This is a genomic window from Polaromonas sp. P3_B4, from assembly GCF_056402835.1.
This window is the reverse complement of the sequence record NZ_JBFUGQ010000001.1, coordinates 2,709,389-2,817,390: the sequence shown is the minus strand read 5'-3', so window position 1 is coordinate 2,817,390 and position 108,002 is coordinate 2,709,389. Positions and strand designations below refer to the sequence as shown.

The 108,002-nt window shown below is 59.8% G+C and carries 120 protein-coding genes and 4 tRNA genes (2 of these 124 running past the window's edge); 52 read left to right on the top strand and 72 right to left on the bottom strand.

The genetic code is table 11. The features are described 5' to 3' along the window. The 4 genes from AC1DVV_RS13460 to AC1DVV_RS13445 form a co-directional block, all read right to left on the bottom strand. Positions 1–108, bottom strand: partial view of a GNAT family N-acetyltransferase gene (locus AC1DVV_RS13460; protein WP_457282251.1) — the 5' end (the start) only. Its footprint begins 480 nt before the window's first position; 108 of the gene's 588 nt are visible here — the first part of the coding sequence; its start codon is at positions 106–108; its stop codon lies beyond the left edge, outside the window. A gap of 28 nt (positions 109–136) precedes the next feature. Beyond that, positions 137–916: a hypothetical protein gene (locus AC1DVV_RS13455; protein WP_457282250.1), complete on the bottom strand. Its 780-nt coding sequence runs from the start codon at positions 914–916 to the stop codon at positions 137–139. 27 nt (positions 917–943) lie between these two features. Continuing rightward, a complete protein-coding gene (locus tag AC1DVV_RS13450) occupies positions 944–1,162 on the bottom strand; it encodes a hypothetical protein (RefSeq protein WP_457282249.1) in 219 nt (72 codons plus the stop codon). Between the two features lie 85 nt (positions 1,163–1,247). Then, the gene (locus AC1DVV_RS13445; protein ID WP_457282248.1) at positions 1,248–2,102 is read right to left on the bottom strand and encodes an AAA family ATPase; all 855 of its coding nucleotides are present in this window, start codon (positions 2,100–2,102) and stop codon (positions 1,248–1,250) included. A 135-nt stretch (positions 2,103–2,237) separates the two neighbouring features. Between AC1DVV_RS13445 and AC1DVV_RS13440 the strand changes: the two genes are divergently transcribed. Continuing rightward, on the top strand, positions 2,238–2,906 hold the full coding sequence (locus tag AC1DVV_RS13440; protein WP_457282247.1) for a c-type cytochrome: 669 nt from the start codon (positions 2,238–2,240) through the stop codon (positions 2,904–2,906). An 84-nt stretch (positions 2,907–2,990) separates the two neighbouring features. On the opposite strand, the gene AC1DVV_RS13435 is transcribed toward AC1DVV_RS13440, so the two are convergent. The 3 genes from AC1DVV_RS13435 to AC1DVV_RS13425 form a co-directional block, all read right to left on the bottom strand. Then, positions 2,991–4,094 carry a S8 family serine peptidase gene (locus tag AC1DVV_RS13435; protein WP_457282246.1) on the bottom strand — a complete coding sequence of 368 codons (1,104 nt, stop codon included), beginning with the start codon at positions 4,092–4,094 and terminating at the stop codon, positions 2,991–2,993. Positions 4,095–4,414: 320 nt separating this feature from the next. Next, on the bottom strand, positions 4,415–5,110 hold the full coding sequence (locus AC1DVV_RS13430; protein ID WP_457282245.1) for a hypothetical protein: 696 nt from the start codon (positions 5,108–5,110) through the stop codon (positions 4,415–4,417). Next, on the bottom strand, positions 5,103–5,741 hold the full coding sequence (locus AC1DVV_RS13425) for an RNA polymerase sigma factor (protein ID WP_457282244.1): 639 nt from the start codon (positions 5,739–5,741) through the stop codon (positions 5,103–5,105). The genes AC1DVV_RS13430 and AC1DVV_RS13425 overlap by 8 nt, the downstream gene beginning before the upstream one ends. A gap of 211 nt (positions 5,742–5,952) precedes the next feature. Here AC1DVV_RS13425 and AC1DVV_RS13420 point away from each other — a divergent pair, with 211 nt between their 5' ends. After that, entirely contained in the window at positions 5,953–6,411 is a 459-nt protein-coding gene (locus tag AC1DVV_RS13420) for an outer membrane lipoprotein (RefSeq protein WP_457282243.1), read from the top strand. A gap of 557 nt (positions 6,412–6,968) precedes the next feature. On the opposite strand, the gene AC1DVV_RS13415 is transcribed toward AC1DVV_RS13420, so the two are convergent. The 3 genes from AC1DVV_RS13415 to AC1DVV_RS13405 form a co-directional block, all read right to left on the bottom strand. Beyond that, positions 6,969–7,694 (bottom strand): CARDB domain-containing protein, encoded by a 726-nt coding sequence (locus AC1DVV_RS13415; protein ID WP_457282242.1) that lies wholly within the window; start codon positions 7,692–7,694, stop codon positions 6,969–6,971. A gap of 39 nt (positions 7,695–7,733) precedes the next feature. Beyond that, a complete protein-coding gene (locus tag AC1DVV_RS13410) occupies positions 7,734–8,003 on the bottom strand; it encodes a hypothetical protein (RefSeq protein WP_457282241.1) in 270 nt (89 codons plus the stop codon). A 156-nt stretch (positions 8,004–8,159) separates the two neighbouring features. Then, positions 8,160–8,423, bottom strand: a complete 264-nt coding sequence (locus tag AC1DVV_RS13405) for a hypothetical protein (RefSeq protein ID WP_457282240.1) — start codon at positions 8,421–8,423, stop codon at positions 8,160–8,162. Between the two features lie 228 nt (positions 8,424–8,651). On the opposite strand from AC1DVV_RS13405, the gene AC1DVV_RS13400 reads away from it, so the two are divergent. Further along, complete coding sequence (locus AC1DVV_RS13400) at positions 8,652–10,322, top strand: hypothetical protein (RefSeq protein WP_457282239.1); 1,671 nt, start codon at positions 8,652–8,654, stop codon at positions 10,320–10,322. A gap of 180 nt (positions 10,323–10,502) precedes the next feature. Here the strand turns inward: AC1DVV_RS13400 and AC1DVV_RS13395 are convergent, their stop codons facing one another. Beyond that, on the bottom strand, positions 10,503–10,937 hold the full coding sequence (locus tag AC1DVV_RS13395) for a DUF1841 family protein (protein WP_477702232.1): 435 nt from the start codon (positions 10,935–10,937) through the stop codon (positions 10,503–10,505). Between the two features lie 193 nt (positions 10,938–11,130). On the opposite strand from AC1DVV_RS13395, the gene AC1DVV_RS13390 reads away from it, so the two are divergent. Next, positions 11,131–11,352 carry a hypothetical protein gene (locus AC1DVV_RS13390; RefSeq protein WP_457282237.1) on the top strand — a complete coding sequence of 74 codons (222 nt, stop codon included), beginning with the start codon at positions 11,131–11,133 and terminating at the stop codon, positions 11,350–11,352. Positions 11,353–11,467: 115 nt separating this feature from the next. On the opposite strand, the gene AC1DVV_RS13385 is transcribed toward AC1DVV_RS13390, so the two are convergent. Further along, positions 11,468–12,259 (bottom strand): IclR family transcriptional regulator, encoded by a 792-nt coding sequence (locus tag AC1DVV_RS13385; RefSeq protein WP_477702233.1) that lies wholly within the window; start codon positions 12,257–12,259, stop codon positions 11,468–11,470. Between the two features lie 112 nt (positions 12,260–12,371). On the opposite strand from AC1DVV_RS13385, the gene AC1DVV_RS13380 reads away from it, so the two are divergent. From AC1DVV_RS13380 to AC1DVV_RS13355, 6 genes are all read left to right on the top strand, one after another. After that, entirely contained in the window at positions 12,372–13,088 is a 717-nt protein-coding gene (locus AC1DVV_RS13380) for a 3-oxoacid CoA-transferase subunit A (RefSeq protein WP_457282235.1), read from the top strand. Then, a complete protein-coding gene (locus AC1DVV_RS13375) occupies positions 13,085–13,735 on the top strand; it encodes a 3-oxoacid CoA-transferase subunit B (protein WP_477648347.1) in 651 nt (216 codons plus the stop codon). The genes AC1DVV_RS13380 and AC1DVV_RS13375 overlap by 4 nt, the downstream gene beginning before the upstream one ends. Before the next feature lie 32 nt (positions 13,736–13,767). Beyond that, the gene (gene pcaF, locus AC1DVV_RS13370) at positions 13,768–14,970 is read left to right on the top strand and encodes a 3-oxoadipyl-CoA thiolase (RefSeq protein WP_477666656.1); all 1,203 of its coding nucleotides are present in this window, start codon (positions 13,768–13,770) and stop codon (positions 14,968–14,970) included. Between the two features lie 163 nt (positions 14,971–15,133). Further along, positions 15,134–15,889, top strand: a complete 756-nt coding sequence (locus tag AC1DVV_RS13365; RefSeq protein ID WP_457282232.1) for a sulfite exporter TauE/SafE family protein — start codon at positions 15,134–15,136, stop codon at positions 15,887–15,889. Between the two features lie 211 nt (positions 15,890–16,100). Beyond that, entirely contained in the window at positions 16,101–16,991 is an 891-nt protein-coding gene (locus tag AC1DVV_RS13360; protein ID WP_457282231.1) for an adenylate/guanylate cyclase domain-containing protein, read from the top strand. Between the two features lie 135 nt (positions 16,992–17,126). Next, a complete protein-coding gene (locus AC1DVV_RS13355; RefSeq protein ID WP_477702234.1) occupies positions 17,127–19,349 on the top strand; it encodes a serine/threonine-protein kinase in 2,223 nt (740 codons plus the stop codon). Between the two features lie 75 nt (positions 19,350–19,424). On the opposite strand, the gene kefC is transcribed toward AC1DVV_RS13355, so the two are convergent. Continuing rightward, positions 19,425–21,263, bottom strand: a complete 1,839-nt coding sequence (gene kefC, locus AC1DVV_RS13350; protein WP_477702235.1) for a glutathione-regulated potassium-efflux system protein KefC — start codon at positions 21,261–21,263, stop codon at positions 19,425–19,427. A gap of 1 nt (position 21,264) precedes the next feature. After that, positions 21,265–22,068: a glutathione-regulated potassium-efflux system oxidoreductase KefF gene (kefF, locus tag AC1DVV_RS13345; RefSeq protein ID WP_457282228.1), complete on the bottom strand. Its 804-nt coding sequence runs from the start codon at positions 22,066–22,068 to the stop codon at positions 21,265–21,267. 71 nt (positions 22,069–22,139) lie between these two features. Here kefF and AC1DVV_RS13340 point away from each other — a divergent pair, with 71 nt between their 5' ends. Both AC1DVV_RS13340 and AC1DVV_RS13335 read left to right on the top strand, forming a co-directional pair. Continuing rightward, positions 22,140–22,757: a nucleotide-binding protein gene (locus AC1DVV_RS13340; protein ID WP_457282227.1), complete on the top strand. Its 618-nt coding sequence runs from the start codon at positions 22,140–22,142 to the stop codon at positions 22,755–22,757. 71 nt (positions 22,758–22,828) lie between these two features. Beyond that, complete coding sequence (locus AC1DVV_RS13335) at positions 22,829–23,284, top strand: MaoC family dehydratase (RefSeq protein WP_457282226.1); 456 nt, start codon at positions 22,829–22,831, stop codon at positions 23,282–23,284. A 14-nt stretch (positions 23,285–23,298) separates the two neighbouring features. Here AC1DVV_RS13335 and AC1DVV_RS13330 read toward each other — a convergent pair whose 3' ends face one another. From AC1DVV_RS13330 to AC1DVV_RS13320, 3 genes are all read right to left on the bottom strand, one after another. Continuing rightward, on the bottom strand, positions 23,299–23,619 hold the full coding sequence (locus tag AC1DVV_RS13330) for a hypothetical protein (RefSeq protein WP_457282225.1): 321 nt from the start codon (positions 23,617–23,619) through the stop codon (positions 23,299–23,301). A 190-nt stretch (positions 23,620–23,809) separates the two neighbouring features. After that, on the bottom strand, positions 23,810–24,292 hold the full coding sequence (locus AC1DVV_RS13325) for a tRNA (cytidine(34)-2'-O)-methyltransferase (protein WP_477690307.1): 483 nt from the start codon (positions 24,290–24,292) through the stop codon (positions 23,810–23,812). A 174-nt stretch (positions 24,293–24,466) separates the two neighbouring features. Further along, a complete protein-coding gene (locus AC1DVV_RS13320; protein ID WP_457282224.1) occupies positions 24,467–25,249 on the bottom strand; it encodes a ComF family protein in 783 nt (260 codons plus the stop codon). A 77-nt stretch (positions 25,250–25,326) separates the two neighbouring features. Here AC1DVV_RS13320 and AC1DVV_RS13315 point away from each other — a divergent pair, with 77 nt between their 5' ends. The 8 genes from AC1DVV_RS13315 to AC1DVV_RS13280 all read left to right on the top strand — a co-directional run bounded on the left by AC1DVV_RS13315 (position 25,327) and on the right by AC1DVV_RS13280 (position 31,932). Continuing rightward, entirely contained in the window at positions 25,327–26,229 is a 903-nt protein-coding gene (locus tag AC1DVV_RS13315) for a methyltransferase domain-containing protein (RefSeq protein WP_457282223.1), read from the top strand. Between the two features lie 169 nt (positions 26,230–26,398). After that, entirely contained in the window at positions 26,399–26,899 is a 501-nt protein-coding gene (locus tag AC1DVV_RS13310; RefSeq protein WP_457282222.1) for a DUF2244 domain-containing protein, read from the top strand. 136 nt (positions 26,900–27,035) lie between these two features. Then, positions 27,036–28,211 (top strand): cytochrome c oxidase subunit II, encoded by a 1,176-nt coding sequence (coxB, locus tag AC1DVV_RS13305; RefSeq protein WP_477666769.1) that lies wholly within the window; start codon positions 27,036–27,038, stop codon positions 28,209–28,211. Between the two features lie 97 nt (positions 28,212–28,308). Further along, entirely contained in the window at positions 28,309–29,943 is a 1,635-nt protein-coding gene (gene ctaD, locus AC1DVV_RS13300; RefSeq protein WP_477690309.1) for a cytochrome c oxidase subunit I, read from the top strand. 21 nt (positions 29,944–29,964) lie between these two features. Further along, positions 29,965–30,078 (top strand): cytochrome oxidase small assembly protein, encoded by a 114-nt coding sequence (locus tag AC1DVV_RS13295; RefSeq protein WP_457282220.1) that lies wholly within the window; start codon positions 29,965–29,967, stop codon positions 30,076–30,078. Positions 30,079–30,118: 40 nt separating this feature from the next. Continuing rightward, entirely contained in the window at positions 30,119–30,730 is a 612-nt protein-coding gene (locus tag AC1DVV_RS13290; protein ID WP_477666770.1) for a cytochrome c oxidase assembly protein, read from the top strand. 2 nt (positions 30,731–30,732) lie between these two features. Further along, positions 30,733–30,936 (top strand): DUF2970 domain-containing protein, encoded by a 204-nt coding sequence (locus AC1DVV_RS13285; RefSeq protein WP_457282218.1) that lies wholly within the window; start codon positions 30,733–30,735, stop codon positions 30,934–30,936. Between the two features lie 78 nt (positions 30,937–31,014). After that, a complete protein-coding gene (locus AC1DVV_RS13280) occupies positions 31,015–31,932 on the top strand; it encodes a cytochrome c oxidase subunit 3 (protein ID WP_457282217.1) in 918 nt (305 codons plus the stop codon). Between the two features lie 84 nt (positions 31,933–32,016). On the opposite strand, the gene AC1DVV_RS13275 is transcribed toward AC1DVV_RS13280, so the two are convergent. Further along, on the bottom strand, positions 32,017–32,256 hold the full coding sequence (locus tag AC1DVV_RS13275; protein WP_457282216.1) for a twin transmembrane helix small protein: 240 nt from the start codon (positions 32,254–32,256) through the stop codon (positions 32,017–32,019). A gap of 18 nt (positions 32,257–32,274) precedes the next feature. Between AC1DVV_RS13275 and AC1DVV_RS13270 the strand changes: the two genes are divergently transcribed. From AC1DVV_RS13270 to AC1DVV_RS13250, 5 genes are all read left to right on the top strand, one after another. Next, positions 32,275–33,027 (top strand): SURF1 family protein, encoded by a 753-nt coding sequence (locus AC1DVV_RS13270; RefSeq protein WP_457282215.1) that lies wholly within the window; start codon positions 32,275–32,277, stop codon positions 33,025–33,027. Positions 33,028–33,128: 101 nt separating this feature from the next. Next, the gene (locus AC1DVV_RS13265) at positions 33,129–33,761 is read left to right on the top strand and encodes an SCO family protein (protein WP_477666771.1); all 633 of its coding nucleotides are present in this window, start codon (positions 33,129–33,131) and stop codon (positions 33,759–33,761) included. 247 nt (positions 33,762–34,008) lie between these two features. Beyond that, positions 34,009–35,133 (top strand): COX15/CtaA family protein, encoded by a 1,125-nt coding sequence (locus tag AC1DVV_RS13260; protein WP_477666663.1) that lies wholly within the window; start codon positions 34,009–34,011, stop codon positions 35,131–35,133. A gap of 17 nt (positions 35,134–35,150) precedes the next feature. Beyond that, a complete protein-coding gene (gene cyoE / locus AC1DVV_RS13255) occupies positions 35,151–36,068 on the top strand; it encodes a heme o synthase (RefSeq protein ID WP_457282213.1) in 918 nt (305 codons plus the stop codon). 9 nt (positions 36,069–36,077) lie between these two features. Beyond that, positions 36,078–36,716: an SCO family protein gene (locus AC1DVV_RS13250; protein WP_477702238.1), complete on the top strand. Its 639-nt coding sequence runs from the start codon at positions 36,078–36,080 to the stop codon at positions 36,714–36,716. A gap of 90 nt (positions 36,717–36,806) precedes the next feature. Here the strand turns inward: AC1DVV_RS13250 and rpoH are convergent, their stop codons facing one another. From rpoH to AC1DVV_RS13210, 8 genes are all read right to left on the bottom strand, one after another. Further along, complete coding sequence (rpoH, locus tag AC1DVV_RS13245) at positions 36,807–37,736, bottom strand: RNA polymerase sigma factor RpoH (RefSeq protein WP_457282276.1); 930 nt, start codon at positions 37,734–37,736, stop codon at positions 36,807–36,809. 455 nt (positions 37,737–38,191) lie between these two features. Then, complete coding sequence (locus tag AC1DVV_RS13240; RefSeq protein WP_457282211.1) at positions 38,192–38,485, bottom strand: hypothetical protein; 294 nt, start codon at positions 38,483–38,485, stop codon at positions 38,192–38,194. A 69-nt stretch (positions 38,486–38,554) separates the two neighbouring features. Next, positions 38,555–39,019, bottom strand: coding sequence for an Mpo1 family 2-hydroxy fatty acid dioxygenase (locus AC1DVV_RS13235; RefSeq protein ID WP_457282210.1), 465 nt, complete (start codon positions 39,017–39,019; stop codon positions 38,555–38,557). Positions 39,020–39,154: 135 nt separating this feature from the next. Then, positions 39,155–40,129 (bottom strand): Bug family tripartite tricarboxylate transporter substrate binding protein, encoded by a 975-nt coding sequence (locus AC1DVV_RS13230; RefSeq protein WP_457282209.1) that lies wholly within the window; start codon positions 40,127–40,129, stop codon positions 39,155–39,157. Positions 40,130–40,155: 26 nt separating this feature from the next. Next, complete coding sequence (locus AC1DVV_RS13225; RefSeq protein WP_477702239.1) at positions 40,156–41,166, bottom strand: Ldh family oxidoreductase; 1,011 nt, start codon at positions 41,164–41,166, stop codon at positions 40,156–40,158. Next, positions 41,167–42,099 carry a hydroxyacid dehydrogenase gene (locus AC1DVV_RS13220; RefSeq protein ID WP_477702240.1) on the bottom strand — a complete coding sequence of 311 codons (933 nt, stop codon included), beginning with the start codon at positions 42,097–42,099 and terminating at the stop codon, positions 41,167–41,169. Between the two features lie 110 nt (positions 42,100–42,209). Continuing rightward, a complete protein-coding gene (locus AC1DVV_RS13215) occupies positions 42,210–43,385 on the bottom strand; it encodes a UxaA family hydrolase (RefSeq protein WP_477666665.1) in 1,176 nt (391 codons plus the stop codon). A 148-nt stretch (positions 43,386–43,533) separates the two neighbouring features. After that, the gene (locus AC1DVV_RS13210; RefSeq protein ID WP_007862870.1) at positions 43,534–43,815 is read right to left on the bottom strand and encodes a UxaA family hydrolase; all 282 of its coding nucleotides are present in this window, start codon (positions 43,813–43,815) and stop codon (positions 43,534–43,536) included. Positions 43,816–43,925: 110 nt separating this feature from the next. On the opposite strand from AC1DVV_RS13210, the gene AC1DVV_RS13205 reads away from it, so the two are divergent. From AC1DVV_RS13205 to AC1DVV_RS13195, 3 genes are read left to right on the top strand one after another with little or no spacing between them, the layout of a single operon-like run. After that, positions 43,926–44,726 (top strand): GntR family transcriptional regulator, encoded by an 801-nt coding sequence (locus tag AC1DVV_RS13205; RefSeq protein ID WP_457282205.1) that lies wholly within the window; start codon positions 43,926–43,928, stop codon positions 44,724–44,726. Further along, complete coding sequence (locus tag AC1DVV_RS13200; RefSeq protein WP_477666666.1) at positions 44,723–45,553, top strand: inositol monophosphatase family protein; 831 nt, start codon at positions 44,723–44,725, stop codon at positions 45,551–45,553. The genes AC1DVV_RS13205 and AC1DVV_RS13200 overlap by 4 nt, the downstream gene beginning before the upstream one ends. 6 nt (positions 45,554–45,559) lie before the next feature. Beyond that, positions 45,560–46,573 carry a YeiH family protein gene (locus AC1DVV_RS13195; protein WP_457282203.1) on the top strand — a complete coding sequence of 338 codons (1,014 nt, stop codon included), beginning with the start codon at positions 45,560–45,562 and terminating at the stop codon, positions 46,571–46,573. A 24-nt stretch (positions 46,574–46,597) separates the two neighbouring features. Here the strand turns inward: AC1DVV_RS13195 and ftsY are convergent, their stop codons facing one another. Further along, the gene (gene ftsY / locus AC1DVV_RS13190; protein ID WP_477702241.1) at positions 46,598–47,743 is read right to left on the bottom strand and encodes a signal recognition particle-docking protein FtsY; all 1,146 of its coding nucleotides are present in this window, start codon (positions 47,741–47,743) and stop codon (positions 46,598–46,600) included. A gap of 70 nt (positions 47,744–47,813) precedes the next feature. Here ftsY and AC1DVV_RS13185 point away from each other — a divergent pair, with 70 nt between their 5' ends. The 5 genes from AC1DVV_RS13185 to AC1DVV_RS13165 all read left to right on the top strand — a co-directional run bounded on the left by AC1DVV_RS13185 (position 47,814) and on the right by AC1DVV_RS13165 (position 52,234). After that, positions 47,814–49,292, top strand: coding sequence for a M16 family metallopeptidase (locus AC1DVV_RS13185; protein ID WP_477666668.1), 1,479 nt, complete (start codon positions 47,814–47,816; stop codon positions 49,290–49,292). Between the two features lie 34 nt (positions 49,293–49,326). Further along, positions 49,327–50,727: a M16 family metallopeptidase gene (locus AC1DVV_RS13180; protein WP_477702242.1), complete on the top strand. Its 1,401-nt coding sequence runs from the start codon at positions 49,327–49,329 to the stop codon at positions 50,725–50,727. After that, on the top strand, positions 50,724–51,380 hold the full coding sequence (gene rsmD, locus AC1DVV_RS13175) for a 16S rRNA (guanine(966)-N(2))-methyltransferase RsmD (RefSeq protein WP_457282199.1): 657 nt from the start codon (positions 50,724–50,726) through the stop codon (positions 51,378–51,380). The genes AC1DVV_RS13180 and rsmD overlap by 4 nt, the downstream gene beginning before the upstream one ends. A gap of 82 nt (positions 51,381–51,462) precedes the next feature. Next, positions 51,463–51,963: a pantetheine-phosphate adenylyltransferase gene (gene coaD, locus AC1DVV_RS13170; RefSeq protein ID WP_477666670.1), complete on the top strand. Its 501-nt coding sequence runs from the start codon at positions 51,463–51,465 to the stop codon at positions 51,961–51,963. A 1-nt stretch (position 51,964) separates the two neighbouring features. Beyond that, positions 51,965–52,234: a YfhL family 4Fe-4S dicluster ferredoxin gene (locus AC1DVV_RS13165; RefSeq protein WP_457282197.1), complete on the top strand. Its 270-nt coding sequence runs from the start codon at positions 51,965–51,967 to the stop codon at positions 52,232–52,234. A 158-nt stretch (positions 52,235–52,392) separates the two neighbouring features. Here the strand turns inward: AC1DVV_RS13165 and pth are convergent, their stop codons facing one another. The 7 genes from pth to AC1DVV_RS13130 form a co-directional block, all read right to left on the bottom strand. Further along, a complete protein-coding gene (gene pth / locus AC1DVV_RS13160; protein ID WP_477690314.1) occupies positions 52,393–53,007 on the bottom strand; it encodes an aminoacyl-tRNA hydrolase in 615 nt (204 codons plus the stop codon). A 154-nt stretch (positions 53,008–53,161) separates the two neighbouring features. Further along, positions 53,162–53,857, bottom strand: coding sequence for a 50S ribosomal protein L25/general stress protein Ctc (locus tag AC1DVV_RS13155; RefSeq protein ID WP_431098044.1), 696 nt, complete (start codon positions 53,855–53,857; stop codon positions 53,162–53,164). A gap of 111 nt (positions 53,858–53,968) precedes the next feature. Beyond that, the gene (locus AC1DVV_RS13150; RefSeq protein ID WP_457282195.1) at positions 53,969–54,943 is read right to left on the bottom strand and encodes a ribose-phosphate pyrophosphokinase; all 975 of its coding nucleotides are present in this window, start codon (positions 54,941–54,943) and stop codon (positions 53,969–53,971) included. Between the two features lie 228 nt (positions 54,944–55,171). Continuing rightward, a tRNA-Gln gene (locus tag AC1DVV_RS13145) sits at positions 55,172–55,248 on the bottom strand. Between the two features lie 86 nt (positions 55,249–55,334). After that, positions 55,335–56,270, bottom strand: a complete 936-nt coding sequence (ispE, locus tag AC1DVV_RS13140; protein WP_477666672.1) for a 4-(cytidine 5'-diphospho)-2-C-methyl-D-erythritol kinase — start codon at positions 56,268–56,270, stop codon at positions 55,335–55,337. Positions 56,271–56,357: 87 nt separating this feature from the next. Continuing rightward, positions 56,358–56,837, bottom strand: a complete 480-nt coding sequence (locus tag AC1DVV_RS13135) for an outer membrane lipoprotein LolB (protein ID WP_457282275.1) — start codon at positions 56,835–56,837, stop codon at positions 56,358–56,360. Between the two features lie 56 nt (positions 56,838–56,893). Further along, the gene (locus AC1DVV_RS13130) at positions 56,894–58,666 is read right to left on the bottom strand and encodes a tetratricopeptide repeat protein (RefSeq protein ID WP_477666674.1); all 1,773 of its coding nucleotides are present in this window, start codon (positions 58,664–58,666) and stop codon (positions 56,894–56,896) included. Positions 58,667–58,784: 118 nt separating this feature from the next. Between AC1DVV_RS13130 and mutM the strand changes: the two genes are divergently transcribed. The 3 genes from mutM to mutY all read left to right on the top strand — a co-directional run bounded on the left by mutM (position 58,785) and on the right by mutY (position 62,782). Then, the gene (mutM, locus tag AC1DVV_RS13125; RefSeq protein WP_457282192.1) at positions 58,785–59,600 is read left to right on the top strand and encodes a bifunctional DNA-formamidopyrimidine glycosylase/DNA-(apurinic or apyrimidinic site) lyase; all 816 of its coding nucleotides are present in this window, start codon (positions 58,785–58,787) and stop codon (positions 59,598–59,600) included. A gap of 71 nt (positions 59,601–59,671) precedes the next feature. After that, positions 59,672–61,648, top strand: a complete 1,977-nt coding sequence (locus AC1DVV_RS13120) for a dynamin family protein (protein ID WP_457282191.1) — start codon at positions 59,672–59,674, stop codon at positions 61,646–61,648. A gap of 54 nt (positions 61,649–61,702) precedes the next feature. After that, positions 61,703–62,782, top strand: coding sequence for an A/G-specific adenine glycosylase (mutY, locus tag AC1DVV_RS13115; RefSeq protein WP_477666675.1), 1,080 nt, complete (start codon positions 61,703–61,705; stop codon positions 62,780–62,782). Positions 62,783–62,831: 49 nt separating this feature from the next. On the opposite strand, the gene rapZ is transcribed toward mutY, so the two are convergent. The 3 genes from rapZ to AC1DVV_RS13100 are packed head-to-tail and all read right to left on the bottom strand — an operon-like array spanning position 62,832 to position 66,235. Further along, complete coding sequence (gene rapZ / locus AC1DVV_RS13110) at positions 62,832–63,698, bottom strand: RNase adapter RapZ (RefSeq protein ID WP_477666676.1); 867 nt, start codon at positions 63,696–63,698, stop codon at positions 62,832–62,834. Then, positions 63,698–65,341 carry a DNA repair protein RecN gene (recN, locus tag AC1DVV_RS13105; RefSeq protein WP_477666677.1) on the bottom strand — a complete coding sequence of 548 codons (1,644 nt, stop codon included), beginning with the start codon at positions 65,339–65,341 and terminating at the stop codon, positions 63,698–63,700. Before recN ends, rapZ begins: the two co-directional genes overlap by 1 nt. Positions 65,342–65,359: 18 nt before the next feature. After that, positions 65,360–66,235, bottom strand: a complete 876-nt coding sequence (locus AC1DVV_RS13100) for an NAD kinase (RefSeq protein WP_477666678.1) — start codon at positions 66,233–66,235, stop codon at positions 65,360–65,362. A 49-nt stretch (positions 66,236–66,284) separates the two neighbouring features. On the opposite strand from AC1DVV_RS13100, the gene hrcA reads away from it, so the two are divergent. Both hrcA and AC1DVV_RS13090 read left to right on the top strand, forming a co-directional pair. After that, a complete protein-coding gene (gene hrcA, locus AC1DVV_RS13095; RefSeq protein WP_457282186.1) occupies positions 66,285–67,304 on the top strand; it encodes a heat-inducible transcriptional repressor HrcA in 1,020 nt (339 codons plus the stop codon). 24 nt (positions 67,305–67,328) lie between these two features. After that, positions 67,329–67,405: transfer RNA gene (locus AC1DVV_RS13090), tRNA-Ile, on the top strand. 484 nt (positions 67,406–67,889) lie between these two features. On the opposite strand, the gene AC1DVV_RS13085 is transcribed toward AC1DVV_RS13090, so the two are convergent. The 5 genes from AC1DVV_RS13085 to AC1DVV_RS13065 all read right to left on the bottom strand — a co-directional run bounded on the left by AC1DVV_RS13085 (position 67,890) and on the right by AC1DVV_RS13065 (position 70,303). Then, entirely contained in the window at positions 67,890–68,249 is a 360-nt protein-coding gene (locus tag AC1DVV_RS13085; protein ID WP_477702244.1) for a hypothetical protein, read from the bottom strand. Between the two features lie 80 nt (positions 68,250–68,329). Further along, positions 68,330–68,692, bottom strand: a complete 363-nt coding sequence (locus tag AC1DVV_RS13080; protein WP_477702245.1) for a hypothetical protein — start codon at positions 68,690–68,692, stop codon at positions 68,330–68,332. After that, the gene (locus tag AC1DVV_RS13075) at positions 68,689–69,075 is read right to left on the bottom strand and encodes a roadblock/LC7 domain-containing protein (protein ID WP_477702246.1); all 387 of its coding nucleotides are present in this window, start codon (positions 69,073–69,075) and stop codon (positions 68,689–68,691) included. Before AC1DVV_RS13075 ends, AC1DVV_RS13080 begins: the two co-directional genes overlap by 4 nt. Further along, entirely contained in the window at positions 69,072–69,617 is a 546-nt protein-coding gene (locus tag AC1DVV_RS13070; RefSeq protein ID WP_477702247.1) for a GTP-binding protein, read from the bottom strand. The genes AC1DVV_RS13075 and AC1DVV_RS13070 overlap by 4 nt, the downstream gene beginning before the upstream one ends. After that, complete coding sequence (locus AC1DVV_RS13065) at positions 69,614–70,303, bottom strand: hypothetical protein (protein WP_477707204.1); 690 nt, start codon at positions 70,301–70,303, stop codon at positions 69,614–69,616. The genes AC1DVV_RS13070 and AC1DVV_RS13065 overlap by 4 nt, the downstream gene beginning before the upstream one ends. A gap of 780 nt (positions 70,304–71,083) precedes the next feature. On the opposite strand from AC1DVV_RS13065, the gene AC1DVV_RS13060 reads away from it, so the two are divergent. The 3 genes from AC1DVV_RS13060 (at position 71,084) to greB (ending at position 72,218) form a co-directional block, all read left to right on the top strand. Then, positions 71,084–71,160 (top strand) — tRNA-Arg (locus AC1DVV_RS13060). A gap of 192 nt (positions 71,161–71,352) precedes the next feature. After that, the gene (locus AC1DVV_RS13055) at positions 71,353–71,607 is read left to right on the top strand and encodes a hypothetical protein (RefSeq protein ID WP_457282185.1); all 255 of its coding nucleotides are present in this window, start codon (positions 71,353–71,355) and stop codon (positions 71,605–71,607) included. A 44-nt stretch (positions 71,608–71,651) separates the two neighbouring features. Further along, complete coding sequence (greB, locus tag AC1DVV_RS13050; protein WP_477702249.1) at positions 71,652–72,218, top strand: transcription elongation factor GreB; 567 nt, start codon at positions 71,652–71,654, stop codon at positions 72,216–72,218. Here the strand turns inward: greB and AC1DVV_RS13045 are convergent. From AC1DVV_RS13045 to AC1DVV_RS13030, 4 genes are all read right to left on the bottom strand, one after another. Further along, a complete protein-coding gene (locus AC1DVV_RS13045; protein ID WP_477667766.1) occupies positions 72,215–74,461 on the bottom strand; it encodes a RelA/SpoT family protein in 2,247 nt (748 codons plus the stop codon). The two genes, greB and AC1DVV_RS13045, sit on opposite strands and share 4 nt — an antisense overlap. 109 nt (positions 74,462–74,570) lie before the next feature. Then, a complete protein-coding gene (gene rpoZ, locus AC1DVV_RS13040) occupies positions 74,571–74,774 on the bottom strand; it encodes a DNA-directed RNA polymerase subunit omega (RefSeq protein WP_011482283.1) in 204 nt (67 codons plus the stop codon). A gap of 42 nt (positions 74,775–74,816) precedes the next feature. Next, the gene (gene gmk, locus AC1DVV_RS13035) at positions 74,817–75,437 is read right to left on the bottom strand and encodes a guanylate kinase (protein ID WP_457282182.1); all 621 of its coding nucleotides are present in this window, start codon (positions 75,435–75,437) and stop codon (positions 74,817–74,819) included. A 43-nt stretch (positions 75,438–75,480) separates the two neighbouring features. After that, on the bottom strand, positions 75,481–76,398 hold the full coding sequence (locus AC1DVV_RS13030) for a YicC/YloC family endoribonuclease (protein WP_457282181.1): 918 nt from the start codon (positions 76,396–76,398) through the stop codon (positions 75,481–75,483). A 70-nt stretch (positions 76,399–76,468) separates the two neighbouring features. Here AC1DVV_RS13030 and AC1DVV_RS13025 point away from each other — a divergent pair, with 70 nt between their 5' ends. The 6 genes from AC1DVV_RS13025 to AC1DVV_RS13000 all read left to right on the top strand — a co-directional run bounded on the left by AC1DVV_RS13025 (position 76,469) and on the right by AC1DVV_RS13000 (position 81,521). After that, positions 76,469–77,476 carry a serine/threonine protein kinase gene (locus AC1DVV_RS13025; RefSeq protein ID WP_457282180.1) on the top strand — a complete coding sequence of 336 codons (1,008 nt, stop codon included), beginning with the start codon at positions 76,469–76,471 and terminating at the stop codon, positions 77,474–77,476. After that, positions 77,473–78,375: a PP2C family protein-serine/threonine phosphatase gene (locus AC1DVV_RS13020; RefSeq protein ID WP_457282179.1), complete on the top strand. Its 903-nt coding sequence runs from the start codon at positions 77,473–77,475 to the stop codon at positions 78,373–78,375. Before AC1DVV_RS13025 ends, AC1DVV_RS13020 begins: the two co-directional genes overlap by 4 nt. Positions 78,376–78,504: 129 nt before the next feature. Then, complete coding sequence (gene rph / locus AC1DVV_RS13015) at positions 78,505–79,233, top strand: ribonuclease PH (RefSeq protein ID WP_457282178.1); 729 nt, start codon at positions 78,505–78,507, stop codon at positions 79,231–79,233. Positions 79,234–79,278: 45 nt separating this feature from the next. Then, positions 79,279–79,890 carry an RdgB/HAM1 family non-canonical purine NTP pyrophosphatase gene (gene rdgB, locus AC1DVV_RS13010; protein ID WP_457282177.1) on the top strand — a complete coding sequence of 204 codons (612 nt, stop codon included), beginning with the start codon at positions 79,279–79,281 and terminating at the stop codon, positions 79,888–79,890. 157 nt (positions 79,891–80,047) lie between these two features. After that, complete coding sequence (hemW, locus tag AC1DVV_RS13005) at positions 80,048–81,232, top strand: radical SAM family heme chaperone HemW (protein WP_477702804.1); 1,185 nt, start codon at positions 80,048–80,050, stop codon at positions 81,230–81,232. 61 nt (positions 81,233–81,293) lie between these two features. Then, entirely contained in the window at positions 81,294–81,521 is a 228-nt protein-coding gene (locus tag AC1DVV_RS13000) for a hypothetical protein (RefSeq protein WP_477702803.1), read from the top strand. Between the two features lie 69 nt (positions 81,522–81,590). On the opposite strand, the gene AC1DVV_RS12995 is transcribed toward AC1DVV_RS13000, so the two are convergent. The 3 genes from AC1DVV_RS12995 to AC1DVV_RS12985 form a co-directional block, all read right to left on the bottom strand. Further along, complete coding sequence (locus AC1DVV_RS12995; RefSeq protein ID WP_477702802.1) at positions 81,591–82,673, bottom strand: hypothetical protein; 1,083 nt, start codon at positions 82,671–82,673, stop codon at positions 81,591–81,593. 11 nt (positions 82,674–82,684) lie between these two features. Further along, complete coding sequence (locus tag AC1DVV_RS12990) at positions 82,685–83,827, bottom strand: DUF4034 domain-containing protein (RefSeq protein WP_477707203.1); 1,143 nt, start codon at positions 83,825–83,827, stop codon at positions 82,685–82,687. Positions 83,828–84,096: 269 nt separating this feature from the next. After that, positions 84,097–84,405 carry an I78 family peptidase inhibitor gene (locus AC1DVV_RS12985; protein ID WP_477667679.1) on the bottom strand — a complete coding sequence of 103 codons (309 nt, stop codon included), beginning with the start codon at positions 84,403–84,405 and terminating at the stop codon, positions 84,097–84,099. 199 nt (positions 84,406–84,604) lie between these two features. On the opposite strand from AC1DVV_RS12985, the gene AC1DVV_RS12980 reads away from it, so the two are divergent. Beyond that, positions 84,605–85,330: a hypothetical protein gene (locus tag AC1DVV_RS12980; RefSeq protein ID WP_477667678.1), complete on the top strand. Its 726-nt coding sequence runs from the start codon at positions 84,605–84,607 to the stop codon at positions 85,328–85,330. 114 nt (positions 85,331–85,444) lie between these two features. Here the strand turns inward: AC1DVV_RS12980 and AC1DVV_RS12975 are convergent, their stop codons facing one another. The 15 genes from AC1DVV_RS12975 to AC1DVV_RS12905 all read right to left on the bottom strand — a co-directional run bounded on the left by AC1DVV_RS12975 (position 85,445) and on the right by AC1DVV_RS12905 (position 99,329). Continuing rightward, positions 85,445–86,266: a hypothetical protein gene (locus AC1DVV_RS12975; protein ID WP_477667677.1), complete on the bottom strand. Its 822-nt coding sequence runs from the start codon at positions 86,264–86,266 to the stop codon at positions 85,445–85,447. Positions 86,267–87,088: 822 nt separating this feature from the next. Further along, on the bottom strand, positions 87,089–87,376 hold the full coding sequence (locus AC1DVV_RS12970; protein WP_457282168.1) for a hypothetical protein: 288 nt from the start codon (positions 87,374–87,376) through the stop codon (positions 87,089–87,091). Between the two features lie 530 nt (positions 87,377–87,906). Further along, positions 87,907–88,281: a hypothetical protein gene (locus tag AC1DVV_RS12965; RefSeq protein WP_457282167.1), complete on the bottom strand. Its 375-nt coding sequence runs from the start codon at positions 88,279–88,281 to the stop codon at positions 87,907–87,909. Positions 88,282–88,794: 513 nt separating this feature from the next. Then, positions 88,795–89,181 carry a hypothetical protein gene (locus tag AC1DVV_RS12960; RefSeq protein ID WP_457282166.1) on the bottom strand — a complete coding sequence of 129 codons (387 nt, stop codon included), beginning with the start codon at positions 89,179–89,181 and terminating at the stop codon, positions 88,795–88,797. A gap of 97 nt (positions 89,182–89,278) precedes the next feature. Beyond that, the gene (locus AC1DVV_RS12955; RefSeq protein ID WP_457282165.1) at positions 89,279–89,629 is read right to left on the bottom strand and encodes a hypothetical protein; all 351 of its coding nucleotides are present in this window, start codon (positions 89,627–89,629) and stop codon (positions 89,279–89,281) included. Positions 89,630–89,739: 110 nt separating this feature from the next. Further along, on the bottom strand, positions 89,740–90,108 hold the full coding sequence (locus AC1DVV_RS12950) for a hypothetical protein (protein WP_477667676.1): 369 nt from the start codon (positions 90,106–90,108) through the stop codon (positions 89,740–89,742). 81 nt (positions 90,109–90,189) lie between these two features. Then, complete coding sequence (locus AC1DVV_RS12945) at positions 90,190–90,609, bottom strand: LIC_13387 family protein (RefSeq protein ID WP_477690328.1); 420 nt, start codon at positions 90,607–90,609, stop codon at positions 90,190–90,192. Positions 90,610–91,856: 1,247 nt separating this feature from the next. Continuing rightward, entirely contained in the window at positions 91,857–92,180 is a 324-nt protein-coding gene (locus tag AC1DVV_RS12940; RefSeq protein ID WP_477690329.1) for a hypothetical protein, read from the bottom strand. Positions 92,181–92,800: 620 nt separating this feature from the next. Then, positions 92,801–93,019 (bottom strand): hypothetical protein, encoded by a 219-nt coding sequence (locus AC1DVV_RS12935; protein WP_457282160.1) that lies wholly within the window; start codon positions 93,017–93,019, stop codon positions 92,801–92,803. 211 nt (positions 93,020–93,230) lie between these two features. Further along, positions 93,231–93,908 carry a hypothetical protein gene (locus AC1DVV_RS12930; RefSeq protein ID WP_457282159.1) on the bottom strand — a complete coding sequence of 226 codons (678 nt, stop codon included), beginning with the start codon at positions 93,906–93,908 and terminating at the stop codon, positions 93,231–93,233. 2,113 nt (positions 93,909–96,021) lie between these two features. After that, a complete protein-coding gene (locus AC1DVV_RS12925) occupies positions 96,022–96,327 on the bottom strand; it encodes a hypothetical protein (protein ID WP_457282158.1) in 306 nt (101 codons plus the stop codon). Positions 96,328–96,402: 75 nt separating this feature from the next. Continuing rightward, the gene (locus AC1DVV_RS12920) at positions 96,403–96,933 is read right to left on the bottom strand and encodes a hypothetical protein (protein ID WP_457282157.1); all 531 of its coding nucleotides are present in this window, start codon (positions 96,931–96,933) and stop codon (positions 96,403–96,405) included. Beyond that, positions 96,930–97,313, bottom strand: a complete 384-nt coding sequence (locus AC1DVV_RS12915) for an immunity protein Imm33 domain-containing protein (RefSeq protein ID WP_457282274.1) — start codon at positions 97,311–97,313, stop codon at positions 96,930–96,932. The genes AC1DVV_RS12920 and AC1DVV_RS12915 overlap by 4 nt, the downstream gene beginning before the upstream one ends. Positions 97,314–97,445: 132 nt before the next feature. Then, entirely contained in the window at positions 97,446–98,225 is a 780-nt protein-coding gene (locus tag AC1DVV_RS12910; protein ID WP_477707202.1) for a hypothetical protein, read from the bottom strand. A gap of 78 nt (positions 98,226–98,303) precedes the next feature. Further along, positions 98,304–99,329: a hypothetical protein gene (locus AC1DVV_RS12905; RefSeq protein ID WP_457282155.1), complete on the bottom strand. Its 1,026-nt coding sequence runs from the start codon at positions 99,327–99,329 to the stop codon at positions 98,304–98,306. Between the two features lie 326 nt (positions 99,330–99,655). On the opposite strand from AC1DVV_RS12905, the gene AC1DVV_RS12900 reads away from it, so the two are divergent. Then, the gene (locus tag AC1DVV_RS12900; protein ID WP_457282154.1) at positions 99,656–99,925 is read left to right on the top strand and encodes a hypothetical protein; all 270 of its coding nucleotides are present in this window, start codon (positions 99,656–99,658) and stop codon (positions 99,923–99,925) included. A 25-nt stretch (positions 99,926–99,950) separates the two neighbouring features. Next, entirely contained in the window at positions 99,951–100,349 is a 399-nt protein-coding gene (locus tag AC1DVV_RS12895) for a hypothetical protein (protein WP_457282153.1), read from the top strand. Positions 100,350–100,671: 322 nt separating this feature from the next. Here AC1DVV_RS12895 and AC1DVV_RS12890 read toward each other — a convergent pair. Further along, a tRNA-Ser gene (locus tag AC1DVV_RS12890) sits at positions 100,672–100,761 on the bottom strand. Between the two features lie 353 nt (positions 100,762–101,114). On the opposite strand from AC1DVV_RS12890, the gene AC1DVV_RS12885 reads away from it, so the two are divergent. Further along, positions 101,115–101,423, top strand: a complete 309-nt coding sequence (locus AC1DVV_RS12885) for a hypothetical protein (protein WP_457282152.1) — start codon at positions 101,115–101,117, stop codon at positions 101,421–101,423. Between the two features lie 234 nt (positions 101,424–101,657). Here AC1DVV_RS12885 and ureG read toward each other — a convergent pair whose 3' ends face one another. From ureG to AC1DVV_RS12850, 7 genes are read right to left on the bottom strand one after another with little or no spacing between them, the layout of a single operon-like run. Further along, positions 101,658–102,326: an urease accessory protein UreG gene (ureG, locus tag AC1DVV_RS12880; protein ID WP_457282151.1), complete on the bottom strand. Its 669-nt coding sequence runs from the start codon at positions 102,324–102,326 to the stop codon at positions 101,658–101,660. 30 nt (positions 102,327–102,356) lie between these two features. Then, a complete protein-coding gene (locus tag AC1DVV_RS12875; RefSeq protein ID WP_457282273.1) occupies positions 102,357–103,058 on the bottom strand; it encodes an urease accessory protein UreF in 702 nt (233 codons plus the stop codon). Positions 103,059–103,071: 13 nt separating this feature from the next. Next, the gene (ureE, locus tag AC1DVV_RS12870) at positions 103,072–103,692 is read right to left on the bottom strand and encodes an urease accessory protein UreE (RefSeq protein WP_457282150.1); all 621 of its coding nucleotides are present in this window, start codon (positions 103,690–103,692) and stop codon (positions 103,072–103,074) included. Positions 103,693–103,698: 6 nt separating this feature from the next. Beyond that, entirely contained in the window at positions 103,699–105,417 is a 1,719-nt protein-coding gene (gene ureC / locus AC1DVV_RS12865) for an urease subunit alpha (protein ID WP_457282149.1), read from the bottom strand. Then, complete coding sequence (locus tag AC1DVV_RS12860; protein WP_477690334.1) at positions 105,417–105,722, bottom strand: urease subunit beta; 306 nt, start codon at positions 105,720–105,722, stop codon at positions 105,417–105,419. The genes ureC and AC1DVV_RS12860 overlap by 1 nt, the downstream gene beginning before the upstream one ends. A gap of 8 nt (positions 105,723–105,730) precedes the next feature. Further along, positions 105,731–106,348, bottom strand: a complete 618-nt coding sequence (locus AC1DVV_RS12855; RefSeq protein WP_477667668.1) for a HupE/UreJ family protein — start codon at positions 106,346–106,348, stop codon at positions 105,731–105,733. Positions 106,349–106,369: 21 nt separating this feature from the next. Further along, positions 106,370–106,672 carry an urease subunit gamma gene (locus tag AC1DVV_RS12850; protein WP_007874763.1) on the bottom strand — a complete coding sequence of 101 codons (303 nt, stop codon included), beginning with the start codon at positions 106,670–106,672 and terminating at the stop codon, positions 106,370–106,372. A 166-nt stretch (positions 106,673–106,838) separates the two neighbouring features. On the opposite strand from AC1DVV_RS12850, the gene AC1DVV_RS12845 reads away from it, so the two are divergent. Continuing rightward, on the top strand, positions 106,839–108,002 hold the 5' end (the start) of the coding sequence (locus AC1DVV_RS12845; protein WP_457282272.1) for a hybrid sensor histidine kinase/response regulator. 2,367 nt of this gene lie beyond the right edge of the window; the window shows 1,164 of its 3,531 coding nt (coding positions 1–1,164); its start codon is at positions 106,839–106,841; the stop codon falls past the right edge of the window.

Genomic DNA, 108,002 nt, shown 5'->3' with positions numbered 1-108,002 from the left:
GAGCTCGCCGTCGGCGGCTGCGGCCTTCAGGCCTGCTTCATGGTCGAGCGTGAACGGAACTAGCTTGACGCCGCGCGTCGTGAGGGTGACGGGTTCTACGAAGGCCATCCGGCAATCCTTTTCATATTTAGCGTGTTCACGTGGACCGCAGCGTGGCGCAGGCTGTGGCGGCCTGGCCGCGCGGATTGTCCCGGCACAGCTTGTTCAGTTCATTTCTGGCGCCGGCGTGGCCGGCATGGGCCGCGCGCACCAGCAGCTCTACGGCATGCCAGGGAACGTCTGCAACAGGGCGGTGCGGCGGCACCGGCCGCGCGGCGGCAGCCTTCTCGGATTCGATCGAGGCCTTGGCGCGCAGACGCGGCGGCCCGGCGGCGGGCCGGCCTTCCAGCAGCTTCACGTAGTCATGGACCATCAGGTCGGCATCCGTCGCCGTCAGCTGCTTGCGCGGGAGCGACAGCCAGGAGCGTGTGCCGGCGTCAGGCACATCGCTGAGTTTTCGGCCCGGCGCCGTCAGCATAGCGGCGACGTCGTCGGGCACGGCCTTGCCCAGGCCTGATGCGCGCGACAGTTCGTCGGCACTCATCGCGCCGGTCGCCGCGTTGCGTTCAGCGGCACCGGCTGCGGCAGCGACGTCGCCCGCGCCGAGCTCCGCCGCGCCGGCGGCTTTGGCTGCCTTCGCCGCCGCATTGGCGCCCTGCGTTACCTCGACTGCGCCAGCCACGCCCGCTGCGCCAGCGGCGCCTTTACCCGCAGCACCTGCCGCACCGGCAGCGCCTTTGCCTGCAGTGGAGCCCACCTTGCCGAGGAGGCCCCAGAAGGCATATGACGGGGCGGGGAGCAGTGTCAGGGCCAGCAATGCGGCCAGGCAACTGCTGTGCAGGGCTGCACGGTGGAAGGGGGCGGTTGAGCGTTGCATGGGCGTATCCCAGTCAGGTGTTTGCGGTCAATCGGCTTTCTTACGGCGGCGCCAGGCCCGCGCAAGTTGCAAGCCGCCGCCGCCGCCCAAGCCCACCAGCACGATGCCGGCGATGGCGCTGTTGCCGTAGCCGGCTTCAAAAATATCGAAGCCGAGCAGATGGCCGGCCCAAAAACCAAGGAGCGCACCGCCGACAAAGCCCACCGCGTCTGAAATACCCTCGATCAACAGTGATTTTTGGTTCATATGAGTTAGCTCTAACTGACAACAATAATTTTGCGGATTGGCTGCAGAGTCTTTGGATCTAGCAGTTCTGTGATGTACATGTTGTTCAACGATTGTTGCGCTGCATGAAAACCAGCTTCTCGAACAGGGTCACGTCCTGCTCGTTCTTGAGCAGCGCGCCCACGAGCGGCGGCACGGCGACCTTGTCGTCCTTGCTTTGCAGGGCGTCCAGCGGGATGTCTTCGGCGACCAGCAGTTTGAGCCAGTCCAGCAATTCGGAGGTCGACGGTTTCTTCTTCAGGCCAGGCAGGTTGCGCACGTCGTAGAAGGTCTTCATGGCTGCGGTCAGCAACTCTTTCTTCAGGTCGGGGAAGTGCACGTCCACGATCTGCTTCATGGTGTCGGCGTCGGGGAATTTGATGTAGTGGAAGAAGCAGCGGCGCAAAAACGCGTCGGGCAGCTCTTTTTCGTTGTTGGAGGTGATGAACACCAGCGGCCGGTGCTTGGCCTTGATGAGCTCACGCGTTTCATACACGTAGAACTCCATGCGGTCAATTTCACGCAGCAGGTCGTTCGGGAACTCGATGTCGGCCTTGTCGATCTCGTCGATCAGCAGCGCGACCGGCGTTTCCGAGGTAAAGGCCTGCCACAGCACGCCCTTGACGATGTAGTTGTGGATGTCCTTGACCTTTTCGCCACCGTCCACGGTCGACAATTGCGAGTCGCGCAGGCGCGACACCGCGTCGTATTCGTACAGGCCCTGCTGCGCCTTGGTGGTGGATTTGATGTGCCATTGCAACAGCGGCAAGTTGAGCGCTTCGGCCACTTCCTCGGCCAGCATGGTCTTGCCGGTACCCGGCTCGCCCTTCACGAGCAGCGGCTTTTTCAGGGCGGCAGCGGCATTCACGGCCAGCATCAGGTCCTGGGTGGCGACGTAGTTCTTGGAACCTAGAAATTTCATGTTCTTGGGGAGAGGAGGTGAAAATTGAAAGGGCGTTTGCGCGGGTTGCCGGCAAGGGGTGCCCGGTCTCGGCAGGCCCAGATATAATCCAAGGTTGTTTTATACGATGAATTCCCACCTGATTGTGCGCGCAAAATGAATAAGCTGTTCACCACGATATTCGCCGTAACTGTCTCTTGCGTGACGGTTGCAAGCCTTGCCCAGGAGATCAAGGGCGATGCCAAAGCCGGCGAAACCAAGAATGCCATGTGCATCGGTTGCCACGGCATCAAGGGCTACCAGGCCTCTTTCCCCGAGGTTTATAAGGTCCCGATGATTTCAGGCCAGGGCGCCAAATACATCATCGCCGCACTCAACGAATACAAAAAAGGCGACCGCAAACATCCCACCATGCGCGCCATTGCCGATTCGCTGACCGACCAGGACATGGCTGACCTCGCCGCGCACTACAGTGCTGACGGTGTGGTTGCCGGCGCCGCAGAGCTGCCGGCCAAGCCGGCCAAAGAACCAAGCGCGGAAGTCCAGGCCCTGTTGAACAAGGCCAACTGCGCGTCTTGCCATGGCGCCAACTTCAGCAAACCGATTGATCCGGCCTATCCCAAGATTGGTGGTCAGCATGCTGACTACCTGTTCGTGGCGCTCAAGGCCTACAAGACAGAAAACAACCCCAAGGTTGGCCGCGGCAATGCCATCATGTCCGGCATGGCCAAGCAGTACACCAATGTTGAGCTGAAGCAGTTGGCCAACTACCTGTCGTCGGTAGACGGCGACCTGAAAACCGTTCCGCAGAGAAAATTCCGTTAGACCGGGTCGCTCCTGCAAAAAGGCCACTGGGAGCAGCGACTTTTTTGTTGGCTTTGGGGGGGGGCAGTACCGTTGGCGGTTTGGCTACGTGCCGGGTCGCCGGAGCGCCGCGTTAACTTGAAGCAGCCCGCAACCGAATGCATCGTCGCGCCCCGTGGGGCCCAGGTCTTTTGCGGTTTCGCAGAAATGGTAAGGCGCGGTCACGCTCACTTTTCTCTTGCTCAACCAGTACGCAACGGCGCCTGCGGCATGGGCACTGGCGTAGGAGGTACCGCTGACATAGCGTGCAGCAACACCCGAGGGCAGGTGTGGCGCGGGCGGCGCAAGGGGTACCCAAATATTGACACCGGGGGCCGCCACTGAAATGTAAGCGCCGTGATTGGCCTGGCTATAAAGCTGTCCTTCAACATCGATCGCAGTAACCGCCAGCATGCCCGTGTAGCTGTTTGCATAGGCCGCGGGGTAAGCGGGTGGTGCACTGCTGCCGTGGTTGCCTGCGGCGGCTGTCAGCAAAACATCCCGCTGCATAAGTTCGGCGATTGTCATTGCGACGTTTTTATCGTACCGGCCAGACAGGCTCATATTGATGATTTGCACACGCTGTTCCAGCAGCCAGTCGACCCCTTGAATCAACCGGTAGCTGGTGGTAACAGTTTGTTCCCCTTTTGCCGACATGACGACAGCATTAAAAAGACGTATTGACGGCGCAACACGTGCAATAAGGCTTGCGATAGCGGTGCCGTGGGCGGGATGAGCTGGCAGATCCAGGGCGGCGGTTGGACTTTCTGCTGCGAAGGGCTTGTTGGCGAGCGTGACGTCACGCAGCCACGCGGTGGGCATTACCTCGGTGTCGAGCATGCCAACGCGGACGGACCGGAGGGCTTGATAGCTGGCTTTGGATGCTGCACCGGTTTTTGCGGGCTGAGGCGGCAAATCCAGCATGCCCACCGCATATTCCCTGCCGGTGGCACCCGCCTGTGTACGGTACAGATAGTTGAAGTCCACACTAAGCTGCGAAAACCGTTGTTGCCATTGGGTTACCCGCTGTGCAGCCGCGGCATGGTCGGCAAACTGAAACAGCGCAAGGCTCCATCCCAGTGTGTTCAACCTGGTGGAGGCAATTGGCTGCGTATTTTCGTTAGCCAGAGCGTTCAGTACATTCTGCATGGCCGCCAGGTCTTTCGACACAAGCAATACCTGGCCCGTCTCAACGTCGCTGGGTGATATCGGAGCGACGCTGGGCGTGGCTCGCGGGGACGGTAGTGCCGGGTATCCTGGAATATTGATTTCACGCCCAGGTGGCGTGACGGTGCCTGGGGGGTTCCCGGGCGCCGTAGTTATTGGCGGTGAGCTTGGAGGTGGAGTTATGGAGCCCCGGTTCACCAAACCGGGGTTGGGTATTGCTGGAGCTGCCCTGAATGAGCCGGGGTCAGGGGTGCGTTGAGCCAAAGACCCGGATACCCAGGCTGTTTGCAGCAGCACGATGAATATCGCAATGCGGAGCATGGTCAACGGTCTCCAGCGGGCGTGACAGTCTCAAAAACGGTGGCTGCCTCGCGTTGTAAACGTTGTGCCAAAACCGCCGCATTGCGCGATTCGGGCTCGCCATCGCCAGCGGGTTTGATTTGCAGGGTGTAGATGCCCAGCGCTGTGGGGCCTTGCACGATAGTTGCCTTGTGGCGGTGCAGTGTCTCGGTCAATTGTGCTTGTGTCACCGTTGGAGCAATGGTGGCGTGCAGCAAAACGCCCGATGAAGTGCTCAATACCGGCTCAGGCGCGCCTGCCGCGACATAGCCTGGATCTTGCTGCACCAGTGTTGCAATTACCACTGCCTGCGCCACCAGCACGGCACAGGCGGTTGCCATGATAGGAATGAGGTTGCGTTGCAGCCATGTCCGCAGCATTTCAGGCCAGGCGGTGTCGGCTGAGCCAGGGCGGGCCAACTTGGGTTGGCGTTGCGCCTCGATGCGCGCAGCAAGCGTTGACCACCCAAGATCGCCGGCGGGCAGAGGGTCCAGTGGCAGGTCTTGAACAGTCCTTCGCATGCCTTGCAGCCAGGCCAGCTCAGCCGCCAATTCGGGATACCGTTGCAATCCGGCACGTACTTGCTCTGCTTGCGCTTCATCCAGCGTCTGGTTCGCATGAAACGGCAACAGTTCGCGCAACTGTTGCTTGTTAACTGCATCAGTGTCGTGTTCAGTCATGGCGGACTCCGGTCATTGGACCTTCGACATCTTTGAACAAACGCTGCAAACACTCTTTCATTTTGCGGCGCGCATGAAACAGGCGGGTCTTCACCGTGTTCTGCGGGCAAGCTTGTACGTGGGCGATATCGGCCAAAAGCATGTCCTCGTACAAGGCCAGGTGAAGTGCTTCTCTTTGGTCCGGCGGTAACTTGCTCGCACAGTGCGCAATCATGTCGTGGTGTTCGCGCTGTACCACGCGCTCGAACCCCGTGGGGGCATCGGACTCTGGTTCCACATGGTTGTCAGACTGCGAATCCAGTTGCTCATCAAATGAGACATGCTGATGGCGATAGCGTTCACGCAATTTGTCGAGCAGCTTGTAACGGGCAATGCCCAACACCCATGTACGAATGCTTGACTGCCCCGCAAAACTGGCGGCATGGCACCACACTTCATACAGCGCCTCCACAACCACTTCCTGGGCTTGCACCGGGTCACTCAAGCGGCGCATGGAGAACTGGTAGACCGACGGTGCCAGGGCTTGGTAAAAGCGCTTCATGGCTTGCTCGTCGCGCCGAACAATGGCGGCAAGGTCGGCTTGCAGGGCCTGCGCTTCCGGGTCGGTCGATGGATCAGAACGATCTCCCACAATACCTCCCGAATTGATGTCCGTATGGCGAGCAAATCAATGGCGCCGAAATTTTGGGAAGTATAAACCTGCATGGCGTATTTTGTGTATGGAGAAGTCAACGTGTGATGAGTCGGCAGTTGGCGGTGAAAGGTTCAATGAATTTTGTGTTTGAACCGACCGCGCAACAACTCCGACTCATTGGTGACCCATCACCTGAAAGGAAAACACCATGAAACGCCACCTTCTGGTTACTGCCGTGCTGGCCAGTGTGCTGTCTACCCAGGGCTGCGCCTGGCGCAGCTACTCCAATGATGTCTACACCGACGCTGATACCCAAAAGGCCCACAGCATTGTCATGGCCACGGTGACCGATGTACGCGTTGTAACCATTGAACGTGGGGTCAGTGGCGCTGGTGCTGCAGCCGGGGGCAGTGTTGGTGCAGCACTGGGGAGCACCAATACCAATAGAAATGGACAGCTTGCGGCGTCAGTCCTGGGTGGCGTTGCTGGCGGCTTTGCCGGGCAGGCCGTAGAGGCCCATATGTCGAAAGCCAAAGGACTCGAGATAAGCCTGCGACTCGACGATGGCCAGCGAATTTCCGTCGTGCAGGCTGGCGACGAAGTTTTCCAAAAAGGTGATCGTGTGCAGGTACGCACCGCAGAAGGCAAGAGCCGCGTCACGCGCTGAGTGCAAATACTTTGAACCATTGTGCGGCGGTGTCTGACTCACTGGAGTCACCGGGCAATGTGCCCGGTGGCGCTTAACCCAACCATTGGAAGACATATGAAACCAATCACCTCGCAAGTTACTGCGTCAATAGCTATCTCCATACTGCTTACCTTGGGGAGCGTAAATCTTCAGGCTAGGGCCGCCTCGTCGATCGAGGACTTTGAGCATTGCACCTGGGGGGATTTTGGCTGCACCAATCCGCCCCCGGAGGCAGCGTCGCCTGGTGTGAAGTCCGATGCGAAGACGCCTCGCGCGCTTTCCTCAGGTTCGTCTGGCCGAGGTTCCTGACCTACTGCCAGGGCAGGCGCACTCAGCGCCTCGCTTGACCGCTGTCAGCGCGCATCACCCTGAATGTGGCTGGTGATGGGGAAACTGGTAGATGCCTCGATGCAAAAATTAAACTGCGGCCCGATTGGCATTGACAATCGGGCCGTCGCTTTCCTGTTCTTCTCAGCGTCCTGGCTCGCCGCCTCCAGCCGGTGCCAGTGTCCGTACGCTGTCTTGATGTCCGCGCCTCAATTCGTCGGGCCAACGCAAAATGCACTTTGCACATTGTTATTTTCAAAGCGCTCTGCTATTTGTGTGTCGGGATCTGCGGTGATGGTGAAATTGCATTGCGCATTCGAGCCTGCTGAATAACATCCTTTGGGAATGGTCACCTTCTTTGCCACATGCGAGTGGGCCGTCAGAGCCTGAACCGACACATTCACCGTCTGCGCCTGTTGCGTGTTTGGATTCACAAACCGCACGCGGACCTTGCTACTCGGAGAGGGCACGGTGCCGCGGTTATGCACTTCAAAATAGACGCGCCTGGAAGGCCCGCCCTGGCCGTCGTTGGAGCCGCAAAACTCGACGAACGGAAAACCTGCCGGCAGACCTGCCTCTTGTGGGGCCTTGTAAAAACGGTAAATGAAAAGATCCGGCAAACCATTTGCCTGCAGTGATTCAACTGCATTCGGATCAACCGGCGCAGCATTATTTCCGCCGGCTGGGTGCACTGTTGGAGGAGGCGGTAACCCCGGTGTCTTGAGTGGCAGATTGGTCGCCGGAGATGTGACAGCCCTTGCTGGTTCTCCGGGTGAGGCATAGCGGCGGTCGCAATCGCCAATTGTGCCCGGTGGGCATGGCTTCAGGTGCTGGGTGCCGGCCGGATTGGCAGCATAGGCTGCAGGCAGGCAGCCCGCACCGAACAGGAATGCCAGCGCCACGGGCGCGGTATGGAATACAGCGGATTTTTTCATGATGGTCATCCTTGATGAGGGGATTGAAACTTGCTTCAGTCAGTTGATGGTGCACGTGATGGTGCCGTCAGGATTGGTGCTTATGACGCCCTTGGAGTGCCCGCAATGAATGATGAAGTCGCCCCAGCACCACTGTGGCGATGCCGCTGTATTGCAGACGATTGCACGGCGTTGCGGATCAGGTCCGATTTGGGCTTTGTCTGCGATTGGCATAAGAGGACTGGGATTTTTTGCTGCTGCGCAGCTGATGGATCCTCCCCAAAAGGCGAACAGTAATCCGGCGAGTAAGACAGAGAACGGCTTCTTCATGATGGATCTCCTTGAGGAAATTGTCTCGCCGCGTCACCGTGAGCGAGAGGGCTGGGAAAATCCCGCGCCCTCTCTGAGTCGATCTTGACGGCAGGGGAGTTCAAAGTTCTTTGACGCGCACCTTGCCAGGCGTTGTGATTGCAGTCTGTGTGGTGTTTATTTGCCACCGCTGCTCGTGAGCGTTCCGTAGCAGTCTGGCGGAAAGAACTCGTCCAGGTCATCGACGCCGTTGTGATTGCAGTCAGACATCTCAAGCGATGGTGCTGATTTTTGAGTTGCTGATTTCCGAGGCATGTCAGATCTTGGTGGTACCTCAACGGCGTTCGATGTTTCGCCCATCGCGTAACAGGAGCCCGAAGTGGCAGCGCCTGCGATGGTCAGCGCCAGACCTGCAAATAGAGCTGTGGCTTGTTTTTTCATGATGCGTCTCCTTTAGAGAAGCTTTCAACCAACCCGGTTGAATGGGGTATCCGGCGTCCGCCCGATGCAGGTGAGTCGGAATACGTCGGTATGGGGTTCAAAAGAACTTTTTGAACCCTTTTGGTACACATCCCGACTCATGTTTCAGAAGGCAGTCAAGCCTGCTTTCGAAACAAGCCACTTCGCGTTGGTGCGAAGAATTCGAGCGAAGACCTTAAGGAGTTCATCATGCAAACCCTCATTTCGAGCCAAGCCGGAATTCGCAACGCGCCTGCCTGGCACCCTGCATTCATGTTGTTGCTGGTTGCGGCAATTTTGTTCACCGTGTGTACACCGCTGCGGGCCAAAGATGTGGATGTCTGGGTCAGATATACCTCGGCCCCAACAATCTACGTTGAGTCCAATGGTGCGAGTTACACCCGGTTATCCCCTGCGAAACACGGGAGCCAGCCGATTCAGTTCGATGCGCATTTGCAAATGGCGGCCGGACAGGATCGCATCAGAAACTGGAATGTTGCGCCGCGCTTCAGCGCCCTTGGCAAAACCCTGGGCTGGGAGTTCGGCCCCGGCCGTCCACCCGGGGCGGAGTGGGGCGTTGTGAGCAAGAGCTATGGATACGGTGACCGGCCCACCAACGTCGACAAGTTCATTACCATGAACGTCGGCCGGTATCTCATTGAACTCTTCGCTGTTGAGGTCTGTAACGCGCGTGCCGGTACCCTGCGTAACCAGGGAAAAGGCAATACCGCAATCTTCGACAAGCCTTACACGCTGAACATCAAAACCACCAGCAAATACAAAATCACCTATACCAGTATTGCCGACACCGACACCTCACAAATTTTTGAATCACCACCAGATGCGGAAGCGTTTGCCAAAGTCGTCTGCATGCAGTGGGCGGGTGCGCAGGTGCCCCAAGGCATCAGCGACTTGCAAGCGGGCGTTGGTGTCACACAATCGTCGCTCACCATTATTGAAACAGCGACTGCCAACGGTGCATGCAAGGTGAATCTGTCTGGTGTGATTGAAACCAACGTCACGAACGCGCAGGTGAAATTCCGCTACGAACATACCAACGGGAATAAAAGCGACATCAAAACGGTGACGACCGACCATTCGAAAACCGCTTTCTTCTCGTACAAATACGATGTTCCTAACAACCCGAATGGCGGCGAAGCAGGCAGCATCCGCATCGTCGGCGTGTCGCCCAAGTTCGAGTCGGCCTGGAAGACCTATGACATGGAGTGCAGCAAACCCGCCCCACAGGGCTTGCAGGCCGCCACGGTTCCCAAGGTCAACATGAATATCGAACCCGCCTCCACTGTTATGGTCGATGGACAAATCTGCCCAAGTGCTGTGCTGCTGCACACCACGATCAATGCGGGCAGTGCGTTTCACGGCAAGGGCTTGTTTCTTGGCGATCATTTTTTGACGGCCTTGCAGGATATTGAAGTGCCTGCTAATCAGGTCAAGCATGTGTTCGGCAAGCGCGAGCTCGACTGGAAACCGACGGGAGGCGGATTTGCCGATACGCTGGCGGGACCGCCTGCGGGAGGCAAGCCACCCATGAAGACGCAGAAAGTGCGCATCGGTTTCAACCTCACCAACCTGGAAGGCAAAGTCGTCGCCCAGGCAGAGCAGAAGTTTTACACCATTACCTGCAAAGAGCCCGTTCTGAATCCGGGCATTCCGCATTCGGATAAGCCCTTGAGCCCCGCACCGAGAAATGATTCCAGCAACAACCTGCCGTTGCCGATTCTGCAAAACCCCGGCGTTCTCAAGCAAGCGCCGGTACGCAGCGCGCCCACCCATTCCAGGCCAGTGCCGCAGAACAACAGCGGAGCGCAGCGTGCGCCCGTATCGTCCGCGCCACGGGCGCAGCCTTTGAGGGCACTCTGAAACAGAAGGCCGCTGACCAAGCGGCGTTTTTTTGTGGTCAATTACCAGACGCGAAATCGGGAGGGGGGAAGGGGATCCTTTTCTTTTCAAGCAGAGGCCGCGGATCCTGCTTTGCCAGCCCGCAGGCGCAGCGACCCCCTCGGGGCAGGGCGCTACACGCGCAATGAGGAACTGTGGGGGCTAATCCCTAGTGGCGTGGCGCTGCACGCAGTCGATGTAGGCCGCGCCGTCGGGCGGGCGTCCGGCGCGTTGGCTCTCCCAGACCATCTGCCCCAGGCAGTCCATGGTTTCGTGGTGCGCATCGTGCAGTGAGTTGCGTTTGGCCGTCAGCAGCTCGACGGCCTGGCGAATGCCGCGAGGCTGGTCGATGGAGCATTGCTCGCTGATCGATAAATGCATGGACAGATGCAAAAAGGGGTTGGTCTTGCCCGCTTCCACGTCGTACATTTTTTCGAGCGCACTGTCGGCGTCGGCAAAGTCCGCATGGTATTCGGGATGCTCTTCAATCCATTGACTTGCTATGGTTTCGATAGCCTCCATCGGTTGACCGGCGCGGGCCTTGGCATAAACAGAGCAGAAAAAACGGCGTACGTCGGCTTGCGAGGGGGTGAACATGGTGAAAGGTTATCACGCAGGCGGTTCCCGTTGCCGGCGTGATGGTTTGCTTATCAGCGCTTGGGCCACAGCGCTCGCTGGTTGCGTCCTACAGACAGTTTTCCTGCTGCTGCCTACATTACGAGGCACGGTGGCGCAGTTCCGGGGTAAGGCCATTCCACAACCATCCACAAGCCCGGCGAGGAGATTTCACATGAACGCAGCACGCATCACAGGCATTATCCTGATCGTTTTGGGCCTGGCCGGCTTTTTCACCGGCGGCTTCAGCTTCACCAAGGACACAACGGCTGCCAAGCTCGGCCCCATCCAGCTGACCGTGAAAGAAAAAGAGTCCGTCAACATTCCCCAATGGCTCAGCCTGGGCGCCATCGTGCTGGGCGCCGTCGTACTCGTCGTCGGCTTCAAAAAGTCGTAACCGACGGCCCCGTCTCACACCAGCAGGGGCCGCGGAACCGGCTTTGCCGGGCCGCAGGCGCCGCCCCCTCGAGGGGGGAACAAGCTACACGAAGTGAGCCCGGACGGGGGTGTGTCTAGATCAACATGCGCGATATTGCCTGTGCCGCCGCCAGCAGTTGCGGCAGCATTGTTTCCTGCATGGCTTTGGCGCTGGTGCGGTTGGCCTGGCCGCTGATGTTGAGCGCTGCCACTGTCTGGCCGGCGCGGTTGATGATCGGTGCGGCCATCGACACCAGTCCTTCCTCCAGCTCCTGATTCACCAGCGACCACCCCTGCTTGCGGGCTTGCGCGACCTTGGCCATCAGCTCCTTGATGTCGGTCACGGTGTACTTGGTGCGTGCCGTCAGCTCTGAGGCCTGCAGGCATTTCATGATTTCGGCCTCAGGCAGGGCCGACAGCAGCATCCGCCCCATCGACGTGCAGTAAGCCGGCAGGCGCGAGCCCACGCCCAGGCTGATGCTCATGATCTTGTGCGTCGGCACACGCAGCACGTAGACGATGTCCGTTCCGTCCAGAGCCGCGGCTGAACACGACTCCTTGACCTCCGCGACCAGCGCTTCCATCACCGGCTCAGCCAGGTTCCAGATCGGCATGGAGGACAGATAGGCAAAGCCCAGGTCCAGGATGCGTGGCGTGAGGCTGAACAGCTTGCCGTCGTTGTGCACGTAGCCCAGCGTCTCCAGCGTCAGCAAAATGCGGCGCGCGCCCGCACGGCTCAAGCCACTGCGACCGGCCACTTCAGTCAGTGTTTGCCGCGGTGCTTCGGTGCTGAACGAGCGTATAACCTCGAGCCCGCGCGCAAACGACTGGACGTAAGCGTCTCCGGGCCTGGGGCCGGTAATGGGCGTGGATGCGGCGTTTGCCATGGTGATCAAAATCTCCTAGAATTCATTATACGAACTCTTGTTCTTATGTCGAACAATATTTAAGTGGTGGCTGGATGATTTCTGCAAGCCGCCCGCAGCTGGAGACTTTGGAATGATCAACAAAATTGCCGCCTCCGTCGCAGACGCGCTGGCGGATGTGAAAGACGGCTCAACCGTGCTGATTGGCGGCTTCGGCACCGCCGGCATCCCCAATGAGTTGATCGACGGCCTGATAGAGCAGGGCGCCAAAGACCTGACGGTCGTCAACAACAATGCCGGCAATGCCGAAACGGGCTTGGCGGCGCTGCTTAAGGCCGGGCGCGTGCGCAAGATCATCTGCAGCTTTCCGCGTCAGGCCGATAGCCAGGTGTTTGACGGCCTGTACCGTAGCGGCAAGCTGGAACTCGAACTGGTGCCCCAAGGCAATCTCGCGGAACGGATTCGCGCTGCGGGCGCAGGCATAGGCGCCTTCTTCTGCCCCACGGGCTACGGCACCGAACTGGCGCGCAACGCCGACGGCACTGCCAAGGAAACCCGTGAGATCAACGGCAAGCACTACGTGCTGGAAATGCCGATTCATGGCGATGTGGCCCTCATCAAGGCCGAGCGAGGCGACCGCTGGGGCAATCTCACCTACCGCATGGCTGCGCGCAATTTCGGTCCTGTGATGGCGACCGCGTCGAAGAAGACGATTGCCACCGTGCATGACATCGTTGAGCTCGGCAACCTGGACCCTGAAGCCGTCGTCACGCCCGGCATCTTTGTCCATCACATCGTCAAAATCCCTCGCACCGCCACGCAAGCCGGCGGTTTTAAAAAGGCGGCATGACCATGACCTACCAACGCCGTACCAAAGACCAGCTCGCAGCCCGCGTCGCGCAAGACATTTTTGACGGGGCCGTCGTCAACCTCGGCATCGGCCAGCCCACGCTGGTAGCCAACCATTTGCCGGCCGGGCGCGAGGTCATCCTGCAAAGCGAAAACGGCATTCTCGGCATGGGCCCCGCACCTGCCGAGGGCGAGGAAGACTACGACCTGATCAATGCAGGCAAACAGCCGGTGACGCTGCTCAAGGGCGGCTCCTTTTTTCACCACGCTGACAGTTTCGCGATGATGCGCGGGGGGCACCTCGATATCTGCGTGCTGGGTGCCTTCCAGGTCTCGGCCACGGGCGACCTTGCCAACTGGAGCACCGGCGAGCCGGGCGCGATTCCCGCAGTAGGTGGCGCCATGGACCTGGCCATAGGCGCGCGGCAAACCTGGGTGATGATGGATTTGCTGACCAAGCAGGGCGCCAGCAAGCTGGTGCAGCAATGCACTTATCCGCTGACCGGCATCGCCTGCGTCAAGCGCGTGTACTCCGACATCGCCACGCTGGAATGCACACCGCAGGGCCTGAAGCTGATCGACACCGTCGAAGGCCTCACGCACGCCGAACTTGAAAAACTGGTGGGCCTGCCGATTGCGGCCGCCTGATCGTTGATCTCACTTCTTTCAAAGCACACACCATGACCCAAGCTTTTATCTGCGACGCCATCCGCACCCCTTTCGGCCGCTACGGCGGCGCCCTCAGCAGTGTGCGCACCGACGACCTGGGTGCGATCCCGATCAAGGCGCTGATGGCGCGCAACCCGAACGTGGATTGGCAGGCAGTCACGGATGTGCTCTACGGCTGCGCCAACCAGGCCGGGGAAGACAATCGCAACGTGGCACGCATGGCGGCGCTGCTGGCCGGCCTGCCCATGGACGTGCCGGGCTCCACCATCAACCGCCTGTGCGGCTCGGGCCTGGATGCCTTGGGCAGTGCCGCACGTGCCATCAAGTCGGGCGAGGCCACCTTGATGATCGCAGGCGGCGTCGAGAGCATGAGCCGCGCACCCTTTGTGATGCCCAAGGCCGAGAGCGCCTTCAGCCGCGCTAATGCGGTGTATGACACCACCATCGGCTGGCGTTTCATCAACAAGCTGATGAAAGAAAAATACGGCGTTGATGCCATGCCCGAGACGGCCGAGAACGTCGCTACCGACTACAAGATCAGCCGCGAAGACCAGGACAAAATGGCGCTGGCCAGCCAGCTCAAAGCCGTGGCCGCACAAAAGGCCGGCTACTTCGACGCTGAAATCACGCCGGTGACGATTGCCCAGAAAAAGGGCGACCCCATCGTGGTGAGCAAAGACGAACACCCGCGCGAAACCTCGCTCGAAGCGCTGGCCAGGCTCAAGGGCGTGGTGCGGCCCGACGGCACGGTGACCGCCGGCAATGCCAGTGGCGTGAACGACGGCGCTTGTGCGTTGCTGCTGGCCGACGAAGCCACCGCCGCAAAAAACGGCCTTACGCCCAAGGCGCGCGTGGTCGGTATGGCCACGGCCGGTGTGGCGCCGCGCATCATGGGCATCGGCCCTGCCCCGGCCACACAAAAAGTGCTGGCGCTCACCGGTCTCACGATAGCGCAGATGGATGTGATCGAACTCAACGAAGCCTTCGCCGCACAAGGCCTGGCTGTGCTGCGCATGCTGGGTGTGCGGGACGACGATCCGCGCGTCAACCCCAACGGCGGCGCGATCGCGCTGGGCCATCCGCTGGGGGCTTCGGGAGCGCGGCTGGCCACCACGGCCGTCAACCAGTTGCACAAGGGCGGTGGCCGTTACGCGCTGGCCACCATGTGCATCGGCGTAGGCCAAGGCATCGCGGTGATTCTGGAGCGTGTCTAGCCCAGACCGGTGACTGGGCATCCCCTCGCGCGGGGGCGCCTGAGGCAATCGCCATTGCATGGACGGCCTGTGGTGAAATACATCCCTGGTTCCGGTTTGCTATTGTTTTAATAGCTGCTTGCGCCCGTCCCTTTTGGGTAACCGATGTTTTTTACATAAATCCATGGATTTCCCGCTGATCACCGACGCCTTCTTCTATGCCGTGGCAATTCCCGCCGTGCTGATGTTGGGCATCAGCAAAAGTGGTTTTGGGGCCGGCTTCGGGTCTCTTGCGGTTCCCGTCATGGCGCTGACGGTCACCGTGCCGCAGGCCGCCGCCATCCTGATGCCGGTGCTGCTGCTGATGGACTTGCTGGGGCTGGCGGCTTTTCGCCGGGACTTCGATGTGAAGTTTCTGAAATTCCTGATCCCTTTTGGTTTGGTGGGAACCGTGGTGGGGGCGCTGTTGTTCAAGGTGCTGGACGCCCGAGTCGTGGCAGGGGTGGTGGGAATATTCACCTTGTTGTTTTTGGCGCAGCGCCTGTTGTTCCCGCCCCGGCCCGACAGCCCGCCGCCGCCCAAGTGGCTGGGCGCCATTCTGACGGTGACCTCGGGCTTCACGAGCTTTGTATCTCACGCAGGTGGCCCGCCGCTGAGCGCCTATGTGATCCCCATGCGCCTGAGCCCGGTGAAGTTCACGGCTACCATGGCCGCTTTCTTTTTTGTCATCAACCTTTCCAAATGGATTCCATACGCCTGGCTGGGTCTGCTGGACCTGCGCAATATGGCGACGTCGCTGGTTTTGCTGCCGCTGGCGCCACTGGGCGTGTGGATAGGCGTGCGCATGGCCCGGAGCATCAGCCCGGTGCTTTTCTATCGTCTGCTGTATGTCGGCATGTTGCTGACCGGGTGCAAGCTGCTCTGGGACGCTTTCCGCTAGAAGCGTGAAGTGGCCGGCACGGATTGCCATGCGAACCTCTGCAATTGCTTTACCGGTATTTCCCTTTCCCGTCTACTGCGGCTTGTGAAACCCGGCGCGTCCGCTGGTTTCTTGCGGGGAGCCCGGGAATTTCACCGGCCTCTTCACTGCAAATTTCTGTGAGAATCGCTGGCATGAGAACAAGAAGCGCGCACCGCGGCTAACGCCCTTCATGACCACAGTCGTTTTTGCGGATCTTGTGGGCAGCACCAGCATGTTCGAACGGCTGGGCGATGAAACAGCATCGCACTTCGTGACCCAGCTCATCGGCGTCCTGAGCCAGGTCTTCCAGCAACACCAGGGGCGTGTGGTCAAGTTGCTGGGTGACGGCCTCTTTGTGGTGTTTCCCAACGAGGGCGACGCGCTTTCCGCCTGCATCAGCATCCAGAAGCGCCTTCAGGAAAAACCGATCAAGCCGGGCGGCAGCGGCACCCCGGTACAGATGCAGATGGGTATCGAGTCGGGTGAAGTGGTTGAAATCGACGGCGACTGTTTCGGTGACACCGTCAATTCCGCCGCCCGGCTCGCAGACCTTGCGGGTGCCGCCCAGATCCTCACGACCGAAAACGTCTGGACCGCCCTGTTGCCCGCCCAGAGGGCATCCCTGCGCAGCATGGGCCCCATGTACCTTCGCGGCAGGGCTGAAGCCAGCCATGTCTACCGGGTCGAATGGCAGGCTGGCCGCGACGAGGATGCCACGATGGCCGGGCGTTCGATGTTCTCTTCACCCAGCCAGGCCTTCCTCGAACTCAGCTTTGCGGAGCAAACTGTCAGGCTGGATTCGAAAAGCAGCAAGCTGGCGCTGGGCCGGGCCGCCGATGCGGCGCTGACATTAAACGACCCCCGTGTTTCGCGCATGCATGCCACCCTCGAATGGCGTGGCGGGCATTTTGTGTTGACGGACGCTTCCAGCTACGGCACCTGGGTGTACCTTGGCAACCAGAGTGAGGCGGTGGTGCTGCGGCGCACCGAGTGCTACCTGGTTGGCAGCGGCCAGATCGTGCCGGGCTGCGAGCGTACCGACGAAAATGCCCCGCTTGTCACGTTTTCCATCAGGACCTGATCCGCGGAAGAGGGCGGATTCCGGACCTTTTTCGCTGCATGATGCAGGCTAGAATCGTTTTTTGTTTCAAGACGTAGGCGTCCCCCTCAGGCCCGCAGCACGGTTTCCGCCAGTTACGTCCATTTCCATTCCCTCATGAGTCTCAAGAAACTTGGCCGTTACGATCTCATCCGCGTCCTCGGCAAGGGGGCGATGGGGCTGGTGTATGAGGGGCGGGATCCCAACCTTGACCGTCGCGTGGCGATCAAGACCATCAAGGTCGAAAATCTTTCGGAAGAAGCCGCCGCAGAGTACGAAGTGCGTTTTCGCACCGAGGCCCGGTCTGCGGCGCGCCTGCAGCATCCGCATATTGTCAGCGTCTATGACTCCGACCGTGACGGCGACATTGCCTTCCTGGTCATGGAATTCGTCGACGGCGACGACCTCAAGCACCACCTGGACAAGGGCAACCTCTATACCCTGGAGCAAACCCTGGGCATCATGGGTGACCTGCTTTCGGCGCTGGATTACGCGCACAGGCAAAGCATCGTCCACCGCGACATCAAACCGGCCAACCTGCTGATCGAGACGAGCGGGCGTGTCAAGCTCACCGACTTTGGTGTGGCGCGCATCCAGGATTCCGGCGAAGCCACCCGTACGCAGGGTTCCATGGTCGGAACGCTGAAATACATGTCGCCCGAGCAGGTGCAGGGCCGGCCGATTGATGCCCGCGCCGACCTGTTTGCTGCCGGCATCGTGCTGTATCAGTTACTTACCGGGAAACGGCCGTTTGACGGTGACACCGACTTCGCCACCATCCAGCAGATCGTCGGGCATACCCCGGTCATGCCGGGTGCGTTCAATGCCCGATTGCCCGCTGCTCTGGATGCCGTGGTGGCCAAGGCCCTGGCCAAATCGCGCGACCAGCGTTATGCCAGCGCGCAGGAGTTCCTTGCTGCGCTGCAGGCCGCGGCACGCGAGGCGCCCGATATCTCGGTGGTTCCGACCGCCGTGCCGCCCGGGCCCGGCAGCAGTTCAACCTGGACTTCCACGATGCTGTCCGGCGAAGCGCTGGTTGACCAGCCGTCGGGCACCAGCGCCAACATCTCGGTCGTGACGCAGGAGCTCGAGCTCGTCTACTGGAAAGACATCAAGGAGTCCATGGATGTGGAAGACATCCAGGGCTTTCTGGCCAAGTTCCCGTCGGGTATCTATGCCGACCTGGCGCGCCGCCGCCTCAAAAAACTCGGCGTGCCTGGCGCAGACGACTCGGACATCGGCCGGCGCCTGGGTACCGGAACGCTGATTGTTCCGCGTCCCGATACACAACCAGCCCCTCCAGCCCCTCCAGCCCCTCCAGCGCCGGCCAGCGCATCCGCCTCCGCGGCCGACACCGACATGGCCTGGAAGGCCCTTGAAGAGGCGGCAGCCAAGGCGCCTTTGCCGCCTCATGTGCCGGTGAAACCCGCCGCCGATGACCCGGATGCCACGCGCCTGGGGACACCGGTGGTGGTTGCGGCGGCTCAACCGGACCAGGAAGCGCATGACGCATCCACCGACTGGCCGGAGACCGTGTTTAGCGAGGCAGCCGTGAGCCCGGCAGCACCTGAGCCTGCCAGCGGGCGGCCAACGCAAGGTGCAGCTGCAATTCCCGCCAGGAGCCCAGCCGCGAATACCAACGACGCCGCACTGCCGCCGATAAAGTCAAAATCGGCACGGCGGCGCAGTCCCCTGGCGTCGCCCGGGGTCGCAACGGCACCCGCAAAGGCAGCTTCACCTGCACCCTACCGCTACCTGGTGTGGGGTCTGGCGGGCCTGGTGGCGGTGGCCGTGATCGGCCTTGGATGGAAATCCCTTTCCGGCCGCGCTGCCCCTGCCACACCGTCTGCCATACCGGCCAATATAGCGGCCAAGGCAGCGCCCGGCGCGGCGAGGGTGGCACCAGCAGCTTCCACTTCGCCCGTGGTGTCTGCGGCGCCTGCTGCAGCTGCACCCGCAGTGCCAGCTGCGCAGGCCCAGCCTGCGGCCTCGGCTGCTTCCTCTTCTGTGGCGAAGGCACCCCTGTCTGCAGCCTCCAGGGCGGCGCTTGCGGCTGCGGCCGCCACCCGAAAGGCTGCATTGGAAAAAGAGCGGCAGGCCAAACAGGCTCAGCCCAAATCCGCCGCTACCCCTTCCCCTTCGGCGACCGACCACGCTGCCACACCGGCGCCGCAGGCAGCGGCCGGCAATCCGCGGCAGGCCTGTGAAGGGCGCATCCTCCTCGGTTTCCAGATCTGCATGTCTGAGCAGTGTGCCAAGCCGGGCTTCGCCCAGCACCCGGTGTGTGTGGAACGGCGGGTCATGGAGCAGCGGCGGCGCGAGGATCAGTCGAACCGGTAGGCCGCCGACTGCCTCATTTTTTGCTATAAAAACGATAGCTGCTGGCGCCCGTTGTTAAAGGGCTGGCGCGACATTTTATTCAGATTCCTGGCCCTGCCAGGCAACTGGCCGGCGCTGCGCCTGTTGCTGGCGTTCCTGGGCCAGCTGTTCTTCCAGCTGCAGGCGTCCCTGGGTGGCTACGGCGATGACCTTGGTGCGGTCCTTGCGATGCGGGTACATGCGTTCGAACAGCTCCAGGTTGTGCCGGCGAAAGCGCATCGCCGCCTGGCGCGCTTCGTGCGGCGGCTGGCCCAGCAGCTCCAGCACCGTACGCGCGCTGCGCAGGCTGGACTCGAACACCTCACGTTCCACCTGCATCACGCCGCGGTCACGCAGCGCGTTCCAGTGTGTCACGTCGCGTGCGCGGGCAACGATCTGCATTTGCGGAAAATGCTCGCGCGCCAGGTCAACGATCTTGAGCGACTGCTCCATGTCGTCGACCGACAGCACCAGGATTTTGGCCGTGGCCGCGCCGGCAGTGCGCAGCAGGTCCAGCCGCGTCGCATCGCCGTAAAAGACCCGGTAGCCGAACGCCCTCACGGTTTCGACCATTTCCGCGTCGTGGTCCAGCACGGTGGCCGGAATGCCCTGGGCCAGCAGCATACGGCCGATGATCTGGCCGTAGCGGCCGAAACCGGCAATGATGATCGGGGCCTCTTGCTGCTCGGAAATTTCTTCGAGTTGCGGCGTGTCGCAGCCGGCCCAGCGCGGCAGCAGCAGCTTGTCGACGGCCACCAGCAGCAGCGGGCTCAGCAGCATGGACAGCGCCACCGCACCTATCAGCAGTGAGGCGATCTCAGCGGAAAACACATGTGCCCCGGCTGCTGCCTGGAACACCACGAAGGCGAACTCGCCGCCCTGCGCCAGCAGCACCGCGAACACCGGGCGTTCCTGGAAAGGCAGCTTCATGAGGCGCGCCAGGCCGTAGATCACGACCAGTTTCAGGCCGAGGAAGCCCACCAGGATGGCGGCCATCAGTCCGGGCGATTTCCAGAGCACGCCGAAGTCGATGCTCATGCCGACGGCAATGAAGAACAGGCCCAGCAGCAGGCCCTTGAACGGCTCGATATCGGTTTCGAGTTCGCGGCGGTATTCACTTTCCGCCAACAGCACACCCGCCAGAAAAGCGCCCAGGGCCATCGACAGGCCGACGAACTGCATCAGCGCCGCAATGCCCACCACCAGCAGCAGCGAGGCTGCGGTGAAAATTTCGGGTGTACCGCTGTTGGCGATCCAGCGCAGCAGGGGCCGCAGCAGCAGGCGGCCGCCCAGGATAATGCCGACGATGGCCGCTACGATTTTGATAGCTTCCAGCGCACGACTGGTATGCGTTACAGCCTCATTTTCTCCACCGATTGCGCCCAACAGGGGCAACAGCGCGAGAATCGGGATGGCCGCCACGTCCTGGAACAGCAGGATGGAAAACCCGGCCTGGCCGCTCGACGTCGGCATCAGGTGGCGCTCGCCGATGGCCTGCAGCGCGATGGCGGTAGACGACAGCGCCAGCCCGAGGCCGGCCACCAGCGCAATCTGCCAGCTCACGCCAAATGCCATCGCGACGCCCATGAGCAGGGCGGCGCAGCCCAGCACCTGGGCACTGCCCCAGCCGAAGATGGGCCGGCGTAAATTCCACAGGCGCTTGGGCTCCAGCTCCAGCCCCACCAGGAACAGCATCAACACCACGCCAAACTCGGCGAAGTGGAGGATGTCCTGCACATTGGTAACCAGCCCCAGGCCCCAGGGGCCTATGGCGATGCCGGCGGCCAGGTAGCCGATGATGGAGCCGAGGCCGAGTTTTTTGGCCAGCGGCACGGCAATGACGGCGGCGGCCAGGTAGATAAAGCTGTTGGTCAGCCAGGCGGGTGCGTGCTCCATGTTATCTAGCCCCCACGCTTTTCACTCCGTGTGCCTTCGGCGTTACGCTGCCCCTTTCACTTTCAATAGGGGCTGCCTGGCCTTGGGGCGGCCCGACGGCCAGCCGCGCAGCGTGTCCGTTCGGCAAGTCGGCCGCAGCTTCTGGCGCAGGCCGATCCTTCATCGGAACCACGCAGGCGGCGCATTGCTCCAGGTCTTCCAGCTCGGGCCAGTCGGGGTAGCTTTGCAGGCGCTGGCGGAAGGTTGCGATGTGATCGGCAACGGTTTGCCTGTCAACGCTGTGGGCGCCGTGCAACACCAGAGGCGGCAAAAATCGCATGCCGCACAGCGCGGCGCTTTGCTCGTACGGCGGCAGGAAGGCATCAAAAAAGTAGCGGTTGTAGCCTTGTGGGTGATAGGACGTTTCGGGGCCGCCTGTGGTGGCGACCAGCCACAGGTCCTTACCCTGCAGTGCCCGGCCTTTTGCGCCTTCCTCCTCACCTTCGCCGTAGGCCCAGCCGTAGGTGAGTACATCGTCCAGCCAGAGCTTTTGCAGCGCGGGCATCGAGTACCAATGCATGGGGTGGAGCAGTACCACCAGTTGCGCGCGTTCCAGGGCGGCCTGCTCTTTGGGCACGTCGATGGCGTAGTCGGGATAGCTCGAGTACAGATCCTGCACCTGGACACGCGGCAGGGCCTTCGCGGCCTCCATCAGCGGGCGGTTGACCCGTGATTCTCGCCAGGCAGGATGGGCCGCAATGACATAAATATCTGGATTTGCCGTGCTGCCCGCCGATTTATCAGTGGTTGTGAGAACTGTGTCCATGCCGTTACCATAGCGGAAAAGCAAGACCAAGAGTTCCCAGGAACGACAAGTTCCAAACCGAGGAGATTCGCATGCCCGTGGTTGTGATCGCCAATCCGAAGGGGGGCGTCGGCAAAACGACGCTGGCCACCAACGTTGCCGGATACTTTGCCAGCCAGGGCCATGCGGTCATGCTGGGAGACGCCGACCGGCAGCAGTCTTCACGGTTGTGGCTGGGGCTGCGGCCGCCCGCCGCCCGGCCGATTGCCACCTGGGATGTGAATGCAGACCTGATCGTCAAACCCCCCAAGGGCACGACGCATGTGGTGCTCGACACGCCCGGCGGGTTGCATGGCTCGCGCTTTAACGATGTCTTGAAGCTGGCCGACAAGGTCATCGTGCCGCTGCAGCCCAGCGTCTTCGACATCTTTGCCACGCGCACCTTCCTGGACCAGCTGGCCGAACACAAGCACGCCGGCAAGATGCAGGTGGGCATTGTCGGCATGCGCGTGGATTCACGCACGATTGCCGCCGACAAGCTGCGCAGTTTCGTTGAGGGGCTGGGTTTGCCGGTGCTGGGCTACCTGCGCGACACGCAGAACTACATTCACCTGGCCGCGCGGGGGCTCACGGTGTTTGACGTGGCACCCAGCCGTGTTGAAAAAGACATGGAACAGTGGCAGGGCATCTGCCGGTGGCTTGACCGCTGAACCTCTGAGCATCGCGCCGGTTTGTCGCTGAGCCGACATGCCGTGCCCCTATGTGTCGCTACAGTGGCGGCATGAAAACCTTTGAAACCCTGGCCGACCTGGCCGCCTGCACCGGCCAGGAAGTCGCCGTCAGCGACTGGATCACCATCACGCAGCAACAGGTCAACCTGTTTGCCGAAGCGACGGGCGACCACCAGTGGATTCATGTGGACCCTGAAAAGGCGGCGGCCGGCCCGTTCGGCGGGCCGATCGCCCATGGGTTCCTGACCTTGTCACTGCTGCCGCGTTTTTTCGAGTCGTCGTTTGAGATTACCGGCTCGCGCATGGGCGTGAATTACGGGCTCAACAAGGTGCGATTTACCGCGCCGGTGCCCGTCGGCAGCCGTCTGCGGGCACGCATGAAGCTGCTGGCTGCCGAGGCGATTGACAACGCCGGCATGCAAATGACCTGGGAAGTGACCGTGGAACGCGAAGGCTCGCCCAAGCCGGTGTGCGTGGCGGAATCGCTGGTGCGGCGATACCCCTGAATGTGCCGCTGGCGCTAGATGCGCGTCAGCTGGCTGGCCGGCAGCCAGCCCTCAAAAACACCGATCAGGCCATTGATGCGTTCGGCGGCTTCCGTCTGGGAGTGCGCATGTGCGATGCATTGGTGCAGGTCGCTGCGCAGCAGCCACAGGTCGGAGGGCGTTTTGGCCAGGTTGATCTTGTAGATCACCCGCGGGGTGCGCGGATCTTCGCAATCATGCAAAAGGGTGCGCAGGCTTTCCTGGATCTGTTCGACCGAGAGCCGGTTGGCTGCTTTGGCGGTGCTGGAAAGGCGGGACGTGCTGTTGCCGAAAATACGCTGGATGACCATATTCACTGTGTTTTTCCTTCCAGTCTTGTGGACTGGGCGGTGGGAAGGGATAACGCAGGAAGGGCCGGGTAGTGGCAATCCGCACGTTCGGGCCTGCAGCGAGAACTTTAGGCTTGAAGGATTGGAGTTTAGGGTTTTTACTTAGATCCTGGCAAGGGGGGGCCAGTCCAAAGGTTGGCAAAAGCGGACATATGTCTCATCCAGGCGTGCCGGGCGACCCTGAAAACCCGTTTTGCCGCCAGGCCTCAAACACGGTAACGGCCACGGTGTTGGAGAGGTTCAGGCTGCGCTGGCCCGGCAGCATGGGCACTTTGAGGCGCTGCGGTGGCGCAAAGGATTCACGTAACTCTGGCGCCAGGCCGCGGGTTTCGGCGCCGAAAACCAGCCAGTCGCCGGGCAGGAAGCGCGTGTCATAGACGCTGGCGGAGCCGTGTGTGGTCATGGCGAAGAGCCTGTCGGAGGGTGGTTGCTCACTTTCGAGGAAGGCTTGCCAGCTGAGATGCCGCAGCACCTGGGCGTACTCGTGGTAATCGAGCCCCGCCCGGCGCATGTGTTTGTCGTCCATCGAAAACCCCAGCGGTTCCACCAGGTGCAGCCGGCAGCCGGTATTGGCTGCCAGCCGGATGACATTGCCGGTGTTGGGGGGGATCTCAGGCTCGACCAGAACAATATTGAACATGGCTGGATTGTCGTGCGGCGCGAGCCCGGTTCCTATGGCCGCCTTGTCGTTATTCCAGCTATAGGTGCGCATGGGGTTCCTGGCCAGCCGGGGCCGCGGGACTGGCTTTGCCAGACCGCAGGCGCAGCGCCCCCTCGGGGGGCAGCGAACCACACGCAGTGGGGAGCGTGGGGGCTATTGCTCGGTTCGCGCAAGGACAACGGCGCTAACGTGTGCGGCGCCCGCATCCCGCAAGGCCTGTGCGGCCGTATACAGCGAGGCACCGCTGGTCATTACGTCATCCACCAGCACCACGCGCCGTCCCTGCAATTCCCCCGTGCGCAGCGGATCCACCTGGAAAGCGCCCTTGACGTTGGCCAGCCGGTCCTTGCGTTTGAGCTGGCTTTGCGGGCGCGTGTGCTTTACCCGCAGCAGCAGCCTGGCATCGGTCTGGCCTTGCGTGCGTGTTCGTCGGGCCAGTGCCACACACAACTCCCAGGCCTGGTTGAAGCCGCGCACCTGCAGGCGCTCCGCCGACAGCGGCACCGGAACGATCCAGTCGCCGGGGGTCAGTTCTGCCATGAGCCCGGCTACGCCCGGCGACTGGGCCAGCAGGTTGGCAAAAAAAGCGGCCCAGCCGTGCTGCTCGCCGAATTTGTAGCCCGCAATCAGGGCGGACCAAGGGTAGGCATAGTGCACCGCGGCAAAGGCGCCGTCCAGAGGCGGCGGATGGCTGACACAGGCGCCGCAGGGCTGCGGCCCAACCCGAAGACCCATGGAAAGGTCGCCGGGCAGGGCGAGAGCGCAGCGGGGGCAACGCGGGACGGCCAAGGCAAACCGGGCCACGCAGGCGCCGCACACCTGGCGCGCCGGCCAGCTGCGGCATACAGCGCACTGGCTGGCCAGGCCGGGGAAGCCGCCAAAGCGGCCGGTCGGCCGGGACGGGAATGTGGCGGGAGCAAGCAGGCGTGTGAACACCGTGTCAATATACTCGCGTACCTTCCCCGCTTGCCTCGGCGGGCCCCGCGCTTCCTTTGCCCTCTTTGCTCCCTTCCATGACCCCTACACAGCGCCCACCCACGCTCGACCCGATTGCCGTCAGCCGCTGGGACCGCACCGCTCCACTGGCCTCGCCGTGGCTTCATGAAGAAGTGGCGCGGCGCATGATGGACCGGTTGCAATGGATCAAGCTGCAGCCGCGTGCGTGGGTGCACTGGGGAGCATTGCGCGGAGGGATCCAGGCGCAGGAAAAACTGGCCGAGGCCTACCCAAAATCAAGGTGTTTTGTGGTTGAAAGCAGCTCTGGACGTGCGCAAGAAGCTATCAAAAATATAGCAAAACCGTGGTGGAATCCGCGCCGTTGGCTGGCGGCTCCCATACGCTTTGAGGCGCCACCGGCAGGAACTGCCGACATGCTCTGGGCCAACATGGCGCTGCACGAATCGGCCGACCCGCAGGCCCTGCTGGCGCACTGGCACCAAACGCTGAAGGTAGACGGTTTCCTGATGTTTTCCTGCCTGGGCCCGGATACCGCGAAGGAGTTGCGCGAGGTTTATGCGCAACTGGGCTGGCCGCCGGCCGGGCATGAACTGACAGACATGCATGACTGGGGCGATATGCTGGTGCAGACGGGGTTTGCCGAACCCGTGATGGACATGGAGCGCATCACCCTCACCTATGCGACCTCGGCGCGGCTGCTGGAAGACATCAGGGAGCTGGGCCGCAATTTTCACCCGGCGCGGTTTTCTTCCCTGAGGGGCCGGGCCTGGAAGGCGCAGCTTGAAAGTGCGCTGTCCCGCCATCTCGTCAGGGGCGAAGACGGGCGGCTCTGCCTCACCTTTGAAATCATTTATGGCCACGCGCTCAAGGCGCCGCCGCGGATCAAGGTCAGTCCGCTCAGCGCGGTGTCGGTCGCCGATATGCGCAGCATGCTGCAGGGCCAGCGCTCTGGCGGCTAGGTGCCCGGCAGGTGTTGCGCAGGCGCTCCCAATCCCTGGTGTTGACGGGTTTTCAGAAGGGGCGGCAAGGTAAACCCGGCTACAATTCAAAGCTGAATTTTTGGGTATGTTCCCAAGCCTCATGCGGTCAATGCCCAGCGTTAACCGCAGTTTTTTTGAGGGTTGCCACATGCTGCAGCCAACACCAGCGTTTCGTTTTGCCACCTTGCCCGCACAGGGCGCCTACAGCCACGATGCTGTGCTGTGGCTTCTCAAGCGTCACTGTTCACTCACACCGGCCCAGTTGGGCTGGCTGTATGTGTCTTTGTGCGGTGTTTCACTGGGTATTGCCGGATTTTTCTGGCTGCAGGGTGCCACCATGGTGATGCCTTTTGCCTGGATCGAGCTGATAGCGGTGGGGGCTGCTTTTGTGGCGTATGCCAGGCATGCGGGCGACGGTGAAAAAATCGTCCTGCAGGGCGAGCGGCTGGTGGTGGAGCTGGAAACGGCAGGGCGCACGGAGCGGGCTGAATTCAACCGCGAATGGGTCCGGATCGAGCCCAGGGATGGGGATGGGTCGCTGATTGAGGTGTCCGGGCAGGGGCGGTCTGTCCAGGTCGGGCGGCATGTGCGGCCAGAGCTGCGGCCCGCGCTGGCCCGAGAGATTCGCATGGCGTTGCGGAGTGTTTGACAGTTCCTGAAAGACTTGTGTCAGTTCAGGTGCGGCAGGAGGGCTTGCCGCTAACTTTATAATCAGCCGGTTAATTTGGTCGGTAATTGAAGCAGAAAAAGTGATCACGATGAACGTAAGCAACACCATGAGCAAAATGACACGGCTTGGCATGCAGCATGCAGGCGCAATTCTGGCATCTGCGGCCGCCTGGGTCAGCACCGCCGCTTACGCCGTCAACGACCTGAAGGGCGGCCCGGCCGTCAATCAGCTGAATTTGCACCCGGCCGTGACCAAAATTGCCGAAGAGCAGCAGTGGCTGCATTGGTTCATGATGGCCATCTGCCTCGTGATTTTTGTGGCTGTTTTCGGGGTGATGTTCTATTCCATCCTGAAACACCGCAAGTCGGTCGGCCACAAATCGGCCAATTTCCACGAATCTACCGCTGTTGAAATTGCCTGGACCATCGTCCCCTTCATCATCGTGATCGCCATGGCCCTGCCGGCCACCAAGGTGCTGGTCGCCCAGAAGGACACCACCGCCGCCGACCTCACCATCAAGGCCACCGGCATCCAGTGGAAATGGGGCTACGACTACATCAAGGGTGAAGGCGAAGGCATCGGCTTTGTCTCCACACTCGACAACACGCACCGCGAAATGTCCGACAACGGCGGCCCCAAGGCCGGCGAAGCTCCCGACAACTACCTGCTCAAGGTCGACAACCCGCTGGTTGTTCCCGTCAACAAGAAAATCCGCATCATCACTACCGCCAGCGACGTGATCCACGCCTTCGCGGTGCCGGCATTCGGCATCAAGCAGGATGCGATTCCCGGCTTTGTGCGCGACACCTGGTTCCGTGCCGAACAAGTCGGCGACTTCTACGGCCAGTGCCAGGAGCTTTGCGGCAAGGAGCATGCGTACATGCCTATCCACGTGAAGGTTGTGTCCGCAGCCGATTACAGCGCATGGGTGGCTGTCAAGGCCAAGGAAGCCGCAGCCAAGGCGGATGATCCTTCCAAGGTCTGGACGCTGGTTGACCTGAAGGCGCGCGGCGAAAAAGTGTACGCTGCCAATTGCGCTGCCTGCCACCAGGCCAACGGCAAGGGCGCTGGCCCGATCAAGCCGCTGGACGGCTCGCCGATTGTTCTCGACGCAGACCACAAGAAGCAGATTCAGACCGTGCTCAATGGGGCCGCCGGTGGCGCCATGCCTTCCTGGAAGGCGCTGAGCGACACCGATCTCGCCGCCGTGATCAGCTACTCCAAGAACAACTGGTCCAACCAGACCGGCCAGATCGTCCAGCCCGCTGAAATACAGGCGGCTCGCAAGTAAGCCTCAGGCGTTACCCGCAGATTCCATCATTTCGCCGGCGTGACCTTGCCGGCCGCAAAAGACAAGCTACAGGCACAAGCCACCAAAGGAAGCCAAGATGAGTGCAGTTCTAGACCATCACGATCACGCACATGATGACCACGATCACCATGCCCCGACGGGCTGGCGTCGCTGGGTCTTTGCGACCAACCACAAGGATATTGGCACGCTGTACCTGTTGTTCAGTTTCTTCATGCTGATGTTCGGTGGCGTGCTGGCCCTGCTGATCCGCGCCGAGCTGTTCCAGCCCGGCCTGCAACTGGTCAACCCCGAACTGTTCAACCAGCTCACCACCATGCATGGCCTGATCATGGTGTTCGGCGCCATCATGCCGGCCTTCGTGGGTTTCGCCAACTGGATGATCCCGTTGCAGATCGGCGCGGCCGATATGGCTTTTGCCCGCATGAACAACTTCAGCTTCTGGCTGTTGATCCCGGCCGGCATCATGCTGGTGGGGTCGTTCTTCATGCCTGGTGGCGCACCCGCCGCGGGCTGGACGCTCTACGCGCCGCTCACGTTGCAAATGGGCCCGTCCATGGACGCCGGTATTTTTGCGATGCACATCCTGGGTGCTTCGTCCATCATGGGTTCGATCAATATCATCGTCACCATCCTCAACATGCGCGCTCCCGGCATGACGCTGATGAAGATGCCGATGTTCTGCTGGACCTGGCTGATCACCGCCTACCTGCTGATCGCCGTGATGCCGGTGCTCGCAGGCGCCATCACCATGACGCTGACTGACCGCCACTTCGGCACCAGCTTCTTCAACCCCGCCGGCGGCGGCGACCCGGTGATGTACCAGCACATCTTCTGGTTCTTCGGCCACCCCGAGGTTTACATCATGATCTTGCCGGCCTTCGGCATCATCAGCCAGATCATCCCGGCTTTCTCGCGCAAGCGCCTGTTTGGCTACGCCTCCATGGTGTACGCCACCGGCTCCATCGCCATCCTGAGCTTCGTTGTGTGGGCGCACCACATGTTCACCACCGGCATGCCGGTTACGGGCCAGCTGTTCTTCATGTACTCCACCATGCTGATCGCCGTGCCCACGGGCGTGAAGGTGTTCAACTGGATCGCCACGATGTGGCGCGGCTCCATGACCTTTGAAACCCCCATGCTGTTTGCGGTGGGCTTCATCTTCGTGTTCACCATCGGCGGCCTGACGGGCGTGATCCTTTCGGTCGCACCGATCGACACGCAGTTGCAGGACACTTATTACGTGGTGGCTCACTTCCACTACGTGCTGGTGGCTGGTTCGCTCTACGCCCTGTTTGCCGGCTACTACTACTGGTCGCCCAAATGGACCGGCGTCATGTACAACGAAACCCGCGGCAAGATCCACTTCTGGTGGTCGCTGATTTCCTTCAACGTGACCTTCTTCCCGATGCACTTCCTGGGCCTGGCCGGCATGCCGCGCCGCTATGCCGACTACCCCATGCAGTTCGCGGATTTCAATGCCGTGGCCAGCGTGGGCGCGTTCTTCTTCGGATTTGCCCAGCTGTACTTCTTCCTGTTCATCGTGGTCCCCACGATGCGCGGCAAGGGCGCACCTGCCAGGCAGAATCCCTGGGTGGACGAAGGCGGCAAGGGCGCCGAAGGCCTCGAGTGGGAAGTTCCTTCTCCCGCGCCTTTCCACACCTTCGAAACGCCGCCCAAGCTGGATGCCTCGGCAACCCGCGTGATCGGCTGATTGAACTCAACGGTAATCGCCATGACGACACCCGAACAAAAGAAGAGCAACCTGAGGCTGGCCCTGATACTGGCTTCGGTCGCTCTGGTCTTTTTTGCCGGCTTCATGGCCAAGATGATTTTCCTGAGCCATTGAGCCGCCAGGTCGACCTCAATCTCAAACCAGTACCGATGTGATGCGGCTCAAGCGCGAAAACTTCAACATGATGGGCAAGCTGGCCGTGATCGTGCTCGGCATGTTCGGCTTCGGTTATGCGCTGGTGCCCATCTACAAGGCGATTTGCGAGATGACCGGCATCAACGTGCTGGCCCTGTCCGACCGCCAGATCCCTGGTGCGACGCCCAATTTGCCGGCCAATACGCAGGTAGACCGCACGCGCACCATCACGGTTGAGTTTGATGCGAACACGCGCGGCCCCTGGCATTTCAAGCCCGCGCAGAACACGCTGCAGGTTCACCCGGGCGAGCTGACCACTGTGATGTACGAATTCCAGAATGTGCAGGACCGGACCATGTCCGCCCAGGCCATCCCCAGCTACGCTCCCGCGCAGGCCGGTGCGCATTTCAACAAGCTTGAGTGCTTCTGCTTCAGCCAGTACACCCTGGCGCCCGGTGAGAAAAAGCAGTGGCCCGTGGCCTTCGTGATCGACCCGAAACTGTCGAAAGACGTGAGCACGATCACGCTGTCCTACACCTTCTTTGAAGTGGGCGGCAAGACGCCGGCTGCGCCCGTCACGCCCAAGGCAACGACTGCCGCCGTGCCACCTGAAAAACAGGCAGGCGCATGAGCATGGCCGCAACCCCCCGCAAACCCTCTTTTTGGCGCACGGTCAAGGCTGTGGCCTGGTCCTTTGTAGGCCTGCGTGCACGCGGCGACTACGAAGAAGACGTGAAGAATTTGAGCCCTCTCCACATCATTGTGGTGGGGCTGATTGCCGTGGTCGTGTTTGTCGCAGTCCTGGTGCTGCTGGCGAAGTGGATGGTCGCGCGCTAAAGCGCGGCATCCTCACAATGCCCCACGGTACAAGTTAAAAGATTATTGGAAATTCGAGAGAAAAACAGGAGTCGAGCGATGTCATCAGCAACCCACGGGTCAACCCCCCACTACTTCGTCCCCAGCCCATCGAGCCATCCGGTGATGGCATCTATTGGCCTGTTTTTTGTCATCTTGGGCGCCGGCCAGTGGATCAATGGCGCCGACTGGGGCAAATGGTCGTTGGCCTTCGGTATGGTGTGGTGGTTGGTCACGTTGTTCCGCTGGTTCAGCCAGTCCATCGCCGAAAGCGAAGGCGGCATGTACGGCCGCAAGATCGACATGTCCTTCCGCTGGAGCATGAGCTGGTTCATTTTTTCGGAAGTGATGTTCTTCGGCGCTTTCTTCACTGCATTGTGGTGGGCCCGCTCGCACTCCTTGCCCGCACTGGGCAGCCTGGAAAACGCGCTGCTCTGGCCTGATTTCAAGGCGGCCTGGCCCTCTATCGTGCCCGGCGCCACGACATCGCCCGCCGACATCGTCGAAGCGTTTACCGCCATGAAGCCGCTGGCGATCGGCGGCGGCATCTGGGCCAGCATCATGGGCTCCCTGCCAACGGTCAATACGGCACTGCTGCTGAGCTCCGGTGTCACCATCACCATCGCCCACCACGCGCTGATTGAAGGCAAGCGTGCCCGCACCATCGCTTTCATGTGGGCGACGGTTGCGCTCGGCGTGGTCTTCCTGTTCGTGCAGGGCTATGAGTACTTCCATGCCTATCACGAGATGAACCTGAAGCTGTCGTCCGGTGTCTACGGCTCGACCTTCTTCCTGCTCACGGGTTTTCATGGCTTCCACGTGTTTGTCGGCATGCTGATGCTGCTGTTCATCACGCTGCGCCTGCACAAAGGCCATTTCACCCCTGAAAAGCATTTCGGCTTTGAAGGCGCTGCCTGGTACTGGCACTTTGTGGATGTGGTGTGGCTGGGCCTCTACATCCTGGTGTACTGGTTGTAAGGGAACCAACAGCGGCTCAGGCCGCTCAACCAAAGGCCGCTTGATGCGGCCTTTGTTCTTTATTCCGCCACCCGCAGTGGTTTTTTATTTACCAGCGGGGATGCCGGTAGGCTGGATATAACCGAGCTTCCACGCAATCAGAATGCAGACAAACAGCAAAACCGAAAACCCGATACGGAACGCCAGTGCGCGCGCCATGTTGCTGTTTTTGCGTTTGCTGCTTTCGGCGCCTTCACTGCCCTTGCCGCCCCTGAGCATGAAAAACAATGCGGAGGCCAGGCTGGCAAAAATGGCGATAAACGCCAGTGCGATCAGGTAAGTCATGAACAGGATTATCGGCTCATGACACGTGCTTTGCACTCCCCGCGCTTCTGGATTCTCACGGTGGCCGCACTGGTGGTTGCCGGCACGACTTTTTCGCTGGGGCAATGGCAGCTGCGCCGCGCCGCGCAAAAAGAAGCGCTGCAGGCCGCCGTCGATTCCAAAGGACGGCTTCCCGCGCTGGATGTGCGTTCACTGCTTGCCAGCCAAAACCTCGCTGATGACATTCACCGGCCCGCCATGCTCAAGGGAAGCTGGCGCGCCGAGCACACCGTGTATCTCGACAACAGGCCCATGAGCGGCAAGACGGGTTTTTTGGTGGTAACACCGTTGCTGCTGGAAGGCAGCCAGCAGGCCATTCTGGTGCAGCGTGGCTGGGTGCCGCGCAACTTTGCCGACCGCACACGCCTGCCGGATGTTTCAACGCCGCCAGGCATCGTGACGGTTGAGGGCCGTATGGCCCCGCCGCCTTCCAGGCTCTATGAGTTCCAGGGTACCGAGAGTGGGCGCATACGGCAAAATCTCGACTTGCCTGCTTTCCGGGCGCAAACCGGCCTGCCGCTGCTGGATGTCTCATTGCTGCAGACCGGTGCGCCCAGCGAAGGCCTGCTGCGCGAGTGGGCTGCGCCCAACCTGGGCGTGGACAAGCACTACGGTTATGCCTTCCAGTGGTTCGGCCTTTGCGGCCTGGTGGTTCTTTTGTATGGCTGGTTTCAGCTGGTCCTTCCTTTTCGTACCCACATGCGCGGCAAACGCCGCGATCAATTGCCGTGACAAACGATACGCCTGCTACCCCTCATACCCCTGATACTCCTCCCGTCCACGCTGCTGCAGCCGGACTGCAAGACCAGCCCCTGGGCCTGACCGTGCATGCCATGCCCGTGCTGGACCAGTCCAGTACGCGCGCACCCAGCACCGTGGCAGGCCGCTGGAAAATGCTGGCCGTGCTGCTGGTGTGCGCGGCGCCGGTCATCGCGTCTTACGTCACCTACTACCTGATCCGGCCCGAAGGCCGCCGCAACTTTGGTGAGTTGATTGACCCGCAGCGTCCGCTGCCGCCGCTGGCCACGCGCTCGCTCGACGGCCGAACCGGCACGCTGAAGGCGCTGAAGGACCAGTGGCTGCTCATCAGTGTGGCCGGCGGCGCCTGCGGTGCGCAGTGCGAGCAGAACCTGTATTTCCAGCGCCAGCTGCGCGAGTCCCTCGGCAAGGAAAAAGAGCGCCTGGACCGTGTCTGGCTGGTGGTGGACGAAGTGCCGGTGCGTGATGCCTTGCTCCCCGCGCTGGCTTCGTCGGCGGTGCTGCGTGTGGCGCCAGCTGAACTCGCGAAGTGGCTGGAGCCCGCTGCGGGCCAGCGGCTGGAGGATCATCTCTATCTGGTCGACCCCATCGGCAACTGGATGATGCGTTTCCCGGCCGACATGGACGTCCCCGCAGCCGCCAAGGCCAAGCGCGACCTGGAGCGTCTCCTGCGTGCCTCCAGCAGCTGGGACAAAGAGGGAAGGTGAATATGGCCCCCACGCTTTTCACTTCGTGTAATGCGCTGCCCCCCGAGGGGGCCGCTGCGCCTGCGGTCTGGCAAAGCCGGTTCCGCGGCCCCTGCTTGTGTGAAGAGCCCCCACGGTCGCTCACTGCGTGTAGCTCCCTGCCCCCGAGGGGGCCGCTGCGCCTGCGGTCTGGCAAAGCCAGTCCCGCGGCCCCTGCTTGGTTGGATACCTCCAGGGCGTTGCGGGCTCCAGTTTTCATTAATCAATCATGGCCGCGCAAAATCTTTACGACTTGAGTCCTGCCCTGCGCCTGATGATCATGGGGCTGGTGGTGGCGCTCGGGCCGCTGGCCTGGGTGTGGGTACACAACAAGAATGCCCCGGTGGCGCAACGCTTGCGGGTGCTGACGCTGGTGACGCTGTTCCTCACGTTTGATCTGGTGATCTTCGGCGCGTTCACGCGGCTCACTGACTCCGGTTTGGGATGCCCCGACTGGCCTGGTTGCTACGGCAGCGCGAGTCCGGTTGGCGCCCAGATGCACATCGAAGCTGCGCAGACTGCGATGCCGACCGGCCCAGTCACGCATTCCAAGGCTTGGATCGAGATGATCCACCGCTATCTGGCGACCGGCGTTGGCGTGCTTATTCTTACGCTCGCGGTGACAAGCTGGCTGGAGCGCAAGCGCACACCGGTCTCATTCTGGTGGCCTGCTGTCACGCTGATCTGGGTGTGCCTGCAGGGCGCGTTCGGCGCGCTCACTGTGACCATGAAGTTGTTTCCGGCCATCGTCACGTTGCATCTGTTGGGCGGCCTGGTTCTGCTGGCCTTGTTGCGCGCGCAGGCGGTGCGTTATGCGCAAGCGCAGGGCGTCAGCGCCACGGATATTTCTGCCGGCCTGCGGCGTGCTGTGATCGCAGCCTTCGTGCTGCTCTGGGTGCAGATTGCTCTCGGCGGCTGGGTCAGCACCAACTACGCCGTATTGGCCTGCACGGACTTTCCGGGTTGCCAGGGATCGCTGTGGCCGGCCATGGACTTCCGCCAGGGCTTCACGCTGTGGCGCGAACTCGGTGCGGGCCATGACGGCGCCAATATCAGCTTTGAGGCGCTCACCGCCATTCACTATGTGCACCGCCTGGTGGCCTATCTCGTGTTTGCCGTGTTTCTGGCGCTTGCCTTGTGCCTGCACCGCGTGCCCGCGTTTCGCACATCGGCGCGCTGGCTGGCCGGGCTCATACTGCTGCAGGCCGTCACGGGCATCAGCAACGCCGTGCTGGGCTGGCCTTTGCTCGCCGCGGTCATGCATACCGGCGGTGCCGCGGCCCTTGTCATTGTGCTCAGCGGCGTGGTCTTTTCCAGCCGCAGCGGCCCCCTACGCCATATGCGTCAAAATTGAATGCCTAGCGACTTTCCATGAACCCCAGTACTCCCTCCGCCGCACCGGCTCCGGCCTTGCCCCGCGCGCCCTCCCGTTTCGCGCAGTTTTATGCGCTGACCAAGCCGCGCGTGGTGCAACTCATCGTGTTTTGCGCTTTGATCGGCATGGTACTGGCCGTTCCCGGTGTTCCGTCGTGGCCGGATGTCCGGCTCGCGCTGATCGCCTGCGCCGGCATCTGGCTGGTGGCTGGGGCTGCCGCCGCCTTCAACTGCCTGGTCGAGCAGCAGATTGACTCGCGCATGCGGCGCACCGCCTGGCGGCCCACCGCCAAGGGCGAGCTCAGCAATCCGCTCACGCTGTCTTTTTCGGCCGCACTGTGCGCCCTCGGTTCGTGGATTCTTTATGTGTGGGTGAACCCGCTCACCATGTGGCTGACTTTTGCCACCTTCATCGGTTATGCGGTGGTCTACACCGTGATCTTGAAGCCGTTGACGCCGCAGAACATCGTGATCGGCGGCGCTTCAGGCGCCATGCCGCCGGTGCTGGGCTGGGCTGCCATGACGGGTTCGGTCGGCCCGGAGGCGTTGATCCTCTTTTTGATCATCTTCCTCTGGACGCCGCCGCACTTCTGGGCGCTGGCGCTCTACCGCGTGGAAGACTACCGCAAGTCAGGCCTGCCCATGCTGCCCGTGACGCACGGCAATGAGTTCACGCGCCTGCAGGTGTTCCTCTACACGCTGGTATTGTTCCCCGCCTGCCTGATGCCGTTTATCTTCAAGATGAGCGGCTGGCCTTACCTCGTTGCCGCTGTCGCGCTCAGCATCGGCTTCAGCTGGTATGGCTTTCGCCTGTGGCGCAACTACTCCGACGCGCTGGCACGCAAGACCTTCCGGTTTTCGCTGATTCATCTTTCGGTGCTGTTCGCAGCGCTGCTGCTTGACCACTATCTCTAGGCTCCCACCATGAAGTCCCACAGCACGCCCCGGGCTGCCTCACCCGTTCGCCGATCTGCTATTAAAACAATAGCTGTCTGCGCTTTTGCAGTGGGTGCTGCAGGCATTTTTACTGCATGCGCACCGGACAAACCTCAGTTCAAGAGCATTGACCTCACCGGCGCCGACTACGCGCAGGGCTTTACGCTGGCCGACCACAATGGCCAGGTGCGCACGCTGAAAGACTTTGCCGGCAAGGTGGTGGTGGTGTTCTTCGGCTTCACGCAGTGCCCCGACGTCTGCCCGACCTCCATGGCCGAGCTGGCGCAGGTCAAGAAACTGCTGGGCACCGATGGCGACAAGCTGCAGGCAATCTTCATCACGGTCGACCCGGAACGCGATACGCCCGAACTGCTCAAGGCCTACATGGGCAATTTCGACCCGACCTTTGTGGCGCTGCGGCCCACGCTCGACCAATTGCCCCAGGTCGCCAAGGACTTCAAGGTGTATTACAAAAAAGTCGACGGCAAAACGCCGGGCAGCTACACCATGGACCATTCCGCCGGCAGCTATATCTTCGACGGCCAGGGGCGTATCCGTCTTTACAACCGCTACGGCAGCGGCGCTGAGGCGCTGGCGTCCGACATCCGCCTGTTGCTCAAGTCCTGAGCGAATCCGTTCCGCACGGCTGCAACCGGAAAAGGAAAAAGCCCGCACATTGCTGCGCGGGCTTTTTGAAAGAGCGTAAGCCTGCGGGTTTTACGCGTAGGCGGCCAGCACCTTCTTCATCTTCTTCATGGCCGCCACCTCAATCTGGCGGATCCGCTCGGCGCTGACCTTGTACTCGTCGGCCAGGTCGTGCAGCGTCATGCCGCCTGAACCGTCGTCGTTCACCTTGAGCCAGCGCTCTTCCACAATGCGGCGTGAACGCGGGTCGAGATCTTCCAGCGCAGCAGTGATGCCGTCTGAAGCCAGGTTGTCGCGCTGGCGCGACTCCATCAATGCCGTCGGCTCTTGCGTGGCGTCGGCCAGGTAAGCGATCGGGCCAAAGGCGTCTTCGCCGTCGTCACTCGGGCTTGGGTCCAGCAGCACGTCGCCGCCCGACATGCGCTGCTCCATCTCGATGACTTCCTCGCGCTTGACGTTCAACGTCTTGGCCATCGAATCAATTTGGCCTTCAGTCAGCGTGTCGCGGTGCGTCGCCACGTCGGCGTCGTCCTTGTAGCCTTGCTTCATCGAGCGCAGGTTGAAAAACAGCTTGCGCTGGGCCTTGGTCGTGGCGACCTTGACCATGCGCCAGTTTTTCAGGATGTACTCATGGATCTCAGCCTTGATCCAGTGCATGGCGTAGCTCACCAGGCGCACGTTCTGGTCCGGGTCGAAGCGCTTGACCGCCTTCATCAGGCCGATGTTGCCTTCCTGGATCAGGTCGCCGTGCGGCAGGCCATAACCCAGGTATTTGCGCGAAATCGAAACCACCAAACGCAAGTGAGAGAGCACTAACTTACCTGCAGAATCGAGATCGTTGTTTTCCTTGAGATTTTTGGCAAATTCCTGCTCCTGCTCCAGGGTGAGCATGGGGAGACGGTTCACGGCGGAAATATAAGCGTCCAGGTTGCCCAGCGGGGGCACCAGCGACCAGGGGTTGACGGCTGTGGACGCGCCCGATTTCGGCACGACAGCGGTCAGGGAAGCGGGGGAAAGAGCATAAGACACAGCAAGACTCCTTTCGTCTGGTGCTAAATATTAGCACTCTGTTGGAGAGAGTGCTAAGCAATAGGTTCAATGACTCGGATAGCGCAAGGCTAATAAGTGAAAACCCTTGGTATGAGCCGCATTGTGGGCCATTGGTTCAGGGGGATTGGTTTCTGCCTTGTAAATGCGCGGTATCGATTTGTACGGGGCTGCTGCCCTTCCAAAGGCGGATTTGCTATCTATTTGATAGCTACCTGCGCAAGTTCTTGTTGGGTTGAAGCCATATTTGACGCCAAATCCAGGTGGGCTGTGCATCAGCTTTATGGCCAATTTTATGGAATGAAATTGGCCTTTCACCCAGGTAGGACGGGCGCAAGCAGCTACGAATTTAATAGCGGTTCCGTACTTTTCGTTCCCAGCCACCTGAACCGGCGCTTGCAGGTATGGATTTACGGCAGGCGCTTGTCGTCACGCACTTCGCGGACTTCGACGTCCACCACGTCGCCGGCACGGGGGCTGGCCGGGTTGCCTTGGGCGGCCCCACCCGGCCACATGCCCTGGGGCGAATAGCGCTGGAAGCGGCCAAACACCATCGCAGGCGCCGGCTTGCGGCCGGTGACGAGCGACTTCAGGAGGCTCAGCGCCACGACGATCAGGGCTGCGACCAGCAGGCTGACGGCAAACACAGCCGCGAAGATGCCAAAGAGGAGCTTGAGGAAAAAACGCAGAATTTTGCTGATCAAGCGAGGTACCTGTGAAAAGGTTTAAACCTCCAAGATGGAGGCCGCCCGGGTGTTTTCAAGCTGGATGGATCACCAGCGTATACCCAGCTTGCCAAACAGCTTGCTGAGCACAAACAGCGGCCCGACCCAGAGGTACTGGATATCTTCAAAGAAAGAAGGCTTTTTGCCCTCGATCTTGTGGCCGATGAATTGCAGGATCCAGGCGCCCACAAAAATCCCGATACAAATCGGCAATACCAGCGGCCCCATGGCGAACACCAGACCCAGAAACAGCACCGACCAGACCGCCATGGTCATAAAGAACATCGCCGACAGGCGCGCGTAGTAGACCATGCTGGCCGCGACGAACACATACGCGATATAGGGGTGAAGCGCAAACAGCATGCCGACCAGGCTCAGCATGATGAGCGGGATGGCGATGAAGTGGATCAGTTCGTTGCGCGGGTTCCGGTGGCTTTCGCCGTAGTGCGCCAACAGCTGGTCAACCTTGCGCGGCCCGGTAACGGTATCGGGAATATCCGCTATGTCGTTCATGTATGTCTCCATTGGCGGGGATCGCCTCTGGGCGGATTTTCCGCCAGGCCACCAGAACCTGAGCGGTGTTTTACAAAACGTAACGCAGACCGCGAACGGCCTGCGGACTTTGTGCTTACCGGGTGTGCTTGCCGATCAGGTCGGCGTGATTTTCGCAGTCTTGATAATCCGGCTCCAGCGGTCTATTTCGCTTTTCAGGAAGCGACCGAACTCTTCTGAACCCTTTTGTGAGACACGAAAGCCTTGTTGCTTGGCGCGCTCTTCCACGTCAGCGCTGTACATGATCTTGATGATCTCGCGCGAGTATCTGTCGACAATGTCATCCGGCGTCTTGGCCGGGAGCATGGCCCCTGTCCAGTTCTCGACAAAGAGGCCAGTCATACCGGCCTCGAAAGCAGTCGGGACATCAGGCACCCCCGGGTGCCGGCCCAGGCTGCAGATCGCGATCGCGCGCAGTTTTCCACCTTTGACGTGAGCGATCGATTCCGGATAGTTGGAAAAAATCACGTCCAGCTGGCCACCGATCAGGTCGACCATCGAGGGCGCGCCGCCGCGGTAGGGCACATGGATCATCTTCGTTTTGTTCAACTCGCAGAACAAAGCCATGGTCAGGTGTGCTGGGGTGCCGTTGCCACTCGAGCCCGCGCTCAGCTGCTTGGTTTTGGACACGGCCATCAGGTCCTTGAAGTCCTTGATGGGACTGGCGGCGGGAACCACGACCAGCATCGGCGAATTGGCCATCAGGGCGACCGGGCGCAGGTCTTTGGTGAAGCTGTAAGCCGCATTCGGATAAAGGGATACATTCGCGGCATGTGTCAACGTGATGGCCAGCAGCGTATTGCCGTCGGGCGCCGATTTGGCGACCAGCTCGGCGCCGATCTGCGCGTTTCCGCCAGCCTTGTTTTCGACAATCACGGGAGTCTTCCACGCTTCGGAAAGCTTTTGGGCGACCGTGCGGGCCATCATGTCGGTCAGGCCGCCGGGCGTGAACGGGACCACATACTTGATGGTGCTGCCTGGTTTGGGAAAGGTCTGCTGTGCCAGCCCCAGACCCGGAATGCCCGTCAGGGCTGCACCTGTTGATGCCAATACGATGTCACGACGTTTCATGCCTACTCCTCTTGATTGAATAACTGTTAACCCACTAACTGATCCAACTGCGATTTGAGTGCGTCGGGAATGTTGATTCCCGTCTGTAGTGCTTTCGTTTCAAGTGCGATGCGCCGCGTACCGGCCAGACGTACACCTTCGTCCAGCAGCATTTCGGCGATCACGGTTTCCATGCGTTCAAAGTAAGTGTCTGTGCCTGCAAGCGCGCCCGGGTCGATCAGGATGAAAGCCTGGCCGATTCGCGGCTGATTGCCCTCATCCACAAAAAACGATGATGCCTCAAAAGCAAACTGCGCGCCAATCACGGCTGTCACCAGCAGCTCAACCATCAATGCCAACATGGAACCTTTGGGGCTGCTCACGGCGCCCAGCGGCAGCATGGAGCCTTCCAGAGCCGCCTGTGCGTCCGTTGTGGGCCGGCCTTGCGTGTCCAGCGCCCAGCCCAGCGGAATGGATTTGCCTTCCTTGGCCGCAACCATCACCTTGCCGCGCGCAACTTCGCTCAGAGACAGGTCAATCAGCAGTGGATCGGCGTTTCTGCGGGGAAACGCGGCAGCAATCGGGTTGGTTCCAAAGATCGGGTGCTTGCCGCCTGCCGCTGGCATGGCCGCCGGTGCGTTGGCAAAACCAAGGCCTACCAGGCCCGCATCGGTTGCGGCGCGCAGATGATCCACCAATACCCCGCAATGGTGGCTGTTGGTCACGCCGACAAAACACACGCCCAGTTCCCGGGCGGTTGCAATCGCTGTGGAGATCGCCAGGTCGCAAGCGGGAAAAGCCAGGCCCTGCTTTGCATCCACCAGCACCGCCGCACCTTTTTTGTGCGCCACGACGGCGACGGCATGGCCATCGGCCCGGCCATTGCGAAGATGGGTGGCATATTGGGGCACGCGGCTCAGGCCATGCGAAGCGAGTCCTTGCGCTTCGGCGCGAACCAGTGCTCTCGCGGTGGTGGCCGCCATGGCTTCTGCCGCGCCCGCCTTGCGCAGCGCCTGCGTGGCAAGACGTGTTGCTTCTTCAATAGACAGTTGGACCATTTACTTCAGGCTCTCCAGCACCTTGTCGGCAATCATGAACGATACACGTTCATTTGACTGCATGCTGAGACCTGAAATGTGTGGCGTAAGCAACAGGTTGGGGCATCCTTGCAACGCCGCGCTCGCGGGCAGGGGCTCGGCATCGAATACATCAATGGCCGCACCGCCCAGTTGCCCCGACCGCAGTGCCGCACTGACTGCCGCGATGTCCACGATGTGGCCCCTCGAGGTATTGATCAGGACTGCGCCTTTTTTCATCTGGCCAATGCGTGCCGCGCTGAGCAGCCCGCGCGTCGCATCCACCAGGGGCACATGCAATGTGACGGCATCTGCGCCGCTGATGAGGTCGTCAAGGCCGGCGTACTGCACACCGGTCTGCGCGAAAACCGGGGCATCGGGTGCAAGCGCGGGGTCATAGGCAATCACGTGCATGCCCAGGCCACGTGCCAGGCGGGCGGTGGTCTGGCCTATGGAGCCAAAACCGATGATGCCCAACGTTTGCCCGGCAGCTTCACGGCCGTTGCTCAGCGCAGCGCGCGGCCATTGGCCGGCCGCCACGGCTTCGGTGGAAGCAAAAGCGCCGCGCAGCAGCAGCAGGGTGCTGGCAACGACGTATTCCGCCACGCTGAGTGCGTTGGCGCCCGAGGCGGGAATGACCTTGATGCCGCGGGCTTCGCAGGCCGGCACGTCGATGTTGTCCAGCCCCACGCCGAGCCGGCCCACCACCTTGCAGCGGGCCATTGCGGCGAGCAGTTCGCCGCGCACCTGCGTCAGGTTGCGCACGATCAACACATCGGCTTGGCCCGCCTCGGCCCGCAGGCGGGTGGCGTCGCCCACCAGCTGCGGGTCATAGAGCACGTCATGTGCCGCTTCAAGCTGCGCCACTGCGCGCTCGTCCATGAATTCACAGATGACAATGCGCGCCCGCGTCATGACAGTGCCACCAGCATGTGAGCACAATTTTCCGCCGGGCCGCCCCAAGGAAAATTAGCCCCCTCGGGGGGCAGCGTATTACACGAAGTGAAAAGCGTGGGGGCCATGTTCTAGGCTGATTCAAAGAGGCGCGTCAGCACGAACTCGCGGTGGCCCAGCGCTTCTGCAGCGGTCAGGCGGCCGTTGGCGGTGCGCAGCATGTTCTCCAGCAGCTTGTCGCCGGCCTGGTCGAGCGTGATATCGCGCTGCAGCAGCCCGGAGGTGTCCACGTCGATGTGTTCGCTCATCAGGCGCACGGTGCGCGGGTTCGAGCAGATCTTGATCACGGGAACAATCGCATTGCCGATCACGTTGCCCTGGCCGGTGGGGAAGAAGTGCACGGCGTAACCGGAGGCGGCGCACAGGGTCACCATTTCGGCGGCGGCGCTCGACGAGTCCATGAACCACAGGCCCGGGTGCGTGGGCATTTCGGCCTTGTCGATGACGCCGTCGACCGTGCAGACCTTGCCGATCTTCTGAATGTTGCCCAGCGCTTTTTCCTCGATGGTCGTGAGGCCTCCGGCAATGTTTCCCTTGGTGGGCTGCGAGTCCGACAGGTCGCTGGTCTTGTGGCGGTTGATCATGTCCTGGTAGCGGTTGAACATGAACATGAACTGGTCGCGCACGGCATCTGTGGCACAACGGTCGGCGACGATCTTTTCACCACCGGTGATCTCGGAGGTTTCACCGAAGCACAGGTAGTTGCCGAGCGGGTGCAGCTTGTCGAAGGCGTTGCCGACGGTGGGATTGGCGCCGCAGCCGGACGTGGTGTCCGATTCGCCGCACTTGGTGGACACCCACAGTTCGGAGATGCCGCAGACCTCGCGCTGCTTTTCGCTGGCCCACTGCACATACTCACGTGCGGCTTTGGAGGCCTTCATGATGGTCTCATGGTCGCCGTGGCCTTCAATGCCGAAGCCCACGACCGGTTTGCCAGTTTTGGCGATGCCGTCCACCACTTTTTTGGTCCAGCTGTCTTCAATGCCGATCACCACGACGGCGGCGACGTTGGGGTTGCAGCCGGCACCGATCAGGGTGCGAAAGTGCAGCTCCAGGTCGGCACCGAATTGCAGCCGCCCATAGGGGTGCGGAATCGCCATGCAGCCCTTGATGTTGTGGGCCACCGCCTCGGCGGCTGCATTGGAGAGGTCGTCCAGCGGCAGGATGATGACGTGGTTGCGCACGCCGACGCGGCCGTTTTCACGGCGGTAGCCCAGAAATGTGGTGTTTTTATCGATGACTGACATGGGGGATCCTTTTAAAGTTTTTTGAGTTGATGGTTTGGATGGCGTAGCGAGCGGGCGGCAGGCAAGGCGCAAACCGCAGGCGGGCTCCTGCCCGGCGAGGATTTGCAACGCTGCATCCCGCCCGCGCAGTAGCCAGGCAAGCCATCAACTACCAGCGCTTGGTTTTGATGTTATGGACATGGGCGTGCTGGCCGGCCTTGATGTTGGCAACAACCTTGCCCATGTCGATGCCGTACTTCAGCACGGTGTCGCCGACAGCCATGTCCTTGAGGGCCACCTTGTGGCCGATCGGGATGTCCTGTTGGGCCTGCACATTGATCATGCGGTCCTCGTCCATGATCCAGCCGGTCATGGCGGTTCCTGCCTTCACACCTTCCACCACCACAACGGCCACGGTGTCTTTGGCGTCATGCAATACAAAATGAATCATGGGGTCTCCGAATGGCCTGAGTTGAATTGAGTTGCCAGTTTTATGGGCCGGCAACCGCTTGTCAATTCACTCATATATATGACTTGTACGACTCGCCCGTTGGTGTTTCAATGGCGGCCGTGAATGTCAAAAACACATCGGCTCCATTGCGTCCGTTGATGAGCGAAGAGGCCATGCCGCTCTACCGCCAGGTCAAGCGCGAGCTGCAAAAACTCATCGAGGCCGGGCATTGCGGCCCGGGTAAACCCTTGCCCAGCGAGGCGAATATTGCCGCGAGCCTGCAGGTGAGCATTGGCACCCTGCGCCATGCCGTTGACGAGCTGGTACACGAGCATGTGCTGGTGCGGCGGCAGGGCAAGGGAACTTTTGTGGCGCCGCACAACAATGCCCGCTTCATGTTCCAGTTTTTTCACGTGGAGCCGCACTGGAACTTCGGTGACGACGATGCGGCGCGGGACCGCGACTACCCGGAAATTGACTGCATCGCTTTTGGGCGCGAGCGGGCCACGGAGCAAGAAGCCGCCGCGTTGCGTATCAAGGCGGGGGAGTCCGTGTTCAGGGCGGAAAACCGCCTCGCCCTGCAGGGCAGGGTGGTCATGCATGACCGGCTGACCATTGCGGCGGCTCTGTTCCGCAACCTCACCGAAAAGCGTTTTGTGGAAAGGCCCGGCACGATCTATGCCTTGTACCAGACGGACTTCGGCATCACCGTGCTGCGGGCACAGGAACGTGCACGCGCCGCGGCGGCCGACCGGACCCAGGCGCGCCTGCTGGGGCTGGCGGTGGGCTCCCCGGTGCTGGAAGTGCATCGGCTGGCCCTGACGTTCGGCGACAAGCCCGTGGAATACCGGGTCTCTACCATCAATACCCAGGCGCACGACTATGTCAGTGTGCTGTCCAAGAAGGCATGAACATGGACCTTGTTGTGGTGCTGGAGAAAACCCGGCTCGCGGGCATGGAGGCTGCCGCCCGCATCAGGAAAGCGCAGGCTGAACTGCAGCCGGCGGATGTCCGTCAGAAAGCGCCGGGTGACTGGGTCACGCGCTTTGACCGCGAAGTGGAAGAGGGCTTGCGCGGCGCATTGCTGCAAGTCTTGCCGCAGAGCGGTTTTGTCGGCGAAGAAAGCGGCGGCGAATTGACGGAGCAGCCCACCTGGCTGGTCGACCCGATTGATGGCACGGCAAACTTTGCGCGCGGCTACCCTCAGTATGCGGTATCGATTGCACTGTGTGTGGACCGGCAGCCGGTGCTGGGCGTGATCGTGGATCCGTCCCGCCACGAAATTTTTACTGCGGCATCGGGCCTTGGTGCATACCTGAATGGGGAGCGCCTGGCCTGTGCTGCCGCGCGCCCTGCTGCGCAATGCCTGGTTTCGACGGTGTTTCCCAAGCCGGGTGCGCCTTTCATGGACGACTACCTGCGTGAATTTGGTGATGTACTGAGAACGTTTGGGCAGGTTCGGCGAAGCGGGTCCATGGCGCTGGAACTGGCTTATGTGGCGGCCGGGCGGGCTGATGCCTTCTGGGAACGCGGCATGGGCGCGTGGGACGCTGCGGCCGGGTTGGTGCTGCTGCGCGAGGCCGGCGCCACGATGCGGTCCCTGGACGGCTTGCCCCTGCTGCAAAGCCGGATGCTGGTGGCGGGAAGCCCTACCGGTGCGGCGCTGCTGGAAAAAGTTCTCACGCATTACCCCGGTGGTCCAAACCCTCCGTCCCATTCATCCAACAAGTCTGTCTGATATCCCATGATTTTTAAATGGCGCATGGCGCTGGCGTCCCACTTTCCAGGTGTGCTGGTGTGCATGGTGATTGCACTGGCCGCGACTTTCATCTCCGAGCACTATGGCGGTCCCCAACTGCTCTATGCCTTGCTGATCGGCCTGGCGTTCCACTTTCTCAATAGCCACCCCAAGGCGGCCAAGGGCATTGGTTTTTGCGGCCGCGTGGTGCTGCGCGTGGGGGTCGCGCTGCTTGGTGCCCGCATTACGTTTGCGCAAGTGGCCCAACTGGGCGCCGGAACCGCCGTGGTTATCGTGCTGGCGGTGGTACTGACGATTTTGCTGGGCGTGCTGCTGGCGCGCTGGCTGAAGTGTTCGCGTGATGAAGGCCTGCTGTCGGGCAGCGCGGTGGCCATCTGCGGTGCATCGGCGGCGCTAGCCGTGTCTTCCGTGCTGCCCCAGACGAAAGAAAACGAACGCTTCACACTGCTGGCCGTGGTGGGCGTCACGGTGCTGTCGACGCTGGCGATGGTGGTCTACCCATTCAGCCTGCAGGCCATCGGGCTCTTGCCGGGGCAGGCCGGTATTGTGCTGGGCGGCTCGATTCACGACGTGGCGCAGGTGGTAGCGGCCGGCATGATGCTCGGCCCGCAGGCGGGTGACACGGCCACCGTGGTCAAGCTGTTTCGCGTCATGATGCTGATGCCCATCGTACTGTTCATTGCGGTGCTGTACCGCAACCATCCGGCCGTCAAGGTGCCGGAAACAGAAGTGCCGCTGGTACCGGGCTTCCTGATCGCTTTTGTCGTGCTGGTCATGCTGGCCAGCGCCGGCCTGATCGCGGCGCCGGTGGTTCAACTGGCCAGCGATGCATCGCGCTGGATGCTGGTAACGGCCATTGCCGCTGCGGGTGTGAAGACCAGTTTTGAAGACTTGCTCAAGCTGGGCTGGAAGCCTGTGGCGCTGTTGCTGGCCGAGACATTCTTTATCGTGGCCTTCGTGGTGATCTCGGTACTGCTGCTAAAGCTTGGGGTGCCTTGAGCGGCAAGCGGCGAATCTGCCGGTTCAGCCCAGAAGAGCCTGCGCGAATTCACGCGCGTTGAAGGTTTCCAGGTCTTCCAGCTGCTCACCCACACCGATGAAGTACACCGACACCGGACGCAGTGTGGGTGAGGCAATGGCACGTTCACGGGCCCACAGCGCAATGGCCGCCAAAACGCCGCCCTTGGCTGTGCCGTCCAGCTTGGTCACGATGAGGCCGGTCAGCTGCAGCGTGTCATCAAAGGCCTTGACCTGGGCCAATGCGTTTTGCCCGGTGTTGCCGTCAATAACCAGAAGTACCTCGTGGGGTGCTGTGGCGTCTGCTTTCTGCACTACACGTTTGATCTTGCGCAGCTCTTCCATCAGGTGCAACTGCGTCGGCAGGCGGCCGGCCGTGTCGACCAGCACCACATCTTTGCCGCGCGCCTTGCCTGCGCTCACGGCGTCAAAGCTCACGGCGGCCGGGTCGCCGCCTTCCTGGCTGACGATCTCGACGGTGTTGCGGTCGGCCCAGACGCTGAGCTGCTCGCGCGCCGCGGCGCGAAAGGTGTCAGCTGCTGCCAGCAGCACCGAGGCGCCTTCGGTGGCCAAGTGCCGTGTGAGCTTGCCGATGGATGTGGTCTTTCCGGCACCGTTGACCCCGGTCACCATGATCACGGTGGGCTGGTACTGGCCGATCACGAGGGGCTGCTCCAGCGGCTTGAGCAGTTGTGCGATGGAGTCCACCAAGGCATTCTTGACGGCGACGGGGTGCGTCATGCCGCCTTCCTTGACGCGGCGTTTGACATCGGCCAGCAGGTGTTCGGTGGCCTTGCTGCCGGCGTCGGCCATCAATAACGCGGTCTCCAGGTCTTCGTAGAGTGCATCGTCGATGCGGCTGCCGGTGAACACGGTCGAGATGCTGGAGCCGGTCTTGCGCAGCCCGGCCTGCAGCTTGCCGAGCCAGCGTTCCCGCTCGGGGGCCACAGCGCCGGGAACCGGAATGGCAATGGGGGTTACAAGCGCGCTGCCAATCAAGCTGCCACCCGCAGGAGCTGGCGCGGGCACGGGTGCAGCGGGCACAGGTACTGCCGGGTCCGGGGTGGATCCGCCGGCCGGGGAGGGCGTATCGGGCGCAGAAGACGCCGGTGGGGCAGGGGGAGGGGATTTTTTCTTGAAAAAACTGAACATTGGGTATGCTTGTGGAGTCCTAGTGGGCAATTGCACTCTGCAGTGCCGTGCGGCGCCACCCAGCTATTCTATGAAACACCCCAGGCCAGCCCTTTTGACACCCCCAGTACCCCTATCTTCCATACTTCGCCCGTCGGCCGCCTGGCGCCTGCCCGCCTTGGTGCTGACTCTGTGCCTGGGCACGGCGGCCCTTGCGCAGGCGCCCGCGCCCGCACCGGCAGTGGAGCAGTTCACGCTGGCCAACGGCCTCACGGTCATCGTCAAGCCCGACCACCGCGCGCCCACCGTGGCCCACATGCTGTGGGTGCGCGTGGGCTCCATGGACGAGGTCGACGGCACATCGGGCGTGGCCCATGTGCTGGAACACATGATGTTCAAGGGAACGGCGAAGGTCAAACCGGGTGAGTTTTCAAAGCGCGTAGCCGCCCTGGGCGGACGCGACAACGCTTTCACCAGCCGCGACAACACGGCCTACCACCAGCAGATTCCGGCCGGCAAGCTGGAGGACGTCATGCGCCTGGAGGCTGACCGTTTCACCGGAAACCAGTGGGCCGACGACGAGTTCAAGCGCGAGATCGAGGTCGTCAAGGAAGAGCGGCGCCTGCGCACCGAAGATTCGCCGCGCGCCATGCTGTATGAGCAGATGACCGCGATGACGTTTACTGCCTCGCCTTACCGGCGCCCGGTGGTCGGCTGGATGAGCGACATCGAGGCCATGACACCCGACGATGCGCGCGACTTTTACCGCCGCTGGTATGTGCCTGCCAATGCCGCCGTGGTCATTGCCGGTGATGTAGATGTCGCGCAGGTCAAAAAGCTGACCGAAAAATACTACGGCGGGATTCCGGCGCGTGCCGTGCCGGTGCGCAAGCCGCGTACCGAGCCCGTGCAGGCCGGTGTGCGCCGCATGGACTTCAAGGCACCGGCCAGCCAGGCCTATGTCAGCATGGTTTTCAAGGTGCCCAAGCTGGAGCCGGCAGACCTGGCCGCGCCGGCCGCCGGCGCCAGCCGCGACGCGCTGGCGCTGACGGTGCTGGCCGCCGTGCTGGACGGCTACAGCGGCGCCCGGCTTGACCGCGCGCTGGTGCAGCAGTCCCGTGTGGCCGACAGCGCCGGTGCGTCCAATGGCCTGATGGGCCGGGGGCCGCAGCTCTTTTCGCTTGACGGCGTGCCCGCTGCCGGTAAAACCGCCCAGCAGGTGGCCGACGCGCTGCGCGAGCAGGTGGCCAAGGTGGCGCGCGAAGGCGTGAGCGAGGCCGAATTGAACCGCGTCAAGACGCAGTGGGTGGCCAGCGAGACCTACAAGCTCGACTCGGTCTTCAACCAGGCGCGCGAGCTCGGCTCCCACTGGGTGCAAGGCCTGCCGCTGGATGCCAGCGAACGCATCATTGCCGCCCTGCGCAGCATCACGGGCGCCGAGGTGCAGGCAGTGGCCGCGAAATATTTTGGTGACGACCAGATGACGATGGCAACGCTGTTGCCGCAGCCGCTGGATCCGAACCGCAAGCCGCGCCAGGGCACTGCGCCTGCCGGCGACCTGCAGCGTTGAGCTGCCCTACTCATCCAGAATTGTTGACAACATCATGATTGCTATAAAAACAATAGCGGCTCGCGCAAGGTGTGTAGGGGTCGCAGGCCTTTTTGGTTTGTTTTTTCACTCGCTGGCGCTGGCTGCCCTGCCGATCCAGCACTGGACGCAGCCCAATGGCGCCAAGGTTTACCTGGTCGAAAGCCCGGCGATTGCCATGCTGGACGTGCAGATCGACCTGGACGCCGGCAACCGGCGTGACCCTGCTGACAAAGCCGGCCTGGCCAGCATGATGGCCGGCCTGCTGGAAAAAGGTGTGCGTGCCAGCAATGGCTTGGGGCCAGACGGAATTTGTGGAGGGCTGTGTGTTCCCGAGCCGGCGCTCGATGAAAACGCACTCAGCGAAGCCTGGGCGGATCTGGGCGCGCAGTTCGGTGCCGGCACCACGTCCGACCGCCTGAGCTTTTCACTGCGCACCCTGACCGACCCGGCGCTGCTGGACAAAGCCGCAGCGCTGGCCGCACGTGAGATCGCCGAGCCGGCTTTTCCCGAAGCTGTGTGGCAACGCGAGCGCGCACGCCTGCAGGCCTCGATCCGCGAGTCCTATACCCGCCCGGCCAGTGTTGCCGGCCGCGCCTACACACCGGCGGTATACGGCACGCATCCCTATGGTTATGAAGTCACGGAAGAAAGCCTGACGCGCATCAGCGTGGGCGACATGCGCGCCGCGCACGCCACTGGCGTGACGGCTTGCCGCGCGCGCATCAGCATGGTGGGCGCCGTGACGCGCGCGCAGGCTGATGCCATCGCTGCAAAATTGCTGTCACGCCTGCCGAAAACGGCTTGCGCCAGCCTGCCGCCATTGCCGGCCGTGGCCGAGGTCGCGCCGCTGGCCGCACCGGTTGAAAAACGCATCCCCTTTGCTTCAGCGCAGGCGCAGGTGCTGATCGGCCAGCCGGGCTACAAACGCTCAGACCCGGACTACTTCGCCCTGACGGTGGGCAATTACATCCTGGGCGGCGGCGGTTTTGTCTCGCGGCTGGCCAGTGAAGTGCGTGAAAAGCGCGGCCTGACGTATGGCGTGTCGAGTTATTTCTCACCCGCCTTGCATGCGGGCGCCTTCACCATCAGCATGCAGACCCGGCCTGACCAGGCTGCGCAGGCCGTGGACCTGGTGCGCAAAGTGGTGGCTGACTTTGTCGCCAATGGCCCGCTGGAGACAGAGCTCAAGGCCGCGAAGGACAACCTGGTCGGCGGCTTTGCCTTGCGCATTGACAGCAACCGCAAGCTCCTTGACAACGTGTCGAGCATTGCCTGGAACGACCTGCCCCTGAACTACCTGGATACCTGGACGCAGCAGGTCGACAAGGTCACGGTGGCCGATGTCAAGGCGGCTTTTGCACGCAAGCTGCAGCCTGAAAAAATGGTCACTGTTATCCTTGGCGCCGCACCATGAAGTACACGCCCGCTCCCACCCCAGCTCCCGCCACCCCCAAAAACCCGCGCGCCAAAAGCGGCAAAGTGGTGGGCCGCAAAACCGTGCCGCCGGGCGAAATCCGCATCATCGGCGGCTTGTACAAACGCACCAAATTGCCGGTGCCCAGCAAGCCGGGCCTGCGTCCCACGCCCGACCGCGTGCGTGAAACCCTTTTCAACTGGCTGGGCCAGGACCTGACGGGCTGGCGCTGTATCGACGTGTTTGCCGGCACCGGCGCGCTGGGCTTTGAGGCCGCGTCGCGCGGCGCGGCCGACGTGCTGCTGTGCGAGCAGGACCCGGCGCTGGCGCAACAGCTCAAGACGGTGCAGGCCAGGCTCAAGGCCGACATGTGCCGTATCGAGCGTGGCGACGGACTGAGCGCCTTGAAACGCGTTGCGCCGGGCAGCCTGCAACTGGTGCTGCTCGACCCGCCTTTTGAGTCCACCCTGTACGAATCCACGCTCAAAGCCGCAGCGCAGGCCATCGGTCCGACCGGCGTGGTTTATCTGGAGGCGCCCAAACCCTGGACGGATGAGGAACTGCTGCCGCTGGGTTTACAGGTGCACCGCAGCGGCAAGGCAGGCGCCGTGCATTTCCACTTGCTGGCCGCTCTGGGTACGCCAGCGGGCTGAACCGCCGGCCAGGCCTTGCCTGCCTCGTGGTTACAGGGCGGCAATTGGCGGCAAAAAGGGTGGGGCGGGCATAATTCCTCCTATGGCCACCTCCCGCACCGCTGTTTATTCCGGCACGTTTGACCCGTTCACCTTGGGCCATGACGACGTCGTGCGCCGTGCTGCCGGGTTGTTTGACCGGCTTGTCATTGCCGTGGCCACTGCCCACCACAAGAAAACCCTGTTTTCACTGGAAGCGCGTGTGGCGCAGGTACAGGCGGCAACCCAGGGCATCGCTGGCGTCACGGTGCTGCCGTTTGACGGCCTGATCATGGATTTTTGCACGGCGCAAAAGGCCTCAGCCGTGGTGCGCGGAATCCGCAACATCACCGACTTTGACTACGAAGCGCAGATGGCGGCCATGAACCGCAAACTGCGCCCCGAGGTGGAAACCGTGTTTCTGTTGCCCGACGCACCGCTGCAATGCATCAGCAGCACGCTGGTGCGCGAGATCAGCAAGCTGGGCGGCGACATCAGCCAGATGGTGAGCCCGGCGGTGGCGTCGGCACTGGCGGCGGCGCACGAAGCCGCAAAGGGGCGCTGACATGGCCCTGATGATCACCGACGAGTGCATCAACTGCGACGTCTGCGAACCCGAATGCCCCAACCAGGCGATTTACCTGGGCAAGGAAATTTACGAGATCGATCCGCACAAATGCACGGAATGCGTGGGCCATTTCGATGAGCCCCAGTGCGTGCAGGTTTGCCCTGTGGCCTGCATTCCCATCAACCCGCAGCACATTGAAACGCGGGAAACCCTGTTTGAAAAATACCAGCGGCTGCAAACCATTATTCCGGTGGTCACGGCCCGGTGACCTGATTCCGTCGGGGACATGGGTTTTCGAGCCTGGTACCTTCCCGGCAGCACAAATTTATAGCCAAACAGGCCTCTGGACTAACAGGGGTGAGCGCAAGCAGCTATAAAAATAGTAGCACTCCACCTTTTGCGTGGTGTGCCCGGCTCGGCTGAATTTCAGTCTTCGATATCCACTTTGCGCGGCGGTTTCGGCCGCGGTGGCGTGCTGGTGTGGATCATCATCGTGGCTTTTTCCATCTCGCCCTTGAGCAGTTCCGGCACGGCCTTGATGCAGCGGGCAATGCAGTCTTCAATCGCCACGCGGTGCTCTTGCGAAGGTTTTTTCAGCACCCAGTTGACCACCTCGGCCTTCACGCCCGGGTGGCCCACGCCGATGCGCAGGCGCCAGTAGTCGGCCGTGCCCAGCTGCGCATGGATGTCGCGCAGGCCATTGTGGCCGGCATGGCTGCCGCTGAACTTGAGCTTGACCTGGCCGGGCACGATGTCCATCTCGTCGTGCGCCACCAGCACTTCCTCGGGTGCGACCTTGAAGAACCGCGCCAGCGCCGCCACCGACTTGCCGGACACGTTCATGAAGGTGAGTGGTTTGAGCAGCCAGACGTTCTGGCCGTTCACCGTGATGCGGGCCACCTGGCCGTGGTAACTCTTGTCCAGGCTCAGCGGGGCTTTCAGCTCCTGCGAGAGGGCGTCGATAAACCAGAAACCGGCGTTGTGGCGGGTGGCTTCGTATTCAGGGCCAGGGTTGCCTAACCCGACAAACAATTTGATCATTTGGAGATTTCCATCCGCCCAATTCTAGGGGCGTGTCTGTCGTGCTTCGCATCCCTGGGGTTGAAGGGATAAGGCTGGTCAAGAAAAACGGCCCTTGTCCTGCGGGAGGACAAGGGCCGCGAGCCTTTTCAGGCCTGAGCGTGAAGTGGGTTAATTACTTCTTGGCGGCAGGCTTGGCAGCGTCGGCCTTGGCGCCGGCTTTGGCTTCCTTGGCGGCCGCAGCTTTAGCGGCTTTCGGATCCACCGGTGCGGCTGCTGCAGCGGCTGCTGCGGCATCGGCCTCGGCTTCTTCGGAAACGGCAGACACCGACACCAGAACCGGGTTGTCCTGGCCCTTGGCCACGAACTTCACGCCCTTTGGCAGGGTGATGTCCTTGATGTGCAGCGGCGAGCCCTTCTTCAGGCCCTTCAGGTCGACGGCGATGAATTCGGGGATGTCTGCAGGGAAGCAGGACACGGTCAGCTCGGTGATCACGTGGTTGACCAGGCAGTTCTCCGTCTTGACGGCTGGAGACTCTTCTTCACCGCTGTAGTGCACAGGCACTTTCACGGTCATCTTGGTCTTGGCTTCCACGCGCTGGAAGTCGATGTGCAGGATCTGCTGTTTGTACGGGTGCATTTGCAGGTCGCGCAGCAGAACCTTGTGTTCTTTGCCTGCCAGTTCCATCTGGAGGATGGAAGCATGGAACGCTTCTTTCTTGATGGCGTGGAACAACGCGTTGTGATCGATTTCGATCAGCGTGGGTTCACCGGTGCCACCGTAAACAATACCGGGCGTACGGCCGGTGATGCGGAGACGGCGGCTCGCACCCGTGCCCTGCTTTGCGCGCTCAAAAGCGACGAATTTCATAATCAACTCCAATAAAGAACGGACCGCGACCAGTCTCGTTCTGGTTTAAAAAGCTGCTTTTTCCTGACGATGAACATCGTGAGGCGAGGGCAGCTACCTTTTTGTTTCAGATCAGAACAGGTTGTCCTGGTCCGAAAACAAACTCATGACCGACTCTCCCTTGGCGATGCGCTGAATGGTTTCAGCGATCAGCGGCGCCACGGAGAGCTGGCGAATCTTCTTGCAGCTTGCTGCATGGGCGCTCAGCGGAATGGTGTTGGTGATCACCACTTCATCGAGTGCGTCGCCCTGGGCGATGCGGTCAATGGCCGGGCCCGAAAAAATCGGGTGCGTGCAATATGCGTAAACCTTCTTGGCGCCGCGCTCTTTCAGCACTTCAGCCGCCTTCACCAGCGTGCCGGCCGTGTCGATCATGTCGTCCATGATGACGCAGTTGCGGCCTTCAATGTCGCCGATCACGTGCATCACTTCAGACACGTTCGCCTTGGGGCGGCGCTTGTCGATGATCGCCATGTCGCAGCCCAGCTGCTTGGCCAGCGCCCGGGCGCGCACCACGCCGCCCACATCGGGCGACACGACCATCAGGTCGGCGTAATTCTTCTGGCGCAAGTCGCCCAGCAACACCGGCGACGCATAAATGTTGTCGACCGGAATATCAAAAAAGCCCTGGATCTGGTCGGCATGCAGATCCATCGTCAAAACACGCGACACGCCCACGGCCTGCAGCATGTTGGCGACCACCTTGGCTGTAATCGGCACCCGCGCCGAACGTGGGCGGCGGTCTTGCCGGGCATAACCGAAATACGGGATCACCGCGGCGATGCGCTCGGCCGAAGCCCGTTTCAACGCATCAACCATGATCAGCAGTTCCATCAGGTTGTCGTTGGTCGGCGCGCAGGTCGACTGCACCACAAACACATCACGGGCCCGGACGTTCTGCTGGATCTCGACGGTAACCTCACCATCCGAAAAACGGCCGACATGGGCTGCACCCAGTGAAATGCCCAGGTGCTGGGCGATGTCGGAGGCCATGCTCGGATTGGCATTGCCGGTGAAAACCATGAAGTCGGGATGGTGCGTTTGCATGTGGGGCCCAGCTGCTACAAGGACTTGAACGTGGCTGAAATTTTTATCGAAGCAAAATACGCACGGGACAACACGTTGCAACGGGCTTGGCAGTGAGCGCCGCTTGCCTGGCGTGTTTCCAAAAACACACAGACCCGCTGATACACATCACGCGGGTCTGTCAGGAGTCACACGGGCCCGCTCCGGGCGGGACCGCAACACCGGGGCTACGGCCCACGGCGAGTAATTTGGCAGGGGTGGAAGGATTCGAACCTGCGAATGCCGGAATCAAAATCCGGTGCCTTAACCAGCTTGGCGACACCCCTACACAGGACAGTTGTTGTTGCCAACAACAGACCTATAAACTTTTCCATTTAGGTCGCTTGAAAGCGCATTTCAAAGAGCGGTTATTTTACCAACCAGCCAGAGGATGCGCCTCCAAATTGCTGCATGTCCGGACTATCCAGTCATCAGGCAAACCTGAAAGATCCGTCAAATCCGTGCCATGCGGCAGTTGCGCAAATACAGCACTTCCGGAGCCGGTCATGCGCCCTTGAAGATGTTTCGTTTTCAGCCAGTTGATCGACTGGCCAATCTGCGGGCACATCTCCTGCGCTACCGGCTGCAAGTCGTTGCGGCCGAATCCGAAATCAACCGATCTCAAAGGGCCTTCAGCATTTGCAGCAAAGCCTTGGATTGTAGCAGTTTCTGTGTCGCGTTTGAGCCCCGGCGCACCGAAAATTCCTGGTGTGGAGACACCGGCAGGGGGCTTAACCACCACAAAACGGGCTGGCGGCAAGGCCAGCGGCGTGATTTTTTCACCAATGCCTTCCACCCAGGCGTGGCCACCGGACAGGAAAAAGGGGACATCGGCGCCCAGCGACAGGGCGATGGCTTGCAGTGTTGGGGTCGGCAGGCGCACACCCCAAAGCCGCTGCAGCGCCAGCAGGCAGCTGGCTGCGTCGGATGAACCCCCACCCATGCCGGCTTCTGAAGGGACGCTTTTTTGCAGGCCGATGTGAACGCCCAAAGACGTGCCGCAAGCCGCTTGCAGCGCCCTGGCTGCCTGTACACACAAGTCCTCGGCGGGCAAGGCCTGGGACTCGCCGGGGTTGCCCTCGTTGAGTTGGCGAAGGTCTTCCCGGGTGATCTGGCCATCGGCGCGCAGTTCAAAGTGCAGGGTGTCGCACCAGTCGATCAGCATGAATGCGGATTGCAACAGGTGGTAGCCGTCGGGCCTGCGTCCGGTGATGTGCAGGAAAAGGTTCAATTTGGCGGGCGCCGGCACGTCATACAGGGCTTTGAGCGGCTGCGCGGCGTGTGGGACGGGGGCGGTATGAGTCGTCATGAACTGGTGTCGCCAAAGCAATAACAGGAACCGGGAGCGTGAAAGTACGGGAGGCCTTGCGGCGAAGCCGGGGCATTCACCCCGGAATTATTGGTCAAGGACAACACGCAGGTCGGCTGGGGGCGCTGGCTGCACCCGCCTGGCCGTGATGCGGCCTTCGGCGTAACGGGAAAGGTCTGCAGACCAGCCGCTGACGCTGGCATTGTCGCCCTGCAGCCAGGCAAAGAGCGCGGTCACCGGGACGGCCGCACCTGTCGCCTGGGCCATCAGCTCATCCACCGAAGAAAATCGCTGGATCTTGCCATTGCCTGAGTCGAGTACGGCTTCACCGGGCGACCAGCGGAGCACACCCAGCACGCTGCCCAAAGGACTGATCAGCGAGAGTTCGCCGCGCTCGGGTTGGCCCTTGAGCTCGAAGCTCGCCGAAAAAGACTGCACAGGTTCGCTTTGGACCTGCAGGCTGATACGGCCTGTCCGAAGCTCATTTTTTGAGTCATTTGTGCCCGCAAGCCTTTGTGGTTGAGCGCAACCAGCTATCAAAAAAGGAGCAATAGCGCAGGCGCACACCAGACCCAGACGGGTCAGGTGGATACGCAGTACAGGCGGCAGGACGCGAATTCCCGTCACAGCTTCACGCGCAGGCGCTTGAGCGTCTCGAGCAGGGTCTCGTTTTCGGGACTCAGCAGCCGGCCTTCTTTCCAGATGGCCACGGCGCGGTCACGCTGGCCTGTTGTCCAGAGCACTTCACCGAAGTGGGCCGCGATTTCGGCGTCCGGTTTGGCTTTGTAAGCGGCTTCAAAGATCTTGATGGCTTCCGAGGTGTTGCCCATTCGGAATTCGACCCAGCCCAGGCTGTCCTTGATGAATGGATCGGCGGGCGCATATTCGAGCGCTTTGCGAATCAGATCACGCGCTTCCGGCAGGCGCACGCTGCGATCCGCAAATGAATAGCCCAGGGCGTTGTAGGCGTGGTGGTAGTCGGGCTTGAGCTGGATGACGCGCCGCAGCAGACGTTCCATTTCATCCATCGAACCCAGCTTTTCAGCCATCATGGCCTGGTCGTACAGCAGTTCGGTTTCGTCGGGGTTCCTGGCCAGGGCTTGCGCCAGCACATCATGGGCCAGCTGGTACTGCTTGAATTCGCGGAGCAGGCCTACTTCCGCGTTCAATTTCAGTCTTGCGTCTGCAGCGTTGCGTTCGGGGAGCTTGCGGATCAGCTGGCGTCCTTCTTCCAGTTTGCCCTGGCTGGCCAGGATAGAGGCGCGCCGGGTTTGGGCCTGGGTCAGGTCAGCGGAATTTTCAATCCTGGCCAGCCAGCTTTCTGCCGCCGCATAGTCCTTGCGTTTTTCGGCCAGTTGGGACAGCGAGAGGTAGGCCTGGGCCAGGCCGCGGTTGCGCTCGCCTTCGGCTGTCTGCTGCTGGGCCAGGGTGACGTAGCGCTCCAGCGAGGTTTGTGCCTGTGCCAGCTGGTTGTCCTGCAATTGCAGGGAGCCCAGTACCAGCCAGCCTTCGGGAAGCTCGGGTTTTTCGCGGGTCACCACTTGCAGCTGGGCGGCGGCTTCGGCGTAGCGCTGGGCATCCAGCAGCGCGCGCGCATAGGCCATCCGCACTTCGGGCAGGGCTTTGGCGTTGCCTTCAAAGTATTTGCGGACCAGATTTTCTGCTTCAGGCTGTTTCGGGTCCATCAGTTCCAGCCCGACCAGGGCCGGGCCTTCGGAGAGCGGGCCTGCAGCCTGTGCGCGCCTGGCTGCCGCAAGCGCGCCGTTGCTGTCGCCGGCGGCCAGCCGCATACGCCCCACCGTGGTCCAGGCGGCGCTGGCGGTGGCGGGACTGTTCAGGTAGGTGGCCAACGCTTCTTCGGCCACCGTGCTGGCCAGCTTTTTGTCGGGAACACGCGCGTAAATCCGGGGTACCGCAGTCAATGCCGCAGCGCGTTCCATTTCCGGAGCAAGCCGGATTTCGGTTTGCAGCGGTTCGGTCGTGTCGGCAATCCGGTTCAATGCCACCAGGATCTGCAGGACATAACGGTTTGCCTCGCGCGAGGCGGGCTGCTCTGCCTTCCAGGCCTGGGCTGCCTGCAGTGCGGCATCGCCAGAGCGCGACTGCAGTGCGATGTCCGTAGCGCGCTGGTAGAGCTGCGCATCGCCGGTTTTGCGGGCGGCGTCCAGCATGAGCGCAAATCCTGCGGCGGGCTCGCCTTCCTGCAGGGTCATTTCACCCACCAGCAGCTGGTAAAAAAGGGCCCCATCCAGCTGCGATGATGGAGTCGCTTCCTGTGCGGCTTTGGCCTCGACAAGCGTTGAGGGCGCAGCCAGGAGCGGTTCTTCGGTCTGCGCCAGGACCAGGGGAACAGCCAGCCACAGGCCGCTGATGGCAAGGCCAATTTTTTTCTTCATCGAACCATGATAATTGAAGCTTCCCGGCTGCGCTGCCGCTTTACGCCGCGGCCCTGATCTTCGGCTGGCCCACCGCTGCCTTCTTGCGCCATGCAGCAGCGCCCTTATTTACAAAACCATGCCTGAGCTGCCAGAAGTTGAAGTCACCCGGTTGAGCTTTGCGGACCGTATCGCCGGCGCCGTCATTGAGCGCGTCCAGATGGGCAAGCCCCTGCGCTGGCCGCTGGGCTGCGCGCCGCACAAGCTTGCCGGCCAGAAGGTGCTGGCAGTTCGCCGTCGCGGCAAGTATCTTTTGGTGGACCTGAGCAACGGGCTGCTGCTGATCCACCTCGGAATGTCCGGCAGTGTGGCTTTTGGCGACGGTTTCCCCGCCTTGGGCAAGCACGACCACTTTGAAATGGCCACCAGCCAGGGGACTTTGCGTTTGAACGACCCGCGCCGGTTCGGGGCTGTGGTGTATGCCAGCGATGAAGGCGCGGCTGCCGCCCAAAAGCTGCTTGGCCGGCTCGGCGTCGAGCCGCTGACTGACGCTTTTGACGCGGAAAGCTTTCACCAGGCGCTGAAACTGCGGCAAACGGCGATCAAGCAGGTGCTGTTGGGCGGGGAGGCCGTGGTTGGTGTCGGCAATATTTATGCGTCGGAAGCCCTTTTCCTGGCTGGAATCCGGCCGACCACCCGGGCAAACCGGATCAGCAAGCCCCGCGCGGCCTTGCTTCACGGGGCGATCCGCCAGGTACTGGCCCAAGCTGTTACAAAGGGGGGGAGCACCCTGAGAGACTTTTCGAATGCACAGGGTGAATCGGGCTATTTCCAGCTGGAAGCCATGGTTTATGACCGCGCCGGCCTGCCCTGCCGGGTGTGCGCAGCACCCGTGAAGACCCTCCGGCAGGGGCAAAGGTCCACTTTTTACTGTGCGAATTGCCAGAAACCTTGAGTCCGTAGACGCGCCAATGGTTCTTTCGGGTTTGCGATGCTATATTGACCGACACACTTTACGGTAGACCGATGTCTTTTAACGAACAATTTGACCAGCACGGCACGTGGCGGCGCGAATTCGCATTGCGCCTGAAACTGCTTGCAGAGTGGATGAAGGACCATGACCTGCTGGATGCAGCGGTTGAGGAGCGCCTGCAGCGGCTCGAGTCACAGGTACGTTCCGACAAGGTCATGGTCGCCTTTGTGGCCGAATTCTCGCGCGGCAAGTCCGAGCTCATCAATGCGATATTTTTCGCCGGTTATGGCCGCCGCATCATGCCGGCGAGCGCTGGCCGCACCACCATGTGCCCGACCGAGCTGGGCTACGACGCGGATGTGCCCCCCTGCCTGCGCCTGTTGCCCATCGAAACGCGCCTGCAGAAGCAGGCCCTCATGGAGTGGCGCGCGGTACCCGAAAAATGGACGCGGATCGATCTGGACGTGAATGACCCGGCGCAACTGGCGCAGGCGCTCGAGAAAGTGGCCGAAGTTCGCCATGTCACCCAGGACGAAGCCCGTTCTCTTGGGTTCTGGCATGACAGCAGCCCGGAAGACAACCCGCGCGTAGGCGCTGACGGCCTGATAGAGGTGCCCAAGTGGCGCCATGCACTGATCAATATTGCGCACCCGCTTCTCAAACAGGGCCTGGTCATCCTGGATACGCCGGGTCTCAATGCCATTGGCGCAGAACCCGAATTGACGGTGAGCCTGATCCCCCAGGCCCATGCCGTGGTGTTCATCCTGGCGGCCGATACCGGTGTTACCAAGTCCGACCTTGCCATCTGGCGCGAGCATTTGATCACCGACGGTGACGGCACCGATGCGCGCCTGGTGGTGCTCAACAAGATCGACACCCTTTGGGATGCGTTAAGCACGCCCGAACAAGTACAGGCACAGATCGACAAGCAGCGTGCAACATCTGCTGAAATCCTGGGCCTGCCTGAATCCCAGGTCATTCCCGTATCGGCCCAAAAAGGGCTGGTGGCCAAGGTCACGCGAGACAAGGCCTTGCTGGAAGCCAGCCACCTGCCGGCCCTCGAGCTGGCATTGGGGCAGGGCGTGATGGGACAGCGCCAAAAAATCCTGCGTACTGCGGTGTCGGGCGGTATCAGCGAACTCCGGACCGAAGCGGGGCGGGCCATGCACATCCGCCGGCGCGATCTGGCCGAACAGATGATTGAGTTGCGTGGCCTGAGAGGAAAGAACGTCTCGGTCATCAAGCACATGCGCAGCCGCATCGAGCAGGAGCAGGCTGAGTTCGACACCAGCGGCTCGAAAATTCACGCGGTACGTTCTGTCCACCTCAAATTGCTCCGTGACGTATTCAATCTGCTCAGCACGCCGACGCTCAAGGCAGAACTGGCCGAGCTGACGCATGCCCTGAAGCAGCCGGGCATCAAGCTGGGCGTCAAGAAGGCTTATGGCCAGACTTTTTCCCGCCTTCGCGAGGGACTGCAGAAGTCGCAGATCATGAGCAGTGAAATCCAGTCCATGTTGACTGCCTCCTTTCGCCAGCTCAATGCCGAGTTCAGTTTTTCGCTGCAGGCGCCAAAAGAGCCGGAGCTGATCCGCTATGAACACGACCTGGAGCAAATTGAGCGCAGCCATTTGCAATATCTTGGTGTGGGCAATGTTCTGAAACTTTCCCAGCCGGAATTTTCCGAGAGGCTGGTACGTGCCCTCGCCACGCGCCTGCGGGTGGTCTACGAATCCGCCCTTGGCGAAGTGGAGCTCTGGAACAAGTCAGCGGCATCGCAGCTTGATGCGCAGTTGCGCGAGCGGCGGCGCAATTTCGGCCGCAGGCTTGAAGCTATCGAGCGCATCCAGCAAGCGGCGTCTGGTCTGGATGAACGGATCGCTGAAATCGATATCCAGGAGCGCGTACTCGATGAGCTGGACAACAAGCTCACGGAGCTGACTTCCCATCTGATGGGCTCTTCAACGCAGTCCAAGACGCCGGATGGTGCCGCTACTGCAGAAAATGCCGCGGTGCCCGAGGCTGCCTGAGCGTTGACGCGGTCGCGACCCACCAAGACCCCTTCGGGGCGGAAATCGGTTGCTGTGAAGCAAACGGCCTCATGCCAGTTGCCCGGATTTTCCGGGGAAATTGTGCGCTGGCAGGCTTCGCACGGACGCAATAGCCTTCCCTGGCAAAACACACGCGATCCCTACCGCGTGTGGCTGTCTGAAATCATGTTGCAGCAGACTCAGGTCGCAACGGTTCTGGATTATTACGCGCGATTCCTTTCACGCTTCCCGACGGTGAAGGAGTTGGCTGCGGCTTCCGAAGACGATGTGCTGGGTCTATGGAGCGGGCTGGGTTATTACAGCCGTGCGCGCAATCTGCACCGCTGCGCTCAGGATGTAGTGGCATTGCATGCCGGGCAATTTCCGGAGACGGCCGAGCAGCTCCAGACCCTGCCAGGCATAGGCCGTTCAACCGCCGCGGCCATCGCCTCGTTTTGTTTTGGCGAACGTGTTGCGATTCTGGATGGCAACGTCAAACGGGTGCTAACGCGGGTTCTGGGTTTTTCCGCCGATCTGGCTCAAAGTGCCAATGAACGGGCGCTTTGGAACACGGCTGCAGAGCTGCTGCCTGAGCAGGACCTGCCCGAAACCATGCCGCGCTATACGCAGGGACTGATGGATCTGGGTGCCACGATTTGCGTGGGCCGCCAGCCCCAGTGCCTGTTATGCCCGGTACAAAACCTGTGCCGCGGTTTTGCAGCCGGTGATCCCGGCAAATATCCCGTGAAGACACGAAAGCTCAAGCGCAGTGCGCAGTCGCTGAGTCTGTTGTGGGCGCAGAAGCCGGATGGTTCGGTCTGGCTTGAAAAGCGCCCCAGCCGGGGAATCTGGGGTGGGCTTTACTGCCTGCCGGTTTTCGAGAGTGATGAGGCACTGACTGCGGATTTGCCGGCTTCCTTGCGGGAAAGGCTCGATCCACTGCCAGGTTTTGTCCACGTGCTGACACACAAGGACTTGCACCTGTCGCCGTGGATCGCAGGTTTTCGGGCCGGGCAAACCATGCCCAGGTCTCTGGTTTCGGATGAACGGCCCGGTGCGTGGTTCGGCCCCGCCGAATGGCCTGCACTGGGGCTGCCCGCGCCCATACGCAAACTGTTGGAACGGGACGCCTAGGCCTGCCCGCTGTACTGGAAGGTGAGGCCGTGCCCAGCCTTATCTGGACTCAAACGGCGTCGAGCTCGCGATGCCGCTTCAGCGTTCGCCATTGTTGGCCGAAAGCTGCGGCCAATTCCTCGACAAGGTAGACGGAACGGTGTTGGCCACCGGTGCAGCCGATGGCCACGGTCACATAACTCCGGTGGTCACGTACCAGTGCATGCAGCCAATGGCTGAGAAACTGCTCGATATGGCGGAACATGTCGTCCACTTCCGTGTGGGCCTTGAGATAGCTTGCCACGGCCTCATCAAGCCCGGTCAGGTGGCGCAGACCCGACTCATAGTGCGGGTTGGGCAGCATGCGAACGTCAAACACGTAATCCGCGTCCAGCGGCACGCCCCGCTTGAAGGCAAACGACTCGAACACCAGCGTGAGCTGGGTGCTGGGAGCGGAGATCAGCGACTTTACATAGCCCTGTAGCTGTGATGAGCGGATCATGCTGGTGTCGAGCACGTGGGCCTGCTCGCGCATTTCGCCCAACAACTCCCGCTCCAGCTCTATGGCGTCTACCAATGCCCGGTGCTGGTCGGAAGCGTCAATGCGCGACAGAGGGTGAAGCCTGCGCGTTTCGGAAAAGCGGCGCACGAGAGTTTCCGTGTTTGCATCCAGGAAGAGTGATTGCACCGCCACGCCGGAGGCGCGCAACTGTCGCAGCTGCTGGGGTACCAGGGGAAGCGAGACTGCGCTTCGCACGTCCATGGCAATGGCAACTTTCTGGGCGCCGTGCTGCTGCTCCAGTGCGACGAAGGGCGTCAGCAATTCCGGTGGAAGGTTGTCCACGCAGTAATAACCGGCGTCTTCCAGTGCATGCAGGGCAACCGATTTTCCGGAACCCGACATGCCGGTGATAAGAACCATTTCCAGTGCTGCCATCACTGTCCCAGCATTTCCTTGGCGTGGGCTAGCGTGGTGCCGGAAAGCCGCTCACCGCCGAGCATGCGGGCGATTTCAGCCACGCGCTGTTCCCCATTCACATGGTCTACGGTACTGAGGGTGGTGCCGTTTTCGGCTCGCTTGGCAACGACAAGGTGCTGGTCGGCACAGGCCGCTACCTGCGGCAGATGGGTGACAGCCATGACCTGCCGGTCTTTACCCAGTTGTTTCATCAGCCGTCCGACGGTTTCGGCCACGGCACCCCCCACGCCCGAATCAACCTCATCAAATATGAGCGTTTGCGCCTGCCCCAACTGGCTGGTGGTGACGGCGATGGCCAGCGCGATGCGCGACAACTCGCCGCCGGAGGCGACCTTGCCCACGGGGCGAGGTGTGCTGCCGGCATGGCCCGCTACCAGGAACTCGGCTTGCTCCAGCCCGTGCTGGGCTGGTTGCTCAAGTTTGTTGAGTGCCACGTCGAATTTTCCGCCCTGCATGCCGAGGCCCTGCATGGCCTGGGTAATGGCTTTGGCGAGTTTGGGTGCAGCTTTGTTGCGCGCCTTCGACACCTGCCCGGCTTCGTCCAGGTAGGCTGACTTTGCCTGGCTTTCGTTTTTTTCCAGTTGAACCAGATCGGCGGCTTCGTCGAGTTTGTGCAGCTCAGCCCGCCAGGAGGCCAGCAGTTCGGGCAGTTCGGCCGGGGTGCGCTTGTAGCGCCGTGCCAGGCTGACCCACAGCGAAAGACGTTCGTCGAGTTCGGCCAGCCGTTGGGGTTCCAGCTCGGCATGCCGTGCATAGCCGTTGAGTGAATGCACCGCATCTTCCATCTGGGCCAGAGCGCCATTTAACACCTCAAGGATGCCCTTGAACTCGGGTTCGATGTGTTCCTGGCCTTGCAACGATGCAATGGCCCGTCCCAGCAGTGCGGTGGCGTTCTCGTCAGACTCCTGCAGTGCGTCGACGGCGGCCTGTACGGCATCGCGCAGAGCCTGCGCGTTGGACAACCGCCCATGCTGGGCATTTAGCTCGTCCCATTCGGCGGCCCCGGGCGCCAGCTTGTCGAGCTCGCCGATTTGCCATGCCAGCCGTTCGCGTTCGCGCTGCAGGCTGTCTTGCGCTTCGCGTGCTTCGTTCAACGTTTTTTGGGCTAACCGCCATTGTTGCCAGAGGCGTGACAACTCGCCGGTAGAGACTTCCGCATAGGAGTCGAGCAAACCGCGTACCGCGTCGGGACGGGTCAGGCTTTGCCACGCATGCTGGCCGTGGATGTCCACCAGCTGGTCGGCGATGTCCTTGAGCTGGGTGGCTGTTGCCGCGCTGCCATTGATCCAGGCGCGGCTTTTACCTTGCGCGTCTATCGTGCGCCTGAGCAGCAGGGTTTCGCTGCTGTCGAAGCCGGCTTGTTCCAGCCAGGGGGCCAGGCCGGCGGGGCTGTCAAACTCTGCGCTGATTTCGCAGCGTGCGGCACCTTCGCGAACCACACCAGCATCGGCTCGGGCGCCCAGCGCCAGCTGCAGTGCGTCAATCAGGATCGATTTGCCCGCACCGGTTTCACCGGTGAGCACCGAGAAGCCGCTGGACAAATCCAGCTCAAGCTTGTGGACGATGACAAAGTCGCGAAGCGATATGGTTTTGAGGCTCATAACTTGAATCCTGGCCGGTCAGGCCACGCCTTCGTTCCAGTGCAGCTTTCTCCGGAGTGTGTCGAAATAGCTCCAGCCTTTGGGATGCAGGAAACGCATTTGGTGTTCGGAGCGCCTGACAGTGATGCGGTCGCCATGCAACAGACTGGCCAGCGACTGCATGTCGAAGTTGGCGCTGGCGTCGCGGCCAGAGACGATTTCAATGGTAATTTCGCCCGAGTCCGACAGCACAATGGGCCTGTTGGACAAGGTATGCGGTGCAATCGGCGCCAACACCCAGCCGGCAATCGATGGGTGCAGCAAGGGCCCGCCCGCTGAAAGGGCATAGGCCGTGGAGCCGGTCGGCGAAGCGATGATCAGGCCGTCCGCACGCTGGTTCGCCACAAAGCGGCCATCCACTTCCACGCGGAGTTCCACCATACCGGCGGTCGCTCCACGGTTCACGACGACGTCGTTCATGGCGGTGGCACTGAAGACGCACCTGCCGTCACGCACGACCTCGGCCTGCATCATCCAGCGTCGATCTTCTTCATACTCGCCACGCAACATGGGGATGAGTGTGTTCTGGTAGTCCTCAAAGGCGATATCGGTGATGAACCCCAGCCTGCCCTGGTTGATGCCCACCAGGGGGATGCCGAATTGGGCCAGCAGCCGGCCTATACCCAGCATGGTGCCGTCTCCCCCTACGACGAGGGCGAGGTCGCACTGGGCCCCTATGCCGGCTGCGTCAAGAGTCGGGAACCGGGTCAGGCCGGTGTTGCTGGCTGTGTCCTGCTCGATCGCCACCTCGCAACCCTGGGTGCCCAGGAAGTGTGCGATCTCCTCCAGTGCTGACCGGGAACCTTGTGCGTGGTACTTGCCGATCAATGCGACATGGCGAAATTGCGACTTCATCGGCAAATTACATCACAACATGGCAACCGAAGCTTCGTAGAATGGCACCATGCTTGATGATCGTGCCCGATTGCTGCTGAAAGCACTCGTTGAACGCTACATTGCCGATGGACAGCCGGTAGGTTCGCGTACGCTCTCCAAAGCTTCCGGCCTTGAACTGTCTCCGGCCACCATACGCAATGTGATGAGCGACCTGGAGGAGCTTGGCCTGATTGTCAGCCCGCACACCTCGGCAGGGCGTATTCCCACAGCGCGGGGTTACCGGCTCTTTGTCGACACGATGTTGACTACCCAGCGCGACTCCTTGTCGTCGTCGGGCCATATCGGTGCGCCGCGGCTGGCACCTGATCAACCCCAAAAAGTACTCAGCAATGCGGCACACATGCTGTCGAGCCTGTCGCAATTCGTGGGTGTCGTCATGGCGCCACGCCGGACGTCGGTATTTCGCCATATCGAGTTCCTGCGCTTGTCCGAAAAACGTTTTCTGGTGATCATCGTCTCGCCCGATGGCGATGTGCAAAACCGGGTTATCTTCACCGAGGCGGACTACACGCAGTCCCAATTGGTTGAAGCGGCCAATTTCCTCAATTCACATTACGCCGGCATGGCGATCGAAGAGGTGCGGGAGCGCCTGAAGAACGAGGTGGAAGCCCTTCGCGGTGAAATCGCTACGTTGATGCAGGCGGCGGTGAAGGTCAGCTCGGAGGCCATCGAATCGCGCGACGAGGTGGTTATTTCCGGCGAACGCAATTTGCTGGCCGTCAGCGACTTCTCCAGCGATATGGGTAACCTGCGCAAGCTCTTTGATCTCTTCGAGCAAAAGGCGCAGCTGATGCGGCTCCTTGATGTTTCGAGCCGCGCCGAGGGAGTCCGGATTTACATCGGCGGCGAAAGCCAGGTCATTCCGTATCAGGAGCTGTCTGTGGTGACGGCCCCTTATGAAGTCGACGGACAGGTAGTGGGAACCCTAGGCGTGATAGGGCCCATGCGTATGCCCTACGAAAAAATGATCCAGATTGTCGACATCACCTCCAAGCTGGTGAGCACCGCGCTCAGCCATAGCAAGTAGGCCCTTACAATCGATCCCTTGAGTGGGGCGTTAGCTCAGTTGGTTAGAGCAGAGGACTCATAATCCTTTGGTCGAGTGTTCAAGTCACTCACGCCCTACCATTTATCTTCATGTGCACCTCGGCGTCCGGTTTCGGGCTCTGGGGTGTTCCCCCATCTGAGATCCTAAAGAACTGGAATCCAGGAGGGCCGGGGGAATATCTGCCGGTGCCGACTTACATCGGCTTCAAAAGACTCGAAAAATAGTTGCGTTCACCCCAGCTTACGGCGCATGTGCCTGAAATCACGTACCAACGCCCCGCAGGATGGCCCGTGCCTTGGTTTTCACCCATACAAGAGCATTTGCAGGTCACTCCTTGGGCACTCTAGCAGTGCCGGCGCGCACTTTTGCTGCACTCTCAGCGCTGAATTACGTAGATTGTGTTGAATTGCGCTGAAGTCTGACTCGAGTTTGGAGTGAACCCCTCGAGCTGGATCGGAGGGGTTCACTCCAAGTATGGCTTCAATAATTATCCGACAGAGCTAAAAAAGCATTGCTCGTGGCCCAAAGGCCGCCGCGTGGGTGCTTGCCCTTTAAACGGCAGCCTTAAAAGCTCAAGTCTTTCTCTATGTCCTGCATCTTGCGCCGGGCGATGGCCAGGTTGGATTTGGCCTTGTCCAGCACGAAGTAGATAAAAACGCCTTCCTTTCGCGAGAGCGGGCGAATCAGGTGGTATTGCTTGCCCAGTGTGATCAGGATGTCTTCGATCACGTCGTTCAGGCCCAGCGAGCGCATGGTCTTGAGCTTTGCGCGCATGACTTCCGTGTTGCCGGCGGCGGCCACTTCCAGGTCCACCCCCGTGCCGGCGGAGCCCAGCATCATGCCGCTGGAGGAGTCGACGACGGCGGCGCACAGCGCTCCGTCCAGGGTGAGAAGTTCATCGAGAGATTGTTTGATGGTTGTCATGTTGGGTAAGTCCTAGCGCGCATGCTTTGAGAAGGGATACGGGAAAGGCATGCGCGCCATCATTCCCGTTTCCCATGAATTCATCCCTGCCCTATCAGTCTGCCCAGGCGGCCGACCTTCTGGAACCAGGCGCCCATGTCCAGCGCCATGCGCCCGGACAGGGTGGCCATCACAATGCCCTCGCCGCACGGCATCAGGCTGAGCACTCCGTCACTGTGGATCATCGAGATGGCCTGGAGCGGCCCCAGATCGGCGAACGGAATGCCGCTGCGTGCGTGCAGCCGCCAGTAGTCGCTGGCCGCCTCGGCGATTGCATCGATCCGGGGATGGTTTCCCGCCGACAGGTACACCATGCCCGTGGCCGAATCCACCAGCGCGCAGGCGCTCACGCCCGGCGTCAGGGCCATGCATGCCAGTTCGGCGGAGACGTGCTGCGTGTTCACGCGGCTTCCAGTGCCCGGACGCACTCGCCCGAGCGGTAGGCCACCTGCCCGAGGATGGCGTGTTCGTTGGCGATGACGTTCACCACGAGGTCGACGTCCTTGCGGTGGATCGCGCTCAGGAAGGCAAAGCCCGCGTCCGTGTTGATGGTGACGCTGCGGCTGCGGCCTAGCCGGGCCTCCTGCGACACCACGGCTCCTATGGCCGAGATCGAACTCGCCAGTGCCGCCACGCGCACCGGGTCGATGTCACGCGTCACCGCGCTGGCAATGTCGAAGCCATCGGTCGTGGCGACCACCACGGCCACCACACCGTTCACCTCTTCAAGCATCCTGCGTGCCTGGTCCTGGGCCGCGCTGCGGACCGTCTCGCTCACCATCGTCATGTTGTTTCATTCCCTGTCATGAAGGATTCCACCTGCGACAGCAAGGTGTCGATCAGCAGCACCACGTCTTCGCGCCGGCGCACGTCCACGGCCAGAACCGGCAGCACCAGCCCGTGCTGTTCAAGCCGGGCCGAAAAGGCGTCCAGGTCGGGCTGCGTGTGCGAGTCCATTCTTCCGACGCCCACGGTGCAGGGGGTGTGCGCCAGCACGTCTGCAAAGCCCTGCAAATAAGCATCCAGGTCGGCCAGGGGATCGGGTCGGGAGTTATCGATCAGGATGATGATGCCTAGCGCGTTCTGCGCCAGGATGCGCCACATGAAATCAAAGCGCGCCTGGCCTGGCGTTCCGAACAGACGCAGCCTGTCGCCGGTGTCCAGCGTGAGCTGCCCGAAATCCAGCCCGACCGTCGTCTTCGCTTTGCCGAGCGACGCGTCGTTATTGGCCACGTCAGTGACTACCGGCGGTGTCTCGCTGATGGCTGCGATCGCGGTGGTCTTACCCGCACCCATGGTGCCGGTGAAAACGATTTTGTGTTCTCTCATCCGGCGCTCCGGCTGTTCCAGCTCAAGCCCAGGCGGCGCCGTATGCTGCCCAGGAAGCCCGGCACGCCGTCGATCTGGCCCGCGGCTGCGGGGATGGGCAGGGGGGCTGCTGCTGGCTGGAGGGGGGCGGATTGGCCGGGTAGTTCCCAGCTCAGCAGGCCATGCTCTTCAAGCTCCAGCATGAAAGCACCGCACGCCGATTCGGGATAGCCGGCGACCGCGCTCAACTCACACGCCGACCGGGAGCGCCGCGACAACAGCGTCGCCAGCTGGATGCGTTCGCGGCTGGAGCCGATCAGATAGGAAGGCGGCCAGCGCTTCAGGCGGCCTCGCCTGTTGGTGGGAGCCGCGGCTGCCGGGGAAGTTTCAAGCCGGTGCGCCGGCAGGGTGTCGATCTTCAACGCTGGTGCGAGCCGTCCCAGCAAGGCCACAAAATCTTCCGCCCTGAAAGGCCGCTCAAGACACTCGCCGCCTGTGCTTTCCCCACKCCGCACGATGGGCACCATGATCCGGGCTGCGGGGCCGGCATGAACGCGCTCGGGCGGGACGGGAAGCGCCGTCAACAGCACGTCGCAGTGGCCTTGCTCACTCAGGGTCCAGTCGATCACCAACTGCGTGCTGAGCTTCAGAATGGTCCGCAGCAGACTGACTTCCGCTGCTGACAAACCCTCGACGCCGATAATCATGATTGGTTCTTTGTGATTAGTTTTAGTAGGATCCTGCTTGTTTTATAGTAGTTATGTTTCAAAATGTAAATGACTTTGGGCGCCGCGCGCAGGAATTATTAAGTGTGCTAATAATTTTGTGACATTAATCACGCAACGTGGCGCAGGGCGTCTCGCTTGGCAACACTGCTGCCCCGGCGGTCCCACAGTGCGGGCCATGATTCAGCGCAATTCAAGGCCTCAATGCGCACAATTGACCCGGTTACCTGACTATGAATTCGAGTCGCAGGCCGCCGCGCCTTGACGAGTGGGTAGCCTATGAGCGATGGAACTGGAACTCTCTCTCTCAGGGCAACCGATATAGCCGAACGCATCACTGACGTCGCCCCTATGCTCTTCTTCTTGTCTTTTGGCTCGCCGTGTCTGACATGCGACGCCGGAAGGTGATTTCCATGTCGATTAATACGTGGTCGTCTGCAAGTAGACCCTGTACGGCCCGAATCGGAGACGGCGCGGGATGCCCCAAGGCTAGGTAAAGAAAAACTGTCGCTTGAACTTTCGGTGTCGATCCGGTCGGGCTCAACATAACTTGTTGGACGTGTTTAAAAGAAAGCAGTAAGCCCTAAGCAGCGGTTCGATAGTCTCGGTTTGTAGAGCAGCAGGGCCGGACCTAACAAAAAGTACTTTAAGTTTCTTCAGCTAAAAAAAGTGACGCCGAATCTACCTGTCCTAATAGTCCTTTGGTCGAGTGTTCAAGTCACTCGCGCCCTATCATTTAAATAAGCTATAATTTGAGGCTTAGCGGCTGTAGCTCAGTTGGATAGAGTACTTGGCTACGAACCAAGGGGTCGTGGGTTCAATTCCTGCCAGCCGCACCACTTTCTTAAGTGATTTCAATAGCTTAGAGGCTCATCCCTCTAGGCTATTTTTCTTTCCGGGGGCCGCTTCTGAGGTCCTTTTTATACCGTTGCCATCGCGATAGTGGTTTTCCTGGGACTCGGCAGCGCCGGACGGGCTGTACGTCCAACAAGAGCTCCGCTATTCTGGAAGCCTAATTCCGGAGGAGAAACATGGGATCACTGAATGTCGAGGACCACGGCGAGTGGCTCAGTTTTGGCTTGTCGTACGCGGGCAGCACCATTCCCGTCAGGATTTCGCGCGAGGCGATGGAGGAGTTCTTCGGCGCCGTGCCTGGGCCGGATTCCCTGAAAAAAGCGTATGAACAGGATGCTGAAATGATTCACGCCCGGGCCGCTGATCTGGTCGTGGCGGGTGTGAGCTACACGCCTGAAAATCCCCTCGTGCTGAAAATGGAAGATTTTTAGGCGCATTCACGGCCGGCAGCCATGAATGCTATGGTGGCCGGAGCATGAACAAAGCGTTTACCAAAGAAACCGAGCCGGAGGATGACGAGCCGACGCTCGTGCCCCTGCCTGCAGGCGGCAAAAATTACATCACACCGCAGGGCTATGAGCATCTGCGCAGCGAACTTTTGGACCTGATCGACAGCGAACGACCCAAAATGGTGGAAATCGTTCATTGGGCTGCCAGCAATGGGGACCGCTCCGAAAATGGCGACTACCACTACGGTAAAAAGCGGCTGCGGGAAATCGACCGGCGAATCCGGTTTTTGACGCAGAGACTGGAAATTGCGGAAATCAGCAACCCGTCGGTGCATCATGGCAGCGGCCAGGTTTTTTTCGGCGCGACAGTTGCCTATGCCGATGGCGACGGAGTTGAGCGAGTCGTGACCATTCTGGGCATTGACGAAGCCAACAGCGCCCAAGGACAAATCAGCTGGATATCACCTGTCGCCAGAGCGCTGCTCAAATCGCGTGTTGGCGATGAAGTCAGTCTCGTGACTCCGCAGGGTGTACAGGCGCTCGAGGTACTGAAAGTGGACTATCCCGCACCGGACAAATCGACAGCTGATTAGCCGGACGATTTGGCGCGTTGCACCCGCAGTACGGAAGGTGTGCGTTTCACGCTGCGCAAGGCGGAAGCCAGGTGGATGCGGTCGCGCACGGCCACGCCGAAGCGCAGGTCCGTGGCGTCATGCGAAGGCTCTTGGCCCATGTCGACATGGGTAATGTCCGCCTCGGCACTGGCCAATGCAGCCGCCACTCGCGCCAGGACCCCTTTCCCATTGGAGACGGTGACCAGGAGGTTTGTTTCAAACGTCCGCACAGGCTCGTCGGACCAGTCCACGGCGATAAAACGCTCGCTGTCACGGTGCTGCAGTCGCTTGGCGACAGCGCAGTCATCAGTATGTATCACCAGACCTTCACCGCGGCCCAGGTAGCCCACGATGCCGTCGCCAGGAATCGGGCGGCAACAGGGGGCAAACTGTACGGAGGCGCCTTCACTCCCATCGATCACCAGCGCGCCTTGCGACACAGACTCATGGGCGGTGTAGCGCTCACGGCTCATGAGCAGGGCATTGGGTTTTTCACCGGTTTCGGCAAGCAGGGTGACGATGCGCTTGGCCACCATGCTGGCGATCCGTTTGCCCAGCCCGATGTCGGTCAGCAGATCGGCACGTGACCGGTTGCCGGTAAAACGCAGAATCTTTTCCCAGGTGGCGTGGTGGGCTTCATCGTCGTCGGGGAGGCGTTCGCGTTCGATGCCCTCGGCACGCAGCGCCTGCGCGAGCATTTTTTCGCCCAGGTCTTGCGACTCGGACAGCGCCATGGTTTTCAGATGGTGGCGTATTTTGGAGCGGGCTTTCCCCGTGCGTACAAATCCCAGCCAGCCGGGGTTGGGGCTGGAGACCGAAGCCGTGATGATTTCGATCACGTCGCCGTTATGCAGCTCGGACCGAAGCGGCACCTGTTCGCCGTTGACTTTGGCCGCTACGGCGCGGTGCCCCACGTCACTGTGAATGGCGTAAGCAAAATCCACGATGGTCGCGCCACGCGGCATGGCCATGATCTGGCTTTTCGGCGTGAACACATAGACCGCCTCGGGAAACAGGTCAATCTTGACGTGGTCCCAGAACTCGGCCGCATCGCGTGTTTCCTGCTGGATGTCGAGCAGCGATTGCAGCCACTGTGTCCCCAGCCGCTGCGAAGCGTCGCCATCCGGGTCGGTGGCCTTGTAAAGCCAGTGCGCCGCGACCCCGGATTCCGCCACCACATGCATGGCTTCGGTGCGCATCTGGAACTCGATATTGGTACCGAAGGGGCCAACCAGCGTGGTGTGCAGGGACTGGTAACCGTTGATCTTCGGGATTGCGATGTAGTCCTTGAACTTTCCGGGCAGGGGTTTGTAGAGCTGGTGCAACACCCCCATGGCCGTGTAGCAGGCCGTCAGGTCTTTCACGATCACCCGAAACCCATAGAGATCGGTCACCTGGGCAAACGAAAGGTGCTTTTCATCCATCTTGCGGTAGATGGAATACAGCGTCTTTTCTCGTCCCGAGATCATCACCGGCACATGGGCACCGGTAAAGGCCGATTCGACCTCTCCCTGCACCCGCTTGATCACGTCGCGTCGGCGGCCGCGGGCCTTCTGCAACGCCTTGGTCAAGGTGGCGTAGCGCCAGGGGTGCAGGTGCTGGAAGGAAAGGTCCTGCAATTCCCGGTAAGTCGTGTTCAGGCCCAGGCGGTGGGCGATGGGCGCGTAAATGTCCAGGGTTTCGCGCGAGATTCGGGTCCATTTGGCGCGCGGGACATCGCCCAACGTGCGCATGTTATGCGTCCGGTCAGCCAGCTTGATCAGGATGACCCGCACGTCGCGTGCCATGGCCAGCAGCATCTTGCGGAAAGACTCAGCCTGGTTTTCTTCCCGGGTATTGAATTCCAGCTTTTCGAGTTTGGTCAGCCCGTCCACCAGTTCAGCCACCGGCGCGCCGAAACGCTCGATCAGCTCGGGCTTGGTGACGCCGCAGTCTTCAATGGCGTCATGCAGCAGGGCGGCCATGAGCGCCTGTGCATCCAGCTTCCACTCGGCGCATTGTTGCGCGACGGCGATAGGGTGGGTGATATAGGGTTCGCCGCTGTTGCGCAGCTGGCCCAAGTGGGCCTCATCTGCAAAGCGATAGGCGCGGCGGACATTGTCAATGTCGGCAGCGCTCATGTAGTCGAGTTTCGCCGTGAGCGCAGCAAAGCTTGCCGCTGCTGCGTTGGCGGCGGCGGGGGTCGACTTGCTGGAAACAACAGGCGAAAGCATGGCGCTCATGCCTTAAATGTATCGCGGCATGAATAAATCATGAAAAAAATGGACTTTATGAGGCCATAAATGAAAAAAGCACCGCATTGCGGTGCTTTTTTGCGGTGCCAGATTTGACTCAGGATGGCACTTTTTTCAGCATTTCGAGGCCAATCTTGCCTTCTGCGATCTCGCGCAGAGCGGTAACGCCAGGCTTGTTCTTGCTTTCAATCTTGGCGGCGTGCCCCTGGCTGAGCATGCGTGCACGATAGGTGGCAGCCAACACCAGCTGGAAGCGGTTCGGGATTTTTTCGAGGCAGTCTTCAACGGTAATGCGGGCCATGGTGATCTCCGGTGTGATCGATAACGGGGAAAGCGGGTGAAATCAGGGAATTTGAAGGGCCTGGAAGGTTTCGGCGCGGGCTCGCCGCTGGGCCGAAAACTTGAGCCTTTGGGCATGCACAATGGTTTTCAGGTCGAAAACTGCCCGCTCAAATAACTCGTTAATTATAACGAAGTCGAATTCCCGGGCCTGGGCCATCTCGGTGGCCGCGTTTTTGAGCCGCAATTCGATGACTTCGGCACTGTCTTCGCCACGCCGCTGCAGGCGCGAGCGCAGCTCTTCCCAGCTTGGCGGGAGTATGAAAATCAGCACCGCATTGGAAAAAATCCGTTTGATGTTGATCGCCCCCTGAAAGTCTATTTCCAGAATCACGTCGGCGCCGGTGGCTATTCGCTCTTCAATGGTCTGCCGCGAGGTGCCGTAGCGATGGCCGTGCACATGTGCCCATTCCAGGAAGGAGTCGCGCAGCACCATGCCGTCAAAGTCCTCGGGCGAGAGAAAAAAGTACTCCCTGCCGTGCTTTTCCTGGCCGCGTGGAGGGCGCGTGGTGTGCGACACCGCGGGCTGGATGCGTGAATCCAGTTCCAGAAGGGCCTTGACCAGGCTGGATTTGCCGGCCCCGCTGGGGGCGGCTACAACAAAGAGGTTTCCGGGGTAGTCCATGCGTTCTGGGCGGTGATTTCGGTGTTTTAGGCTAGGGGCGGGGCTATTCGACGTTCTGGACCTGCTCACGGATCTGCTCTATCAGCACTTTCATGTCGACGGAAATGCGTGTCAGTTCGAGGGATGCCGATTTGGAGCCCAGTGTATTGGCTTCGCGGTGCAGCTCCTGGATCAGGAAATCCAGGCGCTTGCCCAGTTCCCCGCCGTTTGCCAGAAGGCGGTCAATTTCATCCAGGTGCGAGGAGAGGCGGGTGATTTCTTCCGCGACGTCAATGCGGATGGCAAAGGCTGTGGCCTCTGTCAGCGCCCGGTCCTGTGCAACTTCCGGCAGCGTGGCGCCGTCCGACAGCGCCATGGCTTCTTTCCAGCGTTCCAGGAAGCGGGTTTTCTGCTGCTCAACCAGTTTGGGCACCATGGGCACCGCCAGCGCTGCCAGCGCACGCAGCTGTCCCGTGCGGTCAAGCAGCATGTCGGCCAGCCGGGCGCCTTCGCGTTCGCGGGCCGCCATCAGCTCTTTCAAGGCTTTTTTGGCCAGCTTGAGCAGCTCATCGCTGTAGTCGTGTGGTTTTTTGTCCTCATTGGTGGCGATCCGCAGAATATCTGCCACGCTGAGTGCGGGTGCCTGCGGCAGCCAGGATTTGATACTGTCTTCCAGCGACCCGAGCCGTTGCAAGGTTGCCGAAGATGGCGCGCGCAGGGTGCTGGCCGAGGTACTTTCCAGCGAAACCCGCACTTCCACCTTGCCGCGCTTGAGCTTGCCGGTGAGCAATTCGCGCAATGCGGGCTCGGCCTGCCTCAATTCGTCGGGCAGGCGAAACGCCAAATCAAGAAACCGGCTGTTGACAGAGCGTATTTCGACGCCCAGACGGGAGCTGGCATCCGCGCCCGATTCAGTTTCCGGGGCGGATTGCGCCATGCTCGATTGCACGGCTGCATAACCCGTCATGCTGTAAACTGACATTTAAAAATACGCTTTACTAGAGAGAGAACAAGACCCAGACTGACCAAGTCATTCTGGCTCATCCCAAATTATGTCAAAGGTCAAGCCCGCACCATTGCCGCCCGACACCGTGATTGGTGGCTATCGTGTTGTGCGAAAGCTTTCAGCCGGTGGCTTTGGCGTAGTTTACTTGGCCGTCGACAACGAGGGCCAGCAGGTCGCCATCAAGGAGTACCTGCCGTCGTCCCTGGCTGGCCGGGCCCCGGGGGAATTGCTTCCGCAGGTCCAGGCTGAAAAACTCTCGCTGTACCGCCTGGGACTCAAAAGTTTCTTCGAAGAAGGCCGTTCACTGGCCCAGATTTCACACGGCTCCGTGGTCAGTGTGCTGAATTTCTTCCGTGAAAACGAGACCGTTTACATGGTCATGAACTACCTGGAGGGCGGAACCCTGCAGGATTTCATCATCACGGCCCGTGAGCTGAAAAAGCAGAAGGTCTTCCGCGAGTCGACCATCCGTTCGCTTTTCGACGAAATCCTTCGGGGATTACGCATCGTGCACCAGCACAAGATGCTCCACCTGGACATCAAGCCCGCCAACATCTTCATTACCGACGACAACCGCGCCGTCATGATCGACTTCGGCGCAGCCCGAGAGGTGCTGAGCAAGGAAGGCAACTTCATCCGCCCCATGTACACCCCGGGCTTTGCTGCCCCCGAGATGTACCGCAGGGACTCCTCCATGGGTCCGTGGACCGATATCTATGCGATCGGCGCCTGCATTTACGCCACCATGCAGGGCTATCCCCCCAATGATGCGCCGCAGCGCCTTGAAAAAGACCGTTTGTCGCTAGCCCTGTCCCGCTTGCGTGGCGTGTATTCCGACAACCTGATTGAGGTCGTAGAGTGGTGCATGTCCCTTGACCCCTTGTCACGGCCGCAGTCGGTATTTGCATTACAAAAAGAATTGAGCAGGGAAGGTGAGCGTCGTTACACCAAACTCACCGTCAGCGAAAAGGTTCGCCTTCAGTTTGACAACATGGTGTCTGACACGAAAAAAACAGCGCGCAAAGCCACTGGCTACGCGACTAAATTCAAATGAAATTCTCAGTCTTTCAGGTAAGCCGAAAAGGCGGGCGCGAGAAGAACGAAGACCGCATGGGCTATTGCTACACGCGAGAGTCGGGCCTGTTTGTGCTGGCAGACGGCATGGGCGGCCATCCTGAAGGCGAAGTGGCGGCGCAGCTTGCGCTGCAGACCATTTCCGCGCTGTACCAGAAAGAAGCGCGCCCTGTCATTGAAGACACCACCGAATTTCTTTCAACCGCGCTGATGGCGGCGCACCACCAGATCATTCGCTACGCCAGCGAAAAAGGCATGCTGGACACGCCCCGCACCACGCTGGTCGCGGCGATTTTGCAGGGCACCGGAGCCACTTGGGTCCATTGCGGCGATTCACGCCTGTATGTGGTGCGAGACGGCGAACTGCTGACACGCACCCGCGACCACTCCTACCTGGAGCAGCAGAGCGCCGGCGTCATCAAGCTCGAACGCATCAACCGCAACATCCTGTTCACCTGCCTCGGTTCTCCGACAAAACCTGTTTTTGACGTTGCCGGGCCCGTGACCCTGCAGCAGGGCGACAAACTGCTGCTCTGCTCCGACGGTCTCTGGGGCAGCCTGAGCGACGAGGAAATTGTCCGCCAGCTGGCCGGCAAAGGGGTTTCGGATGCCGTCCCCGACCTGGTCGAAAATGCCTTGCGTACCGGCGGCGAACACAGCGACAACGTCACCGTGCTGGCCATGGAGTGGGAAACGCCCGACGCCTTCGAATCCACCCGGGGGGTGTCTACCGACAGCATCATGGACGGCGTTTTCGCCTCGACCATCCAGGCCGGCGTGCTGGATACCGTGGTGGACGACCTTGACGAAGCGACCATTGAACGCTCCATCGCTGAAATCAACGAAGCCATTCGCCGCTCAGCCGCAAGAAAAGCCTGATACCCCGGCTTAGCCGTTTCGGTGGCTGCGCCTTCGGCGCCGCTTGCCTCTCCCGTTCCCGCTCCATTCCAGTTCCATCCCCCTCAATTCCGCCATTCAATCCGGCGCCTTGCCAGAAAGCCATCCACCATGAGTCAGTTTGAACGAAGCGGCGCGCGTGCGGCCGACGCCCTGCGCCCCGTACGCATCACCCGCCACTACACGGCCTACGCCGAAGGCTCGGTGCTCATCGAGTTCGGCGGCACCAAGGTGCTGTGCACCGCCTCCGTTGAAGAAAAAGTGCCCGGCCACAAAAAGGGCAGCGGCGAAGGCTGGGTCACGGCTGAATACGGCATGCTGCCCCGCGCCACGCACACCCGCGGAGACCGCGAAGCCGCCCGAGGCAAGCAAAGCGGCCGCACGCAAGAGATCCAGCGCCTCATCGGCCGGTCAATGCGGTCGGTGTTTGACTTGAAGAAACTCGGCGAGCGCACCATCCATCTTGATTGCGACGTGATTCAGGCTGACGGCGGCACCCGCACCGCCAGCATCACCGGCGCTTTTGTGGCTGCGCAGGACGCCGTCAATACCCTGCTGGCCAGCGGCAAGCTCCAGCAAACCCCCATCATCGACCACGTCGCCGCGATCTCGGTCGGCATCGTGCAAGGTACGCCCCTGCTGGACCTGGAATACACCGAAGACTCCGCCTGCGACACCGACATGAACGTCGTCATGACCGGCGCCGGCAATTACGTGGAAGTGCAGGGCACTGCCGAAGGTGCGGCGTTCTCGCGCAAGGAAATGGACGCGCTGCTGGTTCTGGCCGAAAAAGGCATCGTCGAACTGGTCGGCATGCAGAAACAGTCGCTATCAAATTAATAGCTGCTCGCGCAGACCCCTATTGGCCTGGAGCCTTTTTTCGTTATGAAGATCGTACTTGCGTCGAACAACCAGGGCAAACTCGCCGAGCTCAAGGCCATGCTTCTTCCCCTGGGCCTGACGCTGGTCAGCCAGGCTGAGCTGGGCCTGCCGGAGGCTGACGAGCCCTTTCGCACCTTTGTGGAAAACGCACTTGCCAAAGCCCGCCAGGCGTCGCGCCTCAGTGGCCTGCCCGCGCTGGCCGACGACGCCGGTTTGTGCGTGGACGCTTTCGGCGGCCTGCCCGGCGTGGACACCGCGTTTTACGCCACGCAGTTTGGTTACGCCAAGGGCGACGACAACAACGTCAAGGCCTTGCTCGAGCAGATGGCCGGCCTGACCCAGCCCGCCCAGCGCCGCGCCGCGCTGGTCAGCACCCTGGTGGCGGTCCGGTCTGCAGAAGACCCGGAGCCACTGATTGCCTCAGGCCGCGTGGCCGGAGAAATCGCACCCGCGCCCGTCGGCAGCAACGGCTTCGGCTTTGACCCCGTGATGTACATCCCCGAGTTCGGCAAAACCTTTGCACAGTTGCCCGTTGAAGTCAAAAACGCCAACAGCCACCGAGGCAAAGCCGCACAGCAAATGATCGAACTCCTGCGCGAGCGCTGGAGAATATGAAACACCCCGTGGCTTCGCGCACTTCGTGTCGCGGCCTCCCCCTCAAGGGGCGGCACCTGCGGTCCGGCGAAGCCGGTCCCGCGGTGTCCACTGGCCTGAGCTTCAACGGATGTGAGGCTTCGTCCCTGCCATATTCGTTCAGCGATCAGAACCCATCATGAAAGACATCCAGCACTACATGCGCAGCGGCACGCTGCAGCTGGCCGCGTTGCCGCCGCTGTCACTGTACGTGCACCTGCCTTGGTGCCTCAAGAAATGCCCTTACTGCGACTTCAATTCGCACGAGGTCGCCGGCGAAATGCCAGAGCAGCGCTACATCGACGCCGTGGTGGCCGACCTGGAGGCCGCGCTGCCCCTGATCTGGGGCCGCATGGTGCACAGCATCTTCATTGGCGGCGGCACACCCAGCCTGTTTTCACCCCAGGCCATAGACCGCCTGCTCGCCGACATCCGCGCACGCCTCAGACTGGAAGCCGACTGCGAAATCACGCTCGAAGCCAACCCCGGCACCTTTGAGAAAGACCGCTTCAAGGCCTTTCGCAGCGCCGGCGTCACGCGCCTGTCCGTCGGCGTGCAGAGCTTTGACGACAAGCACCTCAAAGCCCTCGGCCGCGTGCACGACCGCGCCCAGGCCATCGCCGCGGTAGAAGAAGCCGCACAGGCCTTCGACACCTTCAACCTCGACATCATGTACGCGCTGCCAGGCCAGACCATGGAAAGCCTCGAGCAAGACATGCGGCAGGCGCTGGCCCTGCAGCCGCCCCACATCTCGATTTACCACCTCACCATCGAGCCCAACACCTACTTCGCCAAATTTCCGCCCGTGGTGCCTGAGGAAGACACCGCCTACGCCATGCTCGACAAAATCACCGAGATCACGCAAGCCGCCGGGTTGCAGCGCTATGAAGTGTCCGCCTACGCCAAGCCCGGCCACCGCTGCTTTCACAACCTCAACTACTGGCAGTTTGGCGACTACCTCGGCATAGGCGCCGGCGCCCACAGCAAGCTCAGCTTTGCGCACCGCGTGGTTCGCCAGGTGCGTTACCGTGAGCCCAAGCTCTATATGGAAAAAGCCCTGGCCGGCGAAGCCGTCACACAAGAAACCGAAGTCAGCCGCGTTGACCTGCCGTTCGAATTCATGCTCAACGCCCTGCGCCTGCGCGACGGCTTCAAGCTGCAAGACTTCACCGAAAAAACCGGCCTGCCCGTCACCGCCATCCAGCGCGGTCTTGAAGAAGCCGAACGCAAGGGCCTGATCGAACGCGACTTCGTACGCGTCAAGCCCACCGAGCGCGGCTTTGATTTTTTGAACGACCTGCAGACATTGTTTTTGGCCGACTAGCACCCACGTCAACGCCCAACGCCAGCGCCAACGTCAACGCAACATCCCGTCTACAAAATCTATGGAAACATCCGCCGTTGTTTTTCTGGTTATCAGCTGCGCCATCAGCTTCGCGCTGGGCCGGCTGTTTGTGCACTTCCGCGACAAAAAGCGCAAAGAAAAACTGCAGGCGCGCGAAGCCGAAGCATTGCGCAACCGCCCCCCAGAACCCGAGTCCCTCAACAAGGCCAAGCGCAAGCGGCAGCTTCAGCAACAGAGCAAGCTCAGCAAGGGTCGTGATAGCCGTTAAGCCGGGTGCGCAAGCCGTATCTTCCGGCGCGATTGCGTCAGAAGATCCAGGGTCGTATAAGTGTTCGGCTTATCTGGCCATCCATTTCGCGCAAGCTTCATACGATTTTCCGGCCAGCCAATAGCTGCTGTTCAATTCTTCCTTCGGCAATTGCTTCATGGCTTTCAGAAACGTGGGCTTGTCTTGTTTGGCGCATGCATAGCTCGGATAGAGGTTTTTAAAATACGGATCTGGGTAGCGCGCAATCAGGTCTTCAAAACTTGCTTTCATTCGCGGCCAGTTCATTTTTGATCCGGGCAGCAAAGCTCGAGTCCGGTGAATATAAAGTCGTGCATACATTGAGCTTCCTTCGGTAGCCCGTTGCTGCTCACTCCAGTAATTGATAAAAGCATCAATGGCTTCCCAGTTCCCGTCCTCCGCTTGAGCCATGCTGTCCAGCGTATTTCTATAAAGATAAAAATCCCTCGGCCAACGCTTGACGGCATTCTTTAAGGTCGCTGCGATATTGGCATTGGCAGATCTTGAGTCAAGAGCAATGGCGAGCGTCAGCATGTCCCACATCGGCGTAGCTTTCAACTCGGTGGGCGCGTCATCAAGTATTTTTTGTGCGGCAGCTAGCCTGCTGTCATAGAGCTCCCAAGCCTCGGGAGATATCGAGTTCGGTCCTCCCGAGCCGCGCGCGTTCCACGCATTGGCGTATTGGTAGCGGGCTTCAGCAAAAACTGCAAAGTAAGAATTCGGAACAGCAGACTTCCAGCGTTTGATTCGGTCTTCTTCCAGTGGCAACGTTCCAGGTGCGGGCATTGCCAAACGGAACCCCATATACGGCGCGGTAGCCATGGGCTCACCTGCGGGGAAATTCTTGCCCGATGCAATCAACTCCTTAAGCGACCGTTCCAGTGCTTTAAAGCTCTCCAGCGTGTACAGCAGCTTGAGGTTTGACGCGGCAGTCTGAAAATTGGGCCAATAGTCGTTGTTGCATGGCGGGCTTCCAGGTGGGCTATGGCAACGCCAGGGAATTTCATCGTCGGATGCAGCAGATGCCGTAGCAGCCAAGCCAACCCCCAGCACGGCAAGAATGCATCCCTTCTTCAGATGGCTGCGCCAGTTCTGGAAAACCGGGGTCATTTTCAAATCGATGAGTTTCAGCATGCGGTGGTGCCCTATTTTGAAGCCCATAACGTACAGACATCGTAGGAGTTGCCCGGCAGCCATAAATTGACACGAAGCTGCTCTTTGGGCAGCTGGCTAATGGCCTTGGCATATGCCGGCTTGTCCCTGGCGAAACAGGTATACGCGGCATAAAAGTTTTTAAACTGGGGATCGGGATAGCGCGCAACCAGATCCTCAAGACTCGCACGCATCCTCTGCCAACTCATCTTTGTGTCGCTCGGAAGTGCGTATTCTCTCAAGTCAATATACAGGCGTGCATACATCGACAATCCTTCGGTAGCCTGTTGTTGCTTGCTCCAGTGATCGATAAAGGCCTCAACGACCTCCCAGCTGCCACCCCACTTTGGGGTCAATCGCGAGGCTGCAGTTGAGTAGAAGTCGAATTGCCGCGGCCACTGCGTCACTGCCGCCTTGAACACAGGTGCTATCTTTTTCTTGTTCGACCTTGAGTCAAGCGCAACATCAAAGGCCACGCTATGCCAAAGGGGCGTCTTTTTTGCTTCTGCTGGCGCGCTGTCGAGAAGTTTCTGCGCAGCCCGAAGTCTGCTGTCGAACAGCTTCCAGGATTCGGGTGAAACGGTGTTGGCATAGCCGCCGCCTCGTGCATTCCACGCATCCGCATGCTGGTAGGCCGCCTCAGCGAGGACGACAAAATGCGAATTCGGAAACGCGGTTTTCCAGTGCGCCAGTTGCAGACGCTCAGGTTCCCCCGCCCCTGGCGTCAAAAAAATTTGGCGAAACGCAAAACCGGGCGCACTTGATAACGGCTCACCCGTAGGAAAGTTTTTGTCAGAGCCTGATAGCTCTTTGAGCGCCCGCTCAAGCATGGCGAAATTTTTCAGCTGATGGTTCAAGTAATAGAGCAGCTTCAGGCGATCTTTGGTGGTTGCAAGGTCTGGCCAATCTTCACCTTTGCAGACGTCACCCTGGAAGCCCCAGCAACTCCACGGGTACATGCCCAGTTTCTTGAATTCCCGTGGCCTGGGGCCACTGGCTGATACCGCTTCAGAAGCAGCCAATTCAGCGGCTGGTGCCGTTTCAGAAGCAGCTACTGCAACGGTCAGAAACCCGCCAAATAGCAAGACGAACGCGCAAACTTTCTTCAGGAAGGCGTTCCAGTTGTTGATAGACATTCGCAGCCTTTGATAAGTGGAGCAGATGGCCAGCAGAGGCTGCCGAACGAAGGAAGAATATCAGCAACGGGTCGCTTTGCGTCCTTCAAATTAAGGGCTTGCGTGGGGAGGCAACAACAACATTCAGGTTGATATGTCGGCCTGCCAAACCTGGCAATCCATCGAACGTAGTCTGCTCAGCAAGGCCGGGCGCAAGCAGCCGCAGCAACTTGAAAACAAAAGAAGTCAAAAACCACAAACGCTAGCCGGCTTCCGTGCCGGCCTATTTTTTAACCGCAGCTGACGTGTGTCACGCGCCCGGCAGCATCCACCGTCAGGCTTAGCCGATCAGCATTGAACTCCATCGTCACGACCTGCCCAGGCTTGAGCACCCGGACGGTTTTGGTGCCGGCGCGTGTGCGGGCTTCTTCTTCAAGTGCCGCGTTGGTGTTGCGGCCCACGGCAAATTGGGCTGGTTCGGCGTTGCAAGCACCGCTTGGCGGCGCAGATGCTGGCGTTGATGCAGCGGGGCCCCCTGCGCAGGCGGATAGAGCTATAGACAGGGCTAGTGCAAGAGCGTTGGGGAAATGCGTGCGCATGGCGAGATCCTTTCATGGAGTTGCTGGAACATACCTAACGATATCCCGCTGAATGTGGAGGTGCAGCGAATGCCCTTACCAGCAGTAGCTAGGCGGGTTAAGGAGCGACCAGCAGGGCAGGAGGAGCCTGGTCCGTGGAAATTAGGAATACGTTGGCAGCTCGACGGTATGCTGTGCATTTCCAGGTAGGGGAGACAGTATGAAATGGACGAATCTTATTTTGCATTTTGTCACCAAGAGGGCAATGAGTGTCGTTGCAAGTGCTGTTCTGCTGTACGTATATTCGGAGTGGTTTCAAAATATTTGGATATGGTTCCGCAACATACCGACCGCTTACCAAGTACTGTTTTGGGCGGCGATCTCTATCGTTCTGGCGGCACTCTTCGTTGCGCTTGTCAACAGGCCGATTGATGCTAACAACCCCGCATCAATACCTCGAAAATTTCTCTATTTTCGCGCCCCACTTAGACGCATTTCGTGGCGCTTTGGACCACTGTTCAACACTTTTTTTGACTATGAAGGAAAGTTCTTTGTAGCCAATGTCCCATTCCACTTGCGAGTAAACGGATGGCGCCGCGTCACCCTCAGAAAGGCATTCATCCGCAGCAGGATAAATGGACGATCTTTTGAAATCTCGATCGAAGGCCCTGCTGGCGGGTACGTGCCAGCATCCGATATCGATTGGTTGGCACCCGGAATTTGGCTCAGCGGCGTAGCAGAATTTAATCCTCCTATCCCAGCACTCGACTTCTTGGCTGTATTCGGCGATTTCGATTTCATCGTGGAATACGACCGAAGTACAAGCTTCCGACTCTACATTTCCCAAACTGACATCCAGAATTTTTTTGCAAATTGGCAAAAGTATTTGGACGAAAGAACTCGTAGATCAAATCCTGATTTCAAAGTACGACTCAAACCCAAGTGAATAGCGGAACTCGTTTTGCAAGCGAAATGAGGAACGCCCCGGGACGCTTGCTTGCGAAACAACTAGCTACCCCTGCCTGCAAGCTGCAAACGATTGCAGTGGTGCATGGGCACCTCAAATAATCGAGAAGGAGAAAAACGGATTCAAATTCAAATCCGTTAGAAGTAGCCCTATTGCTATTAAGCCGAGCAGCACGGGAAATAGGAACTCAACGATGATCCACCGTCGGTTTTGACTGACTAAGAAACGCTTAAAGATAAGCTCAAAACGTTCCAGTTGATCCTTAAGGGTCCTTTCGTTGGAGGTTGAAACTCCATACTTATAGAGCGCCATCATTCCGGAGCTATAGTTTTGGAAATTTTGAATCATCTCGTGACGAGCCGTCCTGTCTTGAAGTTCTCTTCCTCTTGAAGCCGGATCCCGATTCAATGGCGCTATGGCTTTCTCAAAAAGTGCGAGATTGAGATTCATCGCATCTTGCTGTCGGCCTGCTGCGTCAACTTGCATGGTCCACCAAGTCATCAATGAAACCTGGCGCGGATCAACATCTCTATCCGGTTTGATGAACGCGAGTCCGGTGCCCGAGCACCGGATCATCCACTCTTGAAACCCGTCCCAACTGCTCCATGCGAAGTGAACGAGCATATAACTGGTGATGCACAGGAGTCCAATTGATATCTTGGATTCAGTTAGACCAGTGAACTGCACCCCGGAAACCGAGGTGGATGAGCTAATTCCCAATCCCATCGAAATTGAAAAAATAGAAATTACGCTGGCGATCATCAAATTGCTCCGCATCTTTCGAATTGGCTCGTTGACCTCCAGGAAAACCGGATGATCTAGCACAAAGGCTACGTCTTTTCGCCTTTTCTCCGCCTTTGCAGTAGATGCATTAGCCTCTGCCTTCGGAGCTTGTGCAGATTGTTCGGTGTCCATTGCGATCCCCTTGATTGGTGAGAGCTGTACGTCGCTGCGAGCTTGATTTCGTCGGTGGCTAGGCGACATTGCGATGATGAATCGGTCCGATGTAAATCTCAAGGACGTCTTTTCCTCAATGCATTGATCACATACAACCAAGGCAGCAGCCACATTGCAGAAAAAACCACGAATGCCCATGGGATTGGGTCAGACGAAGGAAGACTGGGTCCAAGGTAAGCCGTATAGAAATCGACACTCCAAAGTACGTTCAGCACACCGAGGAGCGGAGCCAACGCCACCACCCATGCCCCGGATACCTTTGCCCCTTTCACGAATAGGAGGAAAGCGATTGGTGCTGCCGTGCCAACTATGGGAGTCCAGAGTAAAAGTGAATCAAGAGCGCGCAGGGGAGAACCCCATCCACCCAGTGCTAACGCTGCCGGCCAACTCACGATTCCAATACCAATCGCCAACACGATTCCGACAATTTGCATAACGCTCATCCCCATAACTTAGGGCATGGTATCGCACGCGATATCCTGGTCGGGATGACAATTCGAAGCGGTCGGCTTCCGGTCACGGCGGTTTATTGCAACGCATCGTGATCTGTGGGGTGTCACATGTCAGGGCTCTGCGCTCTTTCTTTCCACTGGATGGAAGCCGCGTAGTCCGGCAGTGCTGTCCACTTTTAGCCCGCCGTCGTTACCGGCATCAGTACGCGGCTGGTGCTGGGAAATGCGCAGGCTGGCGTCCAAACAGCGGATCAAGCGTGAAGAACGCGATTCATAAATGTTGGCCCATTACAGGCTACAGAAGACTGCAATGAGTCCAAAACTGTCATCAAGAATTCTTGGATTGCGCTCGATTTTCCCGGATGGCACGAATGTCTTTGCGTATTGATCTGGGAGTCACCGCAACAACGAAAACCGCCAGGGCAAATTGAAACCAGAAGGCCAGCCAAAACACAGTTGGCTCGCTTTCCAACCGAATCCATCGATTAGCTTTGCTGAACTTGATTTCGCCCGCGAGCATCGCATTGAGGCAAACCCATCCCAGAATAAGCCCGAGGCAAAGACCGGCAACGTTGCCAATCAGGGAAAAATAAGGGCTGTGCCACCAACGCTTCACGATGCTGATTCCATGTCCGTTTTTAGCCGATAACGAAGTAACCTACCAAAGCGTTATGGCCAGCGTCACGATAGCACCGACAACGATAAGGGCCGCGAAGATCAGCCCGCAGATCCAGGGTTTCATATATGTCTAGACAAAAAAAATGAAAACGACGCCGCGAGAGTTGCAGCATACCGTGTCGGGCACGAACTGGTGACGCTATTGAATTCCGCGCTAACGGAAACAGATTTCGACGGAATTCAAAAGGCTAGAGCAAGGATGCTCCCGAAGCCTGGTTTTTCGTTAGCCATGGAGCAATATTCGTTTGAATTCAGCCGACCGGCCAGCGCAGCTGGCTAGGGTCGGCTGCAATGAAGGGTGGGCGTCTTAGTGACGACGAATTTTCGTAAAGAAGTTCTCCCTATACGTCGAGGGGCGGCTGTCTTGAAAAGTTCGAACAACATCTGAGGGGCTGACGTTTGACATGAGCGGTGACTGGAAGCGTGCGAAGCGCTGGAAGGTGTCCGCTCGTTGGAAGGGTTGGCGCCTCAGCCCTCATGGAACCACCTTAAGCGCTTGTGTAGCAGGCGCTCGAATGTGGCACGGCCTTCTGCTACGCCGCACGAGCGTGACCATGGGTCGGTTTCATCGGGGCGCTGTGAGTAGGTGAACGAAAATGTTTGGGCCGCGGCGTTGAACGCGACTTGGAGTTCATTGTCGTGGCGCACAAAGTTGGCGACCCGACCAATTAGCAACACTTCATGCGACGTGGCAGGGAACAAGCCGTTCGCGTAAGTCGAAGACGCAATGAAGCGCACGAGTTCAAGCATTGGCACAAACGGCCACGCACTGTCGCTCACGAGACGCTCATAGAAGCGCTCCACTTCAGTCCAGGTGCAGGTGCCAACGCGGCTCGAAAGCATGGGTGCCTAACGCCTGAGTTAAGGCCGCCCGCGAAGCGGCGTCGACTTGAATGAATTGTTAGAGTGCATGTCGAAAGAACTTGTATGCAATTGGTATGACTATTAGTGGCTGAGCAGCAAGAAACACCAGCAAGTACTTAAAGACTCTCGCTTGGGTAGATCTCCCGCGAAGAATCCTAGGGGGTGTCATGCAGCAAACAACGATGGAAGCTGTCGCGACCAAAATGGCCACTTTGGATATTTCGATGGCAAGGCGCGGCGCGTAGATGCTGCTGCCTGTAAGCCCAATGATTACAAGCAAAAGTAGACCAATAAAAACTCCGATTGCTGCAATCACGACTCGGAGCAGCACGGATAAAGAGGTTAGCTTGGTGGAGTTGTGATCAGTCATCATATGCGCTCTAACGTTTGAGATGAGAGCGCGTGACCCGGCTTGCCCGGACACGTCCTCTCGATTGAAAGGTTAGGCGCTTCCATGCAGACCAGCCTTCCTTTCTCACAGCAAAGCCTTCTTTATGCGCGCTGCCAGGTTTTTAGGGTCCCGACCAGCTTGTAGTCCGTGAATCCATAGAGCTTTTTTAGCAACGCATCAATGGTTTTTGACAGCGTGACAGCATCTGCCGCCTTGTATTGAACAGTCGCCAGTCTTCCAGGGCACCAATCGATAATCTGAGCAGATTGCAGCGACGCAAGAACTTCGGCCAAGAGCGTTTCCGGCGGGGCCTGCTCAGCGTAGGAAAAGTCCATGTAGTCGCCATAGATCTGTACCCATGCCTCGGGATGGTAGAGGACATCCAGTGTTGCGTAGTGCTCGCTTGGGGGAAGCTCTCCGTGGAGAGCCAGTGTGCCGAAAGCTGCTTGCAGAATTCGACGAACTTCTTCCTCAGATTCTTGTTGCATGAAGACCTTTCTTGAGGCGCCTAAGGTAGAGGTGACCGGCGACCGACAGGAGCGCGAAGCGCACGTACGGAGTTGGGTTTCCGTGTCGACCGCCAAGTTAGACATCACCAGCTTTGGGCCATTTTAAGTTCGCGAGAAGATAGACACCGATCAGGGTGCCAATGGGGACACCAAGCAGCAACAAGCAGGCAACCACGATGGAGGACGTGCGCGCCCAAGGTCTGGATCGCGCAGCTCCAAATGCGATCACACCGTGAACGGTGCCAAAGGCCAGGACCAATAAGCCCGGGCCAATAATTGACTCGCCGTCTACGCCGTCCCAGAGCAGCACGAACAGGGCCACACCAAAGAGCCCATAAAAAACACAGAGACCACGATGAACACTCATGCTTCGAATGTTGTCCGTTATCGGCGCCTTCTTGGGCTGATCCTTTCCTCCTGTTCCCATGTACTCCTCCAGTGCTGATTTGTGATGTCTAACGGTTGAGATAAGCGGCATGACTTGGTTTGCCGAGGCATGTCTGGTTGAGGGACGGGTTAGGCCTCGCGCGCACAGGTCTATGCAACATATGCGCCCACGACAACGCAGAACGCGGAGGTGAAGATGATGCGGATGAGAAAGGTGATTTGTGACTTCTTGAAGACTCGAACATCAATGAGATATCCAACCACTCCTGCCAGCCCGTATGCTCCAGCGGCAACCAAATAAGGCGTCTCGAACTGCTGACGGAACAGATGAACTGTGATGACGATCCAGACAAGAACTTCGACGGCTCCTTCTGAGAACTCGAGGACGAGCCGAGACCGCCGACTTAGCGGTTGCTTCCTGACCTCCAGGAAGCCGTTAATAAAGCCCAGGGGGAATGAGACGACATTTGAGGCAACAAAGATTGCCGCGGCATATGCGATCGAGAAGGCTAGCTCCATAGTGGCGGGGCCTAACGTTTGAGATGAGGGGCGGCCGACGGACGGCGAAGCCGGCTGCTGGCTGCCCCCTCGATGGAAGGGTTAGGCCCAGTGTGCGAGTACACCAGAGACATAGAGCGCCGTGGACAAGACGATGCCTCGAAACGGGGTGCTGAACCAGTAGCGCCAGCCGAGAAAGAGACAGCCAGCGAGTAAGGCAAGGCCGACAGCTAGCAGGAACCACGATGAAAACAGGACTGAAGGCTGCGCCAGAGCAAGATAGCCATAGACAAGGCCGAACAGCATTGCGCCGAAGCTATGACTCGCATTGAATCCGACCCAGGCCTTCCACATTGACATCTTGCCCGAGATGACAGGCGAGACTTCCTGCATTCGAGCCATTAGCGCGGGGTCGCGAGGATAAAACTTGTTCCCGCGAAAGGTGAATAGAAGATGAGCACAACCGAGGCCGAGGATCACAAACGCGCTCGCGGCGAGAAGCAGGGAAGCGATACTTGGCATACGTTGTTCCTTCTGGGCCTAACGTTGAAGGTAACCGGCCCATAACACTTGCGGCGAAGCCGCCTTCTGCAGTTGTGGGTCCGTGTCGAGCAACATGTTAGGCAGCATCTTCATGCGACAGAGTCGCTGGATCGAGCACGAATAAAGACCGTCCTCCAACCGATTCGACACCCCATGGGCGTTCCGTGGTCACACGTACCAGGGCTCTCCCATTCGGCTCCATCCAAGATGCCTCAACCTCGCAAGCGATCACGCCCGCTGCCGGGTACACACTGTGCTCGGTCAAGTGCTCCAAGGTCACAACAGGCACCTTCTCCATGAATAGATGCCGTGTCCCCTCAGCATCGACCAACTCGCACTCAACGAAGCCGGGGAAATCCGGGTTGACGAAGCGAAATATCTCAACTGGGATGAGCAGCATTGGTGATGCCTAACGTCAAAGCTGCCCGGCAGGCAGCAAGCGCCGCGCAGCGGCATTCTGTTGCCGCGTGTCCGCGCCGAGCGAAATGTTAGACAGCATACTTGGCATTCTTGTTTTGTCGCCCCGTCAAACGGTGCGGTCTGCGATAAGGTTAATCCGAGGCCACTTTGACAAAAAGCGAACAACCACTATGTCTTTGGGCCGAAAACCGTAACTCATCAATTGCCTACCGCGGTACATCAAGGCATTTCCGCCGGAGCTCGTGGCCGAAAATTCATACGACACGACGAACATCTTGCCGCCGTGACTGTTGCCCAACTCCACGGCACTAACCACCCTGCCTCGGGTAATTGTGCCGCGACGCATTAGCATGAGCTCAGCTAAATAGCGGTAGACAAGCCATCCCACCAAAGCGAAACCCGCAATGGCGGCAGCAGATGCAACGAAGGGCAGGAGTTCCATACGGGCCATTGAGATGCTGTCTAACGTAATGTATACCGCAAGGTCTGCGGTATAACATCGCCCCTGCCGTATATCCTGGCCACTGAAAACCCGGCCAAGTGCTTGTTATTCAAAGACTTATTGCCCATTTTGAGTTTCACTCAGGTCGATAAAAAAGGGACCAAACCCCGCAAACCATTTCTAGGCGGGCAGTGTGGGTACCGCCTCCCCAATATGGACGAGCACCTCGGTTGTGACTTTGGCGGCGTGCCATAGGCACGTCCGCTTGAAGGAAGGGCTGGCCGTCATCGTGTGAATGTCCCGATGTGACGCCTGAGAAATGACGACTCGCCGCAAGGTAAGTCTCATTGACGGTGGCACGCGTTCACTCGGGCACCACCTTCCTGAAGTAGAAGACCTCGTTCTTGAGACCTGACAGGAGGGAGAGGTCAAAAAAATCCAATAGAGTCCAGTTGTTCGCGCCGCATTCAAGGTGTAAATCGGAAGACAGACGAGATATCTCGATTGTTGGGCTGCCAACCATTTGCTGCATTCGTAGTTCCAACTTCGCTGGTATGTCAGCTTGCTCAAGTTGAACGTGCACGGTTTCTTTCTCTCGAATGTACGCGAGGCGCCGGCCGTTGCAAAGGATATCCATCGATACAAACTTGCCATACCAGCCGGGGTTCCGCGTGACTACGACCTTCATGACGGCTAACGTAAAGATGCGCGGGAAGCGCGCTGACGCCCTTGGGCGTTCGTGTTAATCGACAAGTTAGGCCGCTGTCCCGTTACAGGCATCATCTGAATACTCCAGGAGATCGGAACGCCTTGCGTAGCCTCACGGAACGTGCGTCCAGCGGGCCTCCAGACCCTGATAGTACTTCGCAACGATCGACGCAACCTCCGAAGGGGAGGACGGTGCATCCGTACCCACCATATTCCATCCCTGGATCCCAAGCACATTCCAGGACTCGTCGCAATGGAGGACTACCAGCTCCGACGCTTCGCCAAAGGCACAGATGGCAAGGCACGGCACACGACCCAACCAGTCGCCGCCGACGTTCAACCGCAGGAGCCCGGTAAACACGGCATCATCGGTTCGGACGTACGCCAGCACACGACAGCCATTTAGGTTTTTAGGAGGTCGGTCCATGATATTGCGAAGCGGTCTAACGTTGGACATGAGGGGCGGGCCAATAGGCGCGAAGCGGCCATTGAAACGTCCCCTCGGTGGAAAGGTTAGGCGGCATTCTCTCCGGGCAACCAGTTCTAGCCAACAAGCAGCGGGCAACATTGGCGATGGTGACTCGCTCCGATGTAAATATCTCAGTTCGCAAAAGGAAAGCGTAGAGCGAAGATGATGTAAAGGCCTATAGCGATCTCGCCCAGGCCGATGAGGATTGCCGGAATCCCTTCAACGACACGCTTCTCATCGCTATCTCCATTCCATGTGAATTTGGCTTCTCGTCGCAGAACACTCTTTACGCCCGCTGCGATCGATGCGAGGCCAAACAGTACGGTGATGATTTTTAAAAGTAGTGCCATGAGACGCCTAATGTTAGAGATGACCGAACCACGATAGTAGCGGTGGAGCGGCCTTTTTGCTGTTGTGAGTCTGTGTTGATTGAGGGGTTAAGAATTTCTATCGACCCTCAAACCTGACGGTGCCGATGATGCGTCTGGCGGTGGGTACATGCTTGTTGTTCTCGGTCAGGGCTACGGCCGTCAGAATTAGGCCCCTTTTTTGTGCGCACAGTTATTGTTCCGTACCTTGAACGAAAGCACTCAGCGTGGGCATAGTGGTATTCGTACGTTTAGCGGAAAGCATACGATCGCCGGGAAGGAGGTAATACCAATTGAGAACCGGGGCCTCGGCTGGAAATGGTGGGGGAACAAAATCGAACGACCCGTCGATGGTCGTAGCAGCGTCACCAAGCAGGCGAAGTGAAAATGTCACAACGGAAGCAGAGGTACGGGCCACCGTTCCCTCAACCATCAGCCTACGCATACCAGGAGGCGAGTAATCGCCCAGGTCGATGGAACCATGAAAGTGTTGCTCGCCGGAAATCCCACACAATCCGGCAAACCCAAATTTTTCCAAAATCATGGTTGGCAGAAAAAATGACTGCCTGGGGTCAAAGCCAACAGGGTGATTGAACGTTTTTTCATCAAGGCCGTGAAACAGGTGTCGCCCGCCAGAAAGCCGGTAAGACTCGGCGACCGCAACACCCTGGATGACGCGCGAAAACATTTGCGCGTTACCCAAGTGGCGTACCTCTACCTCAAAAGATTCTTTCGGGTTTTGTCCATTGGATGAGATTAGGCGCAATGACTTTGCCGCCATCCAACTTTCTTTGTCAGAGCACGCGGCATGACTGGATGTGACCTGAAATAGTGCAATGGCAATTGAGATATAAAAAAGACGCATGGTCAAGATACTCAACGTTGAAAGTGAGCCGCACATAGAGGCTTGGCGCTATCAGTCGCGCCGAAAATCATGCGCTTCGCGGAGCCGCGGCGTTGTGTGCCGGTTTCGATCGGCCTGTTAGGCAACATGGCCAGGCCGTTCCTTGTTCCGGTGCGCAATCCAATAGGCCAACACCGCGAGCGCAATGACCAGTGCCTGAGCTGGAAAAAGAAGCACCCATGCGATTTCGGTGTCCCTGTAGCCTCTCGCCAAGAGACTGGCCATCCAAAAACAGAATGCAATAAGAGCTGCATTCCCCGCGGCGAGAGTAGCAAGCCATAGCGTAACGCTCGCGCGGGCTCCCATCAAAATCAACGCGGAGCAATACAAGACTGCAGAACACCAAGCGTAGTTCGCTAGAAGGTGTTTCCACTCAAAGCCCGTGTTGCCAATGAATTGTGAGTAGGCCAGGAATATCGGACCAGGCAGAACGAGAAGCGAAACAATTGCAATGACTCGCATGGTGCGGCCTAACGTTGGAGTTGATCGGCGAGCGGGAGGCGTGTGCACGGAGCGCATTGAAGCACTCGGGCGTCAGTGTCGAACGGCTTGTTTGATGCCATTGCCACTAGTGGTTCCTCAGATAGTTCCGGGCAGTATAGATACCAGCCGTCGCGCACAGCCCGCCAACTAACCACGCTAGCGTCAGTCCGAACCACGCAAGCCCTAAGGCCACTCCGATGCAACTGCCGGGGGGACAAAGCTTTTCGTTCGCAAGGTGCAGCAGTGCACCGCAGAGGATGGTCCATCCAATCCACCCGGACCACAGAAACCTACGAAGTCGGTGCGGCGGGAGTTCGTCTGGATGATTCAAGAATGCACCAACCGCGAAGCCAACCGCAAAAAGCGCGAGCACCAGAACGAGCAGTGTTTCCATGGTATCTAACGTAGAAGTCACCGGCGCTGCGCGGCTTTGCCGCACGGCGTCAGTGTGGACTGCCGTGTTAGGAACTCTAGGGCGAACATACGTCTTCCTTTTCTTGCCGACTGACACAGACTTTCACGGTACCTAGGTAATTTGCTGCCGCTGAAAGCCAGCTAACCGGGTCCTCTTCCTCTGCAGAGAACACAAACGCCCCGGGTGCACGGATGTCAAAGGGCCTTACCCTCTTGATCATTGATATGACATATGTGCGCTGAGCAGAAGAAATGGCTTTGACGAAGGTAAGTTCCCCCACGTTCTTGTCCTGGAATCTAGAGCAGTAGAACTGTGCATAAGCAACAGTAAAGATGCCTTCACTACGCGGCTTAGGTGGCACAACATTGGAGTTGGGACAGGCCTTGGCCGTCACACCAAGAGTGAGGCGGATGGCGTTCGTTACAGCATCTTCCGGGGGAGATGGCTCCAGAATGGCTAGAGTGATTGATTCTTTCCATGCAGACCCCTGCTGGTCCAGAGGGACCCACGCCGTAAATTCGAGTCCGTCTTTCTTTTCTTCCGCTGCCTTCTTCCATCCCGCCCAAGCGGGTGGGGCATGAATTCGTAGGCCTTCTCGTTCCTGCCCAAATGCATTGCATAGAGGAAGAGCTGCGACTAGCAGTAGTACTAGGCGAACACGCATTTGGAGTTCTTAACGCAATGTATACCGCAAGGTCCGCGGTATAACATCGCGCTTGCGGTATAACCTGGCCACCAAAAAATCAGCCAAGTGCTTGTTATTAAAAGACTTATTGCTCATTTTGAGTTTCGTTCAGATCGATAAAAAGAACACCAAACCCCGCAAACCGATTCTAGGCGGGCAGTGTGGCTACCGCCTCCTCAATATGGACGAGCTAAGCCTAAACAGCCGATTCCGTTGTGTTTGATCATCCTCGCCCATAAACCGGTGAAAAAACCGCGCTGCCCCGGTCGCCGCTGAATCCCCCCACAAGACCCCATCCCGGTGTTGGAGTGAATCCCCTGGTCCAGCCCGAGGGGTTCACTCCATAACTAGATCAGATTTCGACGGAGTTCAGCACGCTAGAGCAAGGGTGCGACTGAAACCTGGTTTTTTGTTGGCCACGGAGCAACCTGCGTTTGAATTCAGCCGACCGGCCAGCGCAGCTGGCCAGGGTCGGCTGCGATGAAGGGTTGGGCGTCTTAGTGACGACGAGTTTCCGCAAAGAACTTATCCCTATACGCCGAGGCAGACTCTGGCAATTCCATGACCTCTGCGGCCGCTTCGAGCCGCTTCCAGAATGCCGCCTTGCATGTGAAATCTTCCGCAATGCTGGCAATCTCTTGCAGTGCCAAGCCAAGTTCATTATGGGCAAGGTATTCATCGAACTGAACCAATGAATACTTCTCTGAGTCCGCATCGGTGGCCGCCTCGACAAGGTAGCGACGAGCATCTTTCAGGTTTGCTTCAGCAATACCCCAGGTCTTCCATAAACGCGGATTGGTCATGACGCCCAACGTTTGAGCTCAGCGGATCGCGGCGGGAGCCGAAGCCCCTCAGAATTAGTCCGCTGGAGAGACAGGTTAGATGTGCCCATGCTCTATAGCTGCCCCACATTCGGGACAGAACTTATCGAGTGGTGCGACCTCATGGCCTCGAATGCATTTTCGGCCTTTCAGCAACCTGGAGTTGTTGATCGCGGAGTAGAGCGTTGCAAACGCCGCGCCGTAGAAAACCATCCAATGCCCAGAGAAGAGACGCACTTCGGCGCCGGAATTGGCAGCATTGCTCCCGTCTCTATGGCTGGGTACGTCGCTCATACCCAGAATGAAATTGAGCATCGCGTATCCGAAGAGCCCGTAGATCGCATAGCGTGCCCAAGTTGGGCAGCCCGATAGGGCCAGCTTCCAAAAATCAGCGCGTCTTCCGTGGCGCGACATACGATTGGCGACCAAGACCGTCGGAAGCCACACTACGAAGATGCCGGCGTGCAAACCCCAAACCAGATGTCCACCTGGAATTGGCAGGCCAATCAGGGCTGCCAGGTGACTTCCTACGCTGAGAAGCAGACCAACTGCCGATAGCAGCATGAAGGGATACAAGAGGACGTTCATGGTGTCAAAAGAGGTCTAACGGTGGAGGTAAGGGGCGGCTTGTGCGATGCGCAAGACGTCTCATTGACTGAGGGGTTGGGCCACAAGCAGCGTTTATCGAACCACACATCTTCATGGTTGGAGCCATCTATCAGCAAGCGATACCCTGGCGGCAACTCAAGATACTCGACAACCCATGGTAGGGTCTCTGCCAGATTCTCCACATGCAGGAGGGCAAAGAAGTCGCTGGCTTCTGACGGTTCACCTCCGGACCAGAAGTACCAACCGTTAGTACTTGTCGTGGGCTTGTGGCGAAGGCCGTGGATTGGTTCAGTTCCGATCGTCGACAACGCGATGCCTACTTTTGAACCGGCTACAGGTGGCAACGGCGATGCGCCCACCCATTCACAAAGCGGACTTCTCACGGAGCACTCGCATTGTGTTTCCTCGGGGTCTATCGTTTGAGACCACCGGCACGTAGCAAGCGCCGCGCAGCAGGAATCTGCTGCTGTGTGTCCGAGTGGGCCGACCAGTTAGCTTTTAATTGCTGCAACACTTAGCTTTTTCCTGAGTATCAAAAAAGTAATTGCGCCGATCGGAAGAGCAATCGCAACGGTCCATTGCCCGTACAAGGGGGCAAACGCTCCCGCACTAAATAGCTGTAAGGACAAGGGCGCGAAACTCCATTCGCCAGTTGTCCAGTTCACTGCAAACTTTCCAAACCCAAGCATAACGAACAGTACCCACGGCCACTTTCGGCCTTTGAGTTTAGACCTGCCGCAAACAACAAGCGCCCAGAGGGTAAGCAACGGAAAGACTATGGCCAACGCAAAAACAAGGTATTGAATTGGCGTTTTTTTTGCTAACGTGAACCGATTCTGTTGTTCAAGTGAAGCTGGCTGGGGAGCGACACTCAGGCCAACTATGGTGGCCTTACCACCATGATTCCTTACGGCGACGCTCGTCAAAATCCATTTGCCTGAAAAGCCATATTCAAACGTGAGATTGACGGTCGAAGAGTCATCCCTGTTCATCCGATGAGCGCCAACCAGCATAATTGTTGAGGGCTCTCCAGCGGGGATCAATGCCGCCATTTGAACAAGCGCGTCATGAAGTGCCGGCCCAGCTATGCTTGGGTCAGCCGCCTTCTCAATATCCTCAAAGCGCTGCTGTCGCAGAAGATCAATGTAACTTTTGGCCAGCGTCTGATCGGCAGGCGAAGCAAATTTTTGAATCATGTCCGCTTGATTGCACCCCACAAGTGCGAGCAAGAGCAAAGACATAAAGAATTGGCGAAGAGATGAAGTAGTCATTGGAAGCTGGGGGCGAGTACTCTGTCGAGATACATGCTGGCTGATGCGACTTAATGTGCCGGAAACGCTGGGAAAGACTCAAAGTAGGCTATTTGGTCGCAGCTTTCCGGCGTATTCTTTGCATTTCTGGAAGTAGTCGCCGGGCCATGCGTCTTTCATGGGCGTGCCATTAAAGCTGCGGGTCATGGCTATAAACGTATCCACATCACCGGCTTGGCATGCGAATTTCGCGTACGCATTCCTATTCCAATCGGCTGGGTATTTTTTGAGCACGTCTTCAAAGCCGGCTTTCATCTGCGACCAAACTGCGCTCCGATGCGACTCTGCAAAGAAAGCTTCCCCTCCCATGCGCCCTGCTGCGACCCAATAGATACGTGCATACATTCCCTGGCCTTCTGTTGAGGTCGTTCGTCTCACGGCATCCGCAGCAAAATCCTGGATTTGCCGCATGCTCCCTCCCCACATTGGGAGAAAACGCTCTGCCGCCACAAAATATGTCTGGTAATGAAGAGGCTCTTTCGACACTGCTTCTTCGTACAACGCCCAATGTTGGTCTCTTGTCCAGTTCTGCGCAAGCGCCACATCCAGCATCACGATATACCACTGCGGATCATCACTGCTGATTTTTTTGTTCACATCGAGGGTGTTGCGAGCAATCGCCATGTAGCTCGCGAAGCCTTTCCAGCCTTCAGGGGTGACGGTACTTGCATAGCCAGAACCGCGAAGAGCCCAGGCATGCTGCTTCTGTGCGGTAGCCAGTGCTATTGGCGCCATAGCCGATTGAGGAAAAGCTGCGACCCAACGATTCAGTTTGCTTTCTATGGCCGCCCATTGCGCCTCCGAGTTCTTTTCCTTTTCCCCAACAATAGCGTAGCCTAGGTTGCCATAGAAAACGGTGAGATTCCAAACTCCACTGGGGGTTCGACTTCTTTCTGTACGAAGCTTGGTAGCCAACTTATCAAGCGCAACAAAATCATCTGCCTTATAAGCCTTGGTAACGATTTCGTTTAACTCGTTGGGCCCGTAAAAATTTTCCGCATTGGTGTATGTGTTCGTGAAAATTGCCAACAGAATCACACCAAGAGTTCGAATCCAGGTTCTCATAAATTCCTCCCGTTTTGTTGGATGGAGTTTAAGGTCATTGGTTTCGCATGCGAAACGAAAACAAACCCCAGGGGATACTTTTTACAGTGCTCGCGGCTGGTTCGACGTTGCAGTGTTCTGCAATGCCATCGTGATCTGCAGGCTGTCACACGTCAGCGCTCTAACTTTCTCTTTCCATTGCACTGACGCCGCGCAATCCTTGAGAGCTTTTCACTTATAGCCAACCTCCTACAGCTCCAGACTGGCGACAGTCTTCACCGGCATCCTGGTCTGACTCACCGTGATCACATACACGGTTCTGCCTGCATCGTCATCCGCCCAACCACATGCAGACCTTTGAGCCTTTAAGGCTCCGAGCAGAGGGCCGCCTCGCAAGCGAAACAAGGAGAGGTCCTGAGGGGGCTTTTTATTGCTACGATGCCGCGATGACAAAGCTATACCTGCTCATCGTCGCGCTCGTGCTCTGCATTTTGCAAATGTACTGGCCGATCTCCGCCTGGCGCAAAGACGGCTTCATCGCGGCACTCAGGCTATTCGCTTTTGGCGCCTTAACCGTCAGCATGGTCGCGATGAGCGAACTGATCGAGCAGTTTTAATGGCAGCTCTGGCCTAGGGGATTAGATGAATATCAGTAATCTTTTTAACATTAGGTGGATTAGCTGGGGACTCTGCCTCGTTATGTTTCGCATGTACCGAGAAGATTCATATCCCCTGTCACTGTATTTGGCCTTGAGCTTGCCGGTTCTCTTGACCGCAGCCCATCTTGTATTTTCAGTATTCGAATCGACAAAAGACGAATTTGTGAAAACGTCGATTGAGTTCTTGTGGATGATGGGCTTCGCTACTTTACTTGGTGCGGCTGCAATTTATTTCGACGCAGATTTTGTGAACAGAGGCGTGCGTTATGACGCCAATGGTTTTTGGCCACTTGTTCAAGCTAGCGTGCTGCAGGGGGCGGTAACGTTGGTCTGCTTGGTGATTCGCAGGTTTCTTCCGCCGTACCAAGCCACGCGCAGTTAAATTTACCTCAATGAAAGGACTATCTTTCCTCCCGAACTTGCAGGTCAGCGCGAGGAAATGTATGGGCTTGAAGACAGCAATCACCTGCGAGAATCGCTGGATTGAAACTTCCCAAACCCTTTTTGTGCCGGAATCGGTGTCTTGCAAGAGCTGCGTGGTCTTTCACACGTCAAGGCTGATCGCTATCAGTTCAGTTTCACGGTGCAGCGGCCGTTTTCTGTAGCGCCATCGTGATCTGCGGACTGTCACAGGTCAGCTGCGACTCTTGAGGCAGAGTCGGATCGTACGGCTTTTGGAGCAGCTAAAAGCCAGTGCCAACAAGTGGCGGAAGCGGTGAGATTCGAACTCACGGAGGACTTGCATCCTCGGCAGTTTTCAAGACTGCTGCATTCAACCGCTCTGCCACGCTTCCGAGCCGCATAGTTTAACCGCTAGTCGGCGGTCATCTGGCGCGTTGGCGGGTCGCTGTCGATAAATGCGGTCTCGCAGCCTGGACAACAGGCGCGCCGGGCGCATCGGCTGCCTTCCATATGTTGAATTACTCACGAGGGCAGGGCACTGCCAAAAATAGAGGGCTGAAGTCCCCCTCTTTTGGTTCGTCATTGGTCACTTTGTGACTGTCAAGCAAATAGAGCCAAAAAAACGGACTTATTTCCTGGAACTATTTCCTCTCCGCTTCCCAAACGTTTTTTGGAACGGTGACTAAAGGCGCTGGCGCAGCCATGATTGAAACATTCAGTTACAGCACTTTTAGAGGACACAAATATGACTGCTCCAGCATTCCCCCCCGAGGCGGCAGAAAAGGTTACTACGGCATTTGTGCATGCCACCGGCGCCCGCTGGTCGTTTCCGCGGGTCGAAGTCCAGGACCGCGGAACCTTCATGTTGATCAGCGTGGACTCACTTTCCCCGGAAATCCGGGAAATTGAGTTACCCGTCAAGAAATCCATTGCACATGCCTTGAACCAGGTCATTCCGGCGCACCCTACGCAACGGTTTGGTAACTGGATGGTTGTTTTCTTCCGGGACGGAAGGATGTTCGAAACTGTTCACCCCAGCGAGTTTGAGCTGTAAGGGCGTCAGAGTGGTCTGCTATGTGCCTGCTATATATATGAGTCAGCAGCCCGTCGTGGCCAGGGCTTGTCGCCGGAACGCTGTCCGCAGGCGGCATTCACGACCTTGTCCTACACACCGCCAGCCAGCCGCTGGCTAAACTTTCCTTGCGGCCCGTCCCGGGTCGCACCTCCCTCCACTGGCGAAGCCAGTTTTACTGCCCGGTCTTCCGGGCTTTTTTTTGCCTGCTCGCCGCTATGCGGCTTCAGGTTGGGCCAGCAGCATTCCTTTTGTCTCGATAAACGCAATGACTTCCGCAAGGCCGGCATTGGTCTTGAGATTGGTCATGACAAAAGGCTTCAGGCCCTTGGCCGTGGTGCGCATGCGTATGGTGTCCGCCTTCATCACGCCCAGGTCGGCGCCGACGTGGGGAGCCAGGTCGGTTTTGTTGATGACGAACAGATCGCTTTTGGTGATGCCGGGCCCGCCTTTGCGCGGAATCTTCTCGCCGGCAGCCACGTCGATCACGTAGATGGTGAGGTCGCTCAGCTCGGGGCTGAAAGTGGCGGCCAGGTTGTCGCCACCAGATTCGACGAACACGATGTCGGCATTGGGGAAATCCACCAGCATGCGGTCTATGGCTTCGAGGTTGATCGAGGCGTCTTCGCGTATGGCGGTGTGCGGGCAGCCGCCGGTTTCCACGCCCATGATGCGTTCGGCGTCCAGCGCGCCGCTGACGGTCAGGATGCGCTGGTCTTCCTTGGTGTAAATGTCGTTGGTGATGGCGACCAGGTCGTATTTGGCCTTCATGCCTTTGCACAGCATTTCAAGCAATGTGGTTTTGCCGGAACCGACGGGGCCCCCAATGCCGACGCGCAAGGGGGGAAGTTTTTTGGTACGGTTGGCGATGTGATGCAGGCTCATGGGGGGCTTTGTTGAATTTGCGGTGAGAAGTCAGGAGCGGAACAGCCGCGAATACTGGGTTTCATGCTGTGACGAAAGAATGGCCAGCATGGGGGAAAAGGCCTGGCGTTCCTCATCCGGCAACTGCATGGCGGCCTCGACCGCTGCAGGTATGCCGCCGGCAAGGCGCGCCAGCATGCGCTGGCCGGCGCTTTGCCCCAAAGGCACGGATTTGATGGCGGCTTGTGTCATGTTTTCGGCCCAGCCGAAAGCATAGGCCAGCAGGCAGTCGCGCACGCCCGCCTCGGTTTGTGAAACGGCCAACGCAAAGGCAACGGGGAAGGTCGGCTGCATCTGCGCACAGGCCTCAATGTGCACTGCGTTGGCATCGTCATGGTTGCGCAGCCAGTCCAGCAGGGATCTGCCCATTTGCTCGGCCTGGGCGCGCAGCTCGCTGGTTTCCCGGGTTTGCAGCACCCAGGCATTGAGTTGCTGCACGCGCTGCAGGTCGCCCGAGCGCCAGGCGGGAATAGCCTGGGCAATCACCGCCAGGTCACCGCGCGCCAGGCTCAGCTGAAGCTGGTCGGTCAACCAGTTGCTTGCTATCATTTCTGTAGCCGGTTGCGCCCGTTCCATGGCTGTTTCAAGCCCTTCCGAGTATGAAAATCCGCCTACAGGCAAGGCCGGGGAGGCCAGCCAGATGAGCTGGAGCAGGCTGGCGGCCGGTAGCTGCCCTGCAGGCGCGGCGGACATGTCCATCAACGCCCTAGTGCGGCTTGTGCCTGTGGATCTGGATGGCGACCGGCTGGGCTTCGTGGGTGTGGTCGTCATGCCCATGGTTGCAGTCCGGGCCATGCACGTGTGGCGCGGGGGCGGGCTGCGCATGGCCATGAGAATGGTCAGAGGAATGGTCATGCCCATGGCTGTGTCCGCCAGCGCTGTAGGCCCCGCCTTCGGGCTCGAAAGCTTCTTCAACTTCGTTCACGATCAGGTGCATGGCACGCAGCATGTCGGCCAGCACATGGTCGGGTTCAATTTTCAGGTGGTCGGGCTTGAGTTCAATCGGCACATGCCGGTTGCCCAGGTGGTAGGCGGCGCGCGTCAGGTCGAAAGGGGAGCCGTGCGACGGGCACGCGGTGATGCGGAGCACGGCCTGCGGGGCGGCGATCACTTTGACCATGGAGCCGTCTTCCGCCACCAGCACGTCGCCGCCACGCACCAGCGTGCCGCGCGGCAAAAAAATACCGAGCTGCCGGCCCAGCGAATCGGTACCGTCAAACCGGCTTTTCTGGCGAACATCCCAGTCAAGCTCGATGCTGGAGGCGCGCTTGACGAGAACAGGCGCAAGGCCGGCGCCCTGCGAAATGACTTTGGAAACCTGGAGCATGGAACCTTAAAACAGGAAATAGCGTTGCGTCATCGGCAGGCTGGTGGCTGGCTCGCAGGTCAGCAGCTGGCCGTCTGCGCGCACCAGGTAGGTCTGGGCGTCAACCTCCATCCTGGGCAGATAGGCATTGTGGACCATGTGCTGCTTGCGCACGCCGCGCACGTTCTTCACCGCACTCAGGTTTTTGGCCAGGCCAAAGCGCTCCTTGACGCCGGCGTTCAGCCCGGCTTGCGAGACAAAGGTCAGCGAACCTTTGGCAATCGCGCCGCCGAAGCCGCCGAACATGGGGCGGTAGTGCACTGGCTGCGGCGTGGGGATGGAGGCGTTCGGGTCGCCCATGGCCGCCATGGCGATAAAGCCGCCCTTGAGGATGACCGAGGGTTTGATGCCGAAGAAGGCCGGTTTCCACACCACGAGGTCGGCCCATTTGCCTAACTCGACTGAGCCGACTTCGTGCGAGATGCCATGGGCAATCGCCGGGTTGATGGTGTATTTGCTGATGTAGCGCTTGGCGCGGAAGTTGTCGTGGCGGTCCGTGTCGCCGGGCAGCTTGCCGCGCTGCTGTTTCATCTTGTGCGCGGTCTGCCAGGTGCGGATGATCACTTCGCCGACGCGGCCCATGGCCTGGCTGTCACTGCTCATCATGCTGATCGCGCCCAGGTCGTGCAGCACGTCTTCGGCTGCGATGGTTTCCTTGCGGATGCGGCTTTCCGCAAAAGCCAGGTCTTCGGCGATGCCGGCGTCCAGGTGGTGGCACACCATCAGCATGTCGACGTGCTCGTCAAGCGTGTTGACGGTGTAGGGCATGGTCGGGTTGGTGGAGGAGGGTAGGAAGTTCTCTTCGCCCACCACACGCAGGATGTCGGGTGCATGGCCGCCGCCAGCGCCTTCGGTGTGGAAGGCGCAGAGGCTGCGGCCTTTGGTGGCGGCAATCGTGTTCTCGACAAAACCCGACTCGTTGAGTGTGTCGCTGTGGATGGCGACCTGTGTGTCGGTTTCTTCCGCCACATCCAGGCAATTGCTGATGGCCGCGGGCGTGGTACCCCAGTCTTCGTGCAGCTTCAGGCCGATGACACCGGCGTTGATCTGCTCGTGCAGCGCGGCGGGCAGGCTGGCATTGCCCTTGCCGAGGAAGCCGAGGTTCATGGGGAAGGCGTCGGCTGCCTGCAGCATGCGCTCAATGTTCCAGGGGCCGGGCGTGCAGGTGGTGGCAAAGGTGCCTGTGGCCGGGCCGGTGCCGCCGCCCAGCATGGTGGTGATACCGGCCGTCAGCGCTTCCTCGATCTGCTGCGGGCAGATGAAGTGGATGTGCGAGTCGATGCCGCCGGCCGTGACGATCATGCCTTCGCAGCTGATGATCTCGGTGCCGGGGCCGATGATCATGTCGACGCCGGGCTGGGTGTCGGGGTTGCCGGCCTTGCCGATGGCGGCGATGCGCCCGCCCTTCAGGCCGATGTCGGCCTTCACGATACCCCAGTGGTCGATGATGAGCGCATTCGTCATCACGCAATCCATCGCGCCTTCGGCCCGGGTTTTTTGCGACTGGGCCATGCCGTCGCGTATGGTCTTGCCGCCGCCGAATTTGACTTCCTCACCGTAGCTGCCGGCGCGCAGGGTGTAATCGGCTTCGACTTCGACCACCAAATCCGTATCGGCCAGCCGCAGCCGGTCACCGACGGTGGGGCCGAACATTTCCGCATAGGCGCGGCGTCCAATTGTTGCCATCAAAGTGCTCCCTGCACGAGTCCGCGAAAGCCGAACACTTTTCGGTCGCCGGAAAATTCCACCAATTCCACCGTGCGCTGCTGCCCCGGCTCGAAGCGCACGGCCGTGCCCGACGCGATGTTCAGGCGCATGCCGCGCGCGGCCTCGCGGTCAAAGCCAAGCGCGCCGTTGGTTTCGGCGAAGTGGTAATGCGAGCCGACCTGTATGGGCCGGTCGGCCGTGTTCTGCACAACGACGGTCAGCGTGCGGCGGCCTGCGTTGAGTACGTGGTCGGGGCCGTCGGTGATGAGTTCGCCGGGAATCATGGTGCGCCTCAGGCCAGTTGGGCGAGCAGGGTCACGCCGAAGAGGGCGACGGCGGCGCCAGCTATGCGAGGCAGCCAGACGCTGGCGCTGCGCAGCGCCCAACCCGCACCCAGGCCCGCCAGGTGCAGCAGCAGCGTAGCGGCCAGCATGCCCGACAGGGTGGCCCAGGCGCCGGGCGCTCCGGCCAGTTCATAGCCGTGGGCCAGGCCATGGAAAACGGCGAACACACCGGCGATGAGCGCCGCCGCAATGCCGGGTACATGCCAGCGCGTCACGACCAGCAGGCCGGTGACCAGCAGCGAAGCCGCGATCATGGGCTCGACGGCGGGAATCTGCAGACCCTGCAGGCCCAGCAGGGCGCCTGCCAGCAGCATGCCGGCAAAGCCCAGCGGGCCCCACAACAGTTCAGGCCCGGCGCGCCGCGCGGCCAGCGCGCTCCACAGGCCCACGGCCACCATGGCCGCCAGGTGGTCCATACCCGTCAGCGGGTGGAAAAAGCCGCTGAGGAAGGCGCTGGCGTGGTCGTGCACCGCAGCGCCGGATTGATGGTCAATATGGGCGCTAGCACCCGTCGATACTGCGCAAGCAGCTATCAAAAAGAGAGCGTTTTTGGTTTTGATTTGCATGGTGGCGATCTCGGGTAATGCTTAAACAATCGGCTGGTGCACGGTGACCAGCTTGGTACCGTCGGGAAAAGTCGCTTCGACCTGGATGTCGGGGATCAGCTCGGGGATGCCGTCCATCACGTCGGCGCGGGTCAGCACCGTGCGGCCCTCGCTCATCAGCTGGGCGACGGATTTGCCGTCGCGCGCACCTTCCATGACGGCGGCGCTGATGAGGGCGACGGACTCGGGGTAGTTGAGCTTGAGGCCGCGGGCGCGGCGCCTTTCGGCGAGCAGGGCAGCGGTAAAAATAAGGAGCTTGTCTTTTTCTCTGGGCGTCAATTCCATGGGGCTCTCTCAGGGCAGGCTGCCGGCTTGGGGATGCTTGCCGGGGTGCAAGAATGGTGCCATAAGAAACGTGAGCCACCAAGGCCGCCCCGGGGTAGAACGCATGGCACAGAACATGCACCTGGAGACGGTCAATCACTCCGCGCCCGGCGCATCTGCCCACTCCATGGACGCCCCGCTCACGCCCCAGCTGCCGCCACTGCCGCCCGAAGCGGCCGGGGCCGCGCCTTTGGCGGCCGAAGCGCCGCCGCTGCAGCGCATCATCAAGGTCAGGCGCGACTACAACAGCTGGGTGGCAAGCGAAACCATGGAAGACTATGCGCTGCGTTTCACGCCGCAGCGCTTTCGCAAGTGGTCTGAATGGCGGGTGGCCAACACCGCGTTCGGCGCGGCTTCTTTCCTGATTCTGGAAGCTGTGGGTGCCACGCTGCTGGTGAAGTACGGGTTTACCAACGCCTTCTGGGCGATCATGGCCACCGGGCTCATCATTTTCATGGCGGGCCTGCCCATCAGCATTTACGCAGCGCGTTATGGCGTCGACATGGACTTGCTGACGCGCGGCGCCGGTTTTGGCTATATCGGCTCCACGCTGACCTCGCTCATCTACGCCTCGTTTACCTTTATCTTTTTCGCGTTGGAAGCGGCGGTCATGGCTTACGCCCTGGACCTCGCCCTGGGTATCCCGCCCAGCTGGGGTTACCTGATCTGCGCGCTGGTGGTCATTCCGCTGGTAACCCATGGCGTCTCCGCGATCTCCCGCCTGCAGGTCTGGACACAGCCTTTATGGCTGGTCATGCTGGTGGTGCCTTTTGTTTATGTCTTCCTGCGCGATCCCGGTGCGTTTTCGGGCGTTTTGCACTACGGAGGGGAGACTGGAACGAACGGTGAATTTAATTTGCACCTGTTTGGTGCCGCTTTAACAGTCGGAATCGCGCTGATCACCCAGATGGGTGAGCAGGCCGACTATTTGCGCTTCATGCCGGTGCAGACTGACGCCAACCGCTGGCGGTGGTGGGCCGGTGTGCTGGCGGGCGGGCCCGGCTGGGTGCTACTCGGCGTGGTGAAGATGCTGGGCGGCGCTTTCCTGGCCTATCTGGCCATCTCCAACATGGTGCCGCTGGACCGGGCGGTAGACCCCAACCAGATGTATCTTGCGGCCTACGAGTATGTCTTTCCGAATTACGGCATGGCGGTGGCGGCCACGGCGCTGTTCGTGGTGGTGTCGCAACTGAAGATCAATGTGACCAACGCGTACGCCGGTTCCCTCGCGTGGTCGAATTTTTTCTCGCGCATCACGCACAGCCACCCCGGGCGGGTGGTGTGGGTGGTG

What these genes read in the sequence shown, in the direction of transcription:
- ureE (WP_457282150.1), bottom strand. Translation starts at nt 103,692, where the DNA reads ATGCTCCAGGTTTCCAAAGTCATTTCGCAGGGCGCCGGCCTTGCGCCT.
- greB (WP_477702249.1), top strand. Translation starts at nt 71,652, where the DNA reads ATGAACAAAGCGTTTACCAAAGAAACCGAGCCGGAGGATGACGAGCCG.
- AC1DVV_RS12960 (WP_457282166.1), bottom strand. Translation starts at nt 89,181, where the DNA reads ATGCAACAAGAATCTGAGGAAGAAGTTCGTCGAATTCTGCAAGCAGCT.
- AC1DVV_RS13070 (WP_477702247.1), bottom strand. Translation starts at nt 69,617, where the DNA reads ATGAGAGAACACAAAATCGTTTTCACCGGCACCATGGGTGCGGGTAAG.
- cyoE (WP_457282213.1), top strand. Translation starts at nt 35,151, where the DNA reads ATGAACCCCAGTACTCCCTCCGCCGCACCGGCTCCGGCCTTGCCCCGC.
- ftsY (WP_477702241.1), bottom strand. Translation starts at nt 47,743, where the DNA reads ATGTTCAGTTTTTTCAAGAAAAAATCCCCTCCCCCTGCCCCACCGGCG.
- AC1DVV_RS13400 (WP_457282239.1), top strand. Translation starts at nt 8,652, where the DNA reads ATGCAAACCCTCATTTCGAGCCAAGCCGGAATTCGCAACGCGCCTGCC.
- AC1DVV_RS13235 (WP_457282210.1), bottom strand. Translation starts at nt 39,019, where the DNA reads ATGAACGACATAGCGGATATTCCCGATACCGTTACCGGGCCGCGCAAG.
- AC1DVV_RS12985 (WP_477667679.1), bottom strand. Translation starts at nt 84,405, where the DNA reads ATGCGCACGCATTTCCCCAACGCTCTTGCACTAGCCCTGTCTATAGCT.
- AC1DVV_RS13250 (WP_477702238.1), top strand. Translation starts at nt 36,078, where the DNA reads ATGAAGTCCCACAGCACGCCCCGGGCTGCCTCACCCGTTCGCCGATCT.
- AC1DVV_RS13285 (WP_457282218.1), top strand. Translation starts at nt 30,733, where the DNA reads ATGGCCGCAACCCCCCGCAAACCCTCTTTTTGGCGCACGGTCAAGGCT.
- AC1DVV_RS13310 (WP_457282222.1), top strand. Translation starts at nt 26,399, where the DNA reads ATGCTGCAGCCAACACCAGCGTTTCGTTTTGCCACCTTGCCCGCACAG.
- AC1DVV_RS13440 (WP_457282247.1), top strand. Translation starts at nt 2,238, where the DNA reads ATGAATAAGCTGTTCACCACGATATTCGCCGTAACTGTCTCTTGCGTG.
- gmk (WP_457282182.1), bottom strand. Translation starts at nt 75,437, where the DNA reads ATGGACTACCCCGGAAACCTCTTTGTTGTAGCCGCCCCCAGCGGGGCC.
- AC1DVV_RS13195 (WP_457282203.1), top strand. Translation starts at nt 45,560, where the DNA reads ATGATTTTTAAATGGCGCATGGCGCTGGCGTCCCACTTTCCAGGTGTG.
- AC1DVV_RS13295 (WP_457282220.1), top strand. Translation starts at nt 29,965, where the DNA reads ATGACGACACCCGAACAAAAGAAGAGCAACCTGAGGCTGGCCCTGATA.
- pth (WP_477690314.1), bottom strand. Translation starts at nt 53,007, where the DNA reads ATGATCAAATTGTTTGTCGGGTTAGGCAACCCTGGCCCTGAATACGAA.
- AC1DVV_RS13075 (WP_477702246.1), bottom strand. Translation starts at nt 69,075, where the DNA reads ATGACGATGGTGAGCGAGACGGTCCGCAGCGCGGCCCAGGACCAGGCA.
- AC1DVV_RS13045 (WP_477667766.1), bottom strand. Translation starts at nt 74,461, where the DNA reads ATGAGCGCCATGCTTTCGCCTGTTGTTTCCAGCAAGTCGACCCCCGCC.
- AC1DVV_RS12900 (WP_457282154.1), top strand. Translation starts at nt 99,656, where the DNA reads ATGCAGACCTTTGAGCCTTTAAGGCTCCGAGCAGAGGGCCGCCTCGCA.
- AC1DVV_RS13200 (WP_477666666.1), top strand. Translation starts at nt 44,723, where the DNA reads ATGAACATGGACCTTGTTGTGGTGCTGGAGAAAACCCGGCTCGCGGGC.
- AC1DVV_RS13290 (WP_477666770.1), top strand. Translation starts at nt 30,119, where the DNA reads ATGCGGCTCAAGCGCGAAAACTTCAACATGATGGGCAAGCTGGCCGTG.
- AC1DVV_RS13155 (WP_431098044.1), bottom strand. Translation starts at nt 53,857, where the DNA reads ATGAAATTCGTCGCTTTTGAGCGCGCAAAGCAGGGCACGGGTGCGAGC.
- AC1DVV_RS12855 (WP_477667668.1), bottom strand. Translation starts at nt 106,348, where the DNA reads ATGCAAATCAAAACCAAAAACGCTCTCTTTTTGATAGCTGCTTGCGCA.
- AC1DVV_RS12945 (WP_477690328.1), bottom strand. Translation starts at nt 90,609, where the DNA reads ATGCCAAGTATCGCTTCCCTGCTTCTCGCCGCGAGCGCGTTTGTGATC.
- AC1DVV_RS13220 (WP_477702240.1), bottom strand. Translation starts at nt 42,099, where the DNA reads ATGACGCGGGCGCGCATTGTCATCTGTGAATTCATGGACGAGCGCGCA.
- AC1DVV_RS13205 (WP_457282205.1), top strand. Translation starts at nt 43,926, where the DNA reads ATGGCGGCCGTGAATGTCAAAAACACATCGGCTCCATTGCGTCCGTTG.
- AC1DVV_RS13000 (WP_477702803.1), top strand. Translation starts at nt 81,294, where the DNA reads ATGGAAACATCCGCCGTTGTTTTTCTGGTTATCAGCTGCGCCATCAGC.
- rph (WP_457282178.1), top strand. Translation starts at nt 78,505, where the DNA reads ATGAGTCAGTTTGAACGAAGCGGCGCGCGTGCGGCCGACGCCCTGCGC.
- AC1DVV_RS12925 (WP_457282158.1), bottom strand. Translation starts at nt 96,327, where the DNA reads ATGACCAATCCGCGTTTATGGAAGACCTGGGGTATTGCTGAAGCAAAC.
- AC1DVV_RS13340 (WP_457282227.1), top strand. Translation starts at nt 22,140, where the DNA reads ATGCCCGTGGTTGTGATCGCCAATCCGAAGGGGGGCGTCGGCAAAACG.
- AC1DVV_RS13365 (WP_457282232.1), top strand. Translation starts at nt 15,134, where the DNA reads ATGGATTTCCCGCTGATCACCGACGCCTTCTTCTATGCCGTGGCAATT.
- rdgB (WP_457282177.1), top strand. Translation starts at nt 79,279, where the DNA reads ATGAAGATCGTACTTGCGTCGAACAACCAGGGCAAACTCGCCGAGCTC.
- AC1DVV_RS13275 (WP_457282216.1), bottom strand. Translation starts at nt 32,256, where the DNA reads ATGACTTACCTGATCGCACTGGCGTTTATCGCCATTTTTGCCAGCCTG.
- AC1DVV_RS13185 (WP_477666668.1), top strand. Translation starts at nt 47,814, where the DNA reads ATGAAACACCCCAGGCCAGCCCTTTTGACACCCCCAGTACCCCTATCT.
- AC1DVV_RS13210 (WP_007862870.1), bottom strand. Translation starts at nt 43,815, where the DNA reads ATGATTCATTTTGTATTGCATGACGCCAAAGACACCGTGGCCGTTGTG.
- AC1DVV_RS13335 (WP_457282226.1), top strand. Translation starts at nt 22,829, where the DNA reads ATGAAAACCTTTGAAACCCTGGCCGACCTGGCCGCCTGCACCGGCCAG.
- AC1DVV_RS13390 (WP_457282237.1), top strand. Translation starts at nt 11,131, where the DNA reads ATGAACGCAGCACGCATCACAGGCATTATCCTGATCGTTTTGGGCCTG.
- AC1DVV_RS12875 (WP_457282273.1), bottom strand. Translation starts at nt 103,058, where the DNA reads ATGTCCGCCGCGCCTGCAGGGCAGCTACCGGCCGCCAGCCTGCTCCAG.
- AC1DVV_RS12885 (WP_457282152.1), top strand. Translation starts at nt 101,115, where the DNA reads ATGACTGCTCCAGCATTCCCCCCCGAGGCGGCAGAAAAGGTTACTACG.
- AC1DVV_RS12935 (WP_457282160.1), bottom strand. Translation starts at nt 93,019, where the DNA reads ATGGCACTACTTTTAAAAATCATCACCGTACTGTTTGGCCTCGCATCG.
- rpoZ (WP_011482283.1), bottom strand. Translation starts at nt 74,774, where the DNA reads ATGGCCCGCATTACCGTTGAAGACTGCCTCGAAAAAATCCCGAACCGC.
- AC1DVV_RS13100 (WP_477666678.1), bottom strand. Translation starts at nt 66,235, where the DNA reads ATGAAGTCGCAATTTCGCCATGTCGCATTGATCGGCAAGTACCACGCA.
- AC1DVV_RS13315 (WP_457282223.1), top strand. Translation starts at nt 25,327, where the DNA reads ATGACCCCTACACAGCGCCCACCCACGCTCGACCCGATTGCCGTCAGC.
- AC1DVV_RS13395 (WP_477702232.1), bottom strand. Translation starts at nt 10,937, where the DNA reads ATGTTCACCCCCTCGCAAGCCGACGTACGCCGTTTTTTCTGCTCTGTT.
- AC1DVV_RS12895 (WP_457282153.1), top strand. Translation starts at nt 99,951, where the DNA reads ATGAATATCAGTAATCTTTTTAACATTAGGTGGATTAGCTGGGGACTC.
- AC1DVV_RS13380 (WP_457282235.1), top strand. Translation starts at nt 12,372, where the DNA reads ATGATCAACAAAATTGCCGCCTCCGTCGCAGACGCGCTGGCGGATGTG.
- AC1DVV_RS13415 (WP_457282242.1), bottom strand. Translation starts at nt 7,694, where the DNA reads ATGAAAAAATCCGCTGTATTCCATACCGCGCCCGTGGCGCTGGCATTC.
- hemW (WP_477702804.1), top strand. Translation starts at nt 80,048, where the DNA reads ATGAAAGACATCCAGCACTACATGCGCAGCGGCACGCTGCAGCTGGCC.
- AC1DVV_RS13030 (WP_457282181.1), bottom strand. Translation starts at nt 76,398, where the DNA reads ATGTCAGTTTACAGCATGACGGGTTATGCAGCCGTGCAATCGAGCATG.
- ureC (WP_457282149.1), bottom strand. Translation starts at nt 105,417, where the DNA reads ATGGCAACAATTGGACGCCGCGCCTATGCGGAAATGTTCGGCCCCACC.
- AC1DVV_RS12910 (WP_477707202.1), bottom strand. Translation starts at nt 98,225, where the DNA reads ATGACTACTTCATCTCTTCGCCAATTCTTTATGTCTTTGCTCTTGCTC.
- coaD (WP_477666670.1), top strand. Translation starts at nt 51,463, where the DNA reads ATGGCCACCTCCCGCACCGCTGTTTATTCCGGCACGTTTGACCCGTTC.
- AC1DVV_RS13020 (WP_457282179.1), top strand. Translation starts at nt 77,473, where the DNA reads ATGAAATTCTCAGTCTTTCAGGTAAGCCGAAAAGGCGGGCGCGAGAAG.
- AC1DVV_RS13055 (WP_457282185.1), top strand. Translation starts at nt 71,353, where the DNA reads ATGGGATCACTGAATGTCGAGGACCACGGCGAGTGGCTCAGTTTTGGC.
- AC1DVV_RS13215 (WP_477666665.1), bottom strand. Translation starts at nt 43,385, where the DNA reads ATGTCAGTCATCGATAAAAACACCACATTTCTGGGCTACCGCCGTGAA.
- kefC (WP_477702235.1), bottom strand. Translation starts at nt 21,263, where the DNA reads ATGGAGCACGCACCCGCCTGGCTGACCAACAGCTTTATCTACCTGGCC.
- AC1DVV_RS13405 (WP_457282240.1), bottom strand. Translation starts at nt 8,423, where the DNA reads ATGAAAAAACAAGCCACAGCTCTATTTGCAGGTCTGGCGCTGACCATC.
- ispE (WP_477666672.1), bottom strand. Translation starts at nt 56,270, where the DNA reads ATGACGACTCATACCGCCCCCGTCCCACACGCCGCGCAGCCGCTCAAA.
- AC1DVV_RS13165 (WP_457282197.1), top strand. Translation starts at nt 51,965, where the DNA reads ATGGCCCTGATGATCACCGACGAGTGCATCAACTGCGACGTCTGCGAA.
- AC1DVV_RS12955 (WP_457282165.1), bottom strand. Translation starts at nt 89,629, where the DNA reads ATGGGAACAGGAGGAAAGGATCAGCCCAAGAAGGCGCCGATAACGGAC.
- AC1DVV_RS12975 (WP_477667677.1), bottom strand. Translation starts at nt 86,266, where the DNA reads ATGGACACCGAACAATCTGCACAAGCTCCGAAGGCAGAGGCTAATGCA.
- AC1DVV_RS12990 (WP_477707203.1), bottom strand. Translation starts at nt 83,827, where the DNA reads ATGTCTATCAACAACTGGAACGCCTTCCTGAAGAAAGTTTGCGCGTTC.
- AC1DVV_RS12980 (WP_477667678.1), top strand. Translation starts at nt 84,605, where the DNA reads ATGAAATGGACGAATCTTATTTTGCATTTTGTCACCAAGAGGGCAATG.
- AC1DVV_RS13360 (WP_457282231.1), top strand. Translation starts at nt 16,101, where the DNA reads ATGACCACAGTCGTTTTTGCGGATCTTGTGGGCAGCACCAGCATGTTC.
- AC1DVV_RS13325 (WP_477690307.1), bottom strand. Translation starts at nt 24,292, where the DNA reads ATGTTCAATATTGTTCTGGTCGAGCCTGAGATCCCCCCCAACACCGGC.
- AC1DVV_RS13270 (WP_457282215.1), top strand. Translation starts at nt 32,275, where the DNA reads ATGACACGTGCTTTGCACTCCCCGCGCTTCTGGATTCTCACGGTGGCC.
- AC1DVV_RS12965 (WP_457282167.1), bottom strand. Translation starts at nt 88,281, where the DNA reads ATGCTTTCGAGCCGCGTTGGCACCTGCACCTGGACTGAAGTGGAGCGC.
- AC1DVV_RS13260 (WP_477666663.1), top strand. Translation starts at nt 34,009, where the DNA reads ATGGCCGCGCAAAATCTTTACGACTTGAGTCCTGCCCTGCGCCTGATG.
- AC1DVV_RS13375 (WP_477648347.1), top strand. Translation starts at nt 13,085, where the DNA reads ATGACCATGACCTACCAACGCCGTACCAAAGACCAGCTCGCAGCCCGC.
- AC1DVV_RS13355 (WP_477702234.1), top strand. Translation starts at nt 17,127, where the DNA reads ATGAGTCTCAAGAAACTTGGCCGTTACGATCTCATCCGCGTCCTCGGC.
- AC1DVV_RS13180 (WP_477702242.1), top strand. Translation starts at nt 49,327, where the DNA reads ATGATTGCTATAAAAACAATAGCGGCTCGCGCAAGGTGTGTAGGGGTC.
- AC1DVV_RS13150 (WP_457282195.1), bottom strand. Translation starts at nt 54,943, where the DNA reads ATGCAAACGCACCATCCCGACTTCATGGTTTTCACCGGCAATGCCAAT.
- ctaD (WP_477690309.1), top strand. Translation starts at nt 28,309, where the DNA reads ATGAGTGCAGTTCTAGACCATCACGATCACGCACATGATGACCACGAT.
- AC1DVV_RS13455 (WP_457282250.1), bottom strand. Translation starts at nt 916, where the DNA reads ATGCAACGCTCAACCGCCCCCTTCCACCGTGCAGCCCTGCACAGCAGT.
- AC1DVV_RS12860 (WP_477690334.1), bottom strand. Translation starts at nt 105,722, where the DNA reads ATGATTCCCGGCGAACTCATCACCGACGGCCCCGACCACGTACTCAAC.
- AC1DVV_RS13385 (WP_477702233.1), bottom strand. Translation starts at nt 12,259, where the DNA reads ATGGCAAACGCCGCATCCACGCCCATTACCGGCCCCAGGCCCGGAGAC.
- coxB (WP_477666769.1), top strand. Translation starts at nt 27,036, where the DNA reads ATGACACGGCTTGGCATGCAGCATGCAGGCGCAATTCTGGCATCTGCG.
- AC1DVV_RS12940 (WP_477690329.1), bottom strand. Translation starts at nt 92,180, where the DNA reads ATGAAGGTCGTAGTCACGCGGAACCCCGGCTGGTATGGCAAGTTTGTA.
- AC1DVV_RS12850 (WP_007874763.1), bottom strand. Translation starts at nt 106,672, where the DNA reads ATGGAATTGACGCCCAGAGAAAAAGACAAGCTCCTTATTTTTACCGCT.
- kefF (WP_457282228.1), bottom strand. Translation starts at nt 22,068, where the DNA reads ATGGACACAGTTCTCACAACCACTGATAAATCGGCGGGCAGCACGGCA.
- rsmD (WP_457282199.1), top strand. Translation starts at nt 50,724, where the DNA reads ATGAAGTACACGCCCGCTCCCACCCCAGCTCCCGCCACCCCCAAAAAC.
- AC1DVV_RS13130 (WP_477666674.1), bottom strand. Translation starts at nt 58,666, where the DNA reads ATGAAGAAAAAAATTGGCCTTGCCATCAGCGGCCTGTGGCTGGCTGTT.
- AC1DVV_RS12905 (WP_457282155.1), bottom strand. Translation starts at nt 99,329, where the DNA reads ATGAGAACCTGGATTCGAACTCTTGGTGTGATTCTGTTGGCAATTTTC.
- AC1DVV_RS13230 (WP_457282209.1), bottom strand. Translation starts at nt 40,129, where the DNA reads ATGAAACGTCGTGACATCGTATTGGCATCAACAGGTGCAGCCCTGACG.
- AC1DVV_RS13025 (WP_457282180.1), top strand. Translation starts at nt 76,469, where the DNA reads ATGTCAAAGGTCAAGCCCGCACCATTGCCGCCCGACACCGTGATTGGT.
- AC1DVV_RS13120 (WP_457282191.1), top strand. Translation starts at nt 59,672, where the DNA reads ATGTCTTTTAACGAACAATTTGACCAGCACGGCACGTGGCGGCGCGAA.
- AC1DVV_RS13085 (WP_477702244.1), bottom strand. Translation starts at nt 68,249, where the DNA reads ATGACAACCATCAAACAATCTCTCGATGAACTTCTCACCCTGGACGGA.
- AC1DVV_RS13265 (WP_477666771.1), top strand. Translation starts at nt 33,129, where the DNA reads ATGCCCGTGCTGGACCAGTCCAGTACGCGCGCACCCAGCACCGTGGCA.
- AC1DVV_RS13225 (WP_477702239.1), bottom strand. Translation starts at nt 41,166, where the DNA reads ATGGTCCAACTGTCTATTGAAGAAGCAACACGTCTTGCCACGCAGGCG.
- AC1DVV_RS13420 (WP_457282243.1), top strand. Translation starts at nt 5,953, where the DNA reads ATGAAACGCCACCTTCTGGTTACTGCCGTGCTGGCCAGTGTGCTGTCT.
- AC1DVV_RS13280 (WP_457282217.1), top strand. Translation starts at nt 31,015, where the DNA reads ATGTCATCAGCAACCCACGGGTCAACCCCCCACTACTTCGTCCCCAGC.
- hrcA (WP_457282186.1), top strand. Translation starts at nt 66,285, where the DNA reads ATGCTTGATGATCGTGCCCGATTGCTGCTGAAAGCACTCGTTGAACGC.
- rapZ (WP_477666676.1), bottom strand. Translation starts at nt 63,698, where the DNA reads ATGGCAGCACTGGAAATGGTTCTTATCACCGGCATGTCGGGTTCCGGA.
- AC1DVV_RS13410 (WP_457282241.1), bottom strand. Translation starts at nt 8,003, where the DNA reads ATGAAGAAGCCGTTCTCTGTCTTACTCGCCGGATTACTGTTCGCCTTT.
- recN (WP_477666677.1), bottom strand. Translation starts at nt 65,341, where the DNA reads ATGAGCCTCAAAACCATATCGCTTCGCGACTTTGTCATCGTCCACAAG.
- mutM (WP_457282192.1), top strand. Translation starts at nt 58,785, where the DNA reads ATGCCTGAGCTGCCAGAAGTTGAAGTCACCCGGTTGAGCTTTGCGGAC.
- AC1DVV_RS12995 (WP_477702802.1), bottom strand. Translation starts at nt 82,673, where the DNA reads ATGCTGAAACTCATCGATTTGAAAATGACCCCGGTTTTCCAGAACTGG.
- AC1DVV_RS13430 (WP_457282245.1), bottom strand. Translation starts at nt 5,110, where the DNA reads ATGACTGAACACGACACTGATGCAGTTAACAAGCAACAGTTGCGCGAA.
- pcaF (WP_477666656.1), top strand. Translation starts at nt 13,768, where the DNA reads ATGACCCAAGCTTTTATCTGCGACGCCATCCGCACCCCTTTCGGCCGC.
- AC1DVV_RS13445 (WP_457282248.1), bottom strand. Translation starts at nt 2,102, where the DNA reads ATGAAATTTCTAGGTTCCAAGAACTACGTCGCCACCCAGGACCTGATG.
- ureG (WP_457282151.1), bottom strand. Translation starts at nt 102,326, where the DNA reads ATGAGCCTGCATCACATCGCCAACCGTACCAAAAAACTTCCCCCCTTG.
- AC1DVV_RS13450 (WP_457282249.1), bottom strand. Translation starts at nt 1,162, where the DNA reads ATGAACCAAAAATCACTGTTGATCGAGGGTATTTCAGACGCGGTGGGC.
- AC1DVV_RS12920 (WP_457282157.1), bottom strand. Translation starts at nt 96,933, where the DNA reads ATGAACGTCCTCTTGTATCCCTTCATGCTGCTATCGGCAGTTGGTCTG.
- AC1DVV_RS12950 (WP_477667676.1), bottom strand. Translation starts at nt 90,108, where the DNA reads ATGGAGCTAGCCTTCTCGATCGCATATGCCGCGGCAATCTTTGTTGCC.